This window comes from Pseudoclavibacter sp. RFBG4, assembly GCF_002931515.1.
Lineage (GTDB): Bacteria > Actinomycetota > Actinomycetes > Actinomycetales > Microbacteriaceae > Pseudoclavibacter.
The window spans coordinates 1-112,916 of sequence record NZ_PSYC01000014.1 but is presented as its reverse complement, the minus strand read 5'-3'; the positions used below and the strand labels follow the sequence as shown (position 1 = coordinate 112,916).

General features: G+C 68.6%; 96 protein-coding genes, 4 tRNA genes and 1 other RNA gene. 42 read left to right on the top strand and 59 right to left on the bottom strand.

Going from position 1 to position 112,916, the window contains the following annotated elements; all coding sequences use genetic code 11:
- Nucleotides 1–33 precede the first annotated feature (33 nt).
- The 12 genes from C5E10_RS03860 to C5E10_RS03805 all read right to left on the bottom strand — a co-directional run bounded on the left by C5E10_RS03860 (nucleotide 34) and on the right by C5E10_RS03805 (nucleotide 13,749).
- Complete coding sequence (locus C5E10_RS03860) at nucleotides 34–561, bottom strand: methylated-DNA--[protein]-cysteine S-methyltransferase (protein WP_374953479.1); 528 nt, start codon at nucleotides 559–561, stop codon at nucleotides 34–36.
- Complete coding sequence (locus tag C5E10_RS03855; RefSeq protein WP_104330513.1) at nucleotides 558–2,177, bottom strand: DNA-3-methyladenine glycosylase 2 family protein; 1,620 nt, start codon at nucleotides 2,175–2,177, stop codon at nucleotides 558–560. The genes C5E10_RS03860 and C5E10_RS03855 overlap by 4 nt, the downstream gene beginning before the upstream one ends.
- 144 nt (nucleotides 2,178–2,321) lie before the next feature.
- Complete coding sequence (locus tag C5E10_RS03850) at nucleotides 2,322–2,807, bottom strand: PTS sugar transporter subunit IIA (RefSeq protein WP_104330512.1); 486 nt, start codon at nucleotides 2,805–2,807, stop codon at nucleotides 2,322–2,324.
- The gene (locus C5E10_RS03845) at nucleotides 2,804–3,946 is read right to left on the bottom strand and encodes an adenosine deaminase (protein ID WP_258063370.1); all 1,143 of its coding nucleotides are present in this window, start codon (nucleotides 3,944–3,946) and stop codon (nucleotides 2,804–2,806) included. The genes C5E10_RS03850 and C5E10_RS03845 overlap by 4 nt, the downstream gene beginning before the upstream one ends.
- A 139-nt stretch (nucleotides 3,947–4,085) precedes the next feature.
- A complete protein-coding gene (locus C5E10_RS03840; RefSeq protein WP_104330511.1) occupies nucleotides 4,086–5,408 on the bottom strand; it encodes a thymidine phosphorylase in 1,323 nt (440 codons plus the stop codon).
- A complete protein-coding gene (locus C5E10_RS03835; protein WP_228502402.1) occupies nucleotides 5,405–5,824 on the bottom strand; it encodes a cytidine deaminase in 420 nt (139 codons plus the stop codon). Before C5E10_RS03835 ends, C5E10_RS03840 begins: the two co-directional genes overlap by 4 nt.
- A gap of 2 nt (nucleotides 5,825–5,826) precedes the next feature.
- Nucleotides 5,827–7,137: an ABC transporter permease gene (locus C5E10_RS03830; protein WP_104330509.1), complete on the bottom strand. Its 1,311-nt coding sequence runs from the start codon at nucleotides 7,135–7,137 to the stop codon at nucleotides 5,827–5,829.
- Nucleotides 7,134–8,438, bottom strand: coding sequence for an ABC transporter permease (locus tag C5E10_RS03825; protein ID WP_104330508.1), 1,305 nt, complete (start codon nucleotides 8,436–8,438; stop codon nucleotides 7,134–7,136). The genes C5E10_RS03830 and C5E10_RS03825 overlap by 4 nt, the downstream gene beginning before the upstream one ends.
- The gene (locus C5E10_RS03820) at nucleotides 8,435–9,934 is read right to left on the bottom strand and encodes an ABC transporter ATP-binding protein (RefSeq protein ID WP_104330507.1); all 1,500 of its coding nucleotides are present in this window, start codon (nucleotides 9,932–9,934) and stop codon (nucleotides 8,435–8,437) included. The genes C5E10_RS03825 and C5E10_RS03820 overlap by 4 nt, the downstream gene beginning before the upstream one ends.
- Nucleotides 9,935–10,119: 185 nt before the next feature.
- The gene (locus C5E10_RS03815) at nucleotides 10,120–11,205 is read right to left on the bottom strand and encodes a BMP family protein (protein ID WP_258063371.1); all 1,086 of its coding nucleotides are present in this window, start codon (nucleotides 11,203–11,205) and stop codon (nucleotides 10,120–10,122) included.
- A 240-nt stretch (nucleotides 11,206–11,445) separates the two neighbouring features.
- Nucleotides 11,446–12,531, bottom strand: coding sequence for a BMP family protein (locus C5E10_RS03810; RefSeq protein ID WP_104330505.1), 1,086 nt, complete (start codon nucleotides 12,529–12,531; stop codon nucleotides 11,446–11,448).
- 105 nt (nucleotides 12,532–12,636) lie between these two features.
- Nucleotides 12,637–13,749: a mannose-1-phosphate guanylyltransferase gene (locus C5E10_RS03805; protein WP_104330522.1), complete on the bottom strand. Its 1,113-nt coding sequence runs from the start codon at nucleotides 13,747–13,749 to the stop codon at nucleotides 12,637–12,639.
- Between the two features lie 124 nt (nucleotides 13,750–13,873).
- Here C5E10_RS03805 and C5E10_RS03800 point away from each other — a divergent pair, with 124 nt between their 5' ends.
- The 8 genes from C5E10_RS03800 (at nucleotide 13,874) to C5E10_RS03765 (ending at nucleotide 21,872) form a co-directional block, all read left to right on the top strand.
- Nucleotides 13,874–15,019: a glycosyltransferase family 1 protein gene (locus tag C5E10_RS03800; protein ID WP_104330504.1), complete on the top strand. Its 1,146-nt coding sequence runs from the start codon at nucleotides 13,874–13,876 to the stop codon at nucleotides 15,017–15,019.
- Between the two features lie 303 nt (nucleotides 15,020–15,322).
- Nucleotides 15,323–15,655 carry a succinate dehydrogenase, cytochrome b556 subunit gene (gene sdhC / locus C5E10_RS03795; RefSeq protein ID WP_104252310.1) on the top strand — a complete coding sequence of 111 codons (333 nt, stop codon included), beginning with the start codon at nucleotides 15,323–15,325 and terminating at the stop codon, nucleotides 15,653–15,655.
- Nucleotides 15,656–15,667: 12 nt separating this feature from the next.
- Nucleotides 15,668–16,111, top strand: coding sequence for a succinate dehydrogenase, hydrophobic membrane anchor protein (gene sdhD / locus C5E10_RS03790; protein WP_181058009.1), 444 nt, complete (start codon nucleotides 15,668–15,670; stop codon nucleotides 16,109–16,111).
- A 55-nt stretch (nucleotides 16,112–16,166) separates the two neighbouring features.
- Entirely contained in the window at nucleotides 16,167–17,969 is a 1,803-nt protein-coding gene (sdhA, locus tag C5E10_RS03785) for a succinate dehydrogenase flavoprotein subunit (protein ID WP_104243062.1), read from the top strand.
- A 15-nt stretch (nucleotides 17,970–17,984) separates the two neighbouring features.
- Nucleotides 17,985–18,746: a succinate dehydrogenase iron-sulfur subunit gene (locus C5E10_RS03780; protein ID WP_104243064.1), complete on the top strand. Its 762-nt coding sequence runs from the start codon at nucleotides 17,985–17,987 to the stop codon at nucleotides 18,744–18,746.
- Nucleotides 18,747–18,869: 123 nt separating this feature from the next.
- Nucleotides 18,870–19,931, top strand: a complete 1,062-nt coding sequence (locus C5E10_RS03775; protein WP_104330502.1) for a YihY/virulence factor BrkB family protein — start codon at nucleotides 18,870–18,872, stop codon at nucleotides 19,929–19,931.
- Nucleotides 19,932–20,249: 318 nt separating this feature from the next.
- On the top strand, nucleotides 20,250–21,191 hold the full coding sequence (locus C5E10_RS03770) for a helix-turn-helix domain-containing protein (protein WP_104330501.1): 942 nt from the start codon (nucleotides 20,250–20,252) through the stop codon (nucleotides 21,189–21,191).
- Nucleotides 21,192–21,371: 180 nt separating this feature from the next.
- Nucleotides 21,372–21,872, top strand: a complete 501-nt coding sequence (locus C5E10_RS03765) for a hypothetical protein (protein WP_104330500.1) — start codon at nucleotides 21,372–21,374, stop codon at nucleotides 21,870–21,872.
- A 69-nt stretch (nucleotides 21,873–21,941) separates the two neighbouring features.
- On the opposite strand, the gene C5E10_RS03760 is transcribed toward C5E10_RS03765, so the two are convergent.
- A complete protein-coding gene (locus C5E10_RS03760) occupies nucleotides 21,942–22,622 on the bottom strand; it encodes a hypothetical protein (RefSeq protein ID WP_146080142.1) in 681 nt (226 codons plus the stop codon).
- A 431-nt stretch (nucleotides 22,623–23,053) separates the two neighbouring features.
- On the opposite strand from C5E10_RS03760, the gene C5E10_RS03755 reads away from it, so the two are divergent.
- Both C5E10_RS03755 and C5E10_RS03750 read left to right on the top strand, forming a co-directional pair.
- Nucleotides 23,054–24,592 (top strand): class I adenylate-forming enzyme family protein, encoded by a 1,539-nt coding sequence (locus tag C5E10_RS03755; RefSeq protein ID WP_104330498.1) that lies wholly within the window; start codon nucleotides 23,054–23,056, stop codon nucleotides 24,590–24,592.
- Nucleotides 24,589–25,842: a beta-ketoacyl synthase gene (locus tag C5E10_RS03750; protein WP_104330497.1), complete on the top strand. Its 1,254-nt coding sequence runs from the start codon at nucleotides 24,589–24,591 to the stop codon at nucleotides 25,840–25,842. Before C5E10_RS03755 ends, C5E10_RS03750 begins: the two co-directional genes overlap by 4 nt.
- A gap of 8 nt (nucleotides 25,843–25,850) precedes the next feature.
- On the opposite strand, the gene C5E10_RS03745 is transcribed toward C5E10_RS03750, so the two are convergent.
- The 4 genes from C5E10_RS03745 to ptsP all read right to left on the bottom strand — a co-directional run bounded on the left by C5E10_RS03745 (nucleotide 25,851) and on the right by ptsP (nucleotide 29,993).
- Nucleotides 25,851–26,660 carry a MetQ/NlpA family ABC transporter substrate-binding protein gene (locus C5E10_RS03745; protein ID WP_104330496.1) on the bottom strand — a complete coding sequence of 270 codons (810 nt, stop codon included), beginning with the start codon at nucleotides 26,658–26,660 and terminating at the stop codon, nucleotides 25,851–25,853.
- 58 nt (nucleotides 26,661–26,718) lie between these two features.
- Nucleotides 26,719–27,399 (bottom strand): methionine ABC transporter permease, encoded by a 681-nt coding sequence (locus tag C5E10_RS03740; RefSeq protein WP_104330495.1) that lies wholly within the window; start codon nucleotides 27,397–27,399, stop codon nucleotides 26,719–26,721.
- Complete coding sequence (locus C5E10_RS03735) at nucleotides 27,399–28,139, bottom strand: methionine ABC transporter ATP-binding protein (RefSeq protein WP_104330494.1); 741 nt, start codon at nucleotides 28,137–28,139, stop codon at nucleotides 27,399–27,401. Before C5E10_RS03735 ends, C5E10_RS03740 begins: the two co-directional genes overlap by 1 nt.
- Nucleotides 28,140–28,301: 162 nt before the next feature.
- Nucleotides 28,302–29,993 carry a phosphoenolpyruvate--protein phosphotransferase gene (ptsP, locus tag C5E10_RS03730; protein ID WP_104243127.1) on the bottom strand — a complete coding sequence of 564 codons (1,692 nt, stop codon included), beginning with the start codon at nucleotides 29,991–29,993 and terminating at the stop codon, nucleotides 28,302–28,304.
- A gap of 154 nt (nucleotides 29,994–30,147) precedes the next feature.
- Between ptsP and C5E10_RS03725 the strand changes: the two genes are divergently transcribed.
- From C5E10_RS03725 to C5E10_RS03695, 7 genes are all read left to right on the top strand, one after another.
- Nucleotides 30,148–31,236: a YihY/virulence factor BrkB family protein gene (locus tag C5E10_RS03725; RefSeq protein ID WP_146080141.1), complete on the top strand. Its 1,089-nt coding sequence runs from the start codon at nucleotides 30,148–30,150 to the stop codon at nucleotides 31,234–31,236.
- 87 nt (nucleotides 31,237–31,323) lie between these two features.
- A complete protein-coding gene (locus tag C5E10_RS03720) occupies nucleotides 31,324–32,172 on the top strand; it encodes an exodeoxyribonuclease III (protein ID WP_104330492.1) in 849 nt (282 codons plus the stop codon).
- A gap of 82 nt (nucleotides 32,173–32,254) precedes the next feature.
- Entirely contained in the window at nucleotides 32,255–33,262 is a 1,008-nt protein-coding gene (gene trpS, locus C5E10_RS03715; RefSeq protein WP_181059507.1) for a tryptophan--tRNA ligase, read from the top strand.
- A 91-nt stretch (nucleotides 33,263–33,353) separates the two neighbouring features.
- The gene (locus tag C5E10_RS03710) at nucleotides 33,354–34,091 is read left to right on the top strand and encodes a polyprenol monophosphomannose synthase (protein ID WP_104330491.1); all 738 of its coding nucleotides are present in this window, start codon (nucleotides 33,354–33,356) and stop codon (nucleotides 34,089–34,091) included.
- Between the two features lie 14 nt (nucleotides 34,092–34,105).
- The gene (gene ribA / locus C5E10_RS03705) at nucleotides 34,106–34,741 is read left to right on the top strand and encodes a GTP cyclohydrolase II (RefSeq protein ID WP_104243138.1); all 636 of its coding nucleotides are present in this window, start codon (nucleotides 34,106–34,108) and stop codon (nucleotides 34,739–34,741) included.
- Nucleotides 34,742–34,980: 239 nt separating this feature from the next.
- A complete protein-coding gene (locus tag C5E10_RS03700; RefSeq protein WP_104330490.1) occupies nucleotides 34,981–36,390 on the top strand; it encodes an MFS transporter in 1,410 nt (469 codons plus the stop codon).
- Nucleotides 36,391–36,579: 189 nt separating this feature from the next.
- A complete protein-coding gene (locus C5E10_RS03695) occupies nucleotides 36,580–38,601 on the top strand; it encodes an ABC transporter ATP-binding protein (RefSeq protein WP_258070989.1) in 2,022 nt (673 codons plus the stop codon).
- 532 nt (nucleotides 38,602–39,133) lie between these two features.
- On the opposite strand, the gene C5E10_RS03690 is transcribed toward C5E10_RS03695, so the two are convergent.
- From C5E10_RS03690 to C5E10_RS03620, 14 genes are all read right to left on the bottom strand, one after another.
- Nucleotides 39,134–39,700, bottom strand: coding sequence for an isochorismatase family protein (locus tag C5E10_RS03690; RefSeq protein WP_104330488.1), 567 nt, complete (start codon nucleotides 39,698–39,700; stop codon nucleotides 39,134–39,136).
- A 64-nt stretch (nucleotides 39,701–39,764) separates the two neighbouring features.
- The gene (gene dacB, locus C5E10_RS03685; protein ID WP_181062626.1) at nucleotides 39,765–41,171 is read right to left on the bottom strand and encodes a D-alanyl-D-alanine carboxypeptidase/D-alanyl-D-alanine-endopeptidase; all 1,407 of its coding nucleotides are present in this window, start codon (nucleotides 41,169–41,171) and stop codon (nucleotides 39,765–39,767) included.
- Between the two features lie 170 nt (nucleotides 41,172–41,341).
- Nucleotides 41,342–42,124, bottom strand: coding sequence for a dihydrofolate reductase family protein (locus C5E10_RS03675; protein ID WP_104330486.1), 783 nt, complete (start codon nucleotides 42,122–42,124; stop codon nucleotides 41,342–41,344).
- Between the two features lie 62 nt (nucleotides 42,125–42,186).
- Nucleotides 42,187–43,116: a dihydropteroate synthase gene (folP, locus tag C5E10_RS03670; protein WP_181062625.1), complete on the bottom strand. Its 930-nt coding sequence runs from the start codon at nucleotides 43,114–43,116 to the stop codon at nucleotides 42,187–42,189.
- Nucleotides 43,117–43,211: 95 nt separating this feature from the next.
- Nucleotides 43,212–43,287 (bottom strand) — tRNA-Thr (locus C5E10_RS03665).
- An 87-nt stretch (nucleotides 43,288–43,374) separates the two neighbouring features.
- Nucleotides 43,375–44,973 (bottom strand): alpha/beta hydrolase, encoded by a 1,599-nt coding sequence (locus C5E10_RS03660; protein WP_104330485.1) that lies wholly within the window; start codon nucleotides 44,971–44,973, stop codon nucleotides 43,375–43,377.
- Nucleotides 44,970–46,139: a DNA polymerase III subunit delta' gene (locus C5E10_RS03655; RefSeq protein WP_104330484.1), complete on the bottom strand. Its 1,170-nt coding sequence runs from the start codon at nucleotides 46,137–46,139 to the stop codon at nucleotides 44,970–44,972. The genes C5E10_RS03660 and C5E10_RS03655 overlap by 4 nt, the downstream gene beginning before the upstream one ends.
- A 2-nt stretch (nucleotides 46,140–46,141) precedes the next feature.
- Nucleotides 46,142–46,780 carry a dTMP kinase gene (gene tmk, locus C5E10_RS03650; protein WP_104330483.1) on the bottom strand — a complete coding sequence of 213 codons (639 nt, stop codon included), beginning with the start codon at nucleotides 46,778–46,780 and terminating at the stop codon, nucleotides 46,142–46,144.
- Complete coding sequence (gene topA / locus C5E10_RS03645; protein ID WP_104330482.1) at nucleotides 46,777–49,686, bottom strand: type I DNA topoisomerase; 2,910 nt, start codon at nucleotides 49,684–49,686, stop codon at nucleotides 46,777–46,779. The genes tmk and topA overlap by 4 nt, the downstream gene beginning before the upstream one ends.
- Nucleotides 49,638–50,207 carry an Rv3654c family TadE-like protein gene (locus C5E10_RS03640; protein ID WP_258070988.1) on the bottom strand — a complete coding sequence of 190 codons (570 nt, stop codon included), beginning with the start codon at nucleotides 50,205–50,207 and terminating at the stop codon, nucleotides 49,638–49,640. Before C5E10_RS03640 ends, topA begins: the two co-directional genes overlap by 49 nt.
- Entirely contained in the window at nucleotides 50,204–50,572 is a 369-nt protein-coding gene (locus tag C5E10_RS03635) for a TadE family type IV pilus minor pilin (RefSeq protein WP_258070987.1), read from the bottom strand. The genes C5E10_RS03640 and C5E10_RS03635 overlap by 4 nt, the downstream gene beginning before the upstream one ends.
- Complete coding sequence (locus C5E10_RS03630) at nucleotides 50,569–50,742, bottom strand: DUF4244 domain-containing protein (RefSeq protein WP_104330519.1); 174 nt, start codon at nucleotides 50,740–50,742, stop codon at nucleotides 50,569–50,571. The genes C5E10_RS03635 and C5E10_RS03630 overlap by 4 nt, the downstream gene beginning before the upstream one ends.
- Before the next feature lie 162 nt (nucleotides 50,743–50,904).
- Entirely contained in the window at nucleotides 50,905–51,954 is a 1,050-nt protein-coding gene (locus C5E10_RS03625) for a type II secretion system F family protein (RefSeq protein ID WP_104330481.1), read from the bottom strand.
- Nucleotides 51,951–53,135 carry a TadA family conjugal transfer-associated ATPase gene (locus C5E10_RS03620; protein ID WP_104330480.1) on the bottom strand — a complete coding sequence of 395 codons (1,185 nt, stop codon included), beginning with the start codon at nucleotides 53,133–53,135 and terminating at the stop codon, nucleotides 51,951–51,953. Before C5E10_RS03620 ends, C5E10_RS03625 begins: the two co-directional genes overlap by 4 nt.
- A 551-nt stretch (nucleotides 53,136–53,686) precedes the next feature.
- Here C5E10_RS03620 and acs point away from each other — a divergent pair.
- A complete protein-coding gene (acs, locus tag C5E10_RS03615) occupies nucleotides 53,687–55,654 on the top strand; it encodes an acetate--CoA ligase (RefSeq protein ID WP_104330518.1) in 1,968 nt (655 codons plus the stop codon).
- Nucleotides 55,655–55,750: 96 nt separating this feature from the next.
- Here acs and C5E10_RS03610 read toward each other — a convergent pair whose 3' ends face one another.
- Together C5E10_RS03610 and C5E10_RS19040 are read right to left on the bottom strand one after the other, a co-directional pair.
- A complete protein-coding gene (locus C5E10_RS03610) occupies nucleotides 55,751–56,212 on the bottom strand; it encodes a RidA family protein (RefSeq protein ID WP_104285911.1) in 462 nt (153 codons plus the stop codon).
- A gap of 2 nt (nucleotides 56,213–56,214) precedes the next feature.
- Entirely contained in the window at nucleotides 56,215–56,373 is a 159-nt protein-coding gene (locus C5E10_RS19040; RefSeq protein ID WP_181058021.1) for a hypothetical protein, read from the bottom strand.
- A gap of 164 nt (nucleotides 56,374–56,537) precedes the next feature.
- Between C5E10_RS19040 and C5E10_RS03605 the strand changes: the two genes are divergently transcribed.
- The 8 genes from C5E10_RS03605 to C5E10_RS03570 all read left to right on the top strand — a co-directional run bounded on the left by C5E10_RS03605 (nucleotide 56,538) and on the right by C5E10_RS03570 (nucleotide 67,305).
- A complete protein-coding gene (locus tag C5E10_RS03605; protein ID WP_181062624.1) occupies nucleotides 56,538–58,994 on the top strand; it encodes a transglycosylase domain-containing protein in 2,457 nt (818 codons plus the stop codon).
- A 31-nt stretch (nucleotides 58,995–59,025) separates the two neighbouring features.
- The gene (locus C5E10_RS03600) at nucleotides 59,026–59,988 is read left to right on the top strand and encodes a metallophosphoesterase (RefSeq protein ID WP_104330478.1); all 963 of its coding nucleotides are present in this window, start codon (nucleotides 59,026–59,028) and stop codon (nucleotides 59,986–59,988) included.
- A 5-nt stretch (nucleotides 59,989–59,993) separates the two neighbouring features.
- Entirely contained in the window at nucleotides 59,994–62,522 is a 2,529-nt protein-coding gene (locus C5E10_RS03595; RefSeq protein ID WP_146080140.1) for a transglycosylase domain-containing protein, read from the top strand.
- A gap of 85 nt (nucleotides 62,523–62,607) precedes the next feature.
- Nucleotides 62,608–62,681: transfer RNA gene (locus tag C5E10_RS03590), tRNA-Pro, on the top strand.
- Nucleotides 62,682–62,734: 53 nt separating this feature from the next.
- Nucleotides 62,735–63,715, top strand: coding sequence for an aminoglycoside phosphotransferase family protein (locus tag C5E10_RS03585; RefSeq protein WP_181062623.1), 981 nt, complete (start codon nucleotides 62,735–62,737; stop codon nucleotides 63,713–63,715).
- A 95-nt stretch (nucleotides 63,716–63,810) separates the two neighbouring features.
- Nucleotides 63,811–64,932 carry an N-methyl-L-tryptophan oxidase gene (gene solA, locus C5E10_RS03580; protein ID WP_104330475.1) on the top strand — a complete coding sequence of 374 codons (1,122 nt, stop codon included), beginning with the start codon at nucleotides 63,811–63,813 and terminating at the stop codon, nucleotides 64,930–64,932.
- Complete coding sequence (locus C5E10_RS03575) at nucleotides 64,929–65,846, top strand: LysR family transcriptional regulator (RefSeq protein WP_104330474.1); 918 nt, start codon at nucleotides 64,929–64,931, stop codon at nucleotides 65,844–65,846. Before solA ends, C5E10_RS03575 begins: the two co-directional genes overlap by 4 nt.
- Nucleotides 65,847–65,910: 64 nt before the next feature.
- The gene (locus tag C5E10_RS03570) at nucleotides 65,911–67,305 is read left to right on the top strand and encodes a sodium/glutamate symporter (protein ID WP_219820318.1); all 1,395 of its coding nucleotides are present in this window, start codon (nucleotides 65,911–65,913) and stop codon (nucleotides 67,303–67,305) included.
- Nucleotides 67,306–67,329: 24 nt separating this feature from the next.
- On the opposite strand, the gene C5E10_RS03565 is transcribed toward C5E10_RS03570, so the two are convergent.
- Together C5E10_RS03565 and C5E10_RS03560 are read right to left on the bottom strand one after the other, a co-directional pair.
- Nucleotides 67,330–67,842 (bottom strand): DinB family protein, encoded by a 513-nt coding sequence (locus C5E10_RS03565; RefSeq protein WP_104330473.1) that lies wholly within the window; start codon nucleotides 67,840–67,842, stop codon nucleotides 67,330–67,332.
- Complete coding sequence (locus tag C5E10_RS03560; RefSeq protein ID WP_104330472.1) at nucleotides 67,839–68,930, bottom strand: glutathione S-transferase family protein; 1,092 nt, start codon at nucleotides 68,928–68,930, stop codon at nucleotides 67,839–67,841. The genes C5E10_RS03565 and C5E10_RS03560 overlap by 4 nt, the downstream gene beginning before the upstream one ends.
- A 149-nt stretch (nucleotides 68,931–69,079) precedes the next feature.
- On the opposite strand from C5E10_RS03560, the gene C5E10_RS03555 reads away from it, so the two are divergent.
- A complete protein-coding gene (locus C5E10_RS03555; protein WP_104330471.1) occupies nucleotides 69,080–69,862 on the top strand; it encodes a glucose 1-dehydrogenase in 783 nt (260 codons plus the stop codon).
- A 68-nt stretch (nucleotides 69,863–69,930) separates the two neighbouring features.
- On the top strand, nucleotides 69,931–70,323 hold the full coding sequence (locus tag C5E10_RS03550) for a DUF1801 domain-containing protein (RefSeq protein WP_104330470.1): 393 nt from the start codon (nucleotides 69,931–69,933) through the stop codon (nucleotides 70,321–70,323).
- 38 nt (nucleotides 70,324–70,361) lie between these two features.
- Here C5E10_RS03550 and C5E10_RS03545 read toward each other — a convergent pair whose 3' ends face one another.
- The 3 genes from C5E10_RS03545 to C5E10_RS19035 form a co-directional block, all read right to left on the bottom strand.
- On the bottom strand, nucleotides 70,362–72,032 hold the full coding sequence (locus C5E10_RS03545) for a polysaccharide deacetylase family protein (RefSeq protein ID WP_104330469.1): 1,671 nt from the start codon (nucleotides 72,030–72,032) through the stop codon (nucleotides 70,362–70,364).
- Nucleotides 72,029–72,691 carry a hypothetical protein gene (locus C5E10_RS03540; protein ID WP_104330468.1) on the bottom strand — a complete coding sequence of 221 codons (663 nt, stop codon included), beginning with the start codon at nucleotides 72,689–72,691 and terminating at the stop codon, nucleotides 72,029–72,031. Before C5E10_RS03540 ends, C5E10_RS03545 begins: the two co-directional genes overlap by 4 nt.
- Before the next feature lie 145 nt (nucleotides 72,692–72,836).
- Nucleotides 72,837–73,448, bottom strand: a complete 612-nt coding sequence (locus C5E10_RS19035) for a TetR/AcrR family transcriptional regulator (protein WP_181062622.1) — start codon at nucleotides 73,446–73,448, stop codon at nucleotides 72,837–72,839.
- A 207-nt stretch (nucleotides 73,449–73,655) separates the two neighbouring features.
- On the opposite strand from C5E10_RS19035, the gene C5E10_RS03530 reads away from it, so the two are divergent.
- A complete protein-coding gene (locus tag C5E10_RS03530) occupies nucleotides 73,656–74,918 on the top strand; it encodes an MFS transporter (protein WP_181062621.1) in 1,263 nt (420 codons plus the stop codon).
- Complete coding sequence (locus C5E10_RS03525) at nucleotides 74,915–76,549, top strand: amidohydrolase (RefSeq protein WP_104330465.1); 1,635 nt, start codon at nucleotides 74,915–74,917, stop codon at nucleotides 76,547–76,549. The genes C5E10_RS03530 and C5E10_RS03525 overlap by 4 nt, the downstream gene beginning before the upstream one ends.
- A 30-nt stretch (nucleotides 76,550–76,579) precedes the next feature.
- On the opposite strand, the gene C5E10_RS03520 is transcribed toward C5E10_RS03525, so the two are convergent.
- Nucleotides 76,580–77,521, bottom strand: coding sequence for a LysR family transcriptional regulator (locus C5E10_RS03520; protein ID WP_104243205.1), 942 nt, complete (start codon nucleotides 77,519–77,521; stop codon nucleotides 76,580–76,582).
- A gap of 121 nt (nucleotides 77,522–77,642) precedes the next feature.
- Here C5E10_RS03520 and C5E10_RS03515 point away from each other — a divergent pair, with 121 nt between their 5' ends.
- Together C5E10_RS03515 and C5E10_RS03510 are read left to right on the top strand one after the other, a co-directional pair.
- Complete coding sequence (locus tag C5E10_RS03515) at nucleotides 77,643–78,635, top strand: DUF1852 domain-containing protein (protein ID WP_104330464.1); 993 nt, start codon at nucleotides 77,643–77,645, stop codon at nucleotides 78,633–78,635.
- Between the two features lie 20 nt (nucleotides 78,636–78,655).
- Nucleotides 78,656–79,681, top strand: a complete 1,026-nt coding sequence (locus C5E10_RS03510) for a methionine synthase (RefSeq protein ID WP_104299733.1) — start codon at nucleotides 78,656–78,658, stop codon at nucleotides 79,679–79,681.
- A gap of 53 nt (nucleotides 79,682–79,734) precedes the next feature.
- Here the strand turns inward: C5E10_RS03510 and C5E10_RS03505 are convergent, their stop codons facing one another.
- Nucleotides 79,735–80,337, bottom strand: coding sequence for a thymidine kinase (locus C5E10_RS03505; protein ID WP_104330463.1), 603 nt, complete (start codon nucleotides 80,335–80,337; stop codon nucleotides 79,735–79,737).
- A 92-nt stretch (nucleotides 80,338–80,429) separates the two neighbouring features.
- Nucleotides 80,430–80,939, bottom strand: coding sequence for a GNAT family N-acetyltransferase (locus C5E10_RS03500; RefSeq protein ID WP_104330462.1), 510 nt, complete (start codon nucleotides 80,937–80,939; stop codon nucleotides 80,430–80,432).
- A gap of 100 nt (nucleotides 80,940–81,039) precedes the next feature.
- Between C5E10_RS03500 and C5E10_RS03495 the strand changes: the two genes are divergently transcribed.
- Nucleotides 81,040–82,284: an APC family permease gene (locus tag C5E10_RS03495; RefSeq protein WP_104330461.1), complete on the top strand. Its 1,245-nt coding sequence runs from the start codon at nucleotides 81,040–81,042 to the stop codon at nucleotides 82,282–82,284.
- Nucleotides 82,285–82,363: 79 nt separating this feature from the next.
- Here the strand turns inward: C5E10_RS03495 and C5E10_RS03490 are convergent, their stop codons facing one another.
- The 7 genes from C5E10_RS03490 to pta all read right to left on the bottom strand — a co-directional run bounded on the left by C5E10_RS03490 (nucleotide 82,364) and on the right by pta (nucleotide 94,626).
- Nucleotides 82,364–83,854, bottom strand: a complete 1,491-nt coding sequence (locus C5E10_RS03490) for a malate:quinone oxidoreductase (RefSeq protein WP_104330460.1) — start codon at nucleotides 83,852–83,854, stop codon at nucleotides 82,364–82,366.
- A 190-nt stretch (nucleotides 83,855–84,044) separates the two neighbouring features.
- On the bottom strand, nucleotides 84,045–85,097 hold the full coding sequence (locus C5E10_RS03485; RefSeq protein ID WP_104243219.1) for an aspartate-semialdehyde dehydrogenase: 1,053 nt from the start codon (nucleotides 85,095–85,097) through the stop codon (nucleotides 84,045–84,047).
- Nucleotides 85,098–85,122: 25 nt separating this feature from the next.
- Nucleotides 85,123–86,394: an aspartate kinase gene (locus C5E10_RS03480; RefSeq protein WP_104243220.1), complete on the bottom strand. Its 1,272-nt coding sequence runs from the start codon at nucleotides 86,392–86,394 to the stop codon at nucleotides 85,123–85,125.
- Nucleotides 86,395–87,262: 868 nt separating this feature from the next.
- Nucleotides 87,263–87,859 (bottom strand): recombination mediator RecR, encoded by a 597-nt coding sequence (recR, locus tag C5E10_RS03475; protein WP_068476612.1) that lies wholly within the window; start codon nucleotides 87,857–87,859, stop codon nucleotides 87,263–87,265.
- Between the two features lie 42 nt (nucleotides 87,860–87,901).
- Nucleotides 87,902–90,784, bottom strand: coding sequence for a DNA polymerase III subunit gamma and tau (locus C5E10_RS03470; protein WP_104330459.1), 2,883 nt, complete (start codon nucleotides 90,782–90,784; stop codon nucleotides 87,902–87,904).
- 485 nt (nucleotides 90,785–91,269) lie between these two features.
- Entirely contained in the window at nucleotides 91,270–92,457 is a 1,188-nt protein-coding gene (locus C5E10_RS03465) for an acetate/propionate family kinase (protein ID WP_104330516.1), read from the bottom strand.
- Nucleotides 92,458–92,511: 54 nt separating this feature from the next.
- Complete coding sequence (pta, locus tag C5E10_RS03460) at nucleotides 92,512–94,626, bottom strand: phosphate acetyltransferase (protein ID WP_104330458.1); 2,115 nt, start codon at nucleotides 94,624–94,626, stop codon at nucleotides 92,512–92,514.
- Nucleotides 94,627–94,728: 102 nt separating this feature from the next.
- Here pta and ffs point away from each other — a divergent pair.
- From ffs to C5E10_RS03445, 3 genes are all read left to right on the top strand, one after another.
- Nucleotides 94,729–94,825, top strand: an RNA gene (gene ffs, locus C5E10_RS03455) — signal recognition particle sRNA small type.
- 128 nt (nucleotides 94,826–94,953) lie between these two features.
- Nucleotides 94,954–95,607, top strand: a complete 654-nt coding sequence (locus tag C5E10_RS03450; RefSeq protein WP_104330457.1) for an SDR family oxidoreductase — start codon at nucleotides 94,954–94,956, stop codon at nucleotides 95,605–95,607.
- Nucleotides 95,608–95,713: 106 nt separating this feature from the next.
- A tRNA-Ser gene (locus C5E10_RS03445) sits at nucleotides 95,714–95,801 on the top strand.
- 148 nt (nucleotides 95,802–95,949) lie between these two features.
- On the opposite strand, the gene C5E10_RS19030 is transcribed toward C5E10_RS03445, so the two are convergent.
- The 5 genes from C5E10_RS19030 to C5E10_RS03410 form a co-directional block, all read right to left on the bottom strand.
- On the bottom strand, nucleotides 95,950–97,071 hold the full coding sequence (locus C5E10_RS19030; RefSeq protein WP_181062620.1) for a hypothetical protein: 1,122 nt from the start codon (nucleotides 97,069–97,071) through the stop codon (nucleotides 95,950–95,952).
- 257 nt (nucleotides 97,072–97,328) lie between these two features.
- Nucleotides 97,329–98,693, bottom strand: coding sequence for a hypothetical protein (locus C5E10_RS03425; protein WP_104330454.1), 1,365 nt, complete (start codon nucleotides 98,691–98,693; stop codon nucleotides 97,329–97,331).
- Nucleotides 98,694–98,942: 249 nt separating this feature from the next.
- Entirely contained in the window at nucleotides 98,943–99,326 is a 384-nt protein-coding gene (gene rplL, locus C5E10_RS03420) for a 50S ribosomal protein L7/L12 (RefSeq protein WP_104243228.1), read from the bottom strand.
- Between the two features lie 45 nt (nucleotides 99,327–99,371).
- Entirely contained in the window at nucleotides 99,372–99,887 is a 516-nt protein-coding gene (rplJ, locus tag C5E10_RS03415) for a 50S ribosomal protein L10 (protein WP_104243230.1), read from the bottom strand.
- Nucleotides 99,888–100,142: 255 nt separating this feature from the next.
- On the bottom strand, nucleotides 100,143–101,015 hold the full coding sequence (locus C5E10_RS03410) for a LysR substrate-binding domain-containing protein (RefSeq protein ID WP_181062619.1): 873 nt from the start codon (nucleotides 101,013–101,015) through the stop codon (nucleotides 100,143–100,145).
- A gap of 113 nt (nucleotides 101,016–101,128) precedes the next feature.
- On the opposite strand from C5E10_RS03410, the gene C5E10_RS03405 reads away from it, so the two are divergent.
- The 4 genes from C5E10_RS03405 to C5E10_RS03390 all read left to right on the top strand — a co-directional run bounded on the left by C5E10_RS03405 (nucleotide 101,129) and on the right by C5E10_RS03390 (nucleotide 105,767).
- A complete protein-coding gene (locus C5E10_RS03405) occupies nucleotides 101,129–102,280 on the top strand; it encodes an FAD-dependent oxidoreductase (RefSeq protein ID WP_104330452.1) in 1,152 nt (383 codons plus the stop codon).
- Complete coding sequence (locus tag C5E10_RS03400; protein ID WP_104330451.1) at nucleotides 102,277–103,539, top strand: allantoate amidohydrolase; 1,263 nt, start codon at nucleotides 102,277–102,279, stop codon at nucleotides 103,537–103,539. Before C5E10_RS03405 ends, C5E10_RS03400 begins: the two co-directional genes overlap by 4 nt.
- A 120-nt stretch (nucleotides 103,540–103,659) precedes the next feature.
- A complete protein-coding gene (locus C5E10_RS03395; RefSeq protein ID WP_258070986.1) occupies nucleotides 103,660–104,703 on the top strand; it encodes a YqaJ viral recombinase family protein in 1,044 nt (347 codons plus the stop codon).
- A 62-nt stretch (nucleotides 104,704–104,765) separates the two neighbouring features.
- Nucleotides 104,766–105,767, top strand: a complete 1,002-nt coding sequence (locus C5E10_RS03390; RefSeq protein WP_258070985.1) for an NADP-dependent oxidoreductase — start codon at nucleotides 104,766–104,768, stop codon at nucleotides 105,765–105,767.
- Between the two features lie 21 nt (nucleotides 105,768–105,788).
- Here the strand turns inward: C5E10_RS03390 and C5E10_RS03385 are convergent, their stop codons facing one another.
- Nucleotides 105,789–106,457, bottom strand: a complete 669-nt coding sequence (locus C5E10_RS03385) for a FadR/GntR family transcriptional regulator (RefSeq protein ID WP_104330450.1) — start codon at nucleotides 106,455–106,457, stop codon at nucleotides 105,789–105,791.
- Nucleotides 106,458–106,643: 186 nt separating this feature from the next.
- Between C5E10_RS03385 and C5E10_RS03380 the strand changes: the two genes are divergently transcribed.
- Nucleotides 106,644–108,425: a 2-isopropylmalate synthase gene (locus tag C5E10_RS03380; RefSeq protein WP_104330449.1), complete on the top strand. Its 1,782-nt coding sequence runs from the start codon at nucleotides 106,644–106,646 to the stop codon at nucleotides 108,423–108,425.
- A 100-nt stretch (nucleotides 108,426–108,525) separates the two neighbouring features.
- Here the strand turns inward: C5E10_RS03380 and rplA are convergent, their stop codons facing one another.
- The 5 genes from rplA to C5E10_RS03355 form a co-directional block, all read right to left on the bottom strand.
- Complete coding sequence (rplA, locus tag C5E10_RS03375) at nucleotides 108,526–109,212, bottom strand: 50S ribosomal protein L1 (protein WP_068482355.1); 687 nt, start codon at nucleotides 109,210–109,212, stop codon at nucleotides 108,526–108,528.
- 103 nt (nucleotides 109,213–109,315) lie between these two features.
- A complete protein-coding gene (gene rplK / locus C5E10_RS03370; protein ID WP_104243242.1) occupies nucleotides 109,316–109,747 on the bottom strand; it encodes a 50S ribosomal protein L11 in 432 nt (143 codons plus the stop codon).
- Nucleotides 109,748–109,860: 113 nt separating this feature from the next.
- The gene (gene nusG, locus C5E10_RS03365) at nucleotides 109,861–110,790 is read right to left on the bottom strand and encodes a transcription termination/antitermination protein NusG (protein WP_104243244.1); all 930 of its coding nucleotides are present in this window, start codon (nucleotides 110,788–110,790) and stop codon (nucleotides 109,861–109,863) included.
- Between the two features lie 88 nt (nucleotides 110,791–110,878).
- Nucleotides 110,879–111,190 carry a preprotein translocase subunit SecE gene (gene secE / locus C5E10_RS03360; protein ID WP_104243246.1) on the bottom strand — a complete coding sequence of 104 codons (312 nt, stop codon included), beginning with the start codon at nucleotides 111,188–111,190 and terminating at the stop codon, nucleotides 110,879–110,881.
- Nucleotides 111,191–111,260: 70 nt separating this feature from the next.
- Nucleotides 111,261–111,333, bottom strand: a tRNA-Trp gene (locus C5E10_RS03355).
- A gap of 192 nt (nucleotides 111,334–111,525) precedes the next feature.
- Here C5E10_RS03355 and C5E10_RS03350 point away from each other — a divergent pair.
- A complete protein-coding gene (locus C5E10_RS03350) occupies nucleotides 111,526–112,737 on the top strand; it encodes a pyridoxal phosphate-dependent aminotransferase (RefSeq protein ID WP_104243248.1) in 1,212 nt (403 codons plus the stop codon).
- Nucleotides 112,738–112,916: the final 179 nt, after the last annotated feature.

The following is a 112,916-nucleotide window of genomic DNA, read 5'->3' as shown; positions in this document are numbered from 1 at the left end:
GCTTGGGCAGCGGGCGGGCGGGCGGGCGCTGCGTCAGCGGGCGTGGGCGAGCTCGCGCTGCAGGAGCGAGCGCTTCACGTCGACGCCCCACGCGAATCCGCCGAGCGTGCCGTCCGAGCGCAGTACCCGGTGGCACGGCACGAAGAGCGCAGGCGCGTTGCTGGCGCAGATGCTCGCGGCCGCGCGCACGGCCGTCGGCCGGCCGAGAGCCGTCGCGAACTCCGTGTAGGTGAGCGGATGCCCTGCCTCGATGGCCCGCAGACCGAGCCACCCCTGCATCCGGAACGTCGCGCCGAACTGGGCGACCAGCACGTCGTCGATGGCGCGGAGATCACCGTCGTAGTACGCACCCACCGCATCGGAGGCGGCAGCGCGACCCCGAGCGACGGTGATCGGCCTGGCCTGCGCCGTGATACGTTCCAGGACACGCTGCTCGTCGTCGCTCCATCCTGAGGAGAGCACTGCCCCGTCACTGTCGCGGGCGATGATCGTGAACGGCCCGTCCGGGGTGTCGAGCGTCTCGATGATGGCCCGAGCTTCACTGCTGGTCTGCATGCTCATGCTGGTGTCTCCGTGGTGGTGGGCGGTGTCTGCGCGGTCGCGCTGGCCTTGGTGCCGGGTCTTGCCCTTGGCGGGACAGCTGCCCAGAGGTGGAGGGACAGGTAGCTTCGCCAGGGCCTGAACTGCTCAGCGACGCCCGTGAGGTCTCTGGGCTCAGGCGGGAGCCCGAGCGCTCTGGCTCCGCTTCGCAGGGCGACGTCTCCCGTGAGCAGCACGTCCGGGTTGCCAAGCACCCGCATGCTCACGTAGCCGGCCGTCCAGTCGCCGATGCCCTTGAACGCCGTCAGCGCCTCGTGCTGCTCGGCGATGTCGTCGCCCGACGAGAGCCGCAGCTGACCGTCCGCGATCGCCTCGGCGACGCGCGTGATGGTCGCCGACCGTGCCCTGGGGCCGGCGAAGGACTCCTCGCCGAGCTCCGCGATGGCGGCTGCGCTCGGGAAGAGGCGGTTCACACCGAGATCGGCCGCTGGTTCAGCGTTGTCGCCGTTCTGCTCGAGCGGGACTCCCGCCCGGGCTGCGAGGCGACCAAGGGCCGTCCGTGCCGCCGAGACGGTGATCTGCTGTCCGATGATGGCGCGAAACAGCATCTCGTCGGGGTCCACGGCTCCGGGCAGACGCCGGCCCGGGCGAAGGCGCACGTGCTCCGCGATCGCCGGATGCACGGAGAGCGCTCCGTCGACGGCCGCCGGGTCCGCATCCAGGTCGAAGAGCCGGCGCACACGCGTGACGAGGGCCTGCAGGTCGCTGAGATCGGTGAGGCGCGCGCGGAGTCTGAGCGACGCGGGCTGCGGGCCGCCAGCGTCCACGCCGAACCATGCGGGACCGCCCGGGAGGAGGAGACTGCGCTCGTACCTGTCGTCGGTCGCGACCTCGACCCCGTCGATGGCGCGCTCCCGAAGCCAGGTGAAGACGCCCGCGGCGTCGTACGGCTCCCGGTACGCGAGCGACAGCGTCAGTGGGGCGGCTCCGGTGCCGAGCGCCAGGCGAGTGCCGAAGCTCCCGAGGTTGCCGTCCGCGACTCGCGGCGCGGCCGCCGCGACTCGTCCGCGTGATCGCTCGCGGACGAGGGTCGGCGTCAGCTGGAAGACCTCCTGCACGGTCTCGTTGAACGCTCTGACACTCGCGAAGCCGGCCGCGAAGGCCACCTCGGCGAAGGGCAGGTCCGTGGCGCCGAGCAGCGTCGCGGCTGTGCGTGCCCGCTGCGCTCGTGCAAGCGCAAGCGGGCCCGCGCCGAGCTCAGCGGTGAGCACCCTCGCGAGGTGCCTGGAGGAGTACCCGAGTCGAGCAGCGAGCCCAGGGACCCCTTCCCGTTCCACGACCCCGTCGCTGATGAGCCGCATGGCCCTCCCGGCGACGTCGCCGCGGAGGTTCCAAGCCGGGTCACCGGGTGCCGCGTCCGGCAGGCAGCGCTTGCAGGCCCGGTACCCGGCCTCGTGGGCGGCCGCGCTCGTCGGATAGAACGTGACGTTCTCCCGCTTGGGTGTGCGGGCGGGGCAGCTCGGTCTGCAGTAGATGCCGGTCGACCCGACGGCGGTGATGAACTGCCCGTCGAAGCGTCGATCCTTGGCGAGGATCGCGCGATACCGCTCGTCGCCGGTGAGGGTGATGCTTGCCATGCGACGAGTCTGGCAGGTTGACCTTGCCATCGCTCGCGGAAATCGGACACGACGGTGGGCTGATCCCCCGCCCTGCTGCACTTTCTGCGCACCGAGCGGCGGCGCGCTCCTGCCTCTGTCACGCCACCGAGACGCGAAGCCGGGTCAGGCGATGAGCAGCCCTGCGGCGACGAGCCGCGGTTTGAGGAGCTCGACGAACTTCTCCGGCGTGGTTGCGGCGACGAGCTCGCCGAGGACGGCGTCGTTGTCGAACGTCTTCGCGAGCGCCGCGATGAGCTTGAGGTGCTCCGACGCGCTGGTCGCCGTCATGCCGACGACGATGCGCACGGGGTCGTAGCGCGCGTGCCCGAAGCCGACGCCTTCCGGGTAGGTGATGACGGCCAGGCCGTTCTCGATGGTCTCCTCACCGGGACGCGCGTGCACGAGCGCGACGCCCGGGCCGACGACGACATACGGCCCGAAGCGTTCGATGACGCGAACCATGTTGCTGGTGTAACCGCGCTTCGCGAAGCCGCGCTCGGCGAGCAGCTCGCCCATCTGACCGACAGCCTGCCGCCAGTCGAGCGCCTGCTCGGCGAGGCGCACGCTGCTTGCGTCGAACTGAAGCTCAGGTGTGGCCTGCGCGTTCATGCTCCTGCCTCGTCGAACCCTTCGCTCACGATCTCAGCCAGCTCTTCCCGGTCTTCGATCGGCAGGAACGCACCCTCGGCGGCGTTCAGCTGGAACGTCTCCAGGTCGGCGAGGTCGTAGTCGAAGGCGTCAGCGAGCAGCGTCAGCTCTCGGGAGATGCTGGTCGCGCTCATGAGGCGGTTGTCGGTGTTGACGGTCACCGTGAAGCCGAGCTGGTAGAGCAGATCGAAGGGGTGGTCTTCGATGCTGTCTCCCCAGGCGGCGATGGCGCCGGTCTGCAGGTTCGAGGATGGGCTGAGCTCGAGCGGGATGCGGCGGTCGCGCACCCACTGGGCCAGCCGGCCGAGCGACACGTAGGTGCCGTCGTCGTCTTCGCCCTCGAGGTCGATGTCTTCTGCGATGCGCACGCCGTGGCCGAGGCGCAGAGCGTGGGCGTCGAAGAGGGCGCTCTCGATGGAATCGAGGCCTGCGGCTTCTCCGGCGTGGACCGTGGCGGGGAACCGTTCCGACATGAGGTAGTCGAAGGCTTCCTGGAGGTTCGTGGGCGGGAACCCGTCTTCCGGGCCAGCGATGTCGAAGCCGACGACGCCTGCCTCGCGGTGGCGCACGGCGAGCTTCGCGATCTCGAGTCCGTTGCCAGCGTGGCGCATGGCGCTCACGAGCTGGCCGACGCGGATGCGCTTGCCGTGGGATCGGACGTCGTCGATGCCCTCGTTGATGCCGGCCTGGACCGCGTTCACCGCGTCGTCGAGGCTCAGGCCACGCTTGAGGTGCTGCTCCGGTGCCCAGCGAACTTCGCCGTAGACGACCCCGTCGGCACCGAGGTCGTTGACGAAGTCGCGAGCGACGCGCCGCAGACCGTGTGTGGTCTGCATGACGGCCGTGGTGACGTCGAAGGTCTTGAGGTACTCGACGAGCGAGCCGGAGTCGGATTGGTCGGAGAACCAGTTCGACAGTTCGGGCGCACTCGTCGCGGGAAGTTCCAGGCCGATCTCGTCGGCGAGCTCGATGATGGTCTGCGCCCGCAGCCCACCGTCGAGGTGGTCATGCAGCGACACCTTCGGCAGCGCTCGGATGCTGGTGCCGTCTCGCAGCGTGAAATCGCCCTCGTCGTATGGCGCGGAGCTCTGCACAGACACGGTGTTCCCCTTCGAATGTGGCCGCGAACCAACAAGTGCGGCCGTCCAGAGCCATGATTCTATCTGGCGGAGACAACCGACGCGCGAGGCGGCGCGGCGGTGTGGAGAAGGTCTCCCTTCTCCACACCGCCTGCCTGCGTCATTCTGCCCCGATGCGCCCTGCGATGAGCGGGCCGCCGGTGAGGACCTCCGACCCGGCGTCCCCGACCTCGTATGCACCCTCGAGCGCCTCGAGCGCACGCGGGAAGCGAGCGGCGTCCTCGGCAGAGAGCGTGAAGAGCACATCGCCCTTCTTGACGGTGTCACCCGGCTTCACAGCCAGGTCGATCCCGGCCGCGTGGATGACCGGGTCCTGCTTGCGCGCACGGCCCGCTCCGAGGCGCCACGCGGCGATACCGAAGGGCAGCGCCTCCTGGCGGGTGAGCACGCCGTCGCGGTCCGCCCTCACCTCGTGCGTCTCGTTTGCCACCGGAAGCGCGCCGTCCGGGTCGCCGTCCTGCGCCGCGACCCAGCGCCGCCACACATCCATCGCCGCGCCGTTCTTCAGCGCGCCTTCGACGTCGGCGTCCGGCTTGCCCGCCAGACGGAGCATCTCGCGGGCGAGTTCAACCGTGAGCTCGACGACATCGGCGGGGCCCCCGCCCGCGAGCACCTCGACCGACTCGCGAACCTCGTTGGCGTTGCCGATCGCGAGCCCGAGCGGAACGTTCATGTTCGTGAGCAGTGCCGACGTGCGCACGCCGGCGTCCTCGCCGAGCGCCACCATGGTCTCGGCGAGCGCGCGGGAGCGCTCGATGTCGCCCATGAACGATCCGGAGCCGAACTTCACGTCGAGCACAAGCGAGTCGGTGCCCTCCGCGATCTTCTTCGACATGATGCTCGACGCGATGAGCGGGATGCACTCGACCGTGCCGGTGATGTCGCGGAGGGCGTACAGCTTCTTGTCCGCTGGTGCCAGGCCGGCGCCAGCGGCGCAGATGACGCCGCCGATCTCCTGGAGGAGGCGGAACATCTCCTCGTTGCTGAGGTCGGCCCGCCAGCCGGGAATGGCCTCGAGCTTGTCGAGGGTTCCTCCCGTGTGGCCGAGCCCACGGCCGGAGAGCTGCGGCACCGCCACGCCGAAGGAGGCGACCAGCGGCATGAGCGGAAGCGTAATCTTATCGCCGACGCCCCCGGTGGAGTGCTTGTCGACCGTGACCTTGCCGAGCCCGTCGAAGTTCATCCGCTCACCGGATGCGATCATCGCGAGGGTCATGTCGCGGATCTCGGTGCGCTCCATGCCGTTGAGGAAGATCGCCATGGCCATCGCTGCCATCTGCTCGTCGCCCACGAAGCCGTTCGCGTAGCGCGAGATGAGCCAGTCGATCTCCGGCGTCGACAGGGATCGCCCGTCGCGCTTCGCCTTGATGAGGTCGACGGCGTCGAACGCCTCGATTGCGGAGAGGGCGGGGGTGGAGCTCATGCGATCCCTTCGAGATCTCTGGGGCCGAACGCATCCGGCAGTACCTGGTCGATGGTGCGGATGCCCGAGACGGTGTCGAGGAGCATCCCTGGTGCTGAGAACTCGTACAGCAGCTGACGGCAGCGGCCGCACGGCATGATGATGTCGCCGGCGCCGTTGCAGCAGGAGAACGCGACGAGCTTGCCACCGCCGCTCGCTTGGAGCGCGGACACGAGCCCGCACTCGGCGCACAGGCCGACTCCGTAGCTGGCGTTCTCGACGTTGCAGCCGACGACGATGCGTCCGTCGTCGACGAGCGCGGCGGCGCCGACCGAGTAGTTCGAGTACGGCGCGTAGGCCTTCGCCATGATGTCGCGTGCGGCCTGGCGCAGGGCTTCCCAGTCGGGTGCGAGCACTTCGGTATCTGGTGTTGTCATCGCTATGCCTTCACGTAGGGTTTGCCCGCCGCGGCGGGTCCTCGTGACTGGCCGACGAACCCGGCCACGGCGAGGATGGTGACGATGTAGGGAATCATCGCCATGAACTCGGGTGGGATGTTCGCGCCGACCTGGCTCACGAGCGTCTTCAGGTTCGAGGCGAAGCCGAAGAGCAGCGCCGCGAGGGTCGCGTAGACGGGGTGCCAGCGCCCGAAGATCAGTGCGGCGAGGGCGATGTAGCCCTGTCCGCTTGTCATCTCCTGGCTGAACGAGCCGACGCTGCCGAGCGTGAAGAAGCTTCCGCCGGCGCCGGCGATGGCGCCCGAGAGCAGCACGTTCCAGAACCGCGTCTTGTTGACCTTGATCCCGACCGTGTCCGCAGCCTTCGGGTGCTCGCCGACGGCGCGGAGGCGAAGGCCCCAGCGGGTCTTGAAGAGCGCGAAGGTGAGCGCTGGGACCGTGAGGAACATGAGGTACACGATGAACGTGTTGTCGAAGAGCAGCGGGCCGATGACGGGGATGTCGCTCAGCAGCGGGATCGCGAAGCGCGGGTACTTCTCGTCCTGCGCGATCGTGTTGAGGAACCCGCTGTCGCGGGTCATGACGCCGGAGTAGAGGAAGTTCGTCAGGCCGATGACGAGCATGTTGATGACCACGCCGACGACCACCTGCTCGACGAGGTAGCGGATCGAGAAGACCGCGAGGATGAGCGAGACGAGCATGCCCGCGAGGATGGCTCCGAGGAGGCCGAGGAACGGGTTGCCCGTCATCGAGCCGATGAGCGCCGAGGTGAATGCGCCGGCGAGGAGCTGGCCCTCGATGGCGATGTTCACGACGCCGACACGCTCCGAGACGAGTCCCGCCATGGATCCGAAGATCAGCGGGGTCGAGATGGCGAGCGTGCCGGTGAGGAGCCAGGTGAGCGGGACGTTGGCGTTGGCGCCGATGAAGACGATGAGCGCCCACGCCCAGAGGATGCCGAAGACGACCATGACCCACATGGGCAGCTTCTCGCCCGCCGCTGTGCGGAGGAAGGCGACGACGGTGATCCCGGCGAGGATCACGCCGATGATGAGGTTCGTCATCATGGTCGGGAGGACCAGCGGGGCGAACTTGATGGGGACGCCATCCGAGTTCAGGTCGATCGTGCTCGAGGCTCCCGCAGGTGCGAGCAGCCCGAAGACGATGAGGACAAGCGCGCTGAAGAACGCGTACGCGATCGGCGCCTTCCAGCTGCGGGTCGAGCGGACCTCGGCCTTGGTGCTTGCCCCTACCGGGATCTGCTCCTCGGTGCTCGGCGTCACTGCGGTCATGCGTTCACCTCGTTCTTCTTGCCGTTGCTGCCCTTGTCGCTGCCGTCTTCCCGACCCTCGCGCGACGCGCGGATGCGGTCGAGGAGGCGGATGCCGGACGGCCGCGGGAGGCGGAAGATCGCCCGGATGAGCGGCGGCGCTGCGATGAAGAGCACGATGAGGCCCTGGATGACGGCGACGATGTCGATGGGGATGCCCTCGACGACCTGCATGGGGAAGGAGCCTGCCTTGAGCGCTCCGAAGAGGAGGCCGGCGAGGATGATGCCGACCGGGTGACCGGCACCGAGCAGTGCGACGGTGATGGCATCGAAGCCGATCCCCGCATGCACGCCGGGGTCGTAGCCCGCTGTCGCGCGGCCGAGGACCTGCGTGGCACCGGCGAGGCCGATGAAGGCGCCGGCGATGGCCATCGTGAGGAAGGTGATGAAGGCGACGTTGATGCCGGCCGTTCGGGCGGCGCTCGGGTTGAGGCCGACCGCGCGCACCTTGAAGCCGACCGTGGTGCGCTCCATGATCCACCAGTAGACGAAGGCGGCGGCGATGGCGAGGATGAAGCCCCAGTCGGCGGCACCGACGAGGTCCGGCAGCTGCGCGGACTCGACGATGGGCTTGGCCTTGGCGTTTCCGCCAGCACCCTCGGCCTGGAAGACCGGGGTCTTCAGCAGGTAGGTGATGCCCCAGAAGGCGATCCAGTTGAGCATGATCGTGACGATCACCTCGTGGGCGCCGGTCTGCGCCTTCAGCCAGCCGGCGATGCCGGCCCAGAGCGAGCCGCCGACGATGCCGGCGAACGCCGCCACGAGGACGTGCACGACGAACGGCAGCTGCAGGCTCGCGCCGATGAAGCCGGTGAAGAGCGCTGCGATGAGGATCTGGCCCTGACCACCGATGTTGAAGAGGCCGGCGCGGAACGCGAACGCGACGCCGAGGCCCGCCGTGATGAGCGGCGTCGCCCACATGAGCGTGTTGGTCAGCGGCACGAAGCCGTTGCGGGGCGAGTAGATCGCGCCTTCCCACAGCGCGCGGAACGCGCCGGCGATGACGCCGCCCGCCGCCGTGAAGAGGTCCATCGGCCGCGAGAAGAAGTAGCCGGTGGTCTCGAGCACGTCGTCGCTCGTGAAGACGACGAGGAGCGAGCCGATGAGGAGCGCCAACACGATCGCGAGGATCGAGCGCAGCGGCCCTCCGCCGAGGATGTCGCGCCAGAGGCCGTGCCAGGGCGACTGCTCGCTCGCGGCGGCCGGTACCTGGGTGCCGGGTGGCGGCGGGGTCTCCGCCGTCACGTTCTGCAGCTGGCTCATACCTCTACCCCCGCCATCATCTGGCCGAGCACGTCTCGGGACGTCTCCGGTCCAACGATTCCCATGCTCTTGCCCTGGTACATGACCATGATCCGATCTGCCAGCTGGACGACTTCGTCGAGTTCCGTCGACACGATGATGACCGGGATGCCCGAGTCGCGGACGCGCACGATCTGCTCGTGCACGAACTCGATCGATCCGACGTCGAGGCCTCGGGTCGGCTGCGAGGCGATGAACATCCGCAGGTCCCGGCCGAGCTCGCGGGCGAGGACGACCTTCTGCTGGTTTCCGCCGGAGAGGCGGCCCACGGCCGTCTCGATGGACGGCGCCCGGACATCGAAGTCCTTGACGTTCTTCTCCGCGAAGGCGGTGATCTCCCGCAGGTTGAGCGCGATGCCGTTCGAGAACGGCGGGCGGTCAGCGCGGTCGAGCACGAGGTTCTCCGCGATCGTGAAGTCGCCGACGATGCCGTCTTCGGTACGGTCTTCCGGAACGAAGCCGAGTCCCGCATCCAGCGTCTTCTTGACCGACTGCCCGATGAGCTCGTTGCCGTCGAGGCTGATGGAGCCGAGCGCCTTCTTGTGGAGCCCGAGGATGGCCTCCGTCAGCTCGGTCTGCCCGTTGCCCTGCACGCCGGCGATCACGAGGATCTCGCCCTCGCGCACCTCGAAGCTCAGCTCGTCGACCTGCTTGGCGCCGACTTCGTCGAAGACCGTCAGCTCGGAGACGACGAACGTCGTCTCGCCCAGCTTCGGGGCCTCCTTGTCGACGTCGAGGTCGACTGCTCGACCCACCATCTTCGCCGCGAGCTCTTCGTTGGACTCGCTCGGGAGTGCCGTGCCGACGACCTTGCCTCGCCGGATGACGGTGATGCGGTCCGCGACCTTGCGGACCTCGCGCAGCTTGTGCGTGATGAAGACGATGGAGGTGCCGGCCTTGCGCAGCTGATCCATGATGACGATGAGCTCGTCGGTCTCCTGGGGCGTGAGCACGGCGGTGGGCTCGTCCAGGACCAGGATCTTCGCGTCGCGCGAGAGGGCCTTGATGATCTCGACGCGCTGCTGCGCGCCGACGGGCAGGTGCTCGACCAGCGCATCGGGGTCGATGTTGAAGCCGAACTGCGCCGACAGGTCGCGCACCTTCTGGCGCGCGCTCTCGATGTCGAGCACGCCGAGCCCGCTGGCCGGCTCGTGCCCGAGCATGAGGTTCTCCGCGACGGTGAAGACGGGGATGAGCATGAAGTGCTGGTGGACCATTCCGATGCCGGCGGCCATGGCATCGCCAGGACCGGAGAAGTGCCGGACGTCGTCGTCCAGCAGGATCTCGCCCTCATCGGCCTGGTAGAGGCCGTAGAGCACGTTCATCAGGGTCGACTTGCCAGCACCGTTCTCGCCGAGGAGCGCATGGATCTCGCCCTCCTCGATCGTGAGGTTGATGTTGTCGTTGGCCGTGAAGGCACCAAATCGCTTGGTGATGCCTCGAAGCTCGAGTTTCATAGCGGTCCACTTCGCTGTGCAGTAGTGCGGAATACGGCCTGGTGGGCCGGTGATACGCGAGCCGGTCGCGGTGGTGACCGCCGCCAGCTCGAGATGCATGCGTAGGCATGCTACGGGGCCGCCGCGAGTTTGCGCGACGGCCCCGCATCATGTTGTGCCCAGACGTCAATCTGGACGGCAGAGGATCAGACCTTGGGTGAGGAAGGCGACAGTTCCGGGTACTTGCCGTCGATGACTTCCTGCTTCAGGGTGTCGATCTCGTCGAGCGTGCCGGAGGGCAGCTCCGACTCGAAGGCGCCGAAGCCGGAGAGGCCGACGCCCTCGTTCTCGAGGACGCCCGTGTAGGTGGTGCCACCCTCGAAGGTGCCGTCGACGCTCTGGGAGATCGCGTCGAGAACCGTGACGTCGAGGCCCTTCATGATCGACACGAGGATGATGTCCGCGTACTGCTCGTCCGCGACCGCGAGGTCGGAGTCGACGCCGAGGATGACGGCGTCCTGGCCGCCTTCGCGGATCGCCTCAGCTGCACCCTGGTAGAGGGGGCCGCCGACGGGGAGGATGACGTCTGCACCCTGGCTGAGGAAGCCGGTGGAGATCTCCTTGGCGCGGGAGACGTTCGTGAAGTCGTCCACGAACGAGCCCTGCTGCGAGTCGACGTCCCAGCCGATGACCTTGACGTCCTTGCCCTTGACCTCGTTGAAGTGCTTGACGCCGTTGGCGAAGCCGTCCATGAAGATCGTGACGGTCGGGATGGCGGCGCCGCCGTACGTGGCGACGGTGCCCGTCTTGGAGTACGCGGCTGAGGCGTAGCCCGCCAGGAACGCGGCCTGCGCCGTGTCGTAGTTGAGCTCGAGCACGTTCGGGATGCCGAGGCCCTCGACGTCGACGATCGCGAAGTCGACGTCTGGGTTCGCCTCGGCCGCCGCGGCCGTCGCGTCTGCCAGCTTGAAGCCGACGGGAACGATGATCTTGCAGCCCTGGTCGACCATGGTCGTCAGGTTCGCCGCGTAGTCGTCCGGTGTTGCCGACTCCGCCTCGAGCACGTTGACTCCGAGCTCGGACTCCGCGTTCTCGAGCCCCGTGTGCGCAAGCTGGTTGAAGGAGCGGTCGTCGAACCCGCCCTCGTCAGACACCATGCACGCGGTGAAGTCGGATGCGCCTTCAGCGGCCCCATCGCCTGCTTCTGGCGCGGGGGCACAACCGGCGAGCACGAGGGCTGCAACGCCCACCGTGCCAAGTGCAGCGAAACGCTGCTTCGAAGAGATAGCCACTCTCGGTCCTCCTGAGTTGGATGTCCGTCGGGCCGCAGAACGCGAACACGACGAAGCTGGTGATTGCCCGAGCATAGCCGTAGCGCTGCGTCACAATTCGGCCGAAATCGGAATCGAAACCCGACCGTTGCACAGTTACGAGCGTGTTTCTCGGCGCGTCGCCCGGCGAGGCTCACGGCACCGGAACGTCGCAGGCCGATCGGTCGGTGCGGAGGCGCAGACGTCAGCTCCCGCGGTCGGTCAGTTCGCTCCTGTCGGCGATGACGGCGACTCGACGACGATCTCGCCGGAGATGATCTTCGCCTTGAGCGCCTCGACTTCCATCTTCAGCTCGGCGGGGATCTTCGCATCCCAGTCGTGGAAGGACGAGAGCCCGACGCCGTCGTTCTCGAGCGTGCCGACGTTGTTGCCCGCCTCGAAGGTCCCCGCGATGTCGGAGCCGATGACGCCGAGGATGGCCGGCTCCATCCGCTTCTCGACGGTCGTGACCAGGAGCGGCCGGTACTCCTCGCCCAGGAGCTCGTACCCGTCGGAGTCGACCCAGATGATGCCGACGTCGCCCGCAGCCAGCGCCGCTGCCGCAGCCCCCTCACCCGCCTGAGCCGCGACGGGCATGATGATGTCGGCGCCCTGCGAGATGAGCCCCTGCGCCGTGGTCTGCGCGGCATTCGTGTTGGTGAAGTCGTCGGTGAAGGATCCCTGCTGCGTCTCCGGGTCCCAGCCGACGACCCGCACGGACGCGCCCTTCGTCGTGTTGTACTGCTCGACCCCCGCGGCGAATCCGTCCATGAAGACCGTCACGGGCGGCTGGTTGCCGCCGCCGAACGTTCCGACGACCCCGGTCTCGCTGACCCCGGCCGCCAGGTAGCCGGCGAGGAACGCGGCCTGGGCCGTGTCGTGCACGATGGAGGCGACGTTCGGACCATCCACGACCTCGTCGACGATCGAGTACGTGATGTCCGGGTTCGCCTCGGCGGAAGCGCGGGTCGCGTCGGCCAGCTCCCAGCCGACCGTGACGATGTAGTCGCAGCCCTCGCCGACCATGGTCTCGAGGTTCGTCTCGTAGTCAGCCTGCGACTGCGAGACCGTCTCGCGCATGTCGACCCCGTACTCCGCCTGGGCCGCCTCGAGCGACTCGAAGACGGCCTGGTTGAACGAGCGGTCCTGGATGTTGCCGCTGTTCGCGACCATGCACGCCAGGTAGTCGCTGCCAGCAGCCGCTGCTCCCGTCGAGCCCGGCGCCTCGGGCGGCGCCTGGCAGGCCGTGAGAGCGAGGGCAGCGACGGCGAGCGCACCGACGGCGCCTGGAATGCGAGAGCGTGACATGCCGGAAGAGTAGTGGGAGCCGGGCGCAGACCGCTACGCGCGTGCACGGATCGTTGTGACCGTGCACGCGCGCAGAGGAGCGGGGCGGGAGAAGTGGAAGGCGGGTCAGAGCACTTCCGGGCGCTTCGACGCCTTGATCTCGGCCACGAGCTGCTTGACCTTCTGCGCGTTCGCGGCGGTCGTGACGAGCAGCGCGTCCGGGGTGTCGACCACGACGATGTCCTTGATGCCGGCGATCGCGACGACGCGGTCGGTGTGGTTGACGATGAGGCCGGAGCCGTCGACGACCACGACGTTGCTCTCGTCGCCGTGCACGGTCACGCCGTTGCCGTTGGTGCTCTTGCGGAGCCGGCTCACGGCCGCGAAGTCTCCAACGTCGTCCCACTGGAAGTAGCCGGGGATGACGGCGAGCTCGCCGCGCGCGGCCGCCGGCTCGGCGACGGTGTAGTCGATGGCGATCTTCTCGAGGTTCGGCCAGACGCGGGCGGTGACCTCCGCCTGCCGATCGGTGCCCCAGGCATCCGCGATCTCGTTGATGCCGGCGGCGAGGGTCGGGTGCGATTCGGCCAGCGCCTCCATGAGGCGGTCGACGCGGGCGAAGAACATGCCGGCGTTCCAGAGGTACTCACCGGAGGCGAGGTAGCGGCGAGCTGTCGCCTCCTTGGGCTTCTCGACGAACGCGTCGACCTTCCGCGCACTGGGGGCGGCGGGGATCTTCAGCGGCTTGCCGGCACGGATGTAGCCGAATGCCGTGGACGGCTCGATGGGCTGGATGCCGATCGTGACGATGGCACCGGCGTCTGCTGCCTCGACGGCCTCGCGCACCGCCGCTGCGAAGCGGTCGGTGGCACCGATGAGGTGGTCGGCGGCGAAGGAGCCGATGATGGCGTCCGGCACACGTCGCTGCAGGATGGCCGCGGCGAGGCCGATGGCCGCCGTGGACTCGCGGCCCTCGCTCTCGAGGACGATGTTCTCCTCGATGAGCTCCGGGAGCTGCGCGCGCACCTCCTTGGCATGCGCCTCTCCCGTCACGACGAGGAGCCGGTCCTCCGCGCACAGGGGCGCGAGGCGGTCCCAGGTCGCCCGCAGGAGGGTGGAGCCGTTTCCGACGACGTCGTGAAGGAATTTCGGGGCTTCGGCCCGCGAGAGGGGCCACAGTCGGGAACCGACGCCTCCTGCTGGAATCACGCCATAGAACCGATCGATCGCATCTGCCATGCGCAACACCATAGGGGAACACTGTCACCCGCTGGTTTCGGCGGGACGAAGCTGTGGATAAGTCGTCGTGCGGGCGTCGCCGCGAGTTCACCTCCGTGCCACTCCGAGCACCTACGTTCGCCCTATGCGCATCGCGGTCGTCACCGAGAGCTTCCTCCCCACCGTCAACGGCGTGACGAACAGCGTCTGCAAGGTGCTCGACCACCTCGCACTGCGCGGACACGAGGCCATCGTCGTCACTCCGGCAGCCGGCTCGCCGAAGGACTACAGGGGGTTCCGCGTCGTCGAGGTGCCAGCTCTCGACTACCGCCAATTCCCCGTCGGCCTCCCCTCCCCCAGAGTCGATCGGCTCCTCGCGGAGTTCGCGCCAGACGTCGTCCACGCCGCGAGTCCCCTCTTTCTGGGATCGCAGGCCATCGCGGCCGCGAAACGACGTGGCATACCGAGCGTGGCCGTCTTCCAGACCGACGTCGCCGGGTACACGAAGCGCAACAAGCTGAGCGCCATGGAGGGCTTCGCCTGGTGGTTCATCCGCTGGCTGCACAACAACGCAGACCTGACGCTGGCGCCGTCGAGCGCGGCGCTCGGCGACCTGCGGCGCGCCAAGATCACGAACGCCACCCGCTGGGGCCGAGGCGTCGACCTCGAGACGTACCATCCGCGCAACAAGCACGAGCAGAGCGTGCGCAGCAGCCGCAAGCGCCTGGGCGCCGACTCGCGCACCGTCATCGGCTACGTGGGCAGGCTCGCGCCCGAGAAGCAGGTCGAGCGCCTCGCCTCACTCAGAGGACTCGATGACGTGCAGCTGGTCGTCGTCGGCGATGGGCCATCGGAGCCGAGCATCCGGAAGGCGCTCAAGGGCGTCCCGGTGCATTTCGCCGGGCGACTCGGTGGCCGAGACCTGGCCATGGCCTACGCGAGCTTCGACGTCTTCGTGCACACGGGCACCGAGGAGACCTTCGGGCAGACGATCCAGGAGGCCCACGCCAGCGGCCTGCCCGTCGTCGCCCCCTACGCGGGCGGGCCCATCGACCTCATCGAGCACGGCGTCGACGGTTTTCACTTCGACCCCGATCGAGCAGGCGACCTCGATCTGCGGGTCATGCTCGAGAAGCTCGTCGACGCTCCCGAGCTGCGTGCCAGGATGGGCGAGGCTGGCCGTCGCCGGGTGCTCTCGCGCTCGTGGGAGAGCGTCTGCGACGAACTCCTCGGCCACTACGTCGACGTGATGGCGACTGCGCGTCGCCCCGTCACACTGCCGCTCGCCTGATCGGCGCGGTCCACGCCCTGAGCGCGCACAGTGAGCGCTTCCAAGGAAGGTTAACCTTGCCAGTCAAGAACGGCGGGAGGCGTAGTCTAGGCGGGTATCAACATGCCCAACGCAGTGTGGTTGGGAGCTGCCGCTCAGTCTTCACCTTCTCGGCGCAAGAGTCCTGAGCGGAAGAACGCAACGCGACAGAAGGGCAATCCCGTGTCAGCCGTACAGACACCAGCTCCGGCGGGCTCGACAGCCCCGAAGAACACAGTGAAGAAGCCGCGACGCGGCGGCACGCTGTACCGGGGGAACGAGGGCATGTGGTCCTGGGTCCTCCACCGCATCACCGGCGTCTCCATCTTCTTCTTCCTCATCGTGCACGTGCTCGACACGTCGCTCGTGCGAGTCAGCCCTGAGGCCTACAACGCGGCCATCCACACCTACCAGACGCCCATCATGGGCATCGGCGAGGTCGGACTCGTGGCAGCCATCTGCTACCACGCGTTCAACGGGATCCGCATCATCCTCATCGACTTCCTGCCCGGCGGCGCGAAGTACCAGAAGCTCATGTTCTGGATCGTCATCGGCCTCTGCGTCGTCACGATGATCGGCTTCACGCCCCGCCACCTCATCAACGTGTTCAGCCACTAGGAGGGAGCTGCCATGACTATCGAAACGATCGAGTACCCCCGTTCAGCAGCTGCCGCCAAGAACAGCACCAACTGGGAGCGCATCGGCTGGGCGTTCATGCGCGTGTCCGGTGTGCTGCTGGTCATCCTCATCTTCGGCCACCTCTTCACGAACCTCATGGTCGGCCAGGGCGTCGCCGCCATCGACTTCGCGTTCGTCGCCGGCAAGATGGCTGACCCCTTCTGGGTCGTCTGGGACACGCTCATGCTGGTCCTCGCGTTCATCCACGGCGCCAACGGCATGCGCACGATCATCAACGACTACGTGTCGAAGGCGAGCACGCGTCGCGCACTGCAGGTCACGCTGTTCCTCGTCACGACGGTGCTCATCGTCCTCGGCCTCCTCGTGATCTACACGTTCGACCCGTGCCCCGCGAACGGCGCAGCCGAGAACCTGCCGAGCTTCTGCCCGGCCTAGCCGACCCGCTCGGCCACACGACTTCCACCACCTCAGAAAGAAGAGCCACAGACATATGGCAGAGAAGCTCGCTCCGACGCGCACCGTCGACGGCGTCCACTACCACCAGCACGAGATCGTCATCGTGGGCGCTGGCGGCGCCGGGATGCGCGCGGCCATCGAGGCCGCGCAGGGCGCTGACACGGCTGTCGTCACGAAGCTCTACCCGACTCGCTCGCACACCGGTGCGGCGCAGGGAGGCATGGCTGCGGCTCTCGCGAACGTCGAGGACGACAACTGGGAGTGGCACACGTACGACACCGTCAAGGGCGGCGACTACATCGTCGACCAGGACTCTGCCGAGATCCTCGCGAAGGAGGCCATCGAGGCGGTCATCGACCTCGAGAACATGGGCCTGCCCTTCAACCGCACGCCGGAGGGCAAGATCGACCAGCGTCGCTTCGGCGGCCACACGCGCGACCACGGCAAGGCGCCCGTTCGCCGCGCCTGCTACGCGGCTGACCGCACGGGTCACATGATCCTCCAGACGCTGTACCAGAACTGCGTCAAGCACAACGTGAAGTTCTTCAACGAGTTCTACGCGCTCGACATCGTGATGACCGAGGTCGACGGCCAGGAGGTCCCCGCGGCCATCGTGGCACTCGAGCTCAAGACGGGCGAGTTGCACGTCTTCCAGGGCAAGGCCTTCATCTTCGCGACCGGCGGCTTCGGCAAGGTCTTCAAGACGACCTCGAACGCGCACACCCTCACGGGTGACGGCATGGGCATCGTCTGGCGCCGTGGCCTCCCGCTCGAGGACATGGAGTTCTACCAGTTCCACCCCACCGGCCTGGCCGGCCTCGGCATCCTCCTCACCGAGGGTGCGCGCGGCGAGGGCGCCATCCTCCGCAACGCCTCCGGCGAGCGCTTCATGGAGCGCTACGCGCCGACCATCAAGGACCTCGCACCCCGCGACATCGTGGCTCGTTCCATGGTGCAGGAAGTGCTCGACGGCCGCGGCGCCGGCCCGCACAAGGACTACGTGTACCTCGACTGCACCCACCTGGGTGCCGAGGTGCTCGAGACGAAGCTGCCCGACATCACCGAGTTCGCACGCACCTACCTCGGCGTCGACCCTGTCACCGAACCGGTGCCCGTGTACCCGACCGCGCACTACGCGATGGGCGGCATCCCGACGAACAACGCCGGCGAGGTGCTCTCCGACAACGAGACCGTCATCCCCGGCCTCTACGCGGCCGGCGAGTGCGCCTGCGTCTCGGTGCACGGCTCGAACCGTCTGGGCACCAACTCGCTGCTCGACATCAACGTCTTCGGCAAGCGCAGCGGCCGCAACGCGGTCGAGTACGTCAAGACCGCCGAGTTCGCTCCCCTGCCCGACGACGCAGCGGCGTTCGTCAAGGGCATGGTCGACGACCTGCAGGCATCGACCGGCACCGAGTCGGTCGCCGGCCTGCGTCGTGAGCTGCAGGAGACGATGGACAAGAACGCCCAGGTCTTCCGCACCTCGGAGACGCTGACCGAGGCGACGAAGGTCATCCACTCGCTCCGCGAGCGGTACACCGAGATCTCGGTCTTCGACAAGGGCAAGCGCTACAACACGGAGCTGCTCGAAGGCATCGAGCTCGGCTTCCTGCTCGACCTCGCCGAGGTGCTCGTGTACTGCGCCCTCAACCGCGAGGAGAGCCGCGGCGGCCACATGCGCGACGACTTCCCGAAGCGCGACGACGTCAACTGGATGCACCACACCATGGCGTACCTCACGGGCGACCGGAAGTCGCCTGACCCCGCAGACCACATCCGTCTCGACAAGAAGCCCGTGCGCGTGACGCGCTACGAGCCGACCGAGCGCAAGTACTAGGAAGGGCTTCACAGAATGACTGCTGCAACGACTGAAGCACCCGAGGCGCCCATCGAGGCTCCCAAGCCGTTCACGGTGACGCTCAACGTGCGCCGCTACAGCCCCGAGACGGACACCGAGCCGTACTGGGAGGCGTTCGATGTCGAGATGTACCCGACCGACCGCATCCTCGACGCCCTGCACCGCATCAAGTGGGACCAGGACGGCTCGCTCGCGTTCCGTCGCTCCTGCGCACACGGCATCTGCGGCTCCGATGCGATGCGCATCAACGGCCGCAACCGCCTCGCGTGCAAGACGCTCGTCAAGGACCTCGACATCTCGAAGCCCATCTACGTCGAGGCCATCAAGGGGCTCCCCCTCGAGAAGGACCTCATCGTCGACATGGAGCCGTTCTTCGAGGCGTACCGTGAGGTGCAGCCCTTCCTGAAGGCTCAGGCCGAGCCGGAGAAGGGCAAGGAGCGCTTCCAGTCGATCGCCGACCGCGAGCGCTTCGACGACACCACCAAGTGCATCCTGTGCGCCGCGTGCACCACGTCGTGCCCCGTGTTCTGGACCGATGGCCAGTACTTTGGCCCGGCCGCCATCGTGAACGCGCACCGCTTCATCTTCGACTCCCGTGACGAGGACGCGAAGGTCCGCCTCGACATCCTCAACGACCGCGAGGGCGTCTGGCGCTGCCGCACGACCTTCAACTGCACCGAGGCCTGCCCGCGTGGTATCCAGGTGACGAAGGCGATCGCCGAGGTCAAGCAGGCAATGCTGAAGGGCCGCGTCTAGCGACGTCGTCAGCACCAGCGAAGGGGAGCAGCCGTACTCGGCTGCTCCCCTTTCTCGCATCGAGGTGGTGGCCGAGCGCGCGCCCTCCCCGCCGAGGGCACCGCGCGCGCCTAGCCTGCCTCTATGACCACCCCAGGGGCAGCCCATGAGACCAGCGTCGTCAAGGAACGGACGGCTCCGGATGCGCGAGACCCCCGCAAGCCAGACGGGCTGAAGAACGTGGTCGGCCCGGCCTGGCGCTACATTTTCATGCGCGCCATCCGGGAGTTCCTCCGCGACCGCTGCACGGTCCTGGCCGCGGCGCTCACCTTCTACATGCTGCTCGGCCTCTTCCCCGCGCTCCTGGCCCTGATGTCGGTCGTGGGCCTCTTCGGGCTGACCGACACGGCGGTGTCCTTCATCGACGAGATGTCGACGCACCTCGCCGACCCGACGTTCGCGGAGACTCTGCGGAACACGGTGCTGCAGCTGGGCGAGTCGCAGGGCGCAGGCACGGCGTTCATCGTCGGTCTGCTCGGCGCACTGTGGTCTGCGTCGGGCTACGTGAACTGCTTCTCGCACGCAATGAACACGGTGTACGAGATCGACGAGGGGCGGCCGTTCTGGAAGCTGCGCCCCACCATGATGCTGTGGACGATCGTGCTCCTGCTGCTCATGCTGGTGATCTTCGCCATCCTCGCCCTCTCGGGACCGGTGGCCTCGGCCATCGGCGGCATCATCGGTCTGGGCGACGCGTCGCTGACCGTGTGGAGCTTCGCGAGGTGGCCGATCGTGCTGCTCGTGGTGATCGTGATGATCGCCGTCCTGTTCTACGGCACGCCGAACGTCAGGCTGCCGAAGTTCAAGTGGATGACGCTCGGCGCGTTCATCGCGCTCTTCGTGACGGGCATCGCGAGCGCCGGCTTCTTCTTCTACGTGGCGAACTTCAGCAGCTACGAGCGTCTCTACGGCAGCGTTGCCGGTGTCATCGTCGGGCTCCTGTGGCTGTGGATCGTGAACCTCGCCCTGCTCTTCGGCGCGCAGTGCGATGCGGAGATCGAGCGTGTCCGGCAGCTGCGGGGCGGCATCGCGGCGGAGCAGAGCATCCAGCTGCCCCCGCGCGACACGAAGGCCAGCACCAAGCGCCTCGAGCAGATCGAGAAGGACGTCGTGAGAGGGCGCGAACTGAGGAATCGCGCGGAGTAGCCGTCCCCCTTCGGTGCACAGAGTGCGCGTGCTTCGCGCTCATCGATCGACCGTGCAGCGCTGCGACTGAAGGGACGAGGTCGTGTCGACCTCGGAGCCGCGAAAGGCGGCAAGGCCGCCTGCAGTATTCACGACGAAGTGAACGCCATTCACCAAGCATGGGCAATTCTCCGACAATCGACCCGGGGAATTCCGAGAATAAATTGCAATCTTTGCAAGTTGCAATCACCCGCAAAAAAGTCTCATTATGAAGCCCGCGACACGCCACCAGAGGCGCCTCATCTTGCAATAAACCTCTGGATTCAGAACACTTGTTATATGGCCGCTCCCCCCGGCGCTCACCGATCCTCGTTGATCCTGAGCTCTCAACGCTCTGTCGTGGACGGGGTCTCGGCGAGCGCGGATGTGGACACGGGAGTCGGTCGATTCTCGAGCGACGACCGCAACTGGCACCTGTCCGCCGCCGGCGTGGTGTTCGAGAACGGCTGCGTGTTCCGCGCTGAGGTTCGTACCGGGCCGGTGCGGATCGAGAACGAGTCAGCGCGACAGCGCATCGTCCTCGGGCTGGTCCGACAGGGGCGACTCACCCTCGACCCCGCCGGCGCGTCTCACGCGGTCACGACCAGCGGAGGCTTCTTTCTTGGGCCGGGAGCGCAGTCCTCGATCAGATTCGAGGAAGCCTCCGCCGTGATCCTCGTGTCGGTGCCCGCCCAGGTCGCAGCCGACCTCGGCGTGCGGGTCTCGAACCACAGCGGCGTCCTGCGCTCAGATACGGCGCTTGCACGCCCGGTGACCTCGTTCCTCGAGGTGCTCGCACGGCTGGACGAAGACCCGACGGTCCTGTCCTCCTACTTCCTCCAGCAGCTGCTCCACGAGCAGTCCGGTGCGCTCCTGCTGAGCAGTGAGGGCTTCCACGCAGACGTGCAGGTCAGCACCCAGGGCCTCTACCCCCGCGCACTGGAACTCATGATCGTGCGACGCGCGGACCCCGACGTCTCACCCTCGACCATCGCGCGGGATCTGAGCGTCTCCCTGCGGCAGCTCCAGAGGGAGTTCCACACACACGGGGACGCTCCAGCCTCCGCGTTGCGACGCGCTCGAGCCGAGCTGGCGCACCAGCTGCTCAACGACGAGCGCTACGCGCAGGTGCCGATCACCCAGCTCGCGGAGCTCTCCGGGTTCTCCTCGTCGCAGGTCATGCACCGCGTTCTGAAGCGATATCAATTCAACGCAGTATCGGCTTCGCCCCAAAGCGCGTAGCCCTTCTCACTGCATTCTTCACACATCCGCCCCTGACCCGGGCAGGCTGAACGATTCGCGCCGTCTATCCGGCAGAACGCGACGGGATAAGCGCTCATTCCGTGCACAAAAGCGATTCTTCATTCAATAGCGGGGAGCACTTGCTCGAACAACGTCGTCACTCGCGAGAGGTCTCCCCCCATGACCGATTCTTCCCCCAATTCACCGAGGACCATCGACCGCCGCAACCTCGTGAAGGGTGCCGCATGGTCGGTACCCGTCATCGCGCTGGTGACCGCGGCCCCGTTCGCGTCCGCATCGACCGTCGGAAACTTCAGCGTGGATGGCTCTTGCGCTGTCCTCGGCCTCATCGGCCCGGGATTTGTGGTCACGGCTGGTGCCCAGCCGCTGCCGATCGGCACCCGGATCGACATCGTCGGTCAGGGCGGCGTCAACATCGGCGTCTTCTCCGTCACGGGTGGCACTGCCAGCGTCAATGTCCTCAGCCAAAGCGCAAGCCGGATCACGCTCACGGCTCCACTGGCTGCGAACCAAACACTCGCGCTGCGCTCCACGCTGTCGGTCTCGGTCGCGTTCAGATTCACCGCGACCGCGACGCTCCCGACAGGCTTCACCGCAGGGCCGACCGCCAAGCCGAGTGGTTCGGTGAGCACGCTGCTCGTTCTTTGCAGCGCTGACTGATTCGGCGAAGCTCTGCGGGTTCGGGCCTTCCGCGCGCTGGTCGTGGAGGGCCCGGACTCGACGAGGAGTTCAGGACCCGCCTCCTCCCAGGACTCCCGAGCCCGACTGCGGCTCCGGCTCGAGCTCGAGCTCCGAAGGCACGGCCTCGAACAGCACGAGGTCGCTCAGCCGGAGGGGTCCACGGGCCACGTCATCCTGCTGGCGGTGGATGAGCTGCACCATCAGCCACGACACCGGGCCCCTCCAGGAGAGCCGGAGACTGCGGGGACGCGACCTCAGGTTGCGGAACGGGTCGGCTTCCGAGCCGTCGCCCCCGAGTCCACGATCCCGCTCGAACGTCAGGCCAGGGGAGGTGACGACGATCCGCACATCCTCGTCATCGACGCCTGGGATCTTCAGCAGAGAGAACGAGACGCCCTGCACGGCTCGGCTGAAGGCGATGCTCAACCGCGTCGCCCGGCTCTCCCGAGCCGGTGACACAGCAAGATGCCGCCCGAGCCCCTTCAGCGCGGTGATCGTTGGCCGTTGCTGGACATCGACACTGGAGTCGGTCGTGGCTTCGAACGCAAGATCGAGCGGGCCGTCCGACGTCGAGGTGAGGACCTTGCCCACGGGCGCGCCGAGACGGTAGCCCCGCCAGGACAGCAGACTGACGGGCGACGTCGACGAAGAGGGGAGGCGCTGCAGGGCCCGTTGGAGATTCGGGGGCAGCTCGCCTCCGGCGCGAGGGCCGGTTTTCGATGCAGGCAAGGGTGGAACGCTTTCAGTGGCGGTTGTGATGGCGCGCGGAGGCCCGAAGAGGGTGCGGGTTCAGCGCCGCCGAGGATGGGGTGCGGGTTGGAATTCCCTGCATTCATCTGCAGCACGGCGTCTCCTCGAGAACCGTGACAGATCGTCCAAATGGCCACCACTGCGCTTGGTGAGCGCAAATGCCCAGCACTGCCAACACGCAGACTACGCGGGACCGCCTGGGACTTGGATGGTCCGAAGCTGTGCAGTCGTTGCAAAAACCTCTCTGATCAAGCACAAACGTACCCTCAGGACGTTCCAGAGGGAACCTTCGATCGGGCGGACGGGAAGTCCGCTCCGCCACCGTCTTGGCCCACCTCATGGTGAGCTCCCACGCGCCGCCGCCGCTGACCTCTCCGTAGTCAGCCAGGAGCACGACCTAGACTCGACGGGTGCCCCTCACTCGCACGCTCATCGACGTCGCCGCCCGCAGGCCCGACCGCATCGCGATCGCCGGCGACGGCGAGCGGCTCACCTACCGTCAGCTCTTCCGCTCGTGCGCAGCGGTGCGCGCGGGGGTGGAGAGCATCCTCGGCTCGCCCGAACTCGTCGCGCTCGGCGCCTCGTCCGCGGAGACGCATGGCGTGCCGATCGTGGCCGTCTCCCTGTCGCGCGCGATCGACGCGGCGCGGCTCCTGACAGGCGCCATCAGCTTCCGGGCCGTCGCAGCCGTCCTCGACCCGCTGTGGCCGCTCGAGCACCGGCTCGAGATCCTGCAGCGCGTCGAACCCGCACTGGTCATCACCGACGACCCCAGCTTCGAGGAGCACCTCCGGGCCTCCCCCTTCGCGGGAACCGTCGTCTCCCTCGCCACGTTCGACTCGGTGGCGGCGGATGCCCTCGGTCAGCGAGGCGACTCGGCGACGGGCCCCGAGGTCCGACCCCGCGACGAGCCGTTCCTGCTGCTGTTCACCTCGGGCACGACCGACCTCCCCAAGGGCTTCCTGCGCACCCGGGGCAGCTGGGACCACAACGTGGACATCAGCCGCAGGTACCTCGGCGTCGAGGACGGCCGCTCGACGATCGCACCGGGCCCGCTCTCCTACAGCCTCACGCTCTACGCACTCGTCGAGGTCCTCGCGACCGGCGGCTCCCTCTTCCTGCAGAGCCGCTTCGACGCGCAGGCCACCGCGCGAACCATCGCGACCGACCACATCGAGCGCCTCGTCGGCGTGCCCGCGATGCTGCTCGCGATCCTGCAGGCCTCGCGTCGCGCCGAGCAGCCGCTCGACTCCCTGCTCGAGGTCATCACGGGCGGCGCGAACCAGCCGGAGCACATCCGCCGCACCTTCGAGGAGACGCTCCCGACGGCGCACCTGCGCAGCTACTACGGCGCCTCCGAGATCGGCTTCATCGGGTACAGCGACGCGGGCGACGGCACGAGCCTCACGCCCTTCGGTGGCGTTGAGGTGAGCGTGCGCGACGGATCGGGTGAGGAGGTGCCCACCGGCGAAACGGGCACGCTCCACATCAGGGTCGGCTCGGCCGTCGAGGACTACCTCGCCGCGACGAGCGCAGAGCGCATCACGGATGCCGACGGCTGGGCCAGCGTGGGCGACCTCGCCGCCTTCGAGGGCGGGCGCATCCAGCTGCTCGGCCGCACAGGTGACGTCGCGGTCTCCGGCGGCCACAAGGTGTCCCTGCCTCAGGTCGAACGCGCGCTCGCATCGCTGCCCGGCTGCGAGCAGTGCTGTGCCGTCGCCCTCCCAGACGCCACGCTCGGCTCGATCGTGGCGGTCGTGGTCGAGGGCGAAACCGAGTCGCTGCCCGCCAAGGCGCGGATGCTCGCGCACCTGCGTGCCCACCTCGCGCCGCAGTTCGTCCCCCACCGCCTCTACCGTTCCCGCGTCCTGCCGAGGACCGCCGGCGGGAAGATCCGCCGCGCCGCCGTGCTCGAGCTCGTCGACTCGGGCGACGCGGACCGGCTATGAACCGCGCCGTCGTCACCGCCGTGGGAGCCGTCACGCCGAACGGGCTCGACGTGGCGAGCACCTGGTCGTCGCTGATCTCCGGCAAGAGCGGCATCGGCCTCATCACCGGCGTCGACGTCTCCGATCTCGCCGTGCGCGTCGCCGGAGAGGTGCGCGGCTTCGACGCCGCCTCACACCTCCCCAAGGGGGACATCGCGAGACTCGACCGGCACGCGCACTACGCCGTGGCGGCGGCCGACGAGGCGATGCGCTCCACGGGCATCACGCCTGGCTCCCTGCCGTTCGATGCCAGCCGATTCGCCGTCACCATCGCAACCGGCTCGGGACCCGTCTCGCTCACGCAGGATGCCGCGCGCATCCTGGACGCCTCAGGCCCTCGCCGGGTGCCGCCTGGCGTCGTCGTGTACGGCGGCCCCGACGCGGCAGCCGCGTACCTCAGCGAACGCTACGGCGCGCGGGGGTCGAGCGCCGGGCTCTCGGCGACGTGCGCCAGCGGCACCGTCGCGCTCGGCGAGGCGCTGCGCACCATCAGGCACGGCTACGCCGACGCGGTGCTCGTGGTCGCGGCCGACGACTGCCTCAACCGCGTCAACCTGGCCGTGAACGCCACGCTCGGCGCTCTCGCGCTCGGCCACGAGGATGCACCCGAGACCGCCAGCAGACCCTTCGACCGCGGACGCCACGGCTTCGTCATGTCGGCCGGAGCGGCCGCCCTCCTCGTCGAGTCAGAGACCAGCGCACTCGGGCGGGGCGCGGAGATCCTGGGCGAGATCGCGGGATACGGTGCGACGTCAGATGCCCACCATCCGACGGCGCCGAGGCCGGACGGCAGCGGCGCGATCGCCGCCATGCTCTCCGCCCTCGACGACGCGAAGCTCAGCACCGGCCAGCTCGACCACGTCAACGCGCACGGCACGAGCACGCCATTGAACGACGCCATGGAGACCGCCGCCCTGCGCGAGCTGCTCGGCGCCCGCCTCGGAGAGGTGCCCGTCACCGCCAGCAAGTCCGCGACCGGGCATCTGCTGGGCGCCGCGGGCGCGCTCGAGGCCGTCATCTCGCTGCTGACCATGCGTGATTCCCTGATTCCGCCGACCCTCAACCTCGACGACCCCGAGTTCCCCGAGCTCGACGTCGTGGCGCGCGAGGCCCGCCCCGCGCGCATCCGCACCGTGCTCTCGAACTCCTTCGGCTTCGGCGGGCACAACGCCTCGCTCCTGCTGCGCGAGTTCGCGCAGGCCGCCGGCTAGCTGTACGCCTAGAACGCCGGCGGCACGTCAAGCGACTCGAGCGTCTCCCGCACGTGGTCGCTCGTGAACGCCTTCTCGAGCGCCGCGATCTCGGGCGTTCCGAGCTTGTCCTCGCGCGTGACGAGCGTCACGGCGAACTGAGGGTCCTGCTCCACGGCGAGACCGTTGTCGACCGGTGTCAAACCGAGCTGACGGGCGAACGAGGGCAGGTTGAAGACCGCATCCGCCTCTTCGTACGCCGTGTTGAGCTGCAGCAGGTCGACCTGCGTGATCGTCAGCTCGCGCGGGTTCTCCGTGATGTCGGCGACCTTCGCGGTGAACCGCTCGACGCTCGGGTCGAGCGTGATGATGCTCTGGTCGGCGAGCAGCTGCAAGGCCCGGGCCGCGTTCGCGCTGTCATTCGGGATGACGACGCTGCCGCCCTGCGGCAGCTCGTCAAGCGAGGCCAGGGTCTTCGAGTAGAACGCCACGACCGTCGAGTAGATCGGCTTCACCCCGGCGAGCGACGCGTCGTTCTTCGTGTTGAACTCCTCCATGAAGGGCACGAACTGCACGAAGTTCGCATCGATCTCGCCGTTCTCGACGAGCACGTTCGGCTGCACGTAGTCCGAGACGGGAACCAGCTCGATCTCGTAGCCCTCCTCGATGACCTCGGCCGCCGCCTCGACGACATCCGTCATGGGCGTGACCGTCGCGGCGACCTTGAGCGTGACGACGTCGCCACCCGCCTCCCCGGCGGACGGTGCGCATCCGGCAGTCAGGAGGGCGAGGGAGCCGACAGCCAGTGCGGCGCCGATCGAGCGGAGGCGAGGTCTCATGGCGGTTGGGTCCTTTTCGGGTCGTGCGGGAGGCGGATGGACGTCGTCGGACTGGGAGTCAGCGGCGGTCGAGCGCGACCGAGAGCCTGTGGCCTCCGGTCTGGAGGAGCTGCACGCAGACGATGACGATGACGATGGTCGTGTACATGAGCGGGTAGTCGTACTCCTGGTACCCGTAGCGCAGGGCGAAGTCGCCGAGCCCTCCACCCCCGACGACACCGAGCACCGTCGAGTACGAGAGCAGGCTGATGGCGGCCGAGGTGAGCGCGTAGACGAGCCCGCTGCGCGCCTCCACGAACAGGAAGCGGGTGATGATCTGCCCCGTGTCGGCGCCCATCGACCTGGCGGCGTGGATCACGCCGGAGGGCACCTCCAGCAGGATCTGCTCGACGAGGCGCGCGTAGATCGCGACGCCCACGAAGCACAGCGGGAACGTCGCCGCCTGCGTGCCGAACGTCGTGCCGAACACGAGGCGCGTGAGCGGGATGAGGAACACCACGAACAGCAGGAAGGGGAACGACCGGACGACGGTGACGTAGAGGTTGGCGACCCGCCACAGCCCCCGATGCTCGCGCACCCCACCCGGACGCGTCAGGTAGATGAGGACGCCGAGCGGAAGCCCGAGCACAACCGCCGCCGCGAGCGAGAACACGAGCATGTACCCGGTCTCCGCGAGCGCCTGGCCGATCGCGTCGGCGTTGCCGGTGAGGGAGGAGACGATGCTGTCGATGAGCTCCATCACGACTCGAGCATCCGCTTCGCGTGCTCCACGTAGGAGCCGCGATCATCGCGCGCGCTGTGCTCGACCGAGACGATGTCCTGCAGGCGACCCCGGTCGAGGATCGCGGCCCGGTCGCAGATGGCCTTGACTGCGGCGAGCTCGTGGGTGACGAGCGCGATAGTCGTGCCGAAGTCCTCGCGCGTCGAGGCGAGGAGCCGCAGGATGTCGCTGGTCGTCCGCTCGTCGAGCGCCGAGGTCGGCTCGTCGCAGAGCAGCAGCGGCGGCCGCGTCACGAGCGCCCGCGCGATGGCCACGCGCTGCTTCTGCCCGCCAGAGAGCTGAGCCGGGTAGTCGCCGCCGCGATCGCCGAGGCCAACGTAGTCGAGCAGCTCGTCGACGAACGCCGGATCCTTGCGCCGCTGGAGCCGCAGCGGGAGCTCGACATTCTGCCGCGCCGTCCGGTTCGCGAGCAGGTTGAAGCTCTGGAAGACCATGCCGATGCGGCGGCGCAGGCCACGACGCTCGCGCTCGCGCATCGCAGACGGGTCGGCGCCTTCGATGAGCACCGTCCCGTCGCTCGGCGTCTCGTCGGCATCGAGGAGCCGCAGCAGCGTCGACTTCCCGGCGCCGGACTCCCCCACGATGCCGAGGATCTCGCCGCGCCGGATCTCGAGGTCGATGCCGTCGAGCGCTGGCACACCCGCCCCGTATCGCACCGTGACGCGTTCGAGGGCGGCCACGGGGCCGGGATCAGGCATGCACGCTCCGTCGTTGTTAGATACCGTACAACTATAACCCCGAGCCGGCGGATGCGGAACCCCGCGCACGCAGAAGCGGGGCGCATCCGGAAGACTCCGGATGCGCCCCGCTCGACACCTGCGACGCCCGCCGGCGAACCGGCAGCGCCTGCTGAGTGAGGCCTACGCCTCGACGACCGGCACGGCCGTCGTGATGACACCGCGCGTCGCGAGCGCGTCGACGACGCGCCCCTTCGCTCCCTCGGCCGACTTCGCGAAGATCGCGAGGTGCGCGATCTCCTTCGCCTGCTCGAGCGTGACGCGCTTGAGTGCGGCGCGGACCTCGACGAACGCGGGAGGTGCCATGGAGAGCGAGCGAACGCCGAGACCCACGAGCACGATCGCCAGGTTCGGGTCGGCCGCGGCCTCGCCGCACACACCCACGTTCTTCTGGTGGTGCTCACCCGCCTCGCCGATGCGCTCGATGAGGCGCAGCACGGCAGGGTGCCACGGGTCCTGGAACGCCGCGACGCTGCCGAGGAGACGGTCGGCCGCGAGCGTGTACTGCGTGAGGTCGTTGGTGCCCACGGAGACGAAGTCGCTCGTCTCGAGGATCTGCTCGGCCAGGAGCGCAGCCGAGGGAACCTCGATCATGCTGCCGGCCGTCATGAGGCCGTACTCGCGAGCCAGCGCCGTGAAGTGCTCGCTCTCGTGCGCGTCGGAGACCATGGGGGCCATGACCCAGACCTTCGCCTCGGTCGCGGCCTGCGCGTTGGCGAGCGCCTGGAGCTGGTCGCGGAGGATCTGCTCCTTCTTCATGAGGACGCGGATGCCGCGAAGGCCAAGGGCCGGGTTGGGCTCGTCGGCCTCGGTGAGGAACGCGAGGGGCTTGTCGGCACCGGCATCGAGCACTCGCACGACGACCTTCTTGCCGGGGAAGTGGGCGAGCGCCGCCGTGTAGTCGGCGGTCTGCTTCTCCACCGACGGGGCCGTGTCGCTGTCGAGGAAGAGGAACTCGGTGCGGAACAGGCCGACACCCTCGGCGCCGAGCGCTGCCGCGCGCTCCGCATCCACGGGCTTGCCGATGTTCGCGAGGATCTGCACGGGCGTGCCGTCGGCGAGCTCGCCCGGCTCGACCGGCGCGGCCTTCATCGCCGCGACGCGGTCGATCTCGGCCTGGGCCTCAGCGATGCGCTCGGCGGACGGCTCGGTGATGACCTGGCCCTTGGCCGCGTCGACGACGATGGTCTCGCCGTCGCGGAGGCTGTCGGCCTCCTTGACCGCGACGACCGCGGGGAGACCCTTCTCGGCCGCCAGGATGCCGGTGTGCGCCTTCGGGCTGCCGTCACGCGTGACAAGCGCGAGCACCTTCGACAGGTCGAGCTTGGCCGTGTCGGCAGGCGCGAGGTCGTGCGCGACCAGGATGAATGGGGTGTCGCTCGACGGCACCTCGGGGGCAGGAACGCCGCGGAGCAGGGCGATGACGCGCTGCGAGACGTCACCCAGGTCGGTGGCGCGCTCTGCCAGGTAGCCGCCGAGGCTCTTGAGCATCTCGGCGAACGAGGAGAAGGACTCGAAGACGGCACGCTCGGCGGTCTTGCCACCCTCGGTGGCCGCCTTGATGCTGTCGGCGAGCGACGGGTCCGCAGCCATCATGGCCTGCGACTCCAGCACGTTCTTCGCCGCGCCGTCGACGGTAGCTGCGCGAGCGGTCAGCGCCTCGCCGGTCTCACGGAGTGCGGCGATCGCGCGCTCGTACTCGGTCGCGGCGTCGCCGGTGGCGCGCTCGTCGGCCGGTTCGGGGAGCGGATCAGGCATGCGCAGGACTTCACCGAAAGCGACGCCGGTCCCGACGCCAAACCCCGTGTATTTCATAGCAACTCCTTCGTGCTGGTAACTCAGACAGCGTATCGGCACAGCAACGTAGGCTTCGACCGTGACCGAGCAAGACTCAACCAAGAGTTCGCGCAGTTCCACTTTCGCGCCGCCGTTTCCGAAGTTGCCCCCGGAGGCGCCGTTCGGCGAGCGCATGCAAGCACTCATCGCCTGGGCCCAAGCTACCCGCCCCGCCCGAGTCTTCGCCCATTTCGGGGCGAGAAGTGCCTCAGTGCTGGCTGGCGGCATGGCCTACTCCGCTATCTTCTCCATCTTCGCGGGCATCTGGCTACTCTTTTCTGTCGCCGGCATCTTCCTCGCGACGAACACCGAGCTCCGCGACGGGCTCATCGGAGTGCTCAACTCGTCCTTGCCCGGGCTCATCGGCGAGCAGGGAGCGATCGACCCGAGCCTCCTCGAGAGCACAGGCGCCTTCGGCTGGGCGAGCGCCATCGCCCTCATCGGTACCCTCGGCACCGCGCTCGGCTGGCTCGGGCAGGCGCGCACGGGCATCCGCACGATCTTCGACGTCCCCGTCGCGACCAAGCGGAGCTTCGTCGTCCAGAAGCTCATCGACCTCGGCTTCCTCCTCGCGTTCGCCGTGGCCCTTGCCATCTCGACCGCGCTCACGGTGCTCTCCTCGACCTTCCTCTCGTCGCTGCTCGAGACGGTCGGCATCGACGAGTCGAGCGGATTCGCGCTCGTCGTCATCCGCATCGTGACGATCCTCATCCTCCTCGCGTTCGACACCGTCGTCCTGGCCGGCATCCTCCGCATCCTCGCCGGCCTGCGCATCCCCACGCGCTCGCTGTTCTTTGCCGCCTTCCTCGGGGCGATCATCATCGGCATCCTGAAGCAGATCTCGACGGCACTCATCGGCGGCGCCACGAGCAATCCGCTCGTCGCCTCCTTCGCCGTGCTCCTCGGTCTCATGATCTTCCTCAACCTGCTCTGCACCGTGCTCCTGCTCACCGCGGCGTGGGTCAAGGTGACGATGGATGACATCGGCGCCTCCCCGAGGCTCCTCACCGCCAGGGAGGCCCGCGAGGAATCGTCCGACACCATCCTCCGTGCCGAGCGCGAGAAGATCGCGACCCAGGTGATCGAGTCCCGCGAGCGACTCAACGCGGCACCTCGGTTCTTCCGGTGGAAGGCCATGGCCGAGTACCGGGCGCTCCTGCGTGAGCAGCGCAGGATCGAAGCCGAGGCACAGCGGCGCCGCTTCCAAGGCGGACGCGTCTAGACGACGCACCGCAGACGAGGGGCGCCAGGGGCAGGCGACCGGCGACGCCGAGAGCCCGTGTCGGTGGTCCCGTCTAGACTCGAGCGCATGCCAAGAACCATTCGCATCGCGTCAGTGAACGTCAACGGAGTCCGTGCCGCCTACAAGAAGGGCATGGGCGAGTGGCTCGCCGAACGCGAGGTCGACATCCTGGCACTGCAGGAGGTTCGCGCCCCCACGGAAGAGCTGCACAAGCTCATCGACACGTCCGATTGGGACCTGCACGACCACCTGGCGACCGCGAAGGGCCGCGCTGGCGTCGCCATCGCCTCCCGAATCCCGATCAGCGCCGTCCGCACCGAGCTCGGCCCGGACGACTTCGACTCGGCGGGCCGCTGGCTCGAAGCCGACTTCGACATCGACGGCACCCCGCTCACGGTCGTGAGCTGCTACGTCAACTCCGGCGAGGCAGACACTCCGAAGCAGGACGAGAAGTGGAAGTTCCTCGACGCCATGAGCGCGAGGCTCCCCGAGCTGCAGGCGCACAGCGCCCACTCGCTGATCGTCGGCGACCTCAACGTCGGCCACACGAAGCTCGACATCAAGAACTGGAAGGGCAACGTGAAGCGCGCCGGCTTCCTGCCACGCGAGCGCGCCTACTTCGACCGCATCTTCGGCGAGCGCGGCGCGAGCGTCGAAGGCGCAGACGGCAGCACCGGCACGGGGCTCGGCTACGTCGACGTGGGCCGCGCGCTCACCGGCGAGGTCGAAGGCCCATACACGTGGTGGTCTCAGCGAGGCCAGGCCTTCGACAACGACACCGGATGGCGCATCGACTACCAGGTCGCCACTCCCGACCTCGCCAAGCGCGCCGTCTCCTACGCCGTCGACCGCGCCGCCAGCTACGACACCCGCTGGTCGGATCACGCGCCCGTCGTCGTCGACTACACGTTCTGACCTCCGGGGCCGTCGCCCCGCGTCCGCACGCACCGGCCCACCCCACTCGCACGACCAACCGCACGACCTCGAGGATCTCCTGATGACCAAGCCAGTGCTCTTCTCCGGCATGCAGCCCTCCGCCGACTCGCTCCACCTCGGCAACTTCATCGGCGCGCTCAGCAACTGGGTGCCCATGCAGGAGGATTTCACGGCCATCTACTGCGTCGTCGACCAGCACGCCATCACCGTGCCCTTCGAGCCGAGCTCGCTGCGCGAGCGCACCCGGGTGACGGCGGCGCAGTACATCGCAGCCGGCATCGACCCCGAGAAGTCGATCCTCTTCGTGCAGTCGGCGGTGCCCGCGCACGCGCAGCTGCAGTGGGTGCTGTCCACCATCACGGGCTTCGGCGAGGCCAGCCGCATGACGCAGTTCAAGGACAAGTCGCAGCGGTACGGCGCCGACACGACGACCGTCGGCCTCTTCACCTACCCCGTGCTCATGGCTGCAGACATCCTGCTCTACCAGGCCGCGTCCGTGCCCGTCGGCGAAGACCAGCGCCAGCACATCGAGCTCACCCGCAACCTCGCCGAGCGGTTCAACTCGCGCTTCGGCGACACCTTCGTCGTGCCGGAACCGCACATCATGAAGGAGACCGCCAAGGTCTACGACCTGCAGAATCCGACCGCCAAGATGTCGAAATCGGCGGAATCGGACGCTGGCCTCCTCCGCCTGCTCGACGACGAGAAGGTCACGCGCAAGAAGATCATGCGCGCGGTGACCGACGCCGACGGCGAGATCCGCTTCGACCGCGAGACCAAGCCAGGAGTGTCGAACCTCCTCACCATCGCCTCCGTGCTCTCAGGGTCGTCGATCGACGAGATCACGGCGCAGTATGCGGGCGGCGGCTACGGCGACCTCAAGAAGGGCCTCGCCGAGCTCGTCGAGTCGACGTTCGCCCCCATCCGCGAACGGACCAACGAGCTCCTGGCCGACCCCGCCGAGCTCGACCGCATCCTGGAGCGCGGCGCAGAGCGGGCAAGCGAACTCGCCCTCACGACGCTCGACGAGGTCTACGCCCGCGTCGGCTTCCCCAAGCCGAGACGCTGACCCCGCCAGTTCTCTGAGAGGCGAGCTGGGCACTTCCCACACCCCAGCTGATCGCACCATTTCTGCCGAATCTCCGCGCTAGGATGACGCAATGCCCGAAACGCTCGTCATCATCCCCACCTACAACGAACGCGAAAACGTCCGCTCCATCGTGGACCGTGTTCTCGGGGCCGATTCGCGTATCCACGTGCTGGTCGTCGACGACAACAGCCCAGACGGCACCGGCGACATGGCCGACGAGATGGCCGAGGCAGATGAGCGCGTCACCGTGCTGCACCGCGCCGGCAAGCTCGGGCTCGGCACCGCCTACCTCGAGGGGTTCGCGCTCGCAGCCGAGCGCGGCTACACCTACGTCTTCGAGTTCGACGCCGACGGCTCGCACCCGCCCGAGCGACTGCCGGAGATGATCGACGCGCTCGATGCGGGCGCAGGCCTTGTCATCGGAACCCGCTGGATGCCCGGCGGGCGCACCGAGAACTGGCCCCTCCAGCGCCAGATCCTCTCCCGGGGCGCGTCCATCTACGCCCGCGTGCTGCTGCAGAGCAAGATCCGCGACATCACCGCCGGGTACCGCGGCTACCGTGTCGACCTCCTCCAGGGCTTCGACCTCAGCCGCATCAAGAGCGCCGGCTACTGCTTCCAGATCGAGATGGCCTGGCTCTTCGAACGCTCCGGCATTCACGTGAGCGAAGTGCCCATCACGTTCGTCGAACGCCAGGAAGGCGCATCCAAGATGTCGAGCGACATCATCGTCGAGGCCGTCTGGCGCGTGTTCGCCTGGGGCCTTGGCTACCGACTCGGCGCGCTCTCGCGCCTGACCGGTCGTTGAGCGAAGGCGATTCCATGAGCGACGCACCCACCTCCTCCGTCACCTTCGAGGCCGAGACCTCGATCCCCACGCGCCACGGGGTGCTGCGCTTCCGCGCGTACACCGACGACGCCGACGGTCAGCTGCACCTCGCGATCATCTCCGGTGAGCCCGAGAACGGCGCCATCGTGCGCGTGCACTCCGAGTGCCTCACGGGTGAGGCCTTCGGCTCGTTGAAGTGCGAGTGCGGGCCGCAGCTGGACGCCTCCCTGGAGGCGATCGGTCGCGACGGAGGCATCGTGCTCTACCTCCGCGGCCACGAGGGCCGCGGCATCGGACTCCTCAACAAGCTCCGCGCCTACGCCCTGCAGGAACAGGGGCTCGACACGGTGGATGCGAACCTCGCGCTCGGCCTCCCCGCCGACAGCCGCGCCTACACGGCAGCCGCCCGGATGCTCGACGACCTGCAGATCTCCCGCATCCGCCTGCTCACGAACAACCCCGCCAAGGCCGAGGCCCTCGAAGCGCACGGCATCACGGTCGAGGAGCGCGTGCCCCTCGAGGTGGGGCGTGAAGACGCGAACCTCGCGTACCTGACCACCAAGGTCCAGCGCATGGGTCACATCATGAGCGAGCTTCCGCAGCTGCCGAACGACGACGCCGCCAGCTGAGCACGGTCGGAACCGCATACCTCATGCGCCCCACGATTGGGTAGTGGGCCAGCGAAAGCGACGAATGACGTGTAACCTCGTCTCGGCCGGAAGCCACAAGCATCCGACCGAGCACGCGTCAATCGACCTCGCATCCGCACGGTCCGACGCGTTCCACCCACCGCTGCTCTGAGCTCAAGCACCGCGCAACCCGCACCGAAACCGCGACTCACCAGCGAGCCAGCTGTCTCAGGAGCAACGTGTCATCCCCCAGCAAGACCAAGACCGGAGCGTCCGTCGAGGAGTTCGAGGTCAAGAACTCCCGCGGCAAGGTCCTCACCGCGAGCCTCGTCGGAACCTCGATCGAGTTCTACGACTTCTACATCTACGCGACCGCCGCGAGCCTCGTCTTCCCGGCCCTCTTCTTCCCGAACGACAACGAGACGACTGCACTCCTCGCCTCGTTCGCCGTCTTCGGTGTCGCCTTCATCGCTCGCCCCATCGGATCGATCCTCTTCGGGCACTTCGGTGACCGCATCGGCCGCAAGGGCACCCTCGTCGCGACGCTCCTCACGATGGGTATCGCCACCTTCGCGATCGGGCTCCTCCCGACGGCGCTCACTCCCGGCTGGGAGATCCTCGCACCGACGCTGCTCGTCATCATGCGCTTCTGCCAGGGCCTCGGCCTCGGCGGCGAATGGAGCGGCGCGGCCCTCCTCGCCACGGAGAACGCCCCGGCGAACAAGCGCGCCATCTACGGCACGTTCCCGCAGCTCGGCGCCCCCATCGGCTTCATTCTCGGCAACCTGCTGTTCGTGCTGCTCTCCCACTTCATGAGCGACGAGACGTTCTTCGCCTGGGGGTGGCGAGTGCCGTTCCTCCTCAGCGCCATCCTCGTCATCGTCGGCCTCTGGGTGCGCATCAGCCTCCTCGAGACGCCCGCGTTCGAGAAGGTCGTCGCCGCAGGCGAGGTCTCCAAGGTTCCGCTCTTCGCAGCGTTCAAGACCAGCTGGCGCCAGATCATCCTGGGCACGTTCATCATGCTCGCCACCTACGTGCTCTTCTACATGATGACCGCGTTCACGCTGTCCTTCGGTACGAAGGCCACGACCGAGCAGGCTGCGGCGAAGGCCGAAGCAGCAGGCGAGGCGTTCGACCCGGCCGCCTGGGTGCCAGGTCTCGGCTACATGCGCGAGCAGTTCCTCATCATGCTCATCGTCTCCGTCGTCTTCTTCGGTATCTTCACGCTCGTCTCCGGCCCGCTCGCCGAGAAGTACGGTCGCCGCAAGATGCTGCTCTGGACCACCGGCGCGATCTTCATCTTCGGCTTCGCCATGACGCCGCTGCTCGCCGGCGGATTCATCGGCACGCAGGGAATGCTCGTCATCGGCATGACGCTCATGGGACTCACCTTCGGCCCCATGAGCGCCGTCCTCCCGGAGCTCTTCCCCGCCAACGTGCGCTACACGGGAAGCGCCATCGCCTACAACCTCTCGAGCGTCTTCGGCGCCGGCTTCGCACCGACCGTCTTCATCGCGCTCTGGGCGTTCGGCGACGGCAGCCCCTTCTGGGTCGGCGTGTACCTCGCCGGCGCAGCCGTCCTCACCTTCGTGGCGCTGCTGTTCTCCAAGGAGACCCGCGACATCGCGTACGTGACCAACACGAAGTAGTCACCGCGCCTCATCGACGGGGCCGTGCATCCACTGCGGATGCACGGCCCCTTGTCGTCTGTCTGCCCAGCGGGCTGGGAGGGGCGGACGCCCCAGGTCGGGGCGGGTACCCTTGGCGGGTGCGCGCACACGACTGCGCGCCATCGGCGTGCGCGCATCTCGGCGCGCTGCGGGCGAAAGGCCAGGAGTTTGGGCGACAAGCCAGTGGATGCAGGAGCAGTTGGCAGCGGGGAGACGGCGCAGAAGAAGCGCAGGGGCTTCCCCGGGCGACCGGCTCGTGAGGCGTCGGGCGCACCGAGGGCGACCTTCAAGCAGCTCCTCCCCCACCTCCTCGTCAACAAGCCCCTGCTGGCGGGCATCATCGCCATCAGCGTGCTCAGCTCGGCGTTGAGCCTCGCCCAGCCGCTGCTCGTGAACGTGCTCATCGGCCAGGTCGAGGTCGGCACCATCGCCGCCTGGGTCGTGTGGGTGCTCGTGGGCGCCGTGGTCATCGGCGCCATCGCCAACGGGGTCCAGCACTTCCTCCTGCAGCGCACGGGCGAGTCGATCGTGCTCAACACGCGACGCCGCCTCGTCGCGAAGCTCCTACGGCTCCCCGTCGCCGAGTTCGACGCTCGCAGGACGGGCGACCTCGTCTCCCGCGTGGGCAGCGACACCACCATGCTCCGGGCCGTGCTCACGCAGGGACTCGTCGAAGCCATCGGCGGCGCCCTCACCTTCATCGGTGCCGTCGTCGCGATGATCGTGCTCGATGGCGTGCTCTTCCTCATCACCTTCGCCGTCGTCGTCGTGGCGCTGCTGCTCGTCGTGGGCATGTCGATGCGCATCCGCGAGGCCAGCGCCGCGGCCCAGCAGAAGGTGGGCGACCTCACCGCCTCCGTCGAACGCGCCATCTCCTCGGTCAGGACCGTGCGGGCGTTCGGCGCGACCGAACGCGAGGAGCGCCTCGTCGACACCGACGCGGTCGGCGCCTACCAGCGTGGCCTCGACGTGGCCCGCATCTCCGCGTTCATCGTGCCCGTCGCGGGCTTCGCCATGCAGGGCGCGCTCATCGCGGTGCTCGGCGTCGGCGGACTGCGCGTGGCGGCAGGCGAGCTGAGCATCGCCAACCTCATCGCCTTCATCATGTTCCTGTTCATGATGATCATGCCGCTCGGCCTCTTCTTCGGGGCCCTCACCGCCGTGAACACGGCCCTCGGCGCGCTCGGCCGCATCGAGGAGATCATCGCGATCCCCGAAGAAGGGGCAGGCGACCGCGATGAGGCGGCGCTGGTCGTCCTCGAGGGGCCAGCCAACGAGCGTGGGGCACCGGATGCACCCGCCGTCGAGTTCGAGGACGTCACCTTCCACTACCCGGAGGACGTCGTGCGTGCGCGGGCCGCTCGCGAGCGGGCGGCTGCTCGGCTCGAGACGATCCGCCGCGAGTCGTCTCGCGGCGGCATGGCAGCCGCCATGACGGGGGCCGCGTCGGACCCCGACGCTCGACTCTTCGCTGAGGACGGGGCTCAGGCGCGCGTCGAGGCGCCGCTCGTGCTCGATGGCGTCAGCTTCGCGCTGCGCCGCGGCGAACGCCTCGCCCTCGTCGGTCCCTCCGGCTCGGGCAAGTCGACGGCCCTTGCCCTGCTCGAGCGCTTCTACGACCCAACGGGCGGCAGCATCCGCCTCGGTGGCGTGGACCTCCGCTCCATCGACCGGAAGCAGCTGCGCGCACAGCTCGGCTACGTGCAGCAGGACGCGCCCGTGCTCGCCGGAAGCCTGCGCGAGAACCTCCTACTGGGCCGGCCGGACGCCGACGACGTCGCCTGCGAGGAGGTGCTCCGCGAGGTGAACCTCGGGGACGTCCTCGACCGCAGCGACGACCGGCTCGACACCCAGGTCGGCGAGTCCGGCGTCATGCTCTCCGGTGGCGAGCGCCAGCGCCTCGCGATCGCCCGCGCCCTGCTCTCGGCCCCGCCCATCCTGCTGCTCGACGAGTCGACGTCAGCCCTCGACGGCGCCAACGAGCGGCTCATGCGCGACGCCCTCGACAAGGTCTCGGAGGGTCGAAGCGTCATCGTCATCGCCCACCGCCTGTCGACGGTCGTGGACAGCGACGAGATCGTGGTCCTCGAGCATGGTCGGGTCCTCGGCCGCGGCAAGCACCTCGCGCTCGTCGACACGGTCCCCCTCTACCGGGAGCTCGCGCAGCACCAGCTGCTCCTCCCCCGCTGAGTCGCCCGGGCCGCCTCTGAGTCGACGGGGCTACCCCGTCGTGCCGTGCCGCCCCGCATCCACCGTCTCAGGATGGGAAAGTCCCTGTTAGACGGGAAACTTCCCAGCACGAAGTGATGTCTCCATCCCGAGACCGGAGGCGGGACGGGCGAGCAGGATTCCAGAGCGCCCAGCCAGGCCGAGCTCCGCGGGCCAACCTGAGGCACGCGATCCACGCGCCAGCGCAGTCTCGGGATGGGGAAGTCCCTATTAGACGGGAAACTTCCCAGCACGAAGTGACGTTTCCATCCCGAGACCGGAGGCGGGACGGGCGGGCAGGATTCCCACGCGCCCAGTCGGGCCGGCCTCCGCGGGCCGGGCTCCGCGGGCCGGACTCCGCGGGGCAACCTGAGGCCCGCGATCCACGCGCCGGCGCAGTCTCGGGATGGAGAAGTCCCTATTAGACGGGAATCTTCCCAGCACGAAGTGACGTTTCCATCCCGAGACCGGAGGCGAGCCCGGAGGCGAGGCGGGACGGGAAGCGGGGGCGGGGCTACTCGACGGTGATGCCGGCGGCGCGCAGCTCATCGAGAGCCGCCGCTCGGGACGCTGCGGCCACGGCCGAGGTGAGGCCGTCGATGACACGCACCGTGAACCCCTCCCGGTGGGCGTCGAGCGCGGATGCGCGCACGCAGTGGTCGGTCGCGATGCCAACGACGTCGAGGTGGTCGACTCCGCGAGCGCGCAGCGCGTCGGCGAGCGTCTCGCCCTCAGCGGTTGCCCCGTCGAAGGCCGAGTAGGACGGCGATCCCTGCCCCTTGAAGACGTGGAGGTCGACGAGCTTCGTGTCGAGCGCGGGGTGGTAGTCGGCGCCCGGCGTGCCTGCTACGCAGTGCTGCGGCCAGCTGTCGACGAAGTCGGGCTGCGGGTGGAAGTGCCCACCGTTGTCGCTGTCGGCGTCATGCCAGTCGCGCGACGCGACGATGACCGCGTAGTCCTCGCCGTTGTCCGCGAGGTGCTCGGTGATGCCAGCGGCTACTGCGGCACCACCGGCTGTCTCGAGGGCCCCGCCCTCGGTGAAGTCGTTCTGGACGTCGACGATCAGCAGTGCGCGGCTCATGCTCCCAGTCTGCCGCAGCGCTCCTGGATGAGCCAGGCGCATCTGCGCCCGCTCGGCTCGTCGCTCACCAGTTGGCGAGGGATGCTCCGCACGAATAGGCGCGGGCGGCGATGGTGTCGAGGGCGTCGCGGTTGGCGGGGGTCACGGCACCGACGACGAAGAACGCGAAGGTCAGCCTGCTGCCGTCCGCGGCGGTCATGTAGCCGGCGAGGCCGTAGACCTCGTTGATCCACCCGGTCTTTGCCGTGATGGCGCCTGGGGGAACACCCAGGGAGGTGAGCCTCGTCTGGAGGGTGCCGGTCTGGCCGGATGCGGGCAGGTCGTCGAGCATCTGGGACGCGGCGATGTCCGGCTGCGAGATGGTTTGCAGGAGCTCGGCGACGAGTTCGGGCGGGACTCGGTTGTCGGCAGAAAGACCGGAGCCGTCGGCGAGGACGAGGCCGTCCGTGTCGAGGCCGAGGGTCGACAGTGCCTGGCTGGTCGACGCTTGGATGGCGGCGAAGTCGGTGCCGACGCCCTGCTCGATCGCGACGAGCCGCGAGAGCATCTCGGCGACGTTGTTGTCGCTATCGATGAGGGCGTAGTGCACGAGTTCGGAGACCGGCTGCGACCAGACCTCTGCGAGCAGCGTCGCGCCCTCCGGCACGGTGCCGCTCGCGCCTGCCGTCGTGGCTCCGAGCCTCGTGGCGAACGCACCTGCGGCCGCGCCGCTCGGGTCATCCGTGCGGGGCGAGACGAGGCTCGCGGGGTTCTGGCGTCCGCCGTCGACCATGAGCGCCGAGATCGGGCTGATGTAGCCGTCGGTGCGGTCCGCCTGCGACCACGTCGGCTGCCATTCCGGCCCGCTGAACGCCGACTTGTCGACGAGCACCTGGGTGAGGGGTGTGCCTGAGAGGCTCGGGTCGCTCGCCCAGGCTGTCCGGGTCTGGGCGGCGAGGTCGGCGAGCGTCGCGGTCGCGCCGGAGTAGTAGCTGCCCGCGCCGGTATCGGTGGAGGCGAGGGTCACGTCCCCACCTCCCACGATGACCACCGAGCCCGGCTCGCTGCCTGCGTAGACGCGCGTGGGGATGCGGAAGTCCGGGCCGAGCACCTGCATGGCCGCGGTCGTGGTGAGGAGCTTCATGACGGATGCCGTCGGCACCGCGTCCGTCGCCTTGCGCTCGTAGATCGCTTCCCCGCTCTGCGAGTCGACGACCACACCGTGGAAGTCGAGAGCTCCTGCGGCGCTCGCCACGTCTTCGATGGAGCAGGTTCGCATCGGCTCTGCTGCGGCGGGTTCGGCGGGCGCCTCGCGAACGGCGCCGAGCGACTTGGCGGGGAGGACCTCGGACGCGCCGGCGAAGGCTGGGGCTGCTGCTGCGAACCCTGCCGCGCCGGCGGCGAAGCCCCCTCCGAGCGCGAGGGCACCCGCGAGCGCGAAGCCGACGAGACGACTGGCGAGCGAGCGCGGGGACTTTGCTGAGCTGGCCATGTCACCTCCGGGCGGAACGAGGGGCCGGGTCGTCGTTCGACGCCACGGCAAGCTGCAAGTCTAGCCAAGCGACGCAGGCGCTGCGCCTGACCGAGGATTCGGGGTCTCCCCTGCACACTGGTGCGCTCGGCGAGGCGGGTCGGCGAGGGGAGAGCGGGAGGCTCGAGCCCTCAGCTCAGGCCGGCAGAGCGGAGGTAGTGCAGCAGCAGAGTGTCGTCGCACTCCAGGACGCCGGCGAGGGCGAGCGGGTGCTGCGCGAGCGTCTCCGAGTGCGTGATGCGTCCGCCCTGCCCACCGACCGACGCCGGGGAGATCGTCAGGCAGAGCTCGTCGAACGCGCCCTGAGCGTTGACCTCGCCGAACAGTGACGGTCCGCCCTCGCAGAGCACCTCAGTGTGGCCCAGCTCGCGCAGCATGGCGCGGAGCTCGGTGACGTCGAGGGTTCCAGGGCGCTCCGGATGCTCCGGCACGGTGAGCACGGTCGCGACCTCCCGGAACGGCGCGAGCCGCTCGGGGTCGGAGACGGGCGTCACCACGATGGGCGGTACGGGCGCATCCGCGAACATCTCGTGCTTCGGGTCGAGAGCGAGACGGCTCGAGACGATGCCCAGCGTCGGATGCGGGGGGCGCCCCCGCTCTTCGCGCCAGGCCACGGAGGGCTCGGAGACTCGAAGGCCAACGTAGCCTTCATCGCGAAGGGTGCCAGCCCCCACCAGCACAAGATCCGCGAGGCGGCGCAGCAGCTCGAACACACGATGGTCCGCGGCAGTGCCGAGGCTCCCCGACCTGCCGTCGCCGCCCATCGCAGCCCCGTCGACACTCGCCACGAAGTTCAACCGGAACGCCCCGTTCGCGGGGTAGGCGTAGTGGGCGAGCAGCTGCTCGTCGTCGAGCTGCTCACGGGCCCCCGCAGGGCCGAGCAGCGAGCGGATCGCCGGGGATGGAGCGTTCATGATGAGAGCATGCCACGCAGACGTGGACGGCAGTGGTGAGTCGAGTGCGAACCGCGTGTGCCCTAGACGTTGTGTCGCGTGTACGCGGGCGCACGGAGGCCGAGGATCGCCTCGGTCATGCGGGTCGCATCGACCGCCTCTGGCACGTTGTGCATGCGGACGATGCGAGCGCCGAGCAGGATGCACGCGACCGCCGCCGCCAGCGACCCGGCTACCCGCTCCCGCTTCGGCCTGTCGATGCTCTCGCCGATGAAGTCCTTGTTGGAGACCGCGGCCAGGGAGGGGAAGCCCAGCGACGAGATCTCGTCGAAGTGCCGTGTCAGTGCGAGCGTGTGCAGCGTGTTCTTGTTGAGGTCATGCCCCGGGTCGACGATGAGCTGGTCATCCCCGACCCCCAGCTCGATGGCCCGCTCGGCCCGCGCCTGCAGGAACGAGCGCACTTCCGCCACCACGTCGTCGTAGCGCGGCCTGGCGAGCTCTGCCCTCGGCGCCGCGACGCTGTGCGTGATGACGAGCTGAGCACCCGACCCCGCGACGACCCGCGCGAGGTCTTCGTCGCGGAGGCCGCTCGTGTCGTTGATGATGCCCGCGCCCGCTTCGAGGCATGCCTCGGCCACGCGTGCACGGTAGGTCTCCGCGGAGATAGGGATGCTGGTCCGCTCCCGCACGGCACGGATCACGGGCACCACCCGGCTGATCTCGTCCGCCTCGGAGAGCTCCTCACCCGGCGCGAAGGGCTGACCACCGATGTCCACGATGTCCGCCCCCGCCCGCTCGGCGGCGAGCACCGCATCCACGGCGCTCTCGAGCGCGAAGGTCGCCCCGTCGTCATAGAACGAGTCGGGGGTGCGGTTCACGATCGCCATGACCGCCACTCGCCGGGAGAAGTCGAATCCCTCCCCCTCACCGAGGCCATGGACCGGGCTGCGCAGGCCGGGGAACGCCAGGGGCGGGTGCTGGTCGGGGTCTTGGCGGTGCCGGCGCTCGAGCATCTCATCAGCGTAGGCGAGGCGCGCTGAGGAGCGCGCCCGACTCGGTGCCACCGGAGAAGACGAAAACCCCTCCGCACCGAAGTGCGGAGGGGCGATGGGGCCGCCTGCGAGAATCGAACTCGCGACCTATTCATTACGAGTGAATCGCTCTGCCGACTGAGCTAAGGCGGCCTGCCTGCAGCTCAACTCCCTGGGGTGCTGAACTCGACACCAAAGCATAACGCACACTCAGCTCAAGTGCACATCGGGGTGTCGGAGTCAGCAGACGAGGCCCTCTGCGGGCACCGTCCCGTCGATGAAGTACGCGTCGACCGCACCCGTGACGCAGCTGTCGCCCTGCGTGTAGGCGAGGTGCCCTTCACCCTCGAAGGTGACGAGCGTGGCCGATTCGAGCTGCTCGGTCACCGCCTCCGCCCACGCGTATGGCGTGGCCGGGTCGCCCGTGGTGCCGATGACCAGCACGGGGTCTGCGCCGGCTCCCGTGACGGGCGCGAGCTCGTTGGTGGATGGGAACGCCCACTGCTGGCAGGTCGTGTCGCCGAGTGCCTCCGGGCCGGGGATGCCGATGGGGGTCGACTCCGCGATCTGCCGGTTGAAGTCGGCGATCTTCGCGGGATCGGTCTCGACCGGATAGTCGAGGCAGTTGATGGCCGTGAACGCCTCGAACATGTTGTCTGCGTAGGTGCCGTCTGGCTCGCGCCCGTAGTAGGAGTCGCTGAGCGCGAAGAATCCTGCCGGGTCGCCGGTGGCCTCGTAGGCGGCGAACGCCTCGCTCAGGTACGGCCAGCTCTGGTCGTTGTAGAGGGCCGAGCTGATGGCGGTGTCGATGACGCTGCTGGTGAGCTTCCGCCCGTCGGCGTTGTTCGGGAGCGTGTCGTCTGCCTCGGCCATGAGGGCGTTGATCTTCGCGATCGCGTCGTCGACGCTGCCCGTGAAGGGGCAGCTGGTCGTCGTCAGGCAGTCCTCGAGGTAGGTGCGGGTCGCTTCGCCGAACGCGCCCTGCTGGGCGAGCACGACCTCGAACGTCGAGAGCGTGGGGTCGGTCGCGCCGTCGAGCACGACGCGACCGACGGTCTCGGGGAACATGTCGATGTACTGCGCACCGATATCGGTGCCGTACGAGAACCCGAAGTAGTTGACCTTCGGGTCGCCGACGAGCGCTCGCATCATGTCGAGGTCCTTGACGGTGCTCTTCGTGTCGACGAACTCGAGGAGAGCCCCCGTGTTCTCGAGGCAGTCGTCGGCGAACTCCTTGGAGTTCGCGGTCACCGCGTCGATGATCTGCTGGTCGGTCGCGGTCTCGGCGTCGAGCTCCTCGTCGACGCCGTAGAACCATTCGTCCATGCCAGCGTCGTCGCGGCAGTCGACGGCGCTCGATTCCCCGACGCCGCGCGGGTCCCAGCCCACGATGTCGAAGTCGTCCATGAGCTCCGGCGTGAAGACGTACTCCGCGCTGTCGCGAACGAAGGAGATGCCGGAGGCGCCGGGGCCGCCCGGGTTCGTGAAGATCGTGCCGAGGGGGTTGCCGCTCGCTGCGGGCACCTTCACCATGGCGAGCTCGATCTTCTCGGACGCCCCGTCACCCCAGTTCATGGGAGCTTCGGCGGTGGCGCACTCGCGCCCGTTGCCGCAGTCGCCCCAGTCGAGGTCCTGCTCGTAGTAGGCCTGGATGCTCGGCTCGAGCCCGGAGGGCACGAGCTGCGCGTCCTCCTGCGGCCCGCCGCCTCCTGACGTTCCGGGGCCCGAGAGGGTCGTGATGAGCGTGCAGCCGCTGAGCGCGAAGATGGCGGCGGCAGTGAGGAGCGAGGCGCCGATGCCCCGCTTCGTTGCTCGAGCGCGGGTGGTCGTTCTGGTCATGATGCTCCCTGCTGCTTCTGCGTCCAGCTGATCAAGAATGCCTCCAGCACGAGCGCCACGGGCACGTTCGCGGCGAGTCGCGCGCGAGCCTTGCTGACGGCGTCGATGCTGGTGAGCACGTCGTCGGAGCTGCGGGAGCCCGTTGCGGCTTCCAGCTCGCTCCTCCGGTGCTCGTTGACGAGCTCGACGGGCAGCTCGAGCTGCAGCATGAGCAGGTCGCGCAGCAGAGAGACGGAGTCGGTGAGGATGCGATCGATCGCGTCGACCTGCCCTCGCTTGGCCCGGCGCTTCTGGTGCTCTTCGAGCTCGCGGATCTGGCCGCGCAACTGCCGTGGTACCGCCTGCCCCGGTGTGAGCCCGAGCGAGCGGAACGCCGCGGCGCGCTCATGCTCGTCGCGGTCGGCGGCGTTGGCGGTGGCGTCTTCGTCGGCGATGGCCACGAGCTGCGCCGCCTTGCGGACGGCCTCGCCGGTGGTGCGAATGTCGAGCAGCCCGTCGAGCGACGCGTCGCGCCTCCCCCAGGCGTCTTCGCTGGTCGCAAGGCGCTTGGCCATGCCGACGTGGCTCTGCGCTTCGCGGGCGGCGCGCAGCGCGGTGTCGGGCTCGATCCCGTCGCGCCGGACGAGCAGGGCCGCGACGTCTCGAACCGCGGGGACACGCAGACGAACGCTGCGCACACGCGAGCGGATGGTCGGCAGCAGGTCGGCCTCGCTGGGAGCGCAGAGCACCCAGACGGTCGATTCCGGCGGCTCCTCGATCGCTTTGAGGAGGGTGTTGGAGGTGCGTGCGACCATGCGGTCGGCGTCCTCGACGATGATGACCCGGTAGCGCCCGGTCATGGGGGACATGGAGGCTCGCTCGACGAGCTCGCGAGCAGTCTTGATGTCCAGCTGCACGGTCTCGGTCACGACCGCCGTGAGGTCGGGATGCGAGCGGGCGCGCACCTGCACGCACGACGGGCACACCCCGCATCCGCCGTCTGGGCAGAGGAGCGCCGCTGCGAAGGCGTAGGCCATGTTGCTGCGCCCGGACCCTGGAGGGCCGGTGATGAGCCAGGAGTTGGTCATGCCGCTCGGGTCGATCGCTCCCCGCTTCGAGGCCTTCGCCGCGTTGGAGAACAGCGCTATCGCGTCGTCTTGACCGGACAGGTCGTCCCAGACGGTCACGGTTACTCGCCCGCCGACTGCCGCTCGAGGAGCTCGGCGACGCGGGTGCGGATGAGCTCGGCCACGTGCTCGCGGGGCTGGGTCGCGTCGATGACGAGGAACCTGTCGGGGTCTGCTGCGGCGAGCGAGAGGAACGCGGCGCGGACGGAGTCGTGGAACGCCTTCGACTCGGCTTCGAGCCGATCGTAGGTGCCGCGGGTCTCGCCGATGCGGCGGCGGCCCTCTTCCGGGTCGAGGTCGAAGAGCACGGTGAGGTCGGGAAGGAGGCCGCGGGCGGCCCAGAGCGAGAGGTCCCTGACCTCGTCGGCGCCGAGCTCACGGCCGGTCCCCTGGTACGCGATCGAGGAGTCGAGGTAACGGTCCTGCACGACGATGTCGCCGCGCTCGAGGGCGGGCCGCACGACCGTCGCGATGTGCTGTGCGCGGTCGGCGGCGTACAGGAGCGCCTCAGCTCGCGCGTCCATGTGTCCCTTGCGGTGGAGCACGAGCTCTCGGATGTCGGCACCGAGGTCGGTGCCGCCTGGTTCGCGGGTGCGCACGACCTGCTGGCCGAGCGTGTTCAGCCAGTTCTCGAGCAGGCTCGAGTGCGTCGACTTCCCTGCCCCGTCGCCGCCCTCGAGCGTGATGAAGAGGCCCGTCATTCGGTGGCTGCTGCTTCGCTGGCCTTGGCCGCCGGCTTCTTGGCGGGTGCGCGCTTCGCGGCAGGCTTCTTCGCGGCGGTCGTCTTCGCCGTCGTCGACTTGGCTGCCGGCTTCTTCGCCGCCGGCTTCTTCGCCGCCGGCTTTTTCGCGGCCGGCTTCTTCGCGGCCGTGGTCTTGCGCTTCACCGGACCCTTGGCGCGCTTGTCGGCGAGCATCTGCACGGCCTCTTCGAAGGTGACATCTTCGGGGTTCGCGCCCCGGGTGACGGTCACGTTCGTCTCGCCGTCGGTCACGTACGGCCCGAAGCGGCCGTCCTTGATCTTGATCGGCTTTCCGCTGACCGGGTCGGCTTCGAACTCCTTGATCGCGGCCTTCGTGGTGCGAGCACCGTACTTGGGCTGCGCGAACAGCTCGTGCGCCGCTTCGAGCGTGACGGTGAAGATCTCGTCCTCGCTCGTGAGGGAGCGGGTGTCGGTCCCCTTCTTCAGGTACGGGCCGTAGCGGCCGTTCTGCGCGGTGATCTCCGCACCTGTCTCGGCGTCGACGCCGACGACCCTGGGCAGCTCGAGCAGCCCGATGGCCTGCTCGTAGGTGACCTGCTCGGGGATCATGGACTTGAAGAGCGACGCGGTGCGGGGCTTGTCTGCCGCGGCGGCCTTCTTGGCGCGTGGCTTCTTGACGGGACGCCCCTCGGCTGCGGCGGCTTTTGCCTCCGCCTCTTCCGCGAGTGCCTTGGCCTTCGCGTCCGCCTCCGCGGCGGCTTCTTCAGCTTCGGAGGGCCCCTCGGTGACGTAGGGACCGAAGCGGCCGTCCTTGACGAGGATGCGCTTGCCGGTCTCGGGGACGACGCCGAGCACGCGATCGGTCTGGATCGGCGCCTCGACGAGCTCGATCGCCTTCTGGGCCGTCAGCTCGTCCGGCGCCAGCTCCTCGGGAACGTTCACGCGGCGAGGAGTTTCGCCCTCCGTCTCCGGCGCCACCTCGAGGTACGGGCCGTAGCGTCCGATGCGGAGCACGATGCCGTCGGCGAGGGGCGTGGAGTTGATCTCGCGGGCGTCGATCTCACCGAGGTTGTCGATGACGCCGCGCAGGCCCTTGTGGTCCTCGGTTCCGAAGTAGAAGCCACGCAGCCAGTCGTTGCGCTGCTCGGACCCTGCGGCGATCCGGTCGAGGTCGCCTTCCATCTGCGCCGTGAAGTTGTATTCGACGAGGTCGTGGAAGTGCTCTTCCAGGAGGCGGACGACGGAGAAGGCCGTCCAGCTGGGGACCAGTGCGCTGCCCCGCGGAGCGACGTAGCCGCGGTCGATGATCGTGGAGATGATCGACGCGTAGGTGGATGGACGGCCGATGCCGAGCTCGTCGAGGGTCTTGACGAGGCTGGCCTCCGTGTAGCGCGGGGGTGGGCTCGTCTCGTGGCTCTTGGCGTCTGCCGTCTCGGTCTCGAGCTTCTGGCCCTTCTCGAGCGGCGGCAGCTTGGCTTCCGCGGTCGTCGAGTCGTCACGCGCTTCGTCTCTGCCCTCCTCGTAGGCGGCGAGGAAGCCGCGGAAGGTGATGACGGTGCCGGATGCCTGGAACTCCGCGGCGCGACTGGTGACCGTTCCCTGCGCGTCGGACACGTCGACGGGGGAGGCGTCGATCGTGACGGTGGCCGTCTGCCCCTTGGCGTCGGCCATCTGCGAGGCGATGGTCCGCTTCCAGATGAGGTCGTAGAGCTTGAAGTCGTTCGGGCTCAGCTTGGGGCGCAGCTCGCTGGGAAGCGCGAACGTCGAGCCTGCTGGCCTGACCGCCTCGTGCGCTTCCTGCGCGTTCTTCGACTTTGAGCCGTAGAGGCGCGGAGCGGAGGGGACCGTCTCGGCGCCGTAGAGCTTCGATGCCTGCGTGCGGGCCGCGTTGAGGGCCTGCGACGAGAGCGACGACGAGTCGGTACGCATGTAGGTGATGTAGCCGTTTTCGTACAGCGACTGGGCGACGCTCATCGTCTGGCGGGCGGTGAAGCGCAGCTTGCGCGCCGCCTCCTGCTGGAGCGTCGAGGTCGTGAACGGCGCGGCGGGGCGGCGCGTGTACGGCTTGGACTCGACGGAGGAGACCGTGAGGGGCACGGTGCCCGCGGTGAGCTGCACGGTCAGCGTGGTCGCCTCGGCCTCGCCGAGGATCACGCTGGTGTTCTTGAGCACACCGTGATCGTCGAAGTCGCGTCCGGTGGCGACTCGCTCGCCGTCGAGCTTCGTGAGGCGGGCGACGAAGGCTGCGCCGTCCTTGCCGGGCTCCGGCGCGAAGCGTGCTTCGACGCCCCAGTAGCTGGCCTTGACGAAGGCGAGGCGCTCGCGTTCGCGGTCGACGATGAGGCGTGTCGCCGCTGACTGCACGCGGCCGGCGGAGAGCCCGGGGCCGACCTTGCGCCACAGGACCGGGGAGACCTCGTAGCCGTAGAGACGGTCGAGGATGCGCCGGGTCTCCTGGGCGTCGACGAGGTGCACGTCGATGTCGCGGGTCCGGTCCTTGGCCGCCTCGATCGCCTCGCGGGTGATCTCGTGGAACACCATGCGCTTGACGGGAACCTTCGGCTGGAGCACCTGGAGGAGGTGCCAGGCGATGGCCTCTCCTTCGCGGTCCTCATCAGTTGCGAGGATGAGCTCGTCGGCATCCTTCAGAGCTCGCTTGAGCTCGGCGACGGTCTTCTTCTTCTGCTCGGAGACCACGTAGTAGGGCTCGAACCCGTTGTCGACGTCGACGCTGAACTTGCCGAGGGAGCCCTTCTTGAGTTCCGGCGGGAGGTTCTTGGGCTCGATGAGGTCGCGAATGTGTCCGACGGAGGCGAGCACGGTGTAGTCATCACCGAGATACTGCGAGATGCTCTTCACTTTGGTCGGCGACTCGACGATGACCAGTGTGTTGCTGCCTGACACAAGCGTTCCTTGGATGGGTCTGCGTGCTCTCGCACGGCGATTCCGGCTGGCCGGAGTGATGTGGGGGCTGTTGCCACCCGTCGGCGCCCATTATATGGACGGGCTGATCTGTGAACGGGCTGGCTGAAACGGAAGGCTTCCAAATGCTGGCGGCTCCGCCTCACGTCTTCTCGTTCCGGCGGCGGTCCTGCCCTCGACGATTCCGAAAAGACGAACGGGCCGGACTCTACACGAACTCGCACAACGGCCTCCCGGTCGTGAGTCTCGCACTGCTCCAGCGATGCGCCGTTCGCCTCGACGACGCGTGCCGCTTCCGCGCACGGTTCTCCGTCCAGATAGCCCGAGGCGACGTCGGCCGCGGCGAGCGCTCCGGCGTCGGCGGCGGCCTGCGCCGCCTGCCTGACGGGGAAGGCCGCCAGCAGGCCGATCGCGCCCACCGAGATCGAGAGCACGAGCAGCCCGACGGCGAGCACGACGACCCCGCCGGAGCCGCGCTCTCCGGAGAGCTTCGCGGCGATCACCGGCCACCGCCGAGAGCGCAGGCGCGTGCGGCGACCGTGACGGGCAGCTGTCGCTGGCCGAGTTCGAGCGGCGTGGATGCGAGCGCGCACACGAGCCCGTCCGCGTGGCTGATCTCGAGCTGCGCGTCGGGCACGAGGGCCAGGATGCGTGCACGCGCGATGGACTCGTCGTCACCGCTCGCGATGAGCCGGACCGAGTCGGCGACCGCATCCTGCAGCCGAACCTGCACCACGACGCCCTGGAGTCCCGCGAGGCACAGCGCGAGCAGGAGGACGACGGCGGGTGCGACGATGGCGAACTCCGCGGTCGCGGAGCCCCGGCACGAGCGGGCGAGCTGTCGCCACCGCGGCACCCGGAGCATCATTCGTCGAGCGTGAGTGCGGTGCGGATGATGTTCTCGAGCAGGTCGCGGACCTCGTCGCTCTGCATGATGACGACGAGGAGGCCCGCGAAGGCGACGGCGGCCATGGTCGCGATCGCGTACTCGGCGGTCGCTGCGCCGTCTTCGTCGTGGAGACGGGTTCGGAGTCTCATGAGGATGGTGCGTGGGCCTGCACTGAGGCGGTCGTTGGTGAGCAAGGTTGTACCTCTCTTATTAGTTGCCAGTTCGGAGTCGGCACGAGCGTCGAGGGGCAGCCGTCTGGGCTGCCGAAGCAGTGGAGGAGGTGGCGCCGCGCTGCGCCTTCGCGACGGGCCTCACAGCCGCGAGATCGTCTGGGTGAGCACCGCGAGGACGAGCGGCGCGACGCCGAGCAGCAGGAACGCGGGGAGCACGCAGAGCCCAAGCGGCAGCATGAGGCGCACTCCGAGCTGCGCGGCGTTCCGGCTCGATGCGGCTCGGGCGTCGCGTCGCTCCAACGCGGCCTCGCTCCGGAGGAGCCCGGCGGCGGGCACTCCGGCGTCTCTGGCAAGATCCAGGACCCGCTCGATGCGACCGTCGGAGCGCGAGGCTTCTCGACTCGGCCGGTGGCCGCGGGCCAGATCTGCGTCCTCGAGGACACGCTCGACCTGATGCAGGACGGTGCCGGCGGATGCCCCGCCGAGCATGCCGAGCGCCGTCAGGTCGAGCGCAAGGCCGGGCACCGGGTCTCGTCTCGAGGCCGCCGCGATGAGGGCGCGGTTCCAGAGGTGCGCGGTCGTCATGAGCGCGAGGCCGCCGACGAGGCAGGCGAGGCCGATTGGGGTCCCGAACAGCACGGCGAGACTGTCGAAGCCGAGCGCGAGGCCGAGCAGCACCCCCACGGCGGGCAGGCCCATGACGAGGCGTGCGGCGCTGCTCGGGCCGGCGAGCGCGAGCTCCACATCGCGCTCGGCGGCCGCATGATCTCGGAAGGACTGCCCGAGGTCGGCGAGGCCGCGGGCGAGCGGGGCACCCGTGCGTTCGGCGAGCGACCACGCGCAGCCGAGGGAGCGCCAGCTCGTCGCCTGCTGCCCTCGAAGTATCGCGCCGACGCGCTGGCCGGCACGCAGGCCTCGCGCGACCCGGAGCTCGACGGGATCGGCGATGTCGACGCGCGGCGGCGCCACCCTCACGCGGAACACGGCGACCGCTCGTCGTCGCAGCTCGCCCCGGAGCGCGCTTCCCGCCCGAGCGCGATGACTCGCCGGGTGAGCCGCCTCGGCTGCGGCGAAGCTCGCGACGTGCTGCCAGGCGGAGGCCGCCGTGGCGCCGCCGAGGAGCAGTGCGGCCAGGCGCTCGACGACCGCAGCCGTCTGCTCGGCCTCGTCGATGGCCTGCCTCGTCATGACCGCCTGGGCTCTCGGTGACGAGTTCCGGTCGTGCCGGTCCCCATCCCCGCCTCAGGGAGGGACGGGGCCCCGGCGACGTCGACGCCGGGCGCGCCCCGCGGGCGCGTCACCGTGGCGATCGCCAATCGGCCAGCAGCATCGAGACGGAACTCGCCGATCTCTGCGAGGCGTCGATGCCCGGACGGGGTGCGCTCGACGTGCATGACGAGGTCGATGGCGCTCACCGTCTGCCGCGCAACCGCGTCCGGCGTCATCCCCGCGAGCGCACCGAGGGCCTCCAGCCGGGAGGGCACGTCCGCGAGCGAGTTCGCGTGGAGCGTGCCCGCGCCGCCATCGTGGCCGGTGTTGAGGGCCGCCAGCAGCTCGCGCAGCTCCGCGCCACGGCACTCGCCGAGCACGAGGCGGTCAGGACGCATCCGCAGGGACTCGCGAACAAGACGCTCGAGGGGCACGCTCCCCGCACCTTCGATGTTCGCCTGCCTCGCCTCCAGCGAGACGCTGTGCGGGTGCGCGATGCGCAGCTCCGTCACGTCCTCGATCAGGATGATGCGGTCCCCTGCATCGGCCTCCGAGAGCATGGCAGCCAGGAAGGTCGTCTTCCCGCTTCCGCCCGCACCGGTCACGAGGACGTTCGCTCTGGCTCGCACCGCCTCGCGAACGAGTTCCTCGGCACCGGGCGCGAAGAACGCCTGACGGTCGAGCTGCTCCAGAGTGAGCTGGCGAACCTTGGGGGCTCTGATCGACAGGAGGGTGCCCGTGGTCGAGACGGGCGGGAGCACGGCGTGCACGCGGATGCCGTCGGCGATTCGCACATCCACGCAGGGGGCGGATTCATCCAGGTGCCGGCCGCCGGCCGCGACGATGCGGACCGCGAGCTCACGCAGGGCACGCTCGCTCGGCGCCAGCCATGATTCCTCCCGTTCGGCCCCGCTCCCCCGGTCGACGTACAGCCCGTCGCAGCCGTTGACGAAGAGGTCGGTCACCTCGCCGTCTGCCACGTACCCGGCGAGCGGGCCGAACGCGTCCGCTTGGCCTCGGGTGAGCGAGCGCACCGATCGCGGTGTGGAGTCATCGAAACCAGCGCGTGGCGGCAACGTGAGCGACGCGGCGCGGTCGGCTGCCGGGCGAGCGACGAACCGCTGGGCGGGTGCGGCCCCGGAGCCTGAGGTGAAGGACATGCAGGAAGCGTACGAACGGCCGCGGCCGAGCGCGGGCGGCGGTCTGGCGACTGGGGAGGAGCGTTCTCCACAGGCCCGAGAGCGGCGGAGTCGCGCGGTTAACTGAAGAGGCGCCCGGACAGGGGGATATCCGAGCGCCTCAGCTCATGCAGCGTTCAGGGGGGTTGATTGCTGCAGAGCGACGACAGTTGCGACAGAGAGCGAAACCATCGAAGTCCATGCTAGTGCATACTTCGCCCGAGACCACGTCTGGTTCCCAGACAATCGAAAAATGTTCGGCTGGGCTCTCGAGGCCGCATGGATGCACGAGTCCCGCCCCAGCACGCCGTGGACACTCCGCTCCTCCGCTCCGCAGCGAACCGCCGAGCAGGTCACCGCAGGCACTGCTGCCGGTTCACTTGCGCGGGACCCAACGCCGCAGGATCGGGTCGAAGCGCTCGGACATTCCCCCCGAAAGGCGGGAGTCGGAGCACATGCTGGCTCCGTAGACTTCTGAAACGCTGCGCCGCAATGAGGTGGTGCCGCATCGCAACGACGCGAAAGGACCTGTGGTGGCTGACAAGATCGAACACCTCCTGGAAGACCTCGAGACCTTCCCGCCCAGTGACGACTTCACGTCCTCCTCCCCCGTGCCGGCCGACCTCGCCGCACGAGCCGACGACGACCGTCTCGGGTTCTGGGCCGAGCAGGCCAGGGAGCTGCACTGGTCGACGCCGTTCACGGAGGTCCTCGACTGGAGCGACGCCCCGTTCGCGAAGTGGTTCGCCGACGGCACGCTCAACGCGAGCTACAACTGCGTCGACCGTCACGTGCTCGCCGGCAACGGCGACCGGGTCGCGATCTACTGGGAGGGCGAGCCCGGTGACAAGCGCACCATCACGTACGCCGACCTCCTCGGCGAGGTGAAGCGCGCCGCGAACCTCCTCGAGAGCCTCGGCGTCACGGCTGGAGACGTCGTCGCCATCTACATGCCGATGATCCCGGAGACGGTCGTCGCGATGCTCGCCTGCGCGCGCATCGGCGCCATCCACTCGGTCATCTTCGGCGGCTTCAGCGCCGACTCCATTCGCAGCCGCGTCGAGGATGCGAACGCGAAGCTCGTCATCACGAGCGACGGCTCCATCCGCAAGGGTCGGATCTTCCCCCTCAAGGAGACGGTGGATGCGGCGCTCGAGGCAGACGGGCACACCGTCGAGCACGTGCTCGTCGTCCGTCGCGCCGACAACGAACCGTCGCTGACCCCGGGGCGTGACCTCTGGTGGCACGAGGAGATCGCGCAGGTGAGCGATGAGCACGTCGCGAAGCCGTTCCCCGCCGAGCATCCGCTCTTCATCCTCTACACCTCGGGCACGACCGGGAAGCCGAAGGGTCTCCTGCACACGACGGGTGGCTACCTCACCCAGACGTCGTTCACGCACCGCACCATCTTCGACCTGAAGCCGGAGCAGGACGTCTACTGGTGCTCGGCCGACGTCGGCTGGGTGACCGGCCACAGCTACTTCGTCTACGGACCGCTCGCGAACGGTGCGACGCAGGTCATGTACGAGGGCACGCATGACACCCCTGACCTGGGCCGCTGGTTCGACATCATCCAGCGCTACGGCGTCACGATCTTCTACACGGCGCCGACGGCGATCCGCGGCTACATGAAGTCGGGCAGGCAGATCCCAGCGAAGTACGACCTGTCGTCGATCCGTCTCCTCGGCTCCGTTGGAGAGCCGATCAACCCGGAGGCCTGGGCCTGGTACCGGGAGGTCATCGGCGGCAACCGCGTGCCCGTCGTCGACACCTGGTGGCAGACGGAGACGGGCGCCATCATGATCTCCGCGATCCCGAGCCAGGTCGCGCTCAAGCCCGGCGCCGCGCAGGTGCCTGTTCCCGGGGTGGTCGTCGAGGTCGTCGACGACAAGGGCGAGCGCGTCAACCCCGGCGAGATGGGGCTCCTCACGATCACGGAACCGTGGCCATCGATGACTCGAGGCATCTACGGCGACCGGGAGCGGTTCATCGAGACGTACTGGTCCCAGTTCCCTGGCCGCTACTTCGCCGGCGACGGGGCAGGCGTCGACAAGGACGGCCACCTCTGGCTGCTCGGCCGAGTCGACGACGTCATGAACGTCTCCGGCCACCGGCTCTCGACGACGGAGATCGAGTCGGCGCTCGTCGACCACCCGTTCGTCGCCGAGTCGGCGGTTGTCGGCGCGAGCGACGAGACGACGGGGCAGGCAGTCGTCGCCTTCGTCGTGCTGAAGGAGAGCAAGAAAGCGGAGATCGAGGCCTCGGACGCTCCGAAGGTGCTGCGCGAGCACGTATCGACGAAGATCGGCGCGATCGCTCGTCCCCGTCAGGTGTATGTCGTCGCGGAGCTCCCCAAGACCCGTTCTGGCAAGATCATGCGGCGCCTGCTGCGCGATGTCGCAGACGGCAAGGCGGTCGGCGACACGACGACCCTCACCGACGCCTCGGTGATGTCGGCGATCTCCTCCGGCGTCGCATCCGGAGCCGCCGACGACGATTGACCCGACGCATCCGGAACGACGGAAGCCCTGCACCCCTCAGAGGAGGGATGCAGGGCTTCCGTCGTCGCGAATGCTCGAGCTGCGCGAGGCGGCGCGCTACTCGTACGCGACGATGAGGTCGACCTCGACCGGCGAGTCGAGCGGCAGCACGGCGACGCCCACCGCGGCACGGACGTGCGTGCCAGCGTCGCCGAAGGCGAGGCCCAGCATCTCGGAGACGCCATTCGCGACGAGCGGCTGCTCCGTGAAATCAGGGGCGGATGCGACGTAGACGGTGACCTTCACGACTCGCGTCACGCGGTCGAGGTCGCCGATGACGGACTTGATGGCCGCCAGCGCGTTGAGACCGGCGAAGGCCGCGAACTCGATGGCATCGTCGCGCGGCACCTCGGCGCCGACCTTGCCCTTCTCGGGAAGCGCTCCCTCGATGAACGGGAGCTGCCCCGACGTGTACACGAGGCCGCCGTGCTCGACTGCCGGCACGTAGGCGGCGACCGGAGCGGCAACCGGAGGTACCGCCAGCCCCATCGCACCGAGACGTTCTTCTACCTGGCTCATGCTCACTCCCCCGCGATCGGGCGCTTCATGTAGGCGACGGATCCGCCCTCGGCATTCGTGGAAACCTGCACCAGCTCCCAGCCCTGAGCACCCCAGTTGTTGAGGATGACAGTGGGGGTGTGCAATGGGAGCGGGGTGATGAAATATTCCCACTTCTGCATGGACGTCCTCCTGTGCGATGTGCGCTCAGGCTCTTCATGGGGTACTCATTGAACACTCCTGAAGACGCCACGAGCGGGTGTGACTTACCCTTGATCCTATGTCTGTCACGAATCCAGGGGCGCCCAAACGCAACATTCTGGGTGGCCTCCTAGGGCTGCTTGGTATGAGCGGAGTCGCGGGCGTGCTCGTCACGGCCATGATCACCCCGCTCATCGCTGTCACCGGTGTCGCCGCGAACAGCACCATCTCGCTGTTCGAGAACCTCCCGACGTACCTCGAGATCGGCTCGTTGCAGCAGAAGACCGAGCTGTACGCCGCCAACGGACAGAAGTTCGCCGAGTTCTACAACCAGAACCGCGAAGAGGTCCCACTCGACCAGATCTCCCCGTACGTCGCAGACGCGGCCATCTCGGTGGAGGACCCCAGATTCCGCGAGCACGGCGGCGTCGACGTCATCTCGGCGGCGCGTGCGCTCGCCCAGTCCGTCATCGGCGACGGCGCGGCAGGCGCATCCACGATCACCATGCAGTACGTGCGCAACGTGCGTGTGCAGACCGCCGAAGCGATCCCCAATAAAGAGGAACGCGACAAGGCCTACCTCGAGGCGACCGAGACCACGACGGGCCGCAAGCTCCAGGAGATGCGACTCGCGATCGGCGTGGAGAAGCAGTTCTCCAAGGACGAGATCCTCCAGGGCTACCTCAACATCGCCCTCTTCGGCGGCACCACCTACGGCATCGAGTCGGCGGCGCAGCGCTACTTCGGCAAGTCGGCGCTCGACCTGAACCTGCAGGAGTCCGCGAGCCTCATCGCGATCGTGCAGGAGCCGAACGCCTACCGCCTCGACGTGCCCGAGAACATCGAGGCGAACAAGGTGCGCCGCGACTACATCCTCATGCGCATGATGGAGGAAGGCAAGATCGACCAGGCGACCTACGACGCGACCGTCGTGCTGCCCGTCGAGCCCCGCCCGACGGAGCCCAAGCACGGCTGCAGCGCTGCCGAGGGCAACGCGCAGTACTTCTGCGACTACGTTCGGCTCGTCATGGTCCAGGATCCCGCGTTCGGTGAGACCTACGAGGAACGGCAGTTCAACTTCCAGACCAAGGGCTACCAGATCCACACGACCCTCGACCTCGACATGCAGGCTCAGGGCCAGGCCTCGATGGCCTCGGCCGTTCCCGCCTACGTCGACGGCATGGACATGGGATCCGCGGCTTCCATGGTCGAGGAGGGCACGGGACGTGTCCTCATGATGGTGCAGAACACCGCATTCGGCGACACGGAGGAGCTGGCCGGTCAACCGGGCTACACCTCGGTGAACTACAACACCGACTACGAGTACGGCGGTTCCACGGGCTTCCAGGTCGGGTCGACCTACAAGATGTTCACGCTCGCCGAATGGCTGGCATCAGGGAAGTCCCTGAACTCCTCCGTCAACGGCAAGGACCGCGCCTTCAACCTCGCGAACTTCCAGAACTCCTGCCTTGGTGCGGACGGCGGCTCCTGGTCGCCGACGAACGACGGCGGCTCGAAGGTCGGCAACGTGTCGGTCCGCCAGGCGACGTCGCAGTCCATCAACACGGCGTACGTGGCGATGGCCGAGCAGCTCGACCAGTGCCGCATCCGCGACACCGCGATGGCGATGGGCGCGCACCGCGCCGACGGGGCGATCAACGAGTCGAACCCGGCCGCAGTGCTCGGAACGAACACGATCGCACCCCTCTCCATGGCGACCGCCGTGGCCGGATTCGCGAACGGCGGCGTCACCTGCACGCCCATCGCGATCGACAGCATCACGCTGCGCGACGGCACCGCCATCGAGGCGCCGAAGTCGACGTGCAACCAGGCAGTGACCCCCGAGGTCGCGGCCGGTGTGACCTCCGCCCTCCAGGGCGTCGCCAACGGCGGCACGGGCAGTGCCTCGAACCCGGGCATCGCACCCCTCATGGGCAAGACCGGAACCACGGACAGCGGCCTGCAGACGTGGATGGTCGGAGCCACCACCAAGGTCGGCCTCGCTGTCTGGGTCGGCAACGCCAGCGGCCAGGTCCCCATGTACGGCGTCGACCTCCCCCGGGCGGTTGGAAGCCAGACGCGTCACGTCATCTTCAACGACGTCATCGCCCAGGCGATGCGCGTCTACGGCGGCGACTCCTTCCCCGAGCCGACCGGCAGCGCCGTCCAGAACGAGCAGGTGACGGTGCCAGACCTGACCGGGAAGACGACGGCTGAGGCGAAGTCCTCGCTCGAGGGGCTCGGCTTCACCGTGTCCGTCGGCAACGCCGTCGAATCCGATCAGCCGGAAGGCACTGTGGCCAGCACCCTGCCGAGCGCGAACACCCGCGTGACGCAGGGGACGACGATCACGATCACTCCGTCGCGCGGGCCCGCCGCCGCACCGACCACGGCGGCGCTCGTCGCACCGGACCTCGCGGGGCAGACGCAGGAGCAGGCGCAGTCCACGCTCTCCCAGCTCGGCTTCAGCGGCACCATGGCGATCCTCACCGAGGAGAGCGCGACCGTCCCGAGCGGGCAGGTGATCCGCACCGACCCGGCACCGGGCGCGGAGCTGAATCGCAGCGGCTCCATCCAGGTCTACGTCTCTTCCGGCCCCTAAGGGCCATCGCACCAACTGAAACGAGTTCCACATGGCGGATTCCGTCGCCACCTCGGGCCAAGGAACCTCTTCCGGCCTCGGACCAGCAAGCGCCGTCGCCCTCACCCTCCTCGGGGTGGGGGCGGCGACCGCCATCTACGGCACGATGATCGAGCGCCGCGCGTTCCGTCTGCGTCGGGTCGAGTCGCGCATCCTGCCCCCCGGTTCAGCCCCGCTGCGCGTCCTGCACCTCAGCGACTTCCACGTCGCGCCCTGGCAGCGCAAGAAGCAGGAGTTCGTCAGAGGACTCGCAGCTCTGCAGCCCGACCTCGTCATCGGCACGGGCGACAACCTCGGCCATGTCGACGCCGTCCCGACCGTCGCCCGCATGCTCGAGCCGTTCGAGGGAATCCCTTCGGTGCACGTGTACGGGTCGAACGACTACCTGGGGCCCGTCCTCAAGAACCCCTTCACGTACTTCGGCAGCTCCGCCCACGTCGCGAAGACGGCGCCGCGTCTCGACACGGAGAGCCTCACCGCCCACTTCAACCGCCTCGGGTGGACCCCCCTGAACAACATGGCGGCCGTGCTCGAGGTCGCCGGGAGGCGTATCCGCTTCTTCGGTGTCAACGACCCGCACATCGACGGCGACGACTTCGCCGCCGCCGGCGAGGCCCTGCGCGAGGCGTCGGACGGGGAGGACTGGGACCTCACCATCGCGCTCGCGCACGCCCCGTACCAGCGGGTCCTGAGCGGCCTCGTCGACCTCGGCGCCGACGCGATCTTCGCGGGCCACACCCACGGCGGCCAGGTCTGCGTGCCCGGCTACGGCGCCCTCGTCACGAACTGCGACATCCCCCGCCGCCAGGTGAAGGGCCTCAGCGAGTGGACCTCGCGCGGCCGCACCGCGGCGCTCCACGTCTCCGCCGGCCTCGGCACGTCGATCTACGCACCCGTGCGATTCGCGTGCCCTCCGGAGGCGACGCTCCTGACCTTCCTACCCCGGGTATCGTGACCGCCATGGCAACAAAGAAACGTGGAAACCGGAAGCGCGGTCCGATGACGCGCGTCCTCGGACTCGTCGGGGTGAGCGGCCTCGCCGCCGTCCTCATCACCGCGCTCGTGACTCCGCTGATCTCCGTCGCCAACATCGCGGACAACAGCTCCATCAACCTGTTCGAGAGCCTGCCCGACTACCTGGAGATCAACGAGCTCCAGCAGGTCACCGAGCTCTACGCCAAGCAGGGCGGGCAGGACGTGAAGTTCGCCCAGTTCTACAACCAGAACCGCATCGAGGTGCCCCTCGACCAGATCTCGCCGTGGGTGCCGCTGGCCGCCATCTCCGTGGAGGACCCCAGGTTCCGCGAGCACGACGGCGTCGACGTCATCTCCGCGGCGCGCGCACTCGTGACCTCGGTCATCGGCGACGCCTCTGCTGGCGCCTCGACCATCACCATGCAGTGGGTCCGCAACGTGCGCGTGCAGGAGGCCGAGGCGATCCTCGACCCCGCCGAGAGCGAGAAGGCGTACATCGAGGCCACCGACCCCAACACGGGCCGCAAGCTCCAGGAGATGCGCCTCGCCATCGGCGTCGAGCAGCAGTACTCGAAGGACGAGATCCTCCAGGGCTACCTCAACATCGCCCTCTTCGGCGGCACCACCTACGGCATCGAGTCGGCAGCGCAGCGCTACTTCGGGAAGCCGGCCATCGACCTGAACCTGCAGGAGGCCGCGAGCCTCATCGCCATCGTGCAGGAGCCGAACGCCTACCGCCTCGACCGCGAGGAGAACATCGAGGGCAACAAGGAGCGCCGCGACTACATCCTCATGCGCATGATGGAGGAGGGCGCCATCGATCAGGCGACCTACGAGGCCACCATCGCCCTCCCTGTCGAGCCGAACGTCACCGAGCCGAACCACGGGTGCGAGTTCGCGGAAGGCAACGCCAAGTACTTCTGCAAGTTCGTGCAGCTCTCCGTGCTGCAGGATGAGGCCTTCGGCGCCACCGAGGCCGAGCGAAACTTCAACCTCGCCGGCAAGGGCTACAAGATCTACACCTCCCTCGACCTCGACATGCAGAGCGTCGCGACGCAGTCGATGCAGAATGCTGTGCCTGCAACCTACCCGGGCACCGACCTCGGAAGCGCCGCCTCCATGGTCGAGAACGGCACGGGTCGTGTCCTCGCCATGGTGCAGAACACCCAGTTCAGCGAGGTCGCCGAAAACCAGGAGCAGCCGGGCGTGACCTCCGTGAACTACAACACGGACTACGAGTACGGCGGCTCTACCGGCTTCCAGACCGGCTCGACGTACAAGATCTTCACGCTCGCCGAATGGCTGGCTTCGGGAAAGTCGCTGTACTCGTCCATTCCCGGACAGAATCGAACGTTCTACCAGGAGGACTTCTCCAACACGTGCGAACCGGAGACCGACGGGCCGTGGGCACCGACCAATGACAGCGGTCAGCGGGTCGGCACGGTCTCCGTGAAGTCGGCAACCGCGTCGTCGATCAACACCGCCTACGTGTCGATGGCGGAGCGCCTCGACCAGTGCCGCATCCGCGACACCGCGATGGCTCTCGGCGGCCACCGCGCCGACGGCGACATCAACTCCTCGCTGCCCTCAGCGATCCTGGGCGCCGCCAACGAGATGGCTCCGCTCTCGATGGCGACCGTCATGTCCGGCCTCGCGAACAACGGCACGACCTGTTCGCCGACGGGCATCGACCGCGTGACACTGCCTGACGGCACCGAGGTCTCGGGCCCCAAGTCCCGTTGCATCCAGGCCGTCTCGCCGCAGGTCGCGGCGGGCGTCGACGAAGCCCTCGCCGGCGTCGTCAACGGCGGCACCGGATCGCGGTCGAACCCGGGCATCGTCCCGCTCATCGGCAAGACCGGCACGACCGACAACGGCCTGCAGACGTGGATGGTCGGGGCCACGACCAAGGTCGGCCTCGCCGTCTGGGTCGGCAACGCGAAGGGCACCCTGCCGATGTACGACGTCGACCTGCCCTTCGCGGCGGGAAGCCAGACGCGTCACGTGCTCTTCAACGAGATCATCGGGCACGCGATGAGCACCTACGGCGGCGGTGACTTCCCCGAATACGTGGAGGACGAGGACGCCCTGGTGCTCGCAACCGTGCCGGACCTGACGGGCCGCTCGACGGAGGAGGCACGCCAGGTGCTCGAGGGGCTGGGCTTCGGCGTCTCCATCGGGCCATCGACCGACTCCGACCAGTCGCCGGGAACCGTCGCGAACACCCTGCCGACCGCCAACACGCGCGTCGACAAGGGAACGACGATCACCATCCACCCGTCGGCCCTGCCCGAGGACGCGTCGAACGGGCTCCTGGCGCCGGACCTGGCGGGCAAGACGCAGGATGAGGCGACGACGCTGCTCGCAGGCGCCGGCTTCAGCGGAACCGTGACCGTCATCGCCGAGAAGAGCGCGACCGTTCCGAGCGGGCAGGTGATCCGCACCGACCCCGCGACGGGCACTCCCATCGAGCCGACGGGCGACATCAGGCTGTTCGTCTCTTCCGGACCGTAGGAGTTTCCGTTGCTCGCGCCCTCGGTTGGCGGCGCGAGCAACCTTCGGGTACTCTTGGGGAGTTCGCCGCTCGGCGGTGAGCGATCGGGGTGTGGCGCAGTTTGGTAGCGCGCTTCGTTCGGGACGAAGAGGTCGTGGGTTCAAATCCCGCTACCCCGACAGTTGTGTGATCGGAAAAGGCCTGGGCTCGCTTGCGAGCTCAGGCCTTCTTCGTGTCGGCACCCGTGCTCGCGTTCGCGCGCTGGCCCAAGAGGTACGCCCCGCGCGATGGTGTACTTTCGGCGGATGCTGTCCGTGTGGCCCTCGTGCTGATCCCAGAAGACCTCGTCCGTCGCCTCACGGGCCGCCCCGCAGACCTCGGGGTGGACGGCGACGAGTGGCTCCGCCGCCTGCCGTCTCTCATCCACGAGCGCCTCGACGTGTGGGAGCTGACCATCACCGGTGCTGCTCACAACGGCCACAATGCGATCGTGCTGCCGGTCGCTCGTCGCGGGCAGCCGCAGGTCCTGAAGCTCAGCTGGCCCCATCGGGAGGCAGCCGTCGAGCACCTCGGGCTCCGCCACTGGAACGGCGGGGGCATCGTGCGGCTCGTGGCGGCGCATCCGTCGGACTTCGCGCTGCTTCTCGAGCCCCTGCACGCGGAGATCGATCTGCATTCGGTCGAGACCGACGACGCGTGCCTCGTGATCGGCGCTCTCCTACGGCGCCTCCACGTCACACCCCCGCACTCGGTGCCCGATTTCCGTGTCGAGGCGCGCGACTGGATCGCGCCGCTGCGGGCGCATCCGTCTTCGGTGCCTCGCCGGTGGGTCGACCGCGCCCTCGACACGTTCGACGCGCGTCCCTATGAGCCGAGGCTGCTGCACCTCGACCTGCACTACGGGAACGTGCTCGCCGCCGAGCGGGAGCCGTGGCTTGCCATCGACCCGAAGCCCGTCGCGGGTCCGGCAGGATTCGAGGTGTACCCGGCGCTGCGAACTCGCGTCGAGGACTACCGGGGCGGCGCGGTCATGCATGCGGAGGTGCGGAGCCGGGTCGAGCTGATCTGCGGTGAGGCCGGCATCGATCTCGACGACGCCAGGGAATGGTGCATCGCGCACGCCGTCCTGAACGCGCACCAGGTCTCGGAGGAGGGGTGGCCGACGCTCGTGACCCTGCACCTGGCGATCGCGAAGGCGCTGTCCGACATCTGAGACTCCGGCGTCCATCTGTTTCTCGACTGTAAACTCTCATCAGTAATCTGGTTTTCGTATTGCACTCGGCGGATCGACGACGCAAGATCGTGGTCATGGATGCAGACGTCATCATCATCGGCCTTGGTGCCGCAGGCTCGTACGCGGCATGGAATCTGGCCTGCAACGGCGCGAGCGTGCTTGGCCTCGAGGCGCAGACCCTCATCCATGACGACGGGGCCTACTCGGGCGAGAGCCGCCTCTTCCGCGCGGCCTACCATGAGGGCTCCCACTACGTGCCGCTGCTTCTCGCGGCGCGCCATGCCTGGCTCGAGTTGGCCGAGGAAAGCCGGGCACCCATCTTCCAGTCGACGGGCGTGCTCTCGATCGGCTCGCCAGACGACCCTCGTCTCGAGCAGGTACGCCGCTCCCTCGCCCAAGCCGACATTCCGCACGCGGCCCTGTCGACGGCGGAACTCCGGAGTCGCTACCCGCAGCATGAGCAGCTGACCGACGAGATAGCGGTGCTCGACGAGCTCGGCGGCGCCCTCAGGCCCGAATCGGCCGTCACCGAGATCCAACGCCGCGCGAGCGCCGCAGGCGCCGAGCTGCGCGGAAGCACGCCGGTGCTCTCGATCGAGGAGACCGCAGGCTCGGTGCACGTCACCACGGCGGAGGGCACGCTGAGCGCGAAGCAGGTCATCGTGTCGGCAGGGATCTGGACCCCACGGCTCCTCCCTGCACTCTCGCCGCATCTGACGATCAAGCCCATCGCGCTCACCTGGTTCGCGCCAGAGAACCCCCAGGATTTCGCACCCGAGGTGTTCCCCGCGTTCATCCGAGACCACGGCAACGTGCATATCTTCGGCGTCCCCACCCTCGACGGCTCGCTCGTCAAGGCCGGCTACGACGCGAAGTGGGGCGACATCGACGCTCCAGAACAGCTCGATCGCCGCCTGAGCGTCGCCGAGCGAGCCAAGATCTCGCACGACATCCACGCGCTCATCCCGGGCCTGCCCGACGCGATAGCCAAGCACTCCGTGCACGCAGACCTCTTCACGTTCGACAAGACCCCGATCATCGGGAGGCTCAGCGACCGCATCACGGTCGGCACCGGGTACTCGGGCCACGGCTTCAAGTTCACCCCGGTGTTCGGCGACATCCTCGCCGACACCGCCTTGGGCCGCACCCCCGAGTTCGATACCTCCCCCTTCGCGCCACATCGGTTCAGCGCATGAGCGAGATCAGCCTCAAGCAGCTGCGCTGCTTCGTGGCCGTCTACACGGAGCGCAGCTTCACCCGAGCCGCGAAGCGGCTTGGCCTCGCGCAGTCGCCCGTGAGCCAAGCCGTGGCCGCGCTCGAGGCGCAGCTCGGCGTGGCCCTCTTCGAGCGCGGTGGCCGCGATGTCCTTCCGACGCCCGCGGCTGATGCGCTGTACCCGGAGGCGGTCGAGATCCGCCGTCGCGCGGAAGGGCTGCTGCACCTCGTGTCGTCTGCGAGCGAGGCGCGTGCATCCCGCGTGCTGCGCATCGGCTCGGTCAGCTCGCTGTTCTCGAGCGCGCTGCCCGCCCTGGTCCGCTCGACGACTCTGGGGCCGTACACCGTCAACGTCGTCGACGGCAGCACCGCAGATCTCACGCGGGCCGTCGATGACGGTGACCTGGACGTGGCTCTGCTCCGCGATCTCTCTCCTGACAGCGACAGGCACGTGGTCGCGTTCCGCGAGCGCCTCGTCGTCGCGGTCGCCACGGACCACCCCCTCGCGGATCAGGACATCGTCTCGCCAGATGAGCTCCGCGACCATCCGCTTGTGCTCTTCGACCGCGGGCGAGCGCCGCTGGCGTTCGACCTGACAGCGGGCGCGTTCCTCCGCTCCGGAAGTCCGCTGCGCATCGCGTCGCGGGTGACCAGCGAGCAGGCGATGCTCGGTCTCGTGAGCTCTGGGCTCGGCGTGACGCTCGTCCCGCAGTCGCTCGCGATCCGCCCCTGGCCGGGTGTCGCATTCCGCGAGCTGCGAGACGCGGAGCACAGCTACCCGCTCGCCGTGCGGGTCACTGCTGGCGACCCGCACGGTCTTCTCGACCCCATCGGCGTCGAGCTGCGCGCGTGGGCTGCCGCGCACGCCCTCATCCCCCACGCCGAATCCGCCTGAACCCCGCTGCCGGTCAGCGACGACCGGTCAGCACCGACCGCCCAACGCACAGAAAAGAGTTCTCGTGGAGTACACGCCTCAAGCTCTCCTCGTCGATGCCGGCCTCATCGGCATGCTCCTCATCATCGGCACCCTCGCGAGGGCGAAGATCAAACCGCTGCAGACGATGATGATCCCCGCGTCGGTCATCGCCGGTGCGCTCGGCTTGCTGCTCGGTCCGAACGGGCTCGGGTTCCTTCCCTTCTCCGACCAGTTGGGCACGTACGGCTCGCTGCTCATCGTCCTCGTATTCGCGTGCCTCGCGCTCACCGACGACTTCAACATCTTCAAGATCGGCCGCAACGTCGCGGGGTTCGCCGCCTATGGCGTGCTCATGTACTCGCTGCAGGTCGTCATCGGCCTGGTGCTCGTGCTCGTGCTCCTCGGCCCCCTGCTCGGGGCTCCAGACAGCATCGGCCTCATGCTCTTCGCAGGCTGGGCGGGCGGCTTCGGCTCGGCTGCGGCGATCGGGGCGGTGTTCGCGGATGCGGGCCAGCCGGAGGTGCAGTCGATCGCGTTCACGGCGGCGACCGTCGGCATGCTCGTCGGCGTGGTCGGCGGCATCATCCAAGCCAAGATCGGTGCGATGCGCGGCCACGCGAAGGAGTTCGCTGGCATGAAGAGCATGCCGGAAGACCTCCGCACGGGTGTGCTCGATCAGATCAAGACTCGCCCCTCGATAGGCACGCACACCTTCTCCGGTGGAACGATCGAGTCGCTCGCGTTCCAAGCGGCGATCGTCGCCGGCGTCTCCGCCGGCGCCTACGGCATCAACCTGCTGCTGGGCGAGCTGCTCCCCGCTGTGACGTTCCCCCTCTTCTCGATCGCGTTCATCGTCGGGCTCGTCCTGCGGGGGCTCATGGCCGCCTCGAAGACGCGCAAGTACATCGACCCCGACTCGCTGCGCTCCATCTCCGGCGCAGCCACCGACGTCCTCGTCGTGTGCGGCATGGTCTCCATCGTGCCGAGCATCGTGGCCGACAACTGGCTCGCCCTGCTCATCCTCTTCCTCGTGGGGCTCGCGTTCTGCCTGTTCCTCGGCTTCTTCGCGGCGCCGCGACTCATGAAGGACGGCTGGTTCGAGCGCCAGCTGTTCACGTGGGGGTGGGCGACGGGTGCCGTCGCGACCGGCATCGCCCTGCTTCGCATCGTGGACCCGCGCATGAAGTCGCGCACGCTGGAGGACTTCTCGATCGCCTACCTGCCGGTGGTGCCCGTCGAGGTGGCGGCGATCACCTTCGTGCCGTTGCTGGTGATCGGCGGTGCCGCGTGGGCCGCTGTCGGCATCTGGGGCGCGATCGCGATCGTCGCCGCGATCGGCGCGGCCATCGTGATCTTCACGGGTCGGAAGGCGCAGCGAAGCCCCGACGGGGAGTCGAGCGCGGCCGCCGCGGTCGGCGGCGGCTCGAGCTCGAAGTAGGGCTCGAGCCCGAGCCGGCGGGCATCACCCCCGCAGGATACCCGCGGCGTACGCGGCCTGGCCGACGTGCTGGGCCGCGTCGTCGATGATGCTGACGATGCGGGCGGCGCGCGTGACGGGCGGGTCCCACTGCTCGTCGATGATGTCGCCGAGCGCATCCGGGCTGAGCGAGCGGATGTAGGTGCGCAGTGCATCCGTCGCCGCGCGCAGGTAGTCGAGCAGCAGCGTGGCATCGTCGACGATGACGGCGCGCGCCTGGGCCGTCGAGTGCCCGTAGCCGACCGAGTCGCCGAGCTCGCCGAGGCCGAAGCGGGCGTCGAAGCCCTCAGCTGACCAGACCTCGGGAACGTTCGAGAGGGCCGCGAGCTGCACGTCGATCTCGCGCGCCGTGTGCCAGAGCAGCCAGGCGATCGAGTTGTCGTGGCCACCCGGATGCGCGTTGAGGGCCTCGGCGGTCAGCTCGCCCGCGAGGCGCTCGGCGGCCTCGACGGGGCGGCTCGCGAAGTCGTCGAGCACGTCGATCGCGTCGCGGCTCATGCGCGCGAGCGTCCGAGGTGCACGAGGTCATGAGCGGCCTCGATGGGCGCGGGGTTCGGGCCGGGAGGGGTGCCGTCGCCGAAGGGCGATCCGCCGAGCTGCTCGCGGAAGTGCGGCAGCTTCCAGTTGTGGAGCTCTGGGCCTGCCGGGACGATGCCGCTCGGGTTGATGTCTCGGTGCACCTCGTAGTAGTGGCGCTTGATGTCGACGAAGTCGGTCGTGTCGCCGAAGCCGGGGGTCTGGAAGAGGTCGCGCGCGTAAGCCCAGAGCACCGGCATCTCGCTCAGCTTCTGCCGGTTGCACTTGAAGTGGCCGTGGTACACGGCGTCGAAGCGGGCGAGCGTCGTGTAGAGACGCACGTCCGCCTCGGTGATCGTGTCGCCCATGAGGTAGCGACGTGTCTCGAGGCGGTCCGAGACGATGTCGAGCGCCGCGAAGAGTCGGTCGTAAGCCTCGTCGTAGGCCTCCTGCGATCCCGCGAAGCCGCAGCGGTAGACGCCATTGTTGATCTCGGTGTAGATGTGCTTCATCACGGCATCCATCTCGTCGCGCAGCGCCTCCGGGTAGAGCTCGGGGGCGCCGTCGCGGTGGAACTCGGTCCACTCGGTCGAGAAGTCGAGGGTGATCCACGGGTAGTCGTTCGTCACGACGCCGCCGCTCGGCACGTCGACGATGGCGGGCACGGTGATGCCGCGGGGGTAGTCGGGGAAGCGCTTCAGGTAGGCGTCCTGGATGCGCGGGATGCCGAGCACCGGGTCGAGCTCGCCCGGGTCCTTGTCGAAGGTCCATGAGCGCTTGTCGTGAACGGGGCCGCAGATGCCCATCGAGATGGCGTCCTCGAGGCCGAGGAGCCGGCGGACGATGGTCGAGCGGTGCGCCCACGGGCAGGCGCGGGCGACGACGAGCCGGTAGCGTCCGGCTTCGACGGGCCAGGTCTGGATGCCTTCGCCGACCGGGCGGGCATCCTTCGTGATGCGGTCGCCGATGTAGTTGGTGTCGCGGTCGAAGGGCTGCCCCGCCTTCGAGTACACGCCCTGCTCTGCCGCTTCTTCGCCGTCTGGTCGTGCGTCCTGCGTCGCCTGAGTCATGTCGCAATCCTAGGAAGCGGATGTGGATGCTCGCTGGGGGCGAGTCGGGCCAGCCGCGGAGGCGTCTCGGGAATAAATTCACTAGGTCAAGACATAACTAGAGTGTCGTCCTGCAACTGCCGGGCGATGCACCGCAACGAAGGAGAAGCATGTCTCGGTTCACCGACAAAGTCGTTCTGATCACCGGCGGAGGATCCGGCCTCGGCCGAGCCACCGCGACCCGCGTCGCGAGCGAGGGCGGAAAGCTCGCACTCGTCGACATCTCGGAGCAGGGCCTCGAAGCGAGCAAGGCGGCCATCCTCGAGACCGCTCCCGACGCCGAGGTCTTCACGACGACCGCGGACGTCTCCAGCGAGGCCGACACCGACGCGTACGTCGCCGCCACTCTCGAGCGCTTCGGCCGCATCGACGGCTTCTTCAACAACGCCGGCATCGAAGGCCGCCAGAACCTCACCGAGGACTTCGGCGCAGACGAGTTCGAGCGGGTCGTCTCCATCAACCTCCGTGGGGTGTTCCTCGGGCTCGAGAAGGTGCTCAAGGTCATGCGCGAGCAGGGCTCCGGCTTCGTCGTGAACACGGCGTCCGTCGGCGGCATCCGCGGCGTCGGAAACCAGTCGGGCTACGCTGCCGCAAAGCACGGCGTCGTCGGCCTCACCCGCAACTCGGCCATCGAGTACGGCCAGTTCGGCGTGCGCATCAACGCCATCGCGCCCGGCGCGATCTGGACGCCAATGGTCGAGAACTCCATGCGCCAGCTCGACGCGGAGAACCCGAAGCAGGCCGCAGAGCAGTTCATCCAGATCAACCCCACGAAGCGCTATGGGCAGCCCGAGGAGATCGCCGCGGTCGTCGCGTTCCTCCTGTCGGACGACGCGAGCTACATCAACGCTGCGGTCGTTCCCATCGACGGCGGCCAGTCGGCGAAGTACTGACCGGCACTCCGAGCCCGAGCAGTGCAGCGAGTCGAGCCGCCGGCGGACCACGGGTCTACGCTGGCGGCATGACCGCTGCCCCGTCGCCGGATGTCGATGCGTACTTCGCCGAGCTCGAGCATCCGCTGCGGGAGGTGGCGGCCGGTCTGCGCGAGCTGCTGCTCGACGCGCATCCCGACGTCGTCGAGAGCCTCAAGTGGAAGTCGCCGAACTACGCGGTCGCCGACGACTTCGCGACCCTCAATCTCCGGCGTCCGAAGGTCGTGCAGCTTGTCCTGCACACGGGCGCGAAGGTGAAGCCAGCGCACCCGGAGGTCGTCGTCGACGACCGCTCGAAGCTGCTCACGTGGCCGGGCCCGGGCCGCGCCGTCGCCTCGTTCGCGAGCATGGCCGAGCTCGAGGATGCGCGAAACGCACTCGCAGTGCTCCTGCGGGCCTGGGCCGCGCAGGTCGAGGCCTAGCCGTCTTGGCGGAGCTGTCTTGGTCTGGTAGCCCTGAGCTACCGCGCTGACGTGTAGCTGTTGCCGGCCGCGGGGGCGCCGCCGAAGATCTGGTCGATCGTCACGAGCACGAACCCCCGGTCGTGGAGGCCTGTGAGGATCTCGGGCACCGCGTCGACGGTCGAGTCGTGGATGTCGTGCATGAGGATGATCGACCCGCCCTCTGCCTCGTTCGCGCCGCGGTCGACGAGCGTCTCGTGGGGTGGCCCCTCCCAGTCGAGGGTGTCGATGTCCCACAGGATGGCCGGCATGCCGAGCTTCGTGAGGACCCGCGCGTCGAGGTCGCCGTATGGAGGCCTGAAGACGCTCGGCCGTTCTCCGGTCGCGGCGGCGATGGCGTCGTTGGTCTTCTTGACCTCTTCCTCGATCTTCTTGTCGTCGAGGGTCGTGAACTGCGGATGCGTCCACGAGTGGTTGCCGAGCTGGTGACCGTCGTCGTCGATCTGCCTCGCGATCTCGGGGTGCCGCTGCACATTGGGGCCGACGAGGAAGAAGGTCGCGGTCGCGTCGTGCTCCCGCAGCTGCCCGAGGAGCGTCTGCGTGATCGGCGCCGGCCCATCGTCGAAGGTCAGGGCGACACACGGGAACAGCGCGCAGTCGACCTGGCGGTCGCCGGCGAGCGGCCGCTGGCCCGCGACGAGCGGCTGCGGGGTCACCGAGGCGGCGACGAGCTCGCGACCGAGATCGGTGAGCATGGGGGCTGCCGCCTCCGCGCCGATGTGGATGCTCGGGAAGCGCTGCGAGATCGGCTCGCCGACGACGAGCGTGGTCTCGCCGTCCGGAGAGACGGGAGGAGCCGCGTTCGCACCGCCGGATACGTCCATCTCAGGGGTGAGGAGGCCCGCGGGGATGCCGATCCGCAGCCCACCGTCCGGGGTGGGCGTGACGTCGGCGAAGCCCTGCGCGAGCACGGCCGCGTTGATGTCGCTCGGGGCCGCGACCTGCGTGTCCCAGAGGGCGCCGAGCTCTCGCCGCGCGGCGAGCACGAGCTCGTTCCAGATGGCCAGCGCCGCGTCCGCAGTGATGACGTCGACGCCACCCGCCTGCTGCGCCGTCGCAGTGTCGGCGAAGAAGACGAAGCTCTCGTCCCGGGTGATTGCCGGCGCTGCTCCCGCGGTTCCCTCGACGACCCGGACGCGCTCGCCGAACTCGCTGCCGCTTGCGACGACGATCTCGCAGGTGATGACCAGCGCCTCACCCTCGGTGGCGCCGCCTAGGGCGAGCACCTCCGCGGCCGGCGTGCTGCTGGAGCCCGCCTCGCAGCCGCGATTTCCGAGCCCCGCTCCCGCTGCTGCGGCCTCAGGCTCGTACACGGTGCCGAGCCTCGTCGCGAACGCGCCGACCGTGTCGACGACCAGCGAGCGGATGCGCGAGTTCAGATCGGTCTGCCCTGGCACCTCCGTCCACCTCGCGTCGACGGCGGGTGCCGAGTCGCGGATGCGGTAATGGTCCAGGGGCGTGGCACCGGCTTCCGCACCGGCGACAGCGCCGGCCGCCTCGTCGAAGCTCGTCACGGCCGCGCGAACGGGCGGCTGCCAGGCCAGGTCGGGAGCGGGGGCGCACGCCGAGAGCGCGAGGGTCGTCGCCGTGAGCATCGCGACGGCGAGCAGGCGCCGGAGAGGGCGAGGCTGCGTGCTCGGGTGCCGCGAGCGCCATCGACTGCGTGTCACGCGACCGGCCCGCCGATGCTCTCGAGGATCTGGGCGATGGCCGGGCGGTAGCGGTCGAGGTCGTCCGCGCTGGCGCTGAAGCGCACGGCAGCGTTCGGCGAGGTCGCGCCCGCGCTTGCGATGGCCGCGGAGCCGACCATCACGCCGGGAGCCCCCTGACCCTCTGCGGCAGCCTGCCCGTACTCGTAGCTCGCGTGGCGAACGGAGAGCCCCTCCTTCGGCGCCTCGTCGATCCAGAAGAGGCCGCCGGCGTCGGCGGCCATCGCGCCCTCTGGCACCAACCCGTCCTTGACAAGCGCCTCGCTCGCTTCTCCTGCCGCGGCTTCGGACGCATCGACCATCGACTGGGGCTGGGAGGGCACTTGGAAGGTGATCTCGAGGCGCGCATCCGGACTGCGGAGCGTCACGATGTCGGTGCCGAAGTAGTGGGGCACGATGACCCACCCGGCCGGCGCGACGAGCGCGACGGCCGACTCGTCGCTGCCGACCGTGACCGTCTCGTCGGCCTCCGCGGCCCGGCTCGTTGCCTGCGTGAGCAGCGCACCGCCGAAGAAGAAGCCGAGCACCGCGAGCGCGGCCACGAGAACGACGCCGAGCACGACGTACAGCCAAGGGCTGCTGCGTGTGCGCTCGGGAGCGGCACCGTGCGAGAACGTCATCGTGGGCTCCGGGCTGAGAGGGGGGGTAGCGGGCGGGTGCCACCAGGCTACTGACTCGACGGCAATTCTGCCCCACCCAGGACGGGACTCCCCCGGCCCAGGGCTGACTTGTGGTTGCTTGCGGGGGCGCGAGAGCGACCACAACTCAGCTCTGGGCGCGCGGGAGGCGTTCGCGCAGCGCCGCGAGCAGGACCGCGAGTCCGAGCTCGAACGAGCGCTCGATGCGCTCGGGGCCCGACCCGGAGTCGGCGAGGAGCCTCCCGAAGAGCCGAGTCGGCGCATCCGGCTGCCAGACTTGCTCCGGTGACGCCAGCTCGAGGCCGAAGCCGAGCGCGAACGCGTCGATCATGCCGATGAGCGTGACGATGTCGTCGTCGGGGAAGCCCCCGGCCTGCAGCGCGACGGCGAGGTCGTCGTAGGCCTCGATCACCGAGGAGCTCGTGATCGTCTTCCCGATGAGGAACGGCAGCAGCGCCGGGTGGTCGGCGTACATGCGCCGCTGGAGCCGCACGACCTCCTCGACGTACTGGTCCCATGTCCGTCGCTCCGGCGTTGCCCGGTAGCGATCGACGAGACGGCCGCGCATGAGCTCGACGATGTCGTCGAGCCCCGCGACGTGCTTGTAGAGCGAGGACGGCCGCACCTCGAGCTTGCGCGCGATGGCGTTGACGCCGAACGGCTCGCCAGCTTCGACGAGCTGCAGCCCGGCGTCGGCGATGCGGGCCGGCGTGAGCCCGACGATCCTGCGTCCCTCCATGGCCCGCCCCTTCACCTCGTGCACGTGTATTGGCCTCCCCGTCGCGTTGTTCGAGGAAAATGCTCCGGATGCCTTCCGCTCGGCCCCGTCTCCGTGCATACTAGCGAACACCATTCGCTGGCGAATGGTGTTCGCCAAACGCGCGTTGCGCCGGACCCTGTTCGCAGCAGCAGGACGCACGCCGAGAACCCAGACCCATGGAGCCCCATGACCACTGCAGCCGAACTCAGCACGCGAGTGCCCCTGCGCCTCGCGCCGGCCTCTGCGACGTTCGCCATCGCGATCGCCGGCTACCTGGCCGTGAACCTGTCGCCGTACATGATCACGGCGGCACAGACGGCGGTCGGCCTCGACGTGCTCGCCGCGAGCTGGCTCGTCACGGGCACGCTCCTCCTGACCGCGGTCGCCGGCCTCGCCGCCGCCGGCCTCTGCGCGGGCGCGCGCCGCCATCAGGTGGCCCGCATCGGTCTCGCCGTCGCGACGCTCGGGTTCCTCGCCGCGGCCCTCGTGCCGTCGCTCACGATCCCCGGCCTGCTCGTCGGCGGCATCGGCGCCGGCGGAGCAGTCGCCTCGGCCGGAGCGGCGATGGCGTCGTTCCGGAACCCGGACCGCGTGGCCGGCTGGAACGGCTTCACGAACCGAGGCGTCATCTCGATCGTCCTCGCGACCCTGCCCCTGCTCGGGCTCGCGCCGCTCAACGTCTTCGGCTCGCTCGCGCTCTTCTCGGCCATCGGCCTGATCATGACGAGGTGGCTCCCCCGCGTTCCCCTGCTCGATGCGGATACCGCACTCGGAACAGCTGGCGCCGCGACGGGCGAGGCGATGCCGATCGAGATCACGCCGACCGGCGCGATCCGCACGCAGAGCGCCGCGTCGTCGCGTCTGCTCACGGTGAGCGGTTTCGGTCTGCTGGTCGTCTTCGCGCTCTGGGCGGTCAGCGAGGATTCACTCTGGGCGATGATCGGCGTCATCGGTGCCGAGACGAGCGGCCTGACCCCGGAGGGGCTCGGCATCGCGCTCTCCGGCGCCACCGCGGGCGGGCTCCTCGGCTCGCTTGCGCTCATGGCCGTCGGCAACCGCCTCGGCCGGGCCGTGCCCCTCGTCGTCCTGCTGGTGCTCGGCGGCATCCTCAAGATCGTGCAGGGCACGCTCACCGACGAGGCGGCGCTCATCGTGGCGTTCATCGCCTGGAACTCCATCTACGCCGTCGCGTACATGTACTTCCTCTCGACGGCGGCTGCGCTGGATGCACGTGGCCGCTGGTCCGGCCCACTCCTCTCCGTCTATCTTGTCGGCTCAGCCCTCACTCCCCTCGTCGGGGCCAGCCTCAGCGAGACGCTCGGTGCGCAGGGCTTCACGCTCGCGCTCGGCATCACGAGCTTCGTCCTGGCCGTCCCCACCGGCGTCATCGCGGCCATCTCGACCCGCGCCGAACGTTCCACCCCGATCCTCACGGAGGCCAACGCATGACCACCACCCTGTACTCGAATGCCCGCGTCTTCCAGGGCACCGCATCCGGGACCGCAGCGGATGCACCCGCCCCGACGGCATTCGTGGTGCGCGACGAGGTGTTCGCGTTCGTCGGCGACGAGGCCGGCGCCAGAGCTTTCACCGCGCATCCGGACGCGACGCTCGACCTGGGCGGGCAGCTCGTGCTCCCCGGGATCACCGACGCGCACACGCACCTCGTGATGATGGGCGAGGCCCTCGGGCAGGTGGGGCTCACGGATGCCCGCAACCTCGGTGAGATCCAGCGCCTGCTGGCCGAGGCCCGCGCAGCGGACCCTGATGCCCGCGTCCTGCGGGGGCGCGGCTGGCTGTTCGATTCGATCCCGAGCGGCGCCCCGACGGCGGCGATGATCGATGAGGTCGTCGCCGATGTGCCCGTGTACCTCGACGCGAACGACTACCACTCCTGCTGGGTCAACACCGCGGCCCTGCGGGAGCTCGGCATCACCCGCGACACCCCTGACCCGAGCGGCGGCCGCATCGGGCGGGATGCGGATGGGGAGCCGGACGGCATGCTGTTCGAGACGGCCGCGGTCGAGTACGCGTGGGCGCAGCGTGACGCCGCGATGACCGACGCCGACCGAGACGTCGCCGTCGAGCGCGTGCTCGCCGCGTACAGCGCCGTCGGCGTGACGGGGGTCGTCGATATGGCGCTCAACGAGGTCGCGCTCGACGCGCTCCGGCGCGCGGCGGACCGACGGGGCGGCACCCTCCCCCTCCGGGTGGCGGCGCACTGGCTCGTCTCCAATACCGACGACGACGCCCAGAACCTCTCGCAGGTCGATCGTGCCGGCGAGCTCTCGGCCCGGCATGCCTCGCCATGGTTGCGCGTGGTCGGCATCAAGCTCATCCTCGACGGCACGATCGACGCCTGCACGGCGGCGATGAGCACGCCGTACGCCGACGGGTCGAACGCCGATGCCATCTGGCCGGCGGACCGGTTGTTCCCCGTGGTCGCGGCGGCAGATGCGGCCGGCCTGCAGATCGCGATGCACGCCATCGGAGACGCGGCGAGCAGCATGGCACTGGATGCACTTGAGCACGCGTTCGAGGCCAACGGCGACATTCCGCGCCGACACCGGATCGAGCATCTCGAGTACGCCGCACCCGGCACCGCCGAGCGCATGGCGGCCCTCGGGGTGACGGCCTCCATGCAGCCCGTGCACGCCGATCCGGCGGTGCTCGGCAACTGGATCGCGCAGCTCGACGACGACCGCGTCGAGCGGGGCTTCGCCTGGCACGAGTACGAGGACGCCCAGGCGACGCTGGCGTTCTCGACGGATGCGCCCACCGCCCCGTACGGTCCGCTCGCCAACCTCTACATCGCGGCGACCCGCGAGTCGGCCCTTGACCCGAGCTACTCGGCGGCTCGCCTCGACCGCACCGTGCCGATCGAGCGCGCACTGCTCCACGCGACGCGGGACGCAGCCACCTCCGTCGGCGACGCGAGCTGGCGCGGCGAGATCCGCGAGGGCTCCGCCGCCGACTTCGCGGTCGTCGACACCGACGTGCTCACCGAGCCAGCCGCGAGCCTGCTCACGGCGCGGACAGTGCTGACGGTTGTGGGCGGGCGGGTGGCGTTCGAGGCGTGAGGTCGCTCCGCGACCGCGGACACGTCACCCCTACCCGAGCAGCTCCACCCCAGCCTCCGCGACAACCGCCCGCACCTCGTCGAGGTACCGCTGCGCCTGAGCGGTGAGGGGAATCGCGGAGTGGCCGATCCAGCCGATCTCGATGCGCTCATCCACGTCGAGCGGGACAGCGACGATGCCCGGGTCGAGGTCGTCACTGATGATGCCCGTCGAGATCGTGTAGCCGTCGAGGCCGATCATGAGGTTGAAGATCGTCGCACGATCGGAGACGCGGATCTCCTGCTTGCTCGACAGCGTGGAGAGGATCTCCTCGGCGAAGTAGAACGAATTGTTCGCGCCCTGGTCGAACGTGAGCCGAGGCAGGCCGGCGAGGTCGTCGAGGGTCGCGCGCGCCTTCGACGCGAGCGGGTTCCTCCGGGAGACGAAGATGTGCGGCTCCGCGAGGAACAGCGTGTGGAACGCGAGGCCCGACTCCCGCAGCAGCTTGTCGATGACGTTCCGGTTGAACTCGTTCCGGTAGAGGAGGCCCAGCTCGCTGCGGAGCGTGCGCACGTCCTCGATGATGTCCCACGTGCGGGTCTCGCGCAGCGAGAACTCGTACTCGGCCGCCCCGGTGCCCTTGACCATGCGGACGAACGCGTCGACCGCGAACGAGTAGTGCTGCGCGGACACCCCGAGCAGGCGACGCGAAGGCGGGCGACCGAGGTAGCGCTGCTCGAGCAGCTCCACCTGCTCGACGACCTGCTTCGCGTACCGCAGGAACTCCGTCCCGTCGGTCGTGAGCGAGACGCCACGGGCAGAGCGGACGAGGAGCGCTCGGCCCACCCGGGTCTCGAGATCCTTCATCGCCGCAGACATCGTCGGCTGGGCGACGAACAGCATGTCGGCGGCGGCACTGATCGACCGTTCGGCGGCGACCTCGACGAAGTAATGCAGCTGCTGCAGAGTCACGCCGTTCGATCGCCGAGTCATAGCCGAAGCCTATAGTGACGCATAGTTGCGCCGAATTACTCGATGGCCGCGAATCGCCTGCACAATGGACGCATCCACGCCCACAGGCCGACCGGCCTCTCGACTCCCGGATAGGCCTCACATGGCGAACGACATCACGTTCAACATCACCACCACCCGCTTCGACGAGCACTACGCGCCGTCGGAGAGCTCCCGCATCACCACGAACTTCGCCAACCTGGCCCGCGGCGAGCACCGTCAGCAGAACCTCCGCAACGCCCTGACGATGATCGACCGGCGCTTCAACGACCTCGCCCGCTGGGACAATCCGACCGGCGACCGCTACACGCTCGAGCTCGACATCATCTCCGCGTCGCTGCAGTTCGATGACGAAGGCGACGACCGCGAGTTTCCACTGCTCGAGGTCCTCGACATCGGGATCGTCGACCAGTCGACGGACGAGCACCACCAGGGCATCGTCGGCAACAACTTCTCCTCCTACCTCCGCGACTACGACTTCAGTGTGCTGCTGCCGTCGGCAAACGCGGGCGGGGGCGGATTCTCCCTGCCAGACGGCTTCGGCGAGCTCCACGGCAAGCTGTTCCAGCACTTCCTCGACTCGGCCGCCTACCAGGCGCGGTTCCCGAAGTCGCCCGTCATCTGCATCAGCGTCTCGACGAGCAAGACGTACACGCGCACCGACAACCACCATCCCGTCCTCGGCGTCGAGTACCGGCAGGACGAGTACTCCCTGACCGACCAGTACTTCGGCAAGATGGGGCTGCAGGTCCGCTACTTCATGCCCCCGGGCAGCGTCGCCCCGCTCGCGTTCTACTTCCGAGGAGACCTGCTCAGCGACTACTCCACCCTCGAGCTCATCGGCACGATCAGCACGATGGAGGCGTTCCAGAAGATCTACCGACCCGAGATCTACAACGCCAACTCCGCCGCCGCGAACATCTACAGCCCCACACTCGACCAGCAGGACTTCTCCCGCACCGAGATCGCCTACGACCGCGAGGAGCGCAGCCAGCTCGCCATCACCCAGGGCCGCTACACCCAGGAGCACTTCGTGAAGCCGCACGGCGACGTGCTCGACGCCTGGGCCGCCGGCTACGCCGTCTCCGCTCGATGACCCCAGAAGGATCGACGAACATGAACACACTCCTCCCCGTCGCAAGCGTCGGCAGCCTGCCAAAGCCGTCCTGGCTCGCGAAGCCAGAGGTCCTCTGGTCGCCCTGGGAGCTCGAGGGCGCGGCGCTCGTCGAGGGCAAGCAGGATGCGCTTCGCATCGCCGTCCAGGAACAGCGCAATCGCGGCGTCGACATCATCAGCGATGGTGAGCAGACCCGCCAGCACTTCGTCACGACCTTCATCGAGCACCTCGAGGGCGTCGACTTCGAGAATCGCGAGACGGTCCGCATCCGCGACCGCTACGACGCGAGCGTGCCCACCGTCGTCGGCGCCGTGAGCCGCAAGCAGCCCGTCTTCGTCGAGGACGCGAAGTTCCTTCGCCAGCAGACCGACCAGAAGATCAAGTGGGCACTCCCCGGGCCAATGACGATGATCGACACCCTCTCCGACCGCCACTACAAGAGCCGCGAGAAGCTCGCGTGGGAGTTCGCGACGATCCTCAACCAGGAGGCCAAGGAGCTCGAGGCCGCCGGAGTCGACATCATCCAGTTCGACGAGCCCGCCTTCAACGTCTTCTTCGACGACGTGCAGGACTGGGGCGTCGCAGCTCTCGAGCGTGCCGCGGAGGGCCTTGGCGCTGAGACCGTCGTGCACATCTGCTACGGCTACGGCATCAAGGCGAACAACGACTGGAAGGCCACCCTCGGGGCGGAGTGGCGTCAGTACGAGAAGACGTTCCCGCTCATCCAGCAGTCGTCCATCGACATCGTCTCCCTCGAGAGCCAGCACTCGCACGTGCCCATGGACCTCATCGAGTTGATCCGCGGCAAGAAGGTCATGCTCGGCGCCATCGACGTGGCGAGCGAAGAGATCGAGACCCCGGATGAGGTCGCAGACACCCTCCGCAAGGCGCTCCAGTTCGTGGATGCGGACAAGCTCATCGCGAGCACGAACTGCGGCATGGCTCCCCTGCCGCGAGACGTCGCCTACGGCAAGTTGAGCGCACTGTCGGCGGGAGCCGCCATCCTCCGCGCCGAGCTCAGCTGACCACCGTCGCCTGAGCCGGGCTTTCGGGGCGGGGTGCGCCGGTCGGAGACGACCTACAGGCGCCCCGCCCCGAGTCGTCCGTGCGACGCCTCGAGGTAGCAGTTGCCGCACATCGACTCGTAGCTGACCTCGCCCTGGTCGATCGCGACCTGGCCGCCGTCGAACACGAACTCACCGGCGACGCGGCGGCCGTTGAAGATGGCCTTCCGCCCGCAGCGGCAGATGGTCTTGAGCTCCTCGAGCGAGTGCGCGATCTCGAGCAGCCGCTGGCTCCCGGGGAACGCGATGGTCTGGAAGTCGGTGCGGATGCCGTACGCGAGCACCGGGATGCCATCGAGCACGGCGATGCGCAGCAGCTCATCGACCTGCCAGGTCGTCAGGAACTGGGCCTCGTCGACGAGCAGGCACGAGATCGGCTGGCCGTCAGCGACCAGCGCCGCCAGCTGCTCGCGGGGGCTGTCCTCGACACCCACGAGGATCTCGACGCCCCTCGTCATGCCGAGGCGCGACGAGATATGCCCCTCGACCTTCGTGTCGATCGCCGGCTTCGCGAGCACCACCCGGTGCCCGCGCTCCTCGTAGTTGAACGCCGCCTGCAGCAGCGCCGTCGACTTGCCCGAGTTCATCGCCCCGTAGCGGAAGTACAGCTTGGCCATGGTCCTCCTCGTTTCAGGGCTGAGCCCGGTCGATCGTACCCGCACGGCGCGCATCCGCCCACCTCGTGACACCGTTCGCGCGGTGCGACAGGTCAGAGCCGCTTGACCATCTCCAGCTCCCGCTGCCGCCGATCGAGCGGGTAGGGAATGGTGGAGCCGGTCACGACGAAGCCGCGCCGCTCGTACGCCGCCCTCGCCCGCGCGTTGTCCTCGTGCACGTGCAGCATGAGCCCGGACGCCCGCGAGCTGGCCCACGCCTCGACCTCGGCGAGCAGCGCATCCGTCACCCCGGCCGCCGCCCCGCGGAAGGCGCTCGCCACGTACACGCTGACGAGCATCGGCCATGGCTCATCCCGGAAGGAGACGCACCCCATGGTGCCCACCCAGCGGCCGTCGTCGAGCACCGCGACGAGCGAGATGCCGTTGGCCGCATCGCCTCGCGCGCCCCTCCGCCGCCACTCCGCCTCGCCGTGCCCGAGCGCCTCCTCGAGGGTCTCCGTGTAGGCCAGCGGAGTGTCCTGGAGCATCTCGAGCCGGATCTCCCGCACCTCGTTCCAGTCGTCTGGCGTCGTCGCGCGAATCGTGAACGGAGCTGAGGTCATCGCCTGAGCGTACCCGCCGTGCGGCGTTCACCGACGGCACCTATCGTCGGCCTGACGGGCAGGCGAACAGGCGATGCGCACAGGAGCGGGAGGCGGGCGGATGCAGCAGACGGCGGAGCCGAGGAAGGTCGGCACAGTCGGCGCGACGGCGATCGGCGTCTCCGCCATGCTCGGTGCTGGCGTCTTCTCCGCGTTCGCCCCGGCGGCCCAGGCGGCCGGCAGCTGGCTGCTGCTCAGCCTCGGGGTCACGCTGGTCGTCGCCGCGAGCAACGCAGCATCGACCGCGCAACTCGCGCGTCAGCATCCAGGAGCCGGTGGCGTGTACCTCTACGGGCGCGAGCAGCTCGGCGAGTGGCCCGGCTTCCTCGCCGGTTGGGGCTTCGTGATCGGCAAGACGGCTTCGGTCGCGGCCATGGCCATCACAGCCGCCGCGTACCTCGTGCCTGAGCCGTTCGCGCGCCCGGTCGCACTCGCAGTGCTGCTCGCCGTCACCGCCGCCGGGATGTTCGGCATCACGCGAACAGCGGCCATCGCGACGATCATCGCCGGCGTCGTGATGGTCGGGCTCGTCGCAGTCCTGGTCACAGCGCAGCTCTCGCCGCCGCTCTTCGGCTCCGCGTCCGGAAGCGACGCCCAGTTCTCGGCCAGTGGCGTCCTGCAGGGCGCTGGCATCCTCTTCTTCGCCTTCGCCGGATACGCACGCGTCGCGACGCTCTCCGAGGAGGTCCGCGATCCGCGGCGCACCGTGCCAAGGGCGATGCTGCTGTCCTTCCTCATCGTGAGCGTCATCCTGGCGATGCTCGGATGGGCGCTCCTCACGACGCTCGGTCCGGGCAGGCTGGCGCTGACACCGGCTCCGATAGCTGCCCTCGTCGAGACCCAGCCCGCGGTCCAGGCCGTCATCGGCATCCTCGCCGCGGTCGCCTCGATCGGGGCGCTCTCTGCCGTGCTGGCGGGGAGCTCCCGGACCGCGATGGCGATGGGCAGACGACACGAGCTGCCTAGCTCGCTGGCGCGCCAGCATCCGTCGACCTCGGTGCCACGGGTTGCGGTGCTCGCCGTCGCGGCCGGCGCCGCGCTGCTGATCTGCGTCGGCGACATCCGCGAGGTCATCGGGTTCTCCAGCGCTGGAGTGCTCGTCTACTACCTGGTCGCGAACGTCAGCGCCCTCACCCAGGCGAGGGAGCACCGCAGCGTTCCGCGCGCTATCTCAGCGCTCGGCGCCCTCGGCTGCGTTGTGCTCGTCGTGACGCTGCCCCCGCTCGCGCTGGCGTCGGCGCTCGGCGTCTTCCTCGTGGGCGTCGTCGTCCGCCTCGCGCTGCGCCGCCGATCGAACCAGGGCTGACGCAGCGAAGCCGCCCCGCGGGTGCGGAACGGCTTCGGTGGCGTGTGCCGGCTGACTCGGGGCTGCCCGAGCGGGTGGCCTAGTGCGCGTTGAGCTCGAGGGCCTTCGCGCTGGCCGCCTGCGTCGAGTCGGCGAGCTCGGCCGAATCGTTGACGTCGGTGCCGAGGCTCGGTACGAGCGCCTCGAGCTTCGGGGCCCATTCGGCCTTCTTCTGCGGGTAGCAGCGGCCGAGCAGGTCGATCATGACCGGAACGGCGACGGATGCTCCGGGCGAGGCTCCGAGCAGGCCGGCGATCGAGCCGTCCTTCTTGGCCACGACCTCCGTGCCCATCTGCAGGATGCCGCCGCGCTTCGGGTCCTTCTTCATGACCTGGACGCGCTGCCCCGCCGTGATGAGGCGCCAGTCGGCGGGGTTCGCCTCCGGGAAGAACTCCTGCAGCTGCTCGAACTTCTTGTCCTTGCTCGCGAGCACCTGGCCGACGAGGTAGGTGACGAGGTCGAAGTTGTCCTTCGCGACCGCGAGCATCGGGATGAGGTTGTGCGGGCGCAGCGACTTGACGAGGTCGAGGTAGCTGCCCGTCTTCAGGTACTTGGGGCTGAAGCCCGCGTACGGCCCGAACATGAGAGCCGGCTTGCCGTCGACGACACGAGTGTCGAGGTGCGGCACCGACATGGGCGGGGCGCCGACGGACGCCTTGCCGTAGACCTTCGCGAGATGCTTCTCGACGACCGCCGGGTTGTCGGTGCGCAGGAACTGGCCGGAGATGGGGAAGCCGCCGTAGCCCTTGATCTCGTCGATGCCCGACTTCTGCAGCAGCGGGAGTGCACCGCCGCCTGCCCCGACGAACACGAAGCGCGCACGGGTGACGTTCTTGCGCCCCTTCTGCTCGCCGGCACGCTGCTGCGTCGCGATCTGCCAGATGCCGTCGCGCTGCTGGCGGAGCGCGATGACCTCCGTGTTGAGGCGCAGCACGGCGCCCCGGTCGACGAGACCCTGCACGAGCTTGTGCGTCAGCGCACCGAAGTCGACGTCGGTTCCGGCGGCGACACGCGTCGCGGCGACCTTCTCGCCCGACGGGCGCCCCTCGACGAGCGACGGCGCCCACGCCTTGATGACCTCGAGGTCGTCGGAGAACTCCATCGTCGAGAAGAGCGGCTCGGTCTTGAGCAGCTCGAAGCGGCGACGCAGGAACTCGACGTTCTCGGCCCCTCGAACGAACGTCATGTGCGGCACGGAGTTGATGAACCCGGACGGCTCGGGCAGCTCGCCCGCCTCGACGAGCGAGGCCCAGAACTGACGAGACACCTGGAACTGCTCGTTGATCTGGATCGCCTTGGACGCGTCGATGACGCCGTCCTTCTCAGGCGTGTAGTTGAGCTCGCAGAGCGCCGCGTGCCCAGTTCCCGCGTTGTTCCACGGGCTCGAGCTCTCCTGAGCGAGTCCGTCGAGTCGCTCGATGATCTTGATGCTCCACTCCGGCTCAAGCTTGTTGAGAAGCGAGCCGAGGGTGGCACTCATGATGCCCCCGCCGATCAGAACGACGTCGTAGATCTTCTGTGAATCAGTCACCGAGACAGTCTACGTCCGAGGCAGATGCACGTCCGCTTCGAGGATGCACGTCGGCCGTCACATTCTGGGCTTTTTGCCGTTTTCGAATGCGATGACCGCCACGTGCGCGTTCCGCCGCGGCGTTCTCGGCGCCAGACGCAAGAACGGACGCCCCCGAGAGGGCGTCCGTTCTGTGCGGAAGAGGCGGCCGTCAGGCCTTGGCGGCGACGAGCTCGGCGATCTGCACCGCGTTGAGCGCGGCGCCCTTGCGGAGGTTGTCGTTCGAGATGAACAGCGCGAGACCGCGGTTGCCGTCAACCGACTGGTCCTGGCGGATGCGGCCAACGAGGCTCGGGTCGGCGCCGGCAGCCTGCTGCGGCGTGGGTACGTCCACCAGCGCGACGCCGGGCGCCGCAGCGAGCAGCTCACGCGCACGGTCAGGCGTGAGCGCATCGGCGAACTCGGCGTTGATCGACAGCGAGTGGCCGGTGAAGACGGGGACGCGAACGCACGTTCCGCTCACGCGAAGCTCGGGGAGGCCGAGGATCTTGCGGCTCTCGTTGCGCAGCTTCTGCTCTTCGTCGGTCTCCTCGGATCCGTCGTCGACAACCGACCCGGCGAGGGGGATCACGTTGAAGGCGATGGGGGCGACGTACTTGTCCGGAGCCGGGAACTCGACGGACGAACCGTCGTGCACGAGCCCGAGGAGCGCTTCCTCGCCCTGCGAGACCGCGGCGACGGCCTGGCCGGAGAGCTCACGGGCACCCGCGAGGCCGGAGCCAGACGTCGCCTGGTAGGTCGACACGACGAGGCGCTCGAGGCCGGCCGCCTCGTGCAGCACCTTGAGGACGGGCATCGCGGCCATGGTCGTGCAGTTGGGGTTCGCGATGATGCCCTTCGGCGGCGCGACGATGGCCTCCGGGTTGACCTCGGAGACGACCAGCGGCACCTCGGGGTCGCGGCGCCACGCGCTCGAGTTGTCGATGACAACAGCGCCAGCGGCGGCGAATCGCTCGGCCTGCGCACGCGACGTGGTCGCGCCCGCGGAGAAGAGCGCGATGTCGATGCCGCTCACGTCTGCGACGGCGACGTCTTCGACCGTGATGTCCTCGCCGCGGAACGGCAGGGTCGTGCCCGCAGAGCGGGCGGAGGCGAAGAAGCGGATGCTCGCGACGGGGAAGTCGCGCTCCTCGAGGAGGGTGCGCATGACGGCGCCGACCTGACCGGTCGCGCCGACGACGGCGACGTTCAATTTGGTGCTCATGAGTGCTCTTTTCTGCTCAGCCGCGTCAGCGGCCGGTGCCTGCGTAGACGACTGCCTCGGCGTCGCCGTCGAGGTCGAAGGCGGTGTGGATGACACGGGTGGCCTCGGTGACGAGGTCGGCCTGCGTGATGATCGAGATGCGGATCTCGGACGTGGAGATCATGTCGATGTTGATGCCAGCATCCTTCAGCGCAGTGAAGAGCTTCGCCGTCACGCCGATGTTGGTTCGCATGCCGGAGCCGACCAGCGAGATCTTCCCGATGTCCTCCGTGAGACGAAGCGACGCGTAGCCGATCTGCTCGCCCTCCGCGGCGACGGCATCGAGCACGCGCTGCGCGTCGGCCTTCGGGAGCGTGAAGGAGATGTCGGTGACCTTCGTGTCCTGCTCGGACACGTTCTGCACGATCATGTCGATGTTCGCGCCCTGCTCGGCGACGATCGTGAAGATCGCAGCCGCCTTGCCTGGCACGTCCGGGACCCCCGCGATGGTGATCTTGGCCTGGCTCAGGTCGTGGGCGACACCCGCGATCATTGCTGCTTCCACTTCGTACTCCTCTGCCCGGTCTGGGTTGTAGACGATGGTGCCCTCGTGGTCGGAGAACGACGAGCGGACATGGAGCGTGACTCCCTGTCGGCGTGCGTACTCGACCGCGCGGATGTGAAGGACCTTCGCACCCGAGGCGGCGAGCTCCAACATCTCCTCGCTCGAGATGTAGCTCAGCTTGTGCGCCTTGGGCACGATGCGCGGGTCGGCGGAGAAGACCCCATCGACGTCGGTGTAGATCTCGCAGACGTCGGCGCCGAGCGCCGCGGCGAGGGCGACGGCGGTCGTGTCCGATCCTCCGCGCCCGAGCGTGGTGATGTCCTTGGAGTCGCGGTTGAAGCCCTGGAAGCCGGCGACGATCGCGATGGCGCCCTCGTCGAGCGCCTCGCGCACGCGCACCGGGGTGACGTCGACGATGCGGGCGTCGCCGTGCGTGGAGTCGGTGATCATGCCCGCCTGGCTGCCCGTGTAGCTCCTGGCGTCCATGCCGAGGTCCTTGATCGCCATCGCGAGGAGTGCCATCGAGACGCGCTCTCCGGTCGTGACGAGCATGTCGAACTCGCGCGCGTCCGGGATCGTCGCGATCTGGTGGGCGAGGTCGATGAGGTCGTCCGTCGTGTCGCCCATGGCGGAGACAGCCACGACGACGTCGTTCCCTGCTCGGCGGGTCTCGACGACTCGACGGGCCACTCGCTTGATGCTCTCGGCATCGGCGACCGATGATCCGCCGTACTTCTGGACGATCAGACTCACGTGTCGTGTCTCCTCCGGTTCGGGATGCGCGTCGAGCCTCGCTCGCGCGCCACAAGCTCCCATCCTATCCGGCGGGGGCATGCGGTTCCTAGCGCGGGTGCCGTTCGTTTCCGTTGATTGCAGGGCCGTGACCGCCCGACGACACTGTGCGCGCCACCTCACTCGCGCCCCTCACTCGCGCCCCACCTCACTCGCGCCCCTCACTCGACAGAGTTGTGGGCAAATGCGGTCAACAACGCGCGCAACCGCACCAGCCCACAACTTTGCGCCGCGCAGGTCGGCGTCGCACCGCCCCGCTCAGGGACCCACCGACCCGCAGACCCGCCGACCCAATCGCCCGCTCACCCGCAGACCCGCAGACCCATTCACCCGCTCATCCCCTCGACAGAGTTGTGGGCAGATGTGGTTAACGACGCGCGCAACCGCACCAGCCCACAACTTTGCGCCGCGCAGGTCGGCGTCGCACCGCCCCGCTCAGGGACCCACCGACCCGCAGACCCGCCGACCCAATCGCCCGCTCACCCGCAGACCCATTCACCCGCTCATCCCCTCGACAGAGTTGTGGGCAGATGTGGTCAACAACGCACGCAACCGCACCAGCCCACAACTTTGCGTTGCGCGGGTGAAGGTGGCAGGTCCATGGGCGGCAGAAGTGAGGGCGGCGAAGCGGAGGGGAGGGGCGCGGCGGCAAGAGGTGGCAATCGGCGGCGGAGCGGCGCGGAGCGGCGCGGCGCGGAGCGGAGCGGCGCGGACGGCGCGGCGCGGACGGCCGCGGCCTGCGCGGCTGACAGCGCTGGCGGTGGCGCGGCCGGCGCGGCCGGCGACTGACGGCGGGCCCGGCGGAGCTCGCCAGTCCGCCGCGCGACTGTCAGTCGATGGCGCGGCGGCCGGAGAAGGCGCGACCCAGGGTGATCTCGTCGGCGTACTCGAGGTCTCCGCCGACGGGGAGGCCGGAGGCGAGCCGGGAGACGGGCACGCCGATGCTCGTGAGGAGTCGGCTCAGGTACGACGCCGTGGCGTCTCCCTCGAGGTTCGGATCAGTCGCGACGATGACCTCCTTGACCTCCCCCGATTCGAGCCGGGCCAGGAGGGTGCGGATGTTCAGGTCGTCCGGGCCGATGCCCTCCATCGGGTTGATGGCGCCGCCCAGCACATGGAAGAGGCCGCTGAATTCGCGGGTGCGCTCGATGGCGGCCACGTCCTTCGGCTCCTCGACGACGCAGATGACGGTGCGGTCGCGACGCGGGTCGCGGCACACGTTGCACTCGGGCCCCTCGCTGACGTTGCCGCAGACGGTGCAGAACTGCACTCGCTCACGAACGGTGGCGAGGATCTGCGCGAGCCGCGACACGTCGAAGGACTGCGTCTGCACAATGTGGAACGCGATGCGCTGCGCGGACTTGGGACCGACGCCGGGCAGGCGCCCGAGCTCGTCGATGAGGTCCTGGATGATGCCTTCATACATGGCTCAGTTGCTCCGACCTTCGGATGATGGTGCACGCACGGCTCAGTAGCCCCCGTCTTCAGGTGGTGGTGGTGCGGAGAAGTCGTCCTCAGGCGGCAGCTCGGCGGCCTCCGGCTCGGGCACGATGATGTCCTCGCCGATGAAGCGTGCGCCGAGGCGCTCGCGAACGATGGCCTCACCGTAGCGCTCGACGCCGGGAATCACGGGTGCGCTCGCGACGCGCTGCGTGCGCTTCGGAGCTGGCGCTGCCACGGGAGCTGGCGCCTCGTCGTCCACAGGTGCCGCCTGCCCCGCGGGTGCTGCGCTCGTGGTCGCCACTGCTCCCGGAGCGGATGCTGCGGGCACGCGAGGCGTCGAGCTCGCGCCTGAGGCAGGGCCGGACCCGGGGATGGCCGCGGTCGCCCATCCGGAACCGGGGCCGTCGTCGGGAACCGACTCCTGCCCGGGGATCTTCGCGACGGTCCAGTTGAGGCCGCTCGACGAGGCCTTCGCCGAAGGGGTAGTGGATGCGGGCACGGAGGGCGCCGCGGTCGCGGCCGGTGCAGCCGTGGACTGCTCTCGCGAGGTGCCCGCGATGCGAGTGTCCGCGGCTCGAACTTTGGCTGGAGCTGCAGCCGGTGCCGGGTCGGGCTCCGCTGGTGCCGGCGCCGGCTCGTCGCCGCGGCTGGGAGCCTGGCCTCCTCCTGGCGCCCCGGCGCCGCCCGCTCCGCCAGGTCGCTGCGGCTGGAACTTGACGGTGATGCCGAACATCTCCTGGATGGCGGTGCGCAGCACAGCGCTCGGCGCGTCGGCGGCCCCCCGCTCGCCGCGGAACTGATCGAGCACGGCGCGCGACGGCACCTCGAAGACCAGAAGGTCGCCGACGAGATCGCGCGGATGCACCGACTGGGCGACACTCCAGGCGTGTGTGCCGCCGAGGTCGCGCATGCGCTCGAGCAACGTCGGCCAGGCGTCGCGCAGTTGCGCGAACACAGGAGGCTCAGCGGAGGCTCGCGCCGCTGTGGCGTGCGGAACCGGAGCAGGCTCCGGGGCCTCAGCGGGTGCGGGTTCCTGCGCGGCGGTGAGGTCCGGTGCAGAGACGGGGGCCGGCGCGGACTCGGGTTCAGGCGCAGACTCCGCGACAGGCGGAGCGGCCGGCTCGTCTTCGGCAGGGGCGTCGGCGTCCGCCGGCGCTTGGCCGTCGAGGGGCGCTTCGGCCTCGGCCGTCCGACCGGGAGCGGCGTCGGGCTCGGAACCCTGGCTCGCTTCGCTGACGGGAGAAGACGTGGGCTGCTCCTCGACTGGCGCGGAGGGAGACCCCGCGTCCACGGTTGGTTCAGCTGAGAGAGAGGCAGGCGGCAGCACCACAGGGGCCGGAGCCGATGCAGGCGCGGGTGCGGCCGCTGCTGGTGCCGCCGAGGCCGCCACCGGAGTCGTTCCCGAGCCGGTAGTCGCCCCGGAGCTCGAGGTCACCCCAGAACCAGGAGTCGCGGCGGCCCAGGACGCGGCGGCGAGACGCGCCGCAGATGCGGTGTCGGATTCCCCAACGGCGGGCTCGGCAGCGGGTGGTGTCGCGGCCTCGCTCGGCGCATGGTCGGCCGGTTTCGGCTGCTGCACCGGCTGCTGTGCGTGGGCTGCGGCTGGCTCGGCGCCTGAAACGGAGCCGGACCTTGAGGCAGGCGCGGCCGTCTGCGGAGCTGCGGCAGGCGCATCCGCTGGCGCCGACGCGGCGGCATCAGCCGCCGGCGCAGGGGCACCAGCGGCGGCAGGGGCGGCGAGGCGCTTCGGCGACGTGCCCGGCGCATCCGCGACGGCGAGCAGCGTGCCGCTGTCGATGAAGTCGGCCCGCGACGCTACGAGGATGCGCGCGACGAGGAGCTCCAGGTGCAGCTTCGGCGAAGTCACCCCGCTCATGTCGGTGAGGGTCTCGTTGACGAGGTCGGCGATGCCCGTGAGCGCGGCGGGCGAGAATCGACCGGCCTGGACGCGGAGTGCCTCGACCTCGTCCGCTCCGAGTCCGCGAAGCACTGCTCCGGCACCGGGACCCGTGGCCTTGGCGACGATGAGGTCACGCAAGCGCTCGAGCAGGTCCTCGACGTAGCGGCGAGGGTCTTGCCCGGACTGGATGACGCGGTCGACCGCCGTGTAGGCAGCGGCAGGGTCGGCGTCGGCGAAGGCGTCGATCGACTCGTCGAGCAGCTCCTGGCCGGTGAAGCCGAGGAGGGCAGCGGCGCGCTGGTAGCCGAGGAGACCCGTCTCGGAGCCCGCGATGATCTGGTCGAGCAGCGAGAGCGTGTCTCGGGCAGAACCGCCACCGGCACGCACGACGAGGGGCAGCACGCCGGGCTCGGCGGTGACGCCCTCGCTGGTGCAGAGCTCTTCGACGTACTCGAGCATGAGGGCCGGCGGGATGAGTCGGAACGGGTAGTGGTGCGTGCGCGAGCGGATCGTGCCGATGACCTTCTCGGGCTCGGTCGTCGCGAACACGAAGCGCACGTGCTCCGGCGGCTCCTCGACGACCTTGAGCAGGGCGTTGAAGCCGGCCGAGGTCACCATGTGCGCCTCGTCGATGATGAAGATCTTGTAGCGGTCGCGGCTCGGCGCGAGGATGGCGCGCTCTCGCAGCTCGCGAGCGTCTTCCACGCCACCGTGGCTGGCGGCGTCGATCTCGAACACGTCGAGCGAGCCTCCGCCGTCGCGCGCGAGCTCGACGCACGACTGGCAGACACCGCATGGCGTGTCGGTCGGCCCCTCCGCGCAGTTCAGGCAGCGGGCGAGGATGCGCGCGGAGCTCGTCTTCCCGCACCCTCGCGGGCCGGAGAACAGGTAGGCGTGATTGACACGACCGGTGCGCAGCGCGGTCATGAGGGGTTCGGTGACCTGCGACTGCCCGATCATCTCGGCGAAGTTCTCAGGCCGATAGCGGCGGTACAGGGCTGTGGCCATGCGCACCATCGTAGACGCCACCACCGACATCGGGCGCGCCGCGGGCCGTCCCTCTGCGCACCCTGGGGCTCCCGGCGCGCGCAGGCACTCTCCCTGCCAGCCAAGCGGCCCCGAAGCAGCGCCCTTGCCGAAATCGCTGCCAGCCGATTGGCCCTCCAGCGGCACCCCTGAGGGGCAAATCGGCTGGCAGCTATCACTCCCCGGAGACGACGCGGCGGCGTGGGGCGCGAGATACAGGGCGCGGGATGCGAATGCGGATGCGGATGCGGGACGCGCATGCGGGACGCGCATGCGGGACGCGGATGCGGGCTGCTGGTGCGGAAAGCCGTGATCGGCCGGGGCAGGGGCAAAGTGGTCCGGTTCAGGCTCCGCCAGGGCAAGCCGGGCCGGGCAAGTCCGGTTCAGACTCCCCCCGCCGGGCCGAACCGAGCCGCGCCGCGTCGGGTCAGGCCGCGCCCCGCCAGCTCAGCTCAGCTCAGCTCAGGTCAGGCGATCGCGGCCAGGCTCTGCCGCGCGATCTCGAGCTCCTCGTTCGTCGGCACGACCAGCACCTCGATGCGCGAGTCGTCCGCTGAGATGCGGCGAGCATCCCGCGACGACGACTCGTTGCGCTCGGGCGAGAGCTTCACGCCGAGCCATTCGAGGCTCTCGAGCACGTCGGCGCGCAGCTGGGCGTCGTTCTCGCCGATGCCGGCGGTGAAGACGATCGCGTCGGCTCCCCCGAGCAGCAGCATGTAGGCGCCCAGGTAGTGGCGGATGCGGTGCGCGTAGACGGCGAGGCCGAGCTGAGCGCGCTCGTCGCCCGCGTTCGCCTTCTGCCGGACATCGCGCATGTCGCCGGACCCCGTGAGCCCGAGCAGCCCGGACTTGCGGTTCAGGAGGTCGTCGAGCTGGTCGATCGTGTAGCCGCCGCGACGAGACAGGTGCACGAGCACGGCCGGGTCGAGGTCGCCGGTGCGGGTGCCCATGACCAGGCCCTCGAGTGGGGTCATTCCCATGCTCGTCTCGACGGAACGGCCGCCGTCGACGGCGCACATGCTGGCGCCGTTGCCGATGTGCAGCACGATCGTCTTGAGCTCCGCAAGGTCACGCCCGAGGAAGCCTGCGGTCTCCTCGGAGACGAACTTGTGGCTCGTGCCGTGCGCGCCGTACTTGCGCACCCGGTGCTCCTTGGCGACGGCCGCGTCCAGTGCGTACAGCGACGAGGCCTCGCTCATCGTCGTGTGGAAGGCCGTGTCGAAGACCGCGACGTGCGGCGTCTCCGCGAAGACGTCGCGCGCGCCGACGATGCCCTCGAGGTTGGCGGGGTTGTGCAGCGGTGCGAGCGGGATGAGGTCCTCGATGTCCTGCAGCACCTTGCCGTCGATGACGGCCGCGTCGAAGAAGCGGCGCCCACCGTGCACGACGCGGTGCCCCACGACGACCGGCGGGAACTCGGCGAGGCTCGGGCCGTGCTCCTCGAAGCCCTCCAGCATGGCCTCGAACCCGCGCGTGTGGTTGGGGATGTCCGCCTCGCGCGCGAAGGTCTCTCCCCCGGTCTTGTGCGTGACGCTGGCGACGCTCTCGCCGATGCGCTCCACGAGGCCGGACGCGAGCGTCTCCTCGCGGTCCATGTCGATCAGCTGGTACTTGAAGGACGACGAGCCGGAGTTGACGACCAGGACGATGCTCATGAGCACCCTTTCTCGAGACCCGCGAGGGGCGGGCGGGACGTGAGGCGGATGCTCCTAGGAGCGCTGCGCCTGGATCGCCGTGATGGCGACGGTGTTGATGATGTCGGAGACGAGCGCGCCTCTGGAGAGGTCGTTGATGGGCTTGTTCAGGCCCTGCAGGATCGGCCCGATCGCGACAGCTCCGGCGGAGCGCTGCACCGCCTTGTACGTGTTGTTGCCAGTGTTGAGGTCGGGGAAGATGAACACCGTGGCGCGGCCGGCTACCTGGCTGCCTGGCATCTTCTTGCTCGCGACCGCCGCATCCGTCGCCGCGTCGTACTGGATCGGCCCTTCGACGGGCAGCTCCGGCATGCGCTCGCGCACGATGCCGGTTGCGGTGCGGACCTTGTCGACGTCGGCGCCGGACCCCGACTCGCCGGTCGAGTAGGAGAGCATCGCGACGCGCACGGCGATGTCGAACTGGGTGGCCGTCTCGGCGGAGGAGATGGCGATGTCTGCGAGCTGCTCTGCCGTCGGGTCGGGGTTGACGGCGCAGTCGCCGTAGACGAGGACGCGGTCGGCAAGGGCCATGAGGAAGACGCTCGAGACGACGGAAACGCCCGGCTTGGTCTTGACGATCTCGAAGCCGGGGCGGATGGTGTGAGCCGTGGTGTGCGCGGCCCCTGAGACCATTCCGTCGGCGAGGCCGAGGTGCACCATGAGCGTGCCGAAGTAGCTGACGTCGCGCACGCGCTCGGTCGCGGCCTCGATCGTGACGCCCTTGTGCGCCCGGAGCCGCGCGTACTCCTCCGCGAAGCGGGCGACATAGTCGGGGTTGCTCGTGCTCAGCACGTGAGCGGCCGAGATGTCGACGCCGAGGGCGGATGCACGGCCACGCACCTCGGACTCCTCGCCGAGGATCGTGATCTCGGCGACCTCGCGCGCCAGCAGCGAGCCCGCTGCCACGAGGATGCGGTCGTCGCTCCCCTCGGGCAGGACGATGTGCTTGCGGTCGGAGCGAGCCCGGTCGAGGAGTGTGTTCTCGAACATGAGGGGCGTCACGACGAGCGACGGCTTGACGTTGAGGAGCGCGACGACCTCGATGGCCGGGATGTGCTGCTCGAACTTGGCGAGCGCTAGGTCGATCTTGCGGCGCGAGATGCCCGCGGCGGCGAGGCGTCCGCGCGTCTGCATGATGCGCTGGGCTGTGTCGTAGGTGCCGAAGTTGGTGCGGATGATCGGCACCTCGACGTTGAGGCCGTTGATGAGGCGCTCGATCGCCGGAGGGAACTCGAAGGGGCCGTTGACGACGATGCCCGTGAGCGACGGGAAGGTCTCGGCTCGCTGCGCGAGGAGCACGGCGAGGAGCACCTCGGTGCGGTCGGCCGCGATGACGACGACGGCACCCTCCTTGAGGCGCTCGAGGACGTTCTGCATGGACATGCCCGCGAGCACGATGCCGAGGACCTCGCGACCGAGGAGCTCGCGGTCGCCGTAGACGAGCTCGCCGCCGACCGCATCCAGGAGCTGCGACAGGGATGGAGCCATGAGGAGCGGCGTCTCGGGGATCGCCCACACGGGCACCTTGTGGCCGAGCTCGCGGAGCGCGCGCTCTGCGACGGCGGCACGCACCTCTTCCGTCGCGTGCTCGTCGGCGCGGTTGATGGCGATGGCGAGCAGAGTCGCGTGCGCCGCGTCGAGCTCGGGGAGGGTGACCTCGAGGGCCTGCGCCAGCTGCTCTGGCGTGCGCGGCTGGCCCTTGTCGGCGTCGAGGCCGGTCAGGACGAGCAGGACCGGCGCGCCGAGGTTCGCGGCGACGCGAGCGTTGAAGCCCAATTCGGCCGGGTTGCCGATGTCGGTGAAGTCGCTGCCGACGATGACCACGGTGTCGCAGCGCCGCTCGAGGGCCCGGTAGCGGGTGACGATGCGGGACAGCGCCTCGTCGGGGTCGGCGTGCACGTCGTCGTAGGTGACGCCGAAGCCCGACTCGTACTCGAAGCCGCGGTTCTGCGGGTCGAGCTGCGAGAGCAGGAGCTCGAGGATGTCGTCTCGCGCCTCAGCGCTCTGCACGATGGGCCGGAACACGCCGACCCGGCCGATCGACCGGCTCAGGGCACTCACCACGCCGAGCGCGATAGCTGACTTGCCGGAGTGACCCTCTGATGACGTGATGTAGATGCTTGTCCCCACGTCAGGCAATGGTAGTCGGGTGCCGACTCAGCGGGCTGTCGTGATCCTGCCAATTCGAACCGCCCCGGATTCGCGTCTCGCTCCCGTCGCGCTATGATGGTCGACGGCTCCTCGCGTGGCGCCATCCAGGCCAACTCCCCCAGGGCGGAAACGCAGCAAGGGTAACCGGGCTCTGGCGGGTGCGCGGGGGGTCTTTTCTCTTCCCGGGACTCTCCCCCCGCAGCTCCGGCATCCTCGGCCCCTCGAGCACCGGTCGACGCGGCCGCTCGCAGATCGCCCGCCGCGAACGCTGGCCGTGAACTCAGGCTGACCAGCTTGACTGCAGGCATGAGAATTGCAGTCATCGGTGGAAATGGTCAGATCGCACGCCTCCTGACAACCCAGCTCATCGAGCGCGGTCACCGCGTCACGAGCGTCATCCGCAACCCGGACTACGTGGATTCCCTCAAGGAGCTCGGCGCTGATCCGGTCGTCGCCGACCTCGAGCAGAGCACGGCGACCGACCTCGCCAAGCAGCTCGGCCATGTGGATGCAGTCGTCTTCGCCGCAGGCGCTGGCCCTGGCAGCTCCGCGGAGCGCAAGCTCACGCTCGACCGCGACGGCGCGATCCTCTCGGCGGATGCTGCCGAGATCGCGAACGTGCGCAGGTTCGTCGTCGTCTCCGCCATCGGCACGGATACGTTCGACCGCGACTCTGACGACGTCTACCAGGTGTACCTGCGGGCGAAGAGCGAGGCCGACGCCGACATCCGTGCCCGCAGCGCGAAGCTCGACTGGACGATCGTGCGCCCCGGCGGTCTCACCGACGACGAGCCGACTGGCCACGTCAAGGTGGGCGAGCAGGTCGAGCGCGGCAGCATTCCTCGTGCAGACGTGGCGGCGGTGATCGCGGCCCTGCTGGTTCGCCGCGTGGGCATCCACAAGCAGTTCGAGGTCGTGTCGGGCGACGACGAGGTGGGCGAGGCAGTCAAGAAGCTGTAGCCAGGGCGCGCCTCGCGGGCTCGCCGCGGGCCGATTTGGCGCTCGCGTTCACGAACGGTCGCCAGACCCGCTATGCTCTTTCGAGGTGAGCGCCTGGCGCTCCCGTGGAGGATTCGCCTAGTGGCCTATGGCGCACGCTTGGAAAGCGTGTTGGGTGAAAGCCCTCAGGGGTTCGAATCCCCTATCCTCCGCCATGTGAACGAAAGCCCCGACCAGGGATTCCAGGTCGGGGCTTTCGTCATGCTGCAGGCACGGCGTGCGGACGCGCAGGCGCTTGTGCGGGAACGCGAAGAGGGCGCCACCCGAAGGTGACGCCCTCTTCACGAAGAGCTCGGTGAGCTACTAGGCCTTCTTGGTCGCGAGGCGACGAGCGACGAGCACGCCAGCGCCCGTGGCGAGCGCGAGGAGACCGATGCCGGCTGCGCCGAACACGTCTTCCGCGCCCGTCGTGGCGAGCTCAGGCGACTTGTGCCCGGTGTTGGTGCCTCCACCGTTGCCCACGGGGACGGTCGTGACCGTGGGTGCCGTGGTCGGCGCGGTCGTGGTGCCCGGCGTCGCCTCGGCGATGAGGAACGTGAACGTCGCCGAGAGACCGCTCGACTGCGAGAGCGTCACGGTGTACTCACCGACGGGCAGCGGGGTGCCCGACTGGTTGATGAGGACGCCCGGGTAGCTGCCGTCTTCACCGACGACCGAGTCGTCGGTCGGGTCGACCTGAACCGAGGAGCCGTCCGGGGAGGTGACCGTGAGGTCGAGCGCGAGACCCGGCGTGAAGTTCTGCGCCGTGTACGTGATGTCGTCCGTGGGGAGGAAGCTGTCTGCGTTCGCGTAGGCGAGCGGAGCCTCGACCGTGGGGGTCGGCGTCGCGGTCGGCGTGCTGGTCGCCGTCGGCGTAGCCGTGGGCGTTGCCGTCTCAGTGGGCGTTGCCGTCTCGGTCGGCGTCGCGGTCTCGGTCGGCGTCGCGGTCTCGGTCGGCTCTGGGCTCGACTCCTCGGCCACGGTAAAGTCGAACGTCACGACGTTCTGCGCGGGCCCGGATGCGTCGGTGTAGTCCTGCGTGATCTCGACACCGTAGTCACCCACGGCGAAGCCCAGGGTCGAGATGAGCTCGCCGCTGTAGTTGCCGTCGCCATCGACGTCCCAGGCAGAGTCGCCGCTCGGCTCGACCGGGACGGTCGAGCCGTCGGGCAGCGTGAGCGTAATCGTGGAGAGAGCAACGTCAGGAGCGAACCCCGTGAGGGTGTACGTGACGTTCTCGTCGGGCGTGAAGCTCGACTTCGTTGCCTGCCCCGTCGCCTCGGATGCGGCGGACGTCTCCGCGGGAGTCGTGGTCTCGACGGGAGGGGTGGTCGTTGCTGCGAACGCAGGGGCGGCAGTCAGCACGGCGCCGCCGGCGAACACGCCGAAGGCGATCGCGAACGCGGACGCGCGCTTGCGCGACGGAGAGAAGAATGAGGAAGCCATAACCAAATCTTGGCCTGACTCACAGGCTATGTCCAGAAGGTCACGGCGGAACTTAGCGAAATCGAGATTGATTCGGTTCAAGACCCGAGATTAAAAGTCCTGATCAAAGGCTCTTTATAGACCATACCTTGGACCGGTTTCCAAATCGGGGACTTCTCACCAACTTCGTGAAAAAGCATGGACATCAACGGCGACACAAAAAAAGCGGGACTGAAGCCTCTCGGCCCCAGCCCCGCTCATGACAACTTGCGCTGTTCTCAGCTCTCGCGTCGGCGACTCAGGAAGCGCGCGCCGGTGACTGCCGCAGCACCGAGGCCGAGGACAAGCAGGCCGATGCCAGCCGCACCGAAGGCGTCTTCCGCACCAGTGGTCGCGAGCGACTTGCTCTGCGCCTTGCCCTTGGTGTCGGCGTTTCCACCGTTGCCAGCGCCGTTGCCGCCGTTCCCGGCCGGGGCCGAGGTCGAGCTCGGCGACGTACCGCCGGTTGCGGGAGTCTCGCCCGTGACGGCGAAGGACGCCGCGGCAGTCTGCTCTTCGGCAGCCGCGACCGCATCCTGCTCGAGTTCGACAGCCGCTGGGGACTCCGTGGTCGCCGTCAGCTCGGACTCATCCTGGACGATGAGCGGCACCGCGCGGGCGGAGTCTGCGGCAGGAGCACCGGTCTCCTCGCCAGCCGCGGGGCTGATGGTCGTGAGCGTGATGCCGTAGTCGCCAACAGCCCAGGCTGCGTCGTACGTGATGATGCCGGCGTAGTTGCCGTCAGCGTCCGGCGTGATCGGCTCGGCCGATTCGAACTCAGCCGAGGTGCCATCCGGAAGCAGGAGCGTGAGGCCAAGCTCGACGCCGGGCGTGAAGCCGGTTGCGACATAGGTGATGCCCTCTGCGGCCTCTTCCTGCGTGTAGCTGGCCTGCTCGGTCGCCACTGCGGGAGCCGCAACGGGGGCTTCGGTCTCGGTCGGAGAGGGCGTCGCCGTCTCAGTCGCAGTCGCAGTCGGGGCGAAACTGGCGGTCTCCGTCGGCTCAAGCGTGGGCTCCTCGGTGAGCGTCGGCTCAGGCGTCTCTGTCTCCGTCTCGGTCGGCTCAGGAGTTGCCGTCTCGGTCTCCGTGGGCTCGGGAGTTGCCGTCTCGGTCTCGGTCGGCTCAGGAGTTGCCGTCTCGGTCGGAGCAGGGGTCTCCGTAGCTGCAGGCGCGACCGCAGCGAAGGCCGTCGACGCCTGGACACCCTCGGACTCGTAGAGCACGACTGAGTAGTCACCCTCGGCCCAGGCCTCGTCGCTCGTCAGCTCGGCGCTGACGGCGCCGGAGGCGTCGACCTCGTGCGACGCGGTGCCCCACGACCAGTTGGTCTGACCCTCAGGTCCGACGACCCGCACGTAGACGAGGTTGCCCGGCGTGAACCCAGAGCCGGTGACCGTGACTCCGGAGGCGTCTGCGGCGACGGATTCCTCAGAGACAGAAGCGGAAGCCGTGCTCGTGTCGCCGTCGACACTCGCATCGACCTGGTCGCCGTTCGCGGCGAACGAGGGCGCGGCCGTGACTGCGACTCCACCGGCGACGACGCCGAAGGCGATGACGAGGGCCGTGGTGCGAGCGCGAGCGCTCTTGAAGGTGTCGGAAAGCATGAGGGGACGCTAACACGGCGGATTATTGTGCGTCGAGGCCGAAATCGGGTCAAGCGACACGCGGAAAGTTGCTGATTCTCGTCAACACACCAGTCACATTGGTCACACTGACCTCAAGAATCGCACCTTCAACAGGGGTTTTCTCGCAAACAGGAACGAGGCACCGCATCCAGGAAATGGATGCGATGCCTCGTGAAAAAAGTTCCTTCGGCGTGTCGGAACACACCGCGCAGAACCGCTGCGGGATGACTACTTGACGGTCACCGAAGCGCCGGCAGCCTCGAGGGCGTCCTTTGCCTTGTCAGCAGCTTCCTTGTTGACGCCCTCAAGAACGGCCTTCGGAGCACCGTCGACGAGTGCCTTCGCCTCACCGAGGCCGAGGCTCGTGAGTGCGCGCACCTCCTTGATGACCTGGATCTTCTTGTCGCCAGCGCCCTCGAGGATGACGTCGAACTCCGTCTTCTCCTCCTCTTCGGGTGCGTCAGCAGCTGCAGCAGCAACGCCTGCAACTGCAACGGGAGCAGCAGCGGTGACCTCGAAGGTCTCCTCGAACGCCTTGACGAACTCGCTGAGCTCGATGAGCGTGAGCTCCTTGAATGCTGCGATGAGCTCTTCAGTCGTGAGCTTTGCCATGTTTTTTCTCCTTGTGTGTTGTTCTAGCCGCGAGATCCCGTAGGACTAGTTCGCGGACTCCTGCTTTTCGCGCAATGCCTCGACCGTGCGAACAGCCTTGGCTGCAGGCGCGGTGAACAGGTATGCGGCACCGAACAGCGAGGCCTTGAAGGCGCCGGCAAGCTTGCCGAGCAGAACTTCGCGGGACTCGAGGTCGGCGAGCTTGTTGACCTCTTCTGCACTGAGGGGGTTTCCGTCGAAGAAACCACCCTTCAGGACAAGCTGAGGGTTGTCCTTGGCGAAGGTACGAAGACTCTTCGCGACTGCGACGGGGTCGCCGTGCACAAACGCGATTGCGCTCGGGCCGGCCAGCTCGTCGTCGAACGCGGTGATTCCGGCGTTGTTCGCCGCAATCTTCGTCAGCGTGTTCTTCACCACGGCGTAGCTTGCGTGCTCACTGATCGAGCGACGCAGCGTCTTGAGCTGCGCAACAGTGAGACCGCGGTACTCAGTCAGCAGGACGGCGGTCGAGTTCTGGAACAAGTCCTGAAGCTCGGCAACAGTTGCTTCCTTGGTCGCCATGGCACTCCTCTCTCTCTTGCACGTGCATGACGTTTGTCATTCACGCACCGCAGGCGCATCTTCGATGCACAACACACAAAAAAGCTCCGGTCGCAGGTGGACCGGAGCTGAGAGGATGCGCTTGCGCGCAGAGCAGATCTGCTTCGTTCACCTGCGCGGGACGTTCTTGCGAACCTTCGTTCGTGTGCGTTCTCACGCACAACGAAGACCTGCGGTCTTGGGCTTCCGAAAGCGTACATGCTCGCGCGGCGATCGTCAATCCGAGTCGCGGAGACTCTCGATGAGGAGGCTGGCGCTCGGGTGAGAACGCTGCCCTTCGACGGCATACAGCTCGGTGCGGGGCGAGCCGAGCAGCGGGCGCACCACCACCCCCGGCATATGGAATCGGGCCACCGACGCCGGCAGGATCGACGCGCCGACGCCCGCTGCGACCAGGCCGAGGACCGTCTCCTGATGCACGACGCTCTGCACGATGCGCGGCACGGCCTGGACTCCCCCGAGCCAGGACATGACGGCCGAGACGAAACCGGGCATGAGCTCGAACGGGAAGAGCACCACCGCCTTCTCGTGGAAGCTCCCGGGGGCTACGACCGCCTCGGCGGCGAGCGGGTCACCCGCCGAGAGCACGGCCACCAGGTCCTCTCCCTCGAGCAGGGTGGCGCGGAGGCCGGGAACGGCGAGTGGGTCACGGAGTATCCCGACGTCGAGCTCGCCTTCGAGCAGGAGCGTCACCTGCTCGGCGCTCGTGAGGGACTGCGGCTCGAGCTGGATGCGCGGCCTGAGCAGCTGGAACGCCTGCAGCCCCCTGGGCAGCACGCTGTAGCTCGCCGAGCTCACGAAGCCGATCCGGAGCCTTCCGGCCTTCCCTGCTGCCACGTCCCCGAGGTCCGAGACGGCCCCGTCCAGATCGTCGAGGACCGATCCGACTCGCTGTCGGAACATCCGGCCAGCAGCGGTGAGGGAGACGCTCCGCGTCGTCCGCTCGAACAACGTCACGCCGAGCTCGTCCTCGAGCTTGCGGACGGCGACGGTCAACGGGGGCTGCGTCATGTGGAGGAGTGCCGCAGCACGACCGAAGTGCAGCTCGTCGGCGACGGCGACGAAGTACCTGAGCTGGCGCAGTTCCATGGCTTCCATTCGTGAGGCATATCAAATGCTCTGCAAATTATATTGGACACGCACGAACCGCGGTGGCCTACTGGAGGTCGAGCACCATTCGAGCAACCTCGCAGGGAGCGGATATGACCGACACGATCGTCATCGGCGCGGGACTCGCCGGCGCAGCAGCCGCCTGGCATCTCGCCCAACGCGGACACCACGTGACCGTGCTCGAGCGGACGACCCCGGCGAACGAGCACGGCAGCTCCCACGGCTCCGCTCGCATCTTCCGGTATGCGTACCCCGAGCAGACCTACACCGATCTCGTCGTGCGGTCGAAGGCTGGCTGGGACGAGTTGCAGCGTGTCAGCGGCACGCAGCTCATCCGCCCGACCGGCGCACTCGACCACGGGGACATCCGCGACCCCTCGGGCCTCGCGGCCGTGCTGGAGATCGCAGGCGTCGAACACGAGCTCCTCAGCGCCGAAGCAGCCAGGCAGCGCTGGCCGCAGTTCCGGTTCGAGACCGACGTGCTCTGGCATCCGGGGGCCGGGGTTCTCGACGCTGGCGGGACCGTCGACGCGCTCCTGGCCGCCGCATCCGCAACCGGGATGCTCGAGCTGCGCACCTCGTGGCCCGTCGCCCGCGTCGAACGCGCCGGCAGCGGCTACCGCGTGCATTCGGCCGACGGGGCGACGGTCGACGCGGACAGCATCGTCGTCGCCGCCGGCGGCTGGCTCCCCGCGCTCCTCGGAGAGCTGTCGCTGCCGACCGCGTTCCTCGACCAGTTCCCGAAGCTCGAAGTGCGCCAGGAGCAGGCGTACCACTTCCCCTATCTGGATGATGCGGACACTGGCCCTGATGCCGCCCCCTGGCCGACCTTCATCAGCAAGTCGCGTCAGCTGCAGACCTACGGACTGCCGGGTGGACGCGACGCCGACTGGCGAGGCCAGAAGGTCGCGCAGTTCAACGGCGGCAAGATCATCGACTCCGCGCTCACGCAGGACGGCATCGTGGATGCGGACAACCGCCGCGCGCTCATCGCGTACGCCGAGAAGTTCCTCCCCGGCGTGCGCCCGGAGCCGTTCGCCGAGACGACCTGCCTCTTCACGACGACACCGAGCGAGGACTTCGTGATCGACCGGGTCGACAACCTCGTGGTACTTTCGGCCTGCTCTGGCCACGGCGGGAAGTTCGCTCCGCTGCTCGGAGAGCTCGCCGCCGACCTGCTCACCGGAGCGGGCACCGTTCCCGATGAATTCCGCATCGCCGCGACGACAGGAGCCGCAGCATGAGCACGACCACGAACACGACCACGCCGAACGCCGCTCACCCGAGCTCCGTGTCGGCGCTCATGCGCGAGATCGAGCACCTCGGGCGAGATCGGACGCGGGGCGGCTACAGCAGGCCCGTGTACTCGCATCCCGAGCTCGAGCTCCGCGAGTGGTTCCTTGCTGCAGCCTCTGCCCGCGGCCTCGACATCGAGATCGACGCCAACGGCATCATCTGGGCCTGGTGGGACCGCCCTGACGGCAATCGCTCGGGCGCCCTCATCACGGGCAGCCACCTGGACTCGGTTCCAGGGGGCGGCGCGTTCGACGGCCCCCTCGGGGTGACGGCGGCCCTCGCCGCCGTCGACCTCCTCCGCAGCGAGGGCCGCCAGCCCAGCGTCGCCATCGCCATCGCGGTGTTCCCGGAGGAGGAGGGCTCTCGCTTCGGCGTGGCCTGCCTCGGCTCGAGGCTCCTCACGGGCGCCATCGACCCAGACCGGGCCCGGTCGCTGCGGGATGCGGACGGCACGACCTTCGCGGAGGCGTCGGCCGCGGCCGGCTTCGACCCCAGGCATCTGGGCCCAGACCCCTCGAGAGTCGCGCAGTTCAGCGCCTTCATCGAACTGCACGTCGAGCAGGGCCGCGGCCTCATCGACCTCGCCGGCCCCGTCGCGATCGGCTCATCGATCCTCGGCCACGGCCGCTGGCGAGTGAGCTTCACGGGCCAGGGCAACCACGCCGGAACAACGCTCATGGCCGACCGGCGCGACCCCATGGTCGCCGCAGCCCGGCTAATCGTCGGCATCGAGGAGATCGCCCGCACCGTGCCGGGCGCCCGCGCAACCGTGGGTCGGCTCGAGCCGGTCCCAGGCGGGACCAACGTCATCGCGTCCCGGGTCGACGCGTGGCTCGACGTGCGCCACCCGGACGACGACGTGACCGCTGCACTCGTCGAGCGCATCCGCGCTCGGGCAATCGAGGTGGCGGCCCAGCAGGGCTGCGACGCCGCGCTCGTCGAGGAGTCGCTCTCGCCGACCGTGTCGTTCGACGCGAACCTCCGCGACACGCTGCAGCGCGCACTCCCCGATGCGCCGGTGCTCGACACTGGAGCCGGCCACGATGCCGGAGTGCTCGCGGCGCACCTGCCCACCGCCATGCTCTTCATCCGCAACCCGAGCGGCATCTCGCACTCGCCCGAGGAATACGTCGAGGACGCGGACGCGGACCACGGCGCGCGGGCGCTCGCGACGGCGATCATGGCAGTCGAGGCAGCCCCGCGCTGACGTGCCGCGGCGGCGCGACCTCGACTGACGTGCGTGGCCGACGGGGGCGACGCGCCGGGAACTTTGGCGGCAACGGCGCTTGGTACCGAATCTGTCGGTGGTGTGCGAAAGAATACAAAGATGGTCATGTTCCGCCCGAGCCACGACGTCGACGAGACGTCCTGGTTCGGCGAACCCAAGACCGAACCCAAGACGGCGCCGAAATCGCGGCGGCGAGACCGCGAGCTCTACGGCCCCGCTGCGCTCGTCGACTACGCGGCGCCGCCCGCGCCGGTCCGGCAGGAGCAGCGGAGCACGAGCGGTGGACTCACGGAGCTCCACGCCGAGCCGCTGCCGCGCTTCTACACCTCAGAGACCCGGCCAGCGTCCGCAGCAGCACCGCTCTCGGCAAGCGAGGTGGGCGTCTGGCGTGCCCACGTCCCGGCCTCCGCCGAGACCGCCGCCATCGAACTCCCGGCAACTCGCGAGGTCGAGGCGATGAGCGCCCACCTCCTTCGAGTACTCGCCGACTCCAACGACCGCGCGGCCTGGCTCAAAGCCCGCTCCGACGGCGTCACCGCGACAGACGCGGCACGACTCGCGACCCCCTCCTCGGTCAAGCAGGTCGTCAAGGACAAGGTCATGGGCACCTCCTTCAACGGCAACGCGTACACCGACTTCGGCCGGCAGCGCGAGCCGGAGATCGCCAGGTGGGTCATGGAGCGCCACGGCATTCCCGCGAGCGGCCTCCTCTTCCACGCCGAGGCGTCGAAGAGCCACCTCGCGACCCCCGACGGGCTGCACTGCGACGAGGAAGGACGCATCCTCCTCGCCGAGATCAAGACCACCAACAAGGTCTGGAAGCGCATCCCCCGCTCGTACATGCGGCAGGTCTGGTGGCAGCAGTATGTGCTCGGCGCCGAGCGGACCCTCATGGTCTGGGAACGGCACCAGGACTTCATAGTCGTCGACCGCGAGCCGAAGTTCGTGTGGATCGACCGCGACGAGGCCGAGATCGCGAAACTCGTGACGCTCGCCAACGAGGTCCTCAAAGACGTCGAGAAGTACCGCGGTGAGTTCGCGCAGTACTCCACGGGCAACGCCGCGCCGTTCCAGGGATATGGCAACACGCACAGCAGCAGCGACTACACGCAGTCGTTCTACGACGCCGAGACCTACGCGTAGCCAGCCCCACGGGAGCGCCCCCTTCCCGGGAGAGTCTCCCTTTCCGGGAGAGAATGGCGCGTATGACTGACGCCTCCGACCTTCAGCCCACCTCCGACACGATGCGCGCCGCCCTGCTCACGGGCATCGGCGGGCCCGAGATGATGCAGCTCGGCGAGACGCCTGTCCCGCTCACGCTCAACTCGGACACGCTCGTGCGCGTCAAGGCGGCGGGCGTCAACCCCATCGACGGCAAGACCCGTTCAGGTGCCGGCGCTGCGAAGGCGATCTCGAGCTTCCCCTCGACCCTCGGCGGCGAGTTCTCCGGGGTCGTCGTCCGCGCCCCCTACGAGCTCGCGCCATTCCAGCCCGGCGATGAGGTCTATGGGATGCTCCTCTTCCCGCGCTACTCCGGCGCGTACGCCGAGTACGTCTCCGTCCCGTTCATGAGCCTCGCGAAGAAGCCCGAGAACCTGTCGTTCATCGAGGCCGGCGGCGTTCCACTCGCAGTGCTCACCGCCTGGGCCGCAGTGGTGGAGGCCGGGGGCGTCTACACCGGACAGCGGGTCCTCATCCATGCCGGCGCGGGCGGCGTCGGCCACTTCGCCGTGCAGCTTGCGAAGTACTACGGCGCCCACGTCATCACCACGGCGTCCGAGCGCAATCACGACTGGCTGCGCGAGCTCGGCGCAGATCAGATCATCGACTACCGTTCAGAGCGCTTCGAGGACACCATCGCCGAGCCGGTCGACGTCGTCATCGACCTCATCGGCAACGTGAAGGACCAGACGGGGACCCGCTCGCTGCGGGTGCTGCGCGACGGCGGGACGCTCATCAACGTGCCGACTGGCAGCTACCCGGAGCTCTTCGAGGAGGCCGCCGCCGAGAACCGCGGCATCGTCGCGTCGACCTTCAAGCTCTCGCCGGAGGGCCGCATCCTGCAGACCATCACGCAGCTCTTCGAACAGGGCGCCCTGCAGACCCACGTCGACCGCGTCTTCCCCCTCGCCGAGGCGGGCGCCGCACAGGAGCTCATCGCAGGGGGCCACGTGCGCGGCAAGGTCATCCTCGACATCGACGCGTAGGCCAGCGGGCACCGGCCGCCGTCAGGCCACGCTCTCCGCGAGCTCCAGCAGGTGGGCGCGTGTGAGCGCGGCCGCCGCTGGTGCGTCCTGCGCAGCGATCGCGTCGAGGATGCGGGTGTGGACGAGGTGGTCGGCGTCGCTGCCGAACTCGCTGCGAAGGCGCAGCATCCCGATCATGGCCTGCCTGCTGCGGGGCGCGAAGCCCTCGAAGAGCTCCGAGAGGATCTCGTTGTGCGCAGCGACGACGATGCTGCGGTGCAGCGCGGTGTCCGCATCCACGTGCGCCTCGATGCTCGAACGTTGCGCGCCGCGAGCCTCGGCGGCCCGCCTCATCGCGAGCAGCTCCTCGCTCGTGCGGCGTTCCGCGGCGAGCGAGGAGGCCTCGACCTCGACCGCGATGCGCGCTTCGATCACCGTCTGGATATCTGCACGCAGCAGCACAGCGTCCAGGGCCTCCGGGGTGTCCAGCGCAATCACGAAGACGCCTGCGCCCTGCCTGGTGGCGAGCACGCCGCTCCCGGCGAGCTGGCGGATGGCCTCGCGAATCGTCGAACGTCCGACGCCGAGTTGGGGTGCAAGCGTCGTCTCCCCCGGGAGCTTCTCGCCAAGCTCCCACTCGCCTGCCCGAATGCGCTCGAGGAGCAGCTTGGCCGCCTGCGCGGCGAGCGGTTCACGGTGGAGGGTACTCATGCCCCCATTATCTCGCACTGCCACAACTCGTCTACTTGTCTGAGGAGTTGTGGTAGCTTCTCTCGCATGCCGCGCACTCCGCTCACGCTTCTCTGCCACGGCGGGACCTCGCCTGACCGGTCCCCCCGCCGTGGAGCTGAGACGCGCGCCGGTCGTCACGATCGCACGACAGTCAAGGACACGACCATGCACAGCAGCACATCCCGGATCTCTCCCCCGGCCGGCCCGATCCCCAGCAACGCACCGCGCTGGAACCGCCAGCGCCACTCTCAGATGCCATCGCACCGATACCGCGACGTGCACTCGCGGGTCGAGGTGCCCCTGACGGAACGCGACTGGCCCTCACGCCGACTCACGGCAGCACCGCTCTGGGTGCCGGTCGATCTCCGCGACGGCAATCAGGCGCTGTCGGAACCGATGGACCCAGACCGCAAGCGCGTCTTCTTCGAACTCATGATCCGCATGGGCTACAAGGAGATCGAAGTCGGCTACCCCTCCGCCTCGCAGACGGACTACGACTTCGTGCGTCGCATCGCGACAACCGACATCGCTCCGGAAGACGTCACGATCGTGGTGTTCACTCCAGCACGTCGCGATCTCATCCAGCGCACGGTGGACTCGATCCAGGGCATCAGGAACCCCGTCGTCATCCACCTCTACACGGCGACGGCGCCGGCCTGGCGCGACGTTGTCCTCGGGAAGAGCAAGCAGCAGCTGAAAGAACTGATCCTCGCCGGGGGACGAGATGTCCTCGAGCTCACCGGCCACCTGCCGAACGTCCGATTCGAATTCTCGCCAGAGGTGTTCAATCTCACCGAACCGGACTACGTGATCGACATCTGCGACGCCATCACAGAGCTCTGGACGGCAACCCCGGATCGGCCGGTCATCCTGAACCTTCCCGCCACGGTGGAGGTCGCGACCCCGAACGTCTACGCGGATCAGATCGAGTTCATGCACAAGCACCTCGCGAGGCGCGACTCGGTGATCCTCTCCGTGCACCCCCACAATGACCGAGGGACGGGAATCGCCTGCGCCGAGCTCGCAGTGCTCGCAGGTGCGCAGCGAGTGGAAGGCTGCATCTTCGGCAACGGCGAGCGCACCGGCAACGTCGACATCGCAGTCCTCGCGTTGAACCTCCACGCGCAGGGCATCGACCCGATGATCGACTTCTCGGACATCGACGAGATCCGCCGAACCGTGGAGTACAGCAACCGCCTCGAGATCCACCCGAGACACCCGTACGCAGGAGACCTCGTCCACACCGCCTTCAGCGGGACGCACCAGGACGCCATCAAGAAGGGGCTCGCCGAGCATCGTTCCCGAGCTGCGCTCGACATGCGGCCGGAACGCGAAACCGAGTGGCGCGTGCCCTACCTGCCGATCGACCCCGCCGACATCGGGCGCAGCTACGACGCCGTCATCAGAGTCAACTCGCAGTCAGGCAAGGGCGGCATCTCCTACCTGCTCGAGGCCGACTACGGCATCGAACTCCCCCGGCGCCTGCAGATCGACTTCGCCAGACGCGTCCAGGAGCACACCGATACCAGCGGCCTGGAGATCGAGGCGGCACAGCTGCTCGAGCTCTTCGAGCGCAGCTACCTCCGCGTCGACACCTCGGGCCTGGAATTGCTCGACTTCAGCGTCGAAACCCGTGAAGACATCCCACGCACGCGCATCCGCGTGAGCGTCGACGGCGTCGAACACAGCGGCATCTTCGAGGAGCTCGGCCCCGCAGAGGCCGTCACCCAGCTCCTCGCCGGCGCGGGCATCTCCGTCGACATACGCGCACTCCATCAGACATCGCTCGGCGCCGGCAACAGCAGCGACGCCCTCACGCTCCTGGAGTACAACGACTCGTCAGGCGCACACTGGGTCGCCGGCCGACACCGGTCGGTGCTGACGGCAACCGTGCAGGCGATCCTGAGCGCCGCGCGACGCCAGCTCGCAGCGCTCGAACGCGCGTAGCCTCCTCCACGGGAACGCAAGAACGGCCCAGTCCGAAGACTGGGCCGTTCTCGTGTGGCGGATGCGGGGCATCCACCTGAGCTGTGCAGCTCGCGGCAGACTAGATCGCGTTGACGTCCAGCGGGATGCCGGGGCCGAAGGTCGTCGAGACGACGGCCTTCTGGATGTAGCGGCCCTTCGAGCTCGACGGCTTGAGGCGGACGACCTCGTCGAGAGCTGCGCGGAGGTTCTCGCCGAGCTGCTCCGACGTGAACGCCGACTTGCCGACGATGAAGTGCACGTTGGAGTGCTTGTCGACGCGGAACTCGATCTTTCCGCCCTTGATCTCGGTAACAGCCTTGGCCGGGTCGGTCGTGACCGTTCCGGTCTTCGGGTTCGGCATGAGGCCACGGGGTCCGAGGACCTTACCGAGGCGTCCGACCTTGCCCATGAGGTCAGGGGTGGCGACCGCGGAGTCGAAGTCGGTCCAGCCGTCTGCAACGCGAGCGATGAGCTCGTCGCCGCCGACCTCGTCAGCACCAGCAGCGATAGCTGCCTCTGCCTTGTCACCCGTCGCGAAGACGATGACCTTGGCCGTCTTGCCGGTGCCGTTTGGCAGGCTGACGGTGCCGCGGACCATCTGGTCAGCCTTGCGCGGGTCTACACCCAGGCGAAGAGCGACCTCGACGGTGCTGTTGAACTTGGACGAGCCGGTCTCGCGTGCGAGCTCGACGGCCTCGGCGAGACCGTAGAACTTGTCCTCGCCGATCTTCTCTGCCGCGGCACGGTATGCCTTGGACTTAGCCATGTTGTTCTCCTTCAAGAGTTGCGGTTGCGAGCCTGGCCGGCTCTCCCGCGATGTTCAGTACCGCGCCCGAAGCGCGACGTGTGGTGTTGGGAGCGGGAAGGCCTTAGCCCTCGACCGTGATTCCCATGGAGCGAGCCGTGCCGGCGATGATGCGCGACGCCATGTCGATGTCGTTCGCGTTCAGGTCGGACTGCTTCTGCTCGGCGATCTCGCGGACCTGGGCGGCGGTGAGCTTGCCGACCTTGGCCGTGTGAGGCGTCGGGGAGCCCTTCTTGACGCCGGCAGCCTTCTTGATGAGCTCGGCAGCAGGAGGGGTCTTCAGGATGAAGGTGAACGAACGGTCTTCGTACACGGTGATCTCGACGGGGATCACGTTGCCACGCTGCGACTCCGTAGCCGCGTTGTAGGCCTTGCAGAACTCCATGATGTTGACGCCGTGCTGACCGAGCGCGGGGCCGATAGGAGGAGCCGGGTTAGCGGCGCCAGCCTGGATCTGCAGCTTGATCAGACCCGAGACCTTCTTCTTGGGTGCCATGTCTTTTCCTTCTTTCGATTCGAACTCCGCGCTGATGCGCGGCGCTCTCCCGGTGGCCCGGCGGTTCCGGACTCCGGTGGTTTCTGAGGGCAGCAGCCCTATTGGAGCGAGATCTAGAGCTTCGTGACCTGGTCGAAGCTGAGCTCGACCGGGGTCTCGCGCTCGAAGAGCGACACGAGCACGGTGAGCTTGCCGCTCTCGGGCTTGATCTCGCTGATCGATCCGGTGAGCCCCTCGAAGGAGCCCTCCTTGATCGTGATGGTCTCGCCGATCTCGAAGTCGATCTCTGCGATGGGCTGGCGCTTCTGGAGGCCAGCCTGACCGGAGGCGTTCGCCTTCGCGGGTGCTTCAGCGACTTCGACCAGACTCTTCAGCATCTCAAATGCTTCGTTGAAGCGCAACGGGGTCGGGTTGTGGGCGTTGCCCACGAAGCCGGTCACACCCGGGGTGTGACGGACAACCGACCAGCTGTCCTCGTTGAGCATGAGGCGGACGAGCACGTATCCGGGGATGCGGACGCGCGTGACCATCTTGCGCTGGCCGTTCTTGATCTCGACCACGTCTTCCATGGGGACTTCCACCTGGTAGATGAAGTCGCTCATGTTCATGGACTCGGTGCGCTGGTGCAGGTTCTGCTTCACGCGACGCTCGAAGCCGGCGTAGGTGTGGATGACGTACCACTTGCCCGGCTTGAGGCGCAGCTCGCGCTTGAAGGTCTCGTACGGGTCGACATCCGGGTCTTCCTCGAGAGCCTCGACCTCTTCGTCCTCGGTCGCGGCAGCCGCGGCGGCCTCTTCCTCGCTCGTGTCGATCTCGAGGACATCGTTGACGATCGCGTCGACCTCGGGGTCGACGACGTCTGCGCCTTCTCCGTCGTCGAGGTCTTCCTCGGTCACGACTTCGTCGGACTCTTCGATCTCGTGGGCCGCGTCGAATTCTGCGTCGATGTCGCGGTCACCCTCCTGGGCCTCTACGACTTCGGAGTCCTGCTCCAGGGCGGTCTCGTAAAGACCGTTCGGGTCGGCGACGTTCGGGTCTGACACGATTCCTCATCTCGATTCTGTGATGCTGGGCTGCTCGCCCGTTGTCGGTGGAGGCCTGTGAGCCGGTGGAGAGCTTGGCGCGCTCCGGCTATTCCGTCGGGACCGGCGTCGCGGCCGGCTCGCTCGGGAAGAACGAGCTTCCCTGACCGAAGACCCACGAAGCGCCCCACCCGAAGAGCAGGTCGAGCACCGTGACGAGCGCCATCATGAAGATGACGAAGACGAGCACGACGCCCGTGAACTTGAAGAGCTCGGCCCGGGTCGGGGTGACGACCTTCTTGAGCTCGCCCATGACCTGACGGAAGAAGAGAGCGATGCGGCCGATGATGCCGCGCTTCGGCTCGGAGCCTCGCTTTGACTCGGCGACATCTGTCGCCTCATCTGACTTGCTTGGACTCACGCGCTCTCCCTTTCGATGGTTGAGACCTTCGATGGTGGGCCCCGTAGTGGGTGCGTTCAGCACCGAAATGCAGGGCGGACAGGACTCGAACCTGCAACCTGCGGTTTTGGAGACCGCTGCTCTACCAATTGAGCCACCGCCCTTTGCGTGAACACCGGATGCGTGCACCCGTTCACCCTGATACCGTCTGCAGCCGTTCCATAGGGAACAGTTTCAGGCGCGGTTCAGTATGTCGCTTTCGGCAACCAGGAAAGCATACGACAGGTGCCACACGGAAGTCCAACGCGGGCGCAACTCGCTGACGAGGCATGGCCGCCGGACCTAGACTCAGGGCCATGGTTTCCGACTCACGTCTCTCCCCTCGCATCGCCGCGATCGCCGAATCCGCAACCCTCAAGGTCGACGCGAAGGCCAAGGCCCTCAAGGCCGCCGGCCGTCCCGTCATCAGCTACGCGGCGGGCGAGCCCGACTTCCCGACTCCGCAGCACGTGGTCGACGCCGCCCTCGTCGCCGTGAGCGACCCCAAGAACCACCGGTACACGCCGGCACCTGGCCTGCCGGAACTCCGCGAGGCCATCGCCGAGAAGACGAAGCGCGACTCGGGCTGGGATGTCCCCGCCTCGCAGGTCATCGTCACGAACGGCGGCAAGCAGGCCGTCTACCAGGCCATCAACACCGTGGTCGGCGCAGGCGACGAGGTCCTCCTCCCCGCCCCGTACTGGACCACGTACCCCGAGGTCATCCAGCTCGCGGGCGGCACCACCGTTCCCGTGTTCGCCGGCGCGGACCAGGAGTACAAGGTCACCGTCGACCAGCTCGAAGCCGCACGCACCCCCGCCACGAAGGCGATGCTCTTCGTCTCGCCTTCGAACCCGACCGGCGCCGTCTACTCCGAGGCCGAGACGCGCGCCATCGGCGAGTGGGCCGCCGAGCACGGCATCTGGGTCATCGCCGACGAGATCTACCAGAACCTCACGTACGACGGCGTCCGCGCAGTGTCCATCGTCGAAGCGGCCCCCGCGGTCGCCGACCGCACGATCCTGGTCAACGGCGTTGCGAAGTCGTTCGCGATGACCGGCTGGCGCGTCGGATGGATGGTCGGCCCCGTCGACGCCATCAAGGGGGCAGGCAACCTGCAGTCGCACCTCACGAGCAACGTCAACAACATCGCGCAGCGTGCCGCACTCGCCGCGCTCACAGGGCCCACCGAGCCCGTCGAGCAGATGCGCCTCGCCTTCGACCGCCGCCGCACGACGATGGTCGAGGAGCTGAGCAAGGTCAACGGCTTCCGCGTGCCGACGCCAGAGGGCGCCTTCTACGTGTACGCCGACGTGCAGCGGCTCATCGGGAAGGAGATCGAGGGGCGCCAGATCAACTCCTCGCTCGACCTCGCCGACCTCATCCTCGACGTCGCGGAGGTCGCGGTCGTGCCAGGTGAGGCGTTCGGCCCATCCGGCTACCTGCGCCTCAGCTACGCCCTCGGCGACGATGCGCTCCTCGAGGGCGTGCAGCGCCTGCAGAAGCTCTTCGCGGGCGTCGAGCTCTAGCCCGCGCCGCGCATCCGCTCCACCGCGCCGCGCATCCGCGCCACCGAATAGGCCAGTTTCACCCCATCCGAAGGCTCAGGATGGGGTGAAACTGGCCTATTCGGTGGAGCGGGCGCGGGCCAGCGAGCGGACGGGCGCGTCAGCGAGCGGACGGGCGCGTCAGCGAGCGGACGGGCGGG

Excerpts from the sequence above, each read along its gene's own strand:
- C5E10_RS03710 (WP_104330491.1), top strand. The coding sequence starts at position 33,354 with ATGCCCGAAACGCTCGTCATCATCCCCACCTACAACGAACGCGAAAAC.
- trpS (WP_181059507.1), top strand. The coding sequence starts at position 32,255 with ATGACCAAGCCAGTGCTCTTCTCCGGCATGCAGCCCTCCGCCGACTCG.
- C5E10_RS03780 (WP_104243064.1), top strand. The coding sequence starts at position 17,985 with ATGACTGCTGCAACGACTGAAGCACCCGAGGCGCCCATCGAGGCTCCC.
- C5E10_RS03720 (WP_104330492.1), top strand. The coding sequence starts at position 31,324 with ATGCCAAGAACCATTCGCATCGCGTCAGTGAACGTCAACGGAGTCCGT.
- C5E10_RS03505 (WP_104330463.1), bottom strand. The coding sequence starts at position 80,337 with ATGGCCAAGCTGTACTTCCGCTACGGGGCGATGAACTCGGGCAAGTCG.
- C5E10_RS03825 (WP_104330508.1), bottom strand. The coding sequence starts at position 8,438 with ATGAGCCAGCTGCAGAACGTGACGGCGGAGACCCCGCCGCCACCCGGC.
- C5E10_RS03660 (WP_104330485.1), bottom strand. The coding sequence starts at position 44,973 with ATGACCAGAACGACCACCCGCGCTCGAGCAACGAAGCGGGGCATCGGC.
- C5E10_RS03805 (WP_104330522.1), bottom strand. The coding sequence starts at position 13,749 with ATGGCAGATGCGATCGATCGGTTCTATGGCGTGATTCCAGCAGGAGGC.
- C5E10_RS03820 (WP_104330507.1), bottom strand. The coding sequence starts at position 9,934 with ATGAAACTCGAGCTTCGAGGCATCACCAAGCGATTTGGTGCCTTCACG.
- C5E10_RS03520 (WP_104243205.1), bottom strand. The coding sequence starts at position 77,521 with ATGACTCGGCGATCGAACGGCGTGACTCTGCAGCAGCTGCATTACTTC.
- C5E10_RS03555 (WP_104330471.1), top strand. The coding sequence starts at position 69,080 with ATGTCTCGGTTCACCGACAAAGTCGTTCTGATCACCGGCGGAGGATCC.
- C5E10_RS03675 (WP_104330486.1), bottom strand. The coding sequence starts at position 42,124 with ATGAACGCTCCATCCCCGGCGATCCGCTCGCTGCTCGGCCCTGCGGGG.
- C5E10_RS19030 (WP_181062620.1), bottom strand. The coding sequence starts at position 97,071 with ATGGCTTCCTCATTCTTCTCTCCGTCGCGCAAGCGCGCGTCCGCGTTC.
- C5E10_RS03830 (WP_104330509.1), bottom strand. The coding sequence starts at position 7,137 with ATGACCGCAGTGACGCCGAGCACCGAGGAGCAGATCCCGGTAGGGGCA.
- C5E10_RS03605 (WP_181062624.1), top strand. The coding sequence starts at position 56,538 with ATGAGCGGAGTCGCGGGCGTGCTCGTCACGGCCATGATCACCCCGCTC.
- rplK (WP_104243242.1), bottom strand. The coding sequence starts at position 109,747 with ATGGCACCCAAGAAGAAGGTCTCGGGTCTGATCAAGCTGCAGATCCAG.
- solA (WP_104330475.1), top strand. The coding sequence starts at position 63,811 with ATGGATGCAGACGTCATCATCATCGGCCTTGGTGCCGCAGGCTCGTAC.
- C5E10_RS03560 (WP_104330472.1), bottom strand. The coding sequence starts at position 68,930 with ATGACTCAGGCGACGCAGGACGCACGACCAGACGGCGAAGAAGCGGCA.
- C5E10_RS03835 (WP_228502402.1), bottom strand. The coding sequence starts at position 5,824 with ATGACAACACCAGATACCGAAGTGCTCGCACCCGACTGGGAAGCCCTG.
- C5E10_RS03530 (WP_181062621.1), top strand. The coding sequence starts at position 73,656 with ATGACCACTGCAGCCGAACTCAGCACGCGAGTGCCCCTGCGCCTCGCG.
- C5E10_RS03725 (WP_146080141.1), top strand. The coding sequence starts at position 30,148 with ATGCAAGCACTCATCGCCTGGGCCCAAGCTACCCGCCCCGCCCGAGTC.
- C5E10_RS03465 (WP_104330516.1), bottom strand. The coding sequence starts at position 92,457 with ATGAGCATCGTCCTGGTCGTCAACTCCGGCTCGTCGTCCTTCAAGTAC.
- rplJ (WP_104243230.1), bottom strand. The coding sequence starts at position 99,887 with ATGGCGACCAAGGAAGCAACTGTTGCCGAGCTTCAGGACTTGTTCCAG.
- C5E10_RS03395 (WP_258070986.1), top strand. The coding sequence starts at position 103,660 with ATGGTCATGTTCCGCCCGAGCCACGACGTCGACGAGACGTCCTGGTTC.
- C5E10_RS03390 (WP_258070985.1), top strand. The coding sequence starts at position 104,766 with ATGACTGACGCCTCCGACCTTCAGCCCACCTCCGACACGATGCGCGCC.
- C5E10_RS03770 (WP_104330501.1), top strand. The coding sequence starts at position 20,250 with ATGGCCGCTCCCCCCGGCGCTCACCGATCCTCGTTGATCCTGAGCTCT.
- ribA (WP_104243138.1), top strand. The coding sequence starts at position 34,106 with ATGAGCGACGCACCCACCTCCTCCGTCACCTTCGAGGCCGAGACCTCG.
- C5E10_RS03385 (WP_104330450.1), bottom strand. The coding sequence starts at position 106,457 with ATGAGTACCCTCCACCGTGAACCGCTCGCCGCGCAGGCGGCCAAGCTG.
- tmk (WP_104330483.1), bottom strand. The coding sequence starts at position 46,780 with ATGACGGGCCTCTTCATCACGCTCGAGGGCGGCGACGGGGCAGGGAAG.
- sdhD (WP_181058009.1), top strand. The coding sequence starts at position 15,668 with ATGACTATCGAAACGATCGAGTACCCCCGTTCAGCAGCTGCCGCCAAG.
- C5E10_RS03515 (WP_104330464.1), top strand. The coding sequence starts at position 77,643 with ATGGCGAACGACATCACGTTCAACATCACCACCACCCGCTTCGACGAG.
- C5E10_RS03625 (WP_104330481.1), bottom strand. The coding sequence starts at position 51,954 with ATGACGAGGCAGGCCATCGACGAGGCCGAGCAGACGGCTGCGGTCGTC.
- ptsP (WP_104243127.1), bottom strand. The coding sequence starts at position 29,993 with ATGAAATACACGGGGTTTGGCGTCGGGACCGGCGTCGCTTTCGGTGAA.
- C5E10_RS03740 (WP_104330495.1), bottom strand. The coding sequence starts at position 27,399 with ATGGAGCTCATCGACAGCATCGTCTCCTCCCTCACCGGCAACGCCGAC.
- C5E10_RS03540 (WP_104330468.1), bottom strand. The coding sequence starts at position 72,691 with ATGACGTTCTCGCACGGTGCCGCTCCCGAGCGCACACGCAGCAGCCCT.
- recR (WP_068476612.1), bottom strand. The coding sequence starts at position 87,859 with ATGTATGAAGGCATCATCCAGGACCTCATCGACGAGCTCGGGCGCCTG.
- C5E10_RS03410 (WP_181062619.1), bottom strand. The coding sequence starts at position 101,015 with ATGGAACTGCGCCAGCTCAGGTACTTCGTCGCCGTCGCCGACGAGCTG.
- C5E10_RS03860 (WP_374953479.1), bottom strand. The coding sequence starts at position 561 with ATGAGCATGCAGACCAGCAGTGAAGCTCGGGCCATCATCGAGACGCTC.
- sdhC (WP_104252310.1), top strand. The coding sequence starts at position 15,323 with ATGTGGTCCTGGGTCCTCCACCGCATCACCGGCGTCTCCATCTTCTTC.
- C5E10_RS03575 (WP_104330474.1), top strand. The coding sequence starts at position 64,929 with ATGAGCGAGATCAGCCTCAAGCAGCTGCGCTGCTTCGTGGCCGTCTAC.
- C5E10_RS03380 (WP_104330449.1), top strand. The coding sequence starts at position 106,644 with ATGCACAGCAGCACATCCCGGATCTCTCCCCCGGCCGGCCCGATCCCC.
- C5E10_RS03610 (WP_104285911.1), bottom strand. The coding sequence starts at position 56,212 with ATGAGCCAGGTAGAAGAACGTCTCGGTGCGATGGGGCTGGCGGTACCT.
- C5E10_RS03735 (WP_104330494.1), bottom strand. The coding sequence starts at position 28,139 with ATGCCTGATCCCGGCCCCGTGGCCGCCCTCGAACGCGTCACGGTGCGA.
- C5E10_RS03500 (WP_104330462.1), bottom strand. The coding sequence starts at position 80,939 with ATGACCTCAGCTCCGTTCACGATTCGCGCGACGACGCCAGACGACTGG.
- C5E10_RS03745 (WP_104330496.1), bottom strand. The coding sequence starts at position 26,660 with ATGAGACCTCGCCTCCGCTCGATCGGCGCCGCACTGGCTGTCGGCTCC.
- C5E10_RS03850 (WP_104330512.1), bottom strand. The coding sequence starts at position 2,807 with ATGAACGCGCAGGCCACACCTGAGCTTCAGTTCGACGCAAGCAGCGTG.
- rplL (WP_104243228.1), bottom strand. The coding sequence starts at position 99,326 with ATGGCAAAGCTCACGACTGAAGAGCTCATCGCAGCATTCAAGGAGCTC.
- C5E10_RS03510 (WP_104299733.1), top strand. The coding sequence starts at position 78,656 with ATGAACACACTCCTCCCCGTCGCAAGCGTCGGCAGCCTGCCAAAGCCG.
- C5E10_RS19040 (WP_181058021.1), bottom strand. The coding sequence starts at position 56,373 with ATGCAGAAGTGGGAATATTTCATCACCCCGCTCCCATTGCACACCCCC.
- C5E10_RS03400 (WP_104330451.1), top strand. The coding sequence starts at position 102,277 with ATGAGCACGACCACGAACACGACCACGCCGAACGCCGCTCACCCGAGC.
- C5E10_RS03595 (WP_146080140.1), top strand. The coding sequence starts at position 59,994 with ATGGCAACAAAGAAACGTGGAAACCGGAAGCGCGGTCCGATGACGCGC.
- C5E10_RS03750 (WP_104330497.1), top strand. The coding sequence starts at position 24,589 with ATGAACCGCGCCGTCGTCACCGCCGTGGGAGCCGTCACGCCGAACGGG.
- C5E10_RS03690 (WP_104330488.1), bottom strand. The coding sequence starts at position 39,700 with ATGAGCCGCGCACTGCTGATCGTCGACGTCCAGAACGACTTCACCGAG.
- C5E10_RS03405 (WP_104330452.1), top strand. The coding sequence starts at position 101,129 with ATGACCGACACGATCGTCATCGGCGCGGGACTCGCCGGCGCAGCAGCC.
- C5E10_RS03600 (WP_104330478.1), top strand. The coding sequence starts at position 59,026 with ATGGCGGATTCCGTCGCCACCTCGGGCCAAGGAACCTCTTCCGGCCTC.
- C5E10_RS03525 (WP_104330465.1), top strand. The coding sequence starts at position 74,915 with ATGACCACCACCCTGTACTCGAATGCCCGCGTCTTCCAGGGCACCGCA.
- C5E10_RS03775 (WP_104330502.1), top strand. The coding sequence starts at position 18,870 with ATGACCACCCCAGGGGCAGCCCATGAGACCAGCGTCGTCAAGGAACGG.
- C5E10_RS03620 (WP_104330480.1), bottom strand. The coding sequence starts at position 53,135 with ATGTCCTTCACCTCAGGCTCCGGGGCCGCACCCGCCCAGCGGTTCGTC.
- C5E10_RS03855 (WP_104330513.1), bottom strand. The coding sequence starts at position 2,177 with ATGGCAAGCATCACCCTCACCGGCGACGAGCGGTATCGCGCGATCCTC.
- rplA (WP_068482355.1), bottom strand. The coding sequence starts at position 109,212 with ATGGCTAAGTCCAAGGCATACCGTGCCGCGGCAGAGAAGATCGGCGAG.
- C5E10_RS03635 (WP_258070987.1), bottom strand. The coding sequence starts at position 50,572 with ATGATGCTCCGGGTGCCGCGGTGGCGACAGCTCGCCCGCTCGTGCCGG.
- C5E10_RS03565 (WP_104330473.1), bottom strand. The coding sequence starts at position 67,842 with ATGAGCCGCGACGCGATCGACGTGCTCGACGACTTCGCGAGCCGCCCC.
- C5E10_RS03630 (WP_104330519.1), bottom strand. The coding sequence starts at position 50,742 with ATGAGACTCCGAACCCGTCTCCACGACGAAGACGGCGCAGCGACCGCC.
- C5E10_RS03485 (WP_104243219.1), bottom strand. The coding sequence starts at position 85,097 with ATGAGCACCAAATTGAACGTCGCCGTCGTCGGCGCGACCGGTCAGGTC.
- C5E10_RS03550 (WP_104330470.1), top strand. The coding sequence starts at position 69,931 with ATGACCGCTGCCCCGTCGCCGGATGTCGATGCGTACTTCGCCGAGCTC.
- C5E10_RS03810 (WP_104330505.1), bottom strand. The coding sequence starts at position 12,531 with ATGTCACGCTCTCGCATTCCAGGCGCCGTCGGTGCGCTCGCCGTCGCT.
- C5E10_RS03765 (WP_104330500.1), top strand. The coding sequence starts at position 21,372 with ATGACCGATTCTTCCCCCAATTCACCGAGGACCATCGACCGCCGCAAC.
- C5E10_RS03425 (WP_104330454.1), bottom strand. The coding sequence starts at position 98,693 with ATGCTTTCCGACACCTTCAAGAGCGCTCGCGCTCGCACCACGGCCCTC.
- folP (WP_181062625.1), bottom strand. The coding sequence starts at position 43,116 with ATGCTCGAGCGCCGGCACCGCCAAGACCCCGACCAGCACCCGCCCCTG.
- C5E10_RS03350 (WP_104243248.1), top strand. The coding sequence starts at position 111,526 with ATGGTTTCCGACTCACGTCTCTCCCCTCGCATCGCCGCGATCGCCGAA.
- C5E10_RS03840 (WP_104330511.1), bottom strand. The coding sequence starts at position 5,408 with ATGAGCTCCACCCCCGCCCTCTCCGCAATCGAGGCGTTCGACGCCGTC.
- C5E10_RS03450 (WP_104330457.1), top strand. The coding sequence starts at position 94,954 with ATGAGAATTGCAGTCATCGGTGGAAATGGTCAGATCGCACGCCTCCTG.
- C5E10_RS03495 (WP_104330461.1), top strand. The coding sequence starts at position 81,040 with ATGCAGCAGACGGCGGAGCCGAGGAAGGTCGGCACAGTCGGCGCGACG.
- C5E10_RS03470 (WP_104330459.1), bottom strand. The coding sequence starts at position 90,784 with ATGGCCACAGCCCTGTACCGCCGCTATCGGCCTGAGAACTTCGCCGAG.
- C5E10_RS19035 (WP_181062622.1), bottom strand. The coding sequence starts at position 73,448 with ATGGAGGGACGCAGGATCGTCGGGCTCACGCCGGCCCGCATCGCCGAC.
- C5E10_RS03800 (WP_104330504.1), top strand. The coding sequence starts at position 13,874 with ATGCGCATCGCGGTCGTCACCGAGAGCTTCCTCCCCACCGTCAACGGC.
- dacB (WP_181062626.1), bottom strand. The coding sequence starts at position 41,171 with ATGGCCAGCTCAGCAAAGTCCCCGCGCTCGCTCGCCAGTCGTCTCGTC.
- sdhA (WP_104243062.1), top strand. The coding sequence starts at position 16,167 with ATGGCAGAGAAGCTCGCTCCGACGCGCACCGTCGACGGCGTCCACTAC.